The 115,343-nt window shown below is 40.2% G+C and carries 111 protein-coding genes (2 of these 111 only partly in view); all 111 read right to left on the bottom strand.

Going from position 1 to position 115,343, the window contains the following annotated elements; genetic code table 11:
• Positions 1 to 407: the 5' end (the start) of a tRNA (adenosine(37)-N6)-dimethylallyltransferase MiaA gene (miaA, locus tag H9649_RS03360; RefSeq protein ID WP_191693299.1), read on the bottom strand. 556 nt of this gene lie to the left of the window's left edge; only the first 407 of its 963 coding nucleotides appear in the window; the start codon lies at positions 405 to 407; its stop codon lies beyond the left edge, outside the window.
• On the bottom strand, positions 404 to 1,318 hold the full coding sequence (locus H9649_RS03355) for an alpha/beta fold hydrolase (protein WP_191693298.1): 915 nt from the start codon (positions 1,316 to 1,318) through the stop codon (positions 404 to 406). Before H9649_RS03355 ends, miaA begins: the two co-directional genes overlap by 4 nt.
• A 3-nt stretch (positions 1,319 to 1,321) precedes the next feature.
• Positions 1,322 to 2,962 (bottom strand): glycerol-3-phosphate dehydrogenase/oxidase, encoded by a 1,641-nt coding sequence (locus tag H9649_RS03350; protein ID WP_191693297.1) that lies wholly within the window; start codon positions 2,960 to 2,962, stop codon positions 1,322 to 1,324.
• Between the two features lie 17 nt (positions 2,963 to 2,979).
• Positions 2,980 to 4,473, bottom strand: coding sequence for a glycerol kinase GlpK (gene glpK / locus H9649_RS03345; RefSeq protein ID WP_191693296.1), 1,494 nt, complete (start codon positions 4,471 to 4,473; stop codon positions 2,980 to 2,982).
• 44 nt (positions 4,474 to 4,517) lie between these two features.
• On the bottom strand, positions 4,518 to 6,365 hold the full coding sequence (mutL, locus tag H9649_RS03340; protein WP_318241642.1) for a DNA mismatch repair endonuclease MutL: 1,848 nt from the start codon (positions 6,363 to 6,365) through the stop codon (positions 4,518 to 4,520).
• Positions 6,366 to 6,394: 29 nt separating this feature from the next.
• A complete protein-coding gene (gene mutS, locus H9649_RS03335) occupies positions 6,395 to 8,956 on the bottom strand; it encodes a DNA mismatch repair protein MutS (RefSeq protein WP_191693295.1) in 2,562 nt (853 codons plus the stop codon).
• A 118-nt stretch (positions 8,957 to 9,074) separates the two neighbouring features.
• Positions 9,075 to 9,560: an outer spore coat protein CotE gene (cotE, locus tag H9649_RS03330; RefSeq protein ID WP_318241645.1), complete on the bottom strand. Its 486-nt coding sequence runs from the start codon at positions 9,558 to 9,560 to the stop codon at positions 9,075 to 9,077.
• 165 nt (positions 9,561 to 9,725) lie between these two features.
• Positions 9,726 to 10,160, bottom strand: a complete 435-nt coding sequence (locus H9649_RS03325) for a RicAFT regulatory complex protein RicA family protein (protein ID WP_191693294.1) — start codon at positions 10,158 to 10,160, stop codon at positions 9,726 to 9,728.
• Positions 10,160 to 11,692: a tRNA (N6-isopentenyl adenosine(37)-C2)-methylthiotransferase MiaB gene (gene miaB / locus H9649_RS03320; protein WP_191693293.1), complete on the bottom strand. Its 1,533-nt coding sequence runs from the start codon at positions 11,690 to 11,692 to the stop codon at positions 10,160 to 10,162. The genes H9649_RS03325 and miaB overlap by 1 nt, the downstream gene beginning before the upstream one ends.
• A gap of 235 nt (positions 11,693 to 11,927) precedes the next feature.
• On the bottom strand, positions 11,928 to 12,197 hold the full coding sequence (locus H9649_RS03315) for a stage V sporulation protein S (protein ID WP_191693292.1): 270 nt from the start codon (positions 12,195 to 12,197) through the stop codon (positions 11,928 to 11,930).
• A gap of 87 nt (positions 12,198 to 12,284) precedes the next feature.
• A complete protein-coding gene (locus H9649_RS03310) occupies positions 12,285 to 13,082 on the bottom strand; it encodes a TIGR00282 family metallophosphoesterase (protein WP_191693291.1) in 798 nt (265 codons plus the stop codon).
• An 86-nt stretch (positions 13,083 to 13,168) separates the two neighbouring features.
• On the bottom strand, positions 13,169 to 14,734 hold the full coding sequence (rny, locus tag H9649_RS03305; RefSeq protein ID WP_191693290.1) for a ribonuclease Y: 1,566 nt from the start codon (positions 14,732 to 14,734) through the stop codon (positions 13,169 to 13,171).
• Positions 14,735 to 15,049: 315 nt separating this feature from the next.
• Positions 15,050 to 16,111 carry a recombinase RecA gene (recA, locus tag H9649_RS03300; protein WP_191693289.1) on the bottom strand — a complete coding sequence of 354 codons (1,062 nt, stop codon included), beginning with the start codon at positions 16,109 to 16,111 and terminating at the stop codon, positions 15,050 to 15,052.
• Between the two features lie 151 nt (positions 16,112 to 16,262).
• Positions 16,263 to 17,525: a competence/damage-inducible protein A gene (locus H9649_RS03295; protein ID WP_191693288.1), complete on the bottom strand. Its 1,263-nt coding sequence runs from the start codon at positions 17,523 to 17,525 to the stop codon at positions 16,263 to 16,265.
• A gap of 12 nt (positions 17,526 to 17,537) precedes the next feature.
• Positions 17,538 to 18,116, bottom strand: coding sequence for a CDP-diacylglycerol--glycerol-3-phosphate 3-phosphatidyltransferase (gene pgsA / locus H9649_RS03290; protein ID WP_191693287.1), 579 nt, complete (start codon positions 18,114 to 18,116; stop codon positions 17,538 to 17,540).
• A 78-nt stretch (positions 18,117 to 18,194) separates the two neighbouring features.
• Positions 18,195 to 19,064, bottom strand: coding sequence for a helix-turn-helix domain-containing protein (locus tag H9649_RS03285; protein ID WP_191693286.1), 870 nt, complete (start codon positions 19,062 to 19,064; stop codon positions 18,195 to 18,197).
• A 17-nt stretch (positions 19,065 to 19,081) separates the two neighbouring features.
• On the bottom strand, positions 19,082 to 19,879 hold the full coding sequence (locus H9649_RS03280; RefSeq protein WP_191693285.1) for a DUF3388 domain-containing protein: 798 nt from the start codon (positions 19,877 to 19,879) through the stop codon (positions 19,082 to 19,084).
• 199 nt (positions 19,880 to 20,078) lie between these two features.
• Positions 20,079 to 20,807, bottom strand: a complete 729-nt coding sequence (gene ymfI, locus H9649_RS03275) for an elongation factor P 5-aminopentanone reductase (RefSeq protein ID WP_191693284.1) — start codon at positions 20,805 to 20,807, stop codon at positions 20,079 to 20,081.
• Between the two features lie 2 nt (positions 20,808 to 20,809).
• Positions 20,810 to 22,108, bottom strand: coding sequence for an EF-P 5-aminopentanol modification-associated protein YfmH (gene yfmH / locus H9649_RS03270; RefSeq protein WP_191693283.1), 1,299 nt, complete (start codon positions 22,106 to 22,108; stop codon positions 20,810 to 20,812).
• 3 nt (positions 22,109 to 22,111) lie between these two features.
• Complete coding sequence (yfmF, locus tag H9649_RS03265) at positions 22,112 to 23,377, bottom strand: EF-P 5-aminopentanol modification-associated protein YfmF (RefSeq protein ID WP_191693282.1); 1,266 nt, start codon at positions 23,375 to 23,377, stop codon at positions 22,112 to 22,114.
• Between the two features lie 155 nt (positions 23,378 to 23,532).
• Complete coding sequence (locus H9649_RS03260; protein ID WP_191693281.1) at positions 23,533 to 24,498, bottom strand: ABC transporter permease; 966 nt, start codon at positions 24,496 to 24,498, stop codon at positions 23,533 to 23,535.
• Position 24,499: 1 nt separating this feature from the next.
• A complete protein-coding gene (locus tag H9649_RS03255) occupies positions 24,500 to 25,546 on the bottom strand; it encodes an ABC transporter permease (RefSeq protein ID WP_191693280.1) in 1,047 nt (348 codons plus the stop codon).
• A complete protein-coding gene (locus H9649_RS03250; RefSeq protein WP_191693279.1) occupies positions 25,539 to 27,092 on the bottom strand; it encodes an ABC transporter ATP-binding protein in 1,554 nt (517 codons plus the stop codon). The genes H9649_RS03255 and H9649_RS03250 overlap by 8 nt, the downstream gene beginning before the upstream one ends.
• 158 nt (positions 27,093 to 27,250) lie before the next feature.
• Positions 27,251 to 28,318: a BMP family lipoprotein gene (locus H9649_RS03245; protein WP_191693278.1), complete on the bottom strand. Its 1,068-nt coding sequence runs from the start codon at positions 28,316 to 28,318 to the stop codon at positions 27,251 to 27,253.
• A gap of 99 nt (positions 28,319 to 28,417) precedes the next feature.
• On the bottom strand, positions 28,418 to 29,146 hold the full coding sequence (locus tag H9649_RS03240) for a GntR family transcriptional regulator (protein ID WP_191693277.1): 729 nt from the start codon (positions 29,144 to 29,146) through the stop codon (positions 28,418 to 28,420).
• 159 nt (positions 29,147 to 29,305) lie between these two features.
• On the bottom strand, positions 29,306 to 31,663 hold the full coding sequence (locus H9649_RS03235) for a DNA translocase FtsK (RefSeq protein WP_191693276.1): 2,358 nt from the start codon (positions 31,661 to 31,663) through the stop codon (positions 29,306 to 29,308).
• 103 nt (positions 31,664 to 31,766) lie between these two features.
• The gene (locus tag H9649_RS03230; RefSeq protein WP_191693275.1) at positions 31,767 to 33,434 is read right to left on the bottom strand and encodes a ribonuclease J; all 1,668 of its coding nucleotides are present in this window, start codon (positions 33,432 to 33,434) and stop codon (positions 31,767 to 31,769) included.
• Positions 33,435 to 33,702: 268 nt separating this feature from the next.
• Positions 33,703 to 34,578, bottom strand: a complete 876-nt coding sequence (dapA, locus tag H9649_RS03225) for a 4-hydroxy-tetrahydrodipicolinate synthase (protein WP_191693274.1) — start codon at positions 34,576 to 34,578, stop codon at positions 33,703 to 33,705.
• A gap of 49 nt (positions 34,579 to 34,627) precedes the next feature.
• A complete protein-coding gene (locus tag H9649_RS03220; protein ID WP_191693273.1) occupies positions 34,628 to 35,665 on the bottom strand; it encodes an aspartate-semialdehyde dehydrogenase in 1,038 nt (345 codons plus the stop codon).
• A gap of 167 nt (positions 35,666 to 35,832) precedes the next feature.
• Positions 35,833 to 36,417, bottom strand: coding sequence for a dipicolinate synthase subunit B (locus H9649_RS03215; protein ID WP_191693272.1), 585 nt, complete (start codon positions 36,415 to 36,417; stop codon positions 35,833 to 35,835).
• A gap of 12 nt (positions 36,418 to 36,429) precedes the next feature.
• Positions 36,430 to 37,212 (bottom strand): hypothetical protein, encoded by a 783-nt coding sequence (locus tag H9649_RS03210; protein WP_191693271.1) that lies wholly within the window; start codon positions 37,210 to 37,212, stop codon positions 36,430 to 36,432.
• Positions 37,193 to 37,471 carry a YlmC/YmxH family sporulation protein gene (locus H9649_RS03205; RefSeq protein ID WP_191693270.1) on the bottom strand — a complete coding sequence of 93 codons (279 nt, stop codon included), beginning with the start codon at positions 37,469 to 37,471 and terminating at the stop codon, positions 37,193 to 37,195. Before H9649_RS03205 ends, H9649_RS03210 begins: the two co-directional genes overlap by 20 nt.
• A gap of 61 nt (positions 37,472 to 37,532) precedes the next feature.
• Entirely contained in the window at positions 37,533 to 38,777 is a 1,245-nt protein-coding gene (locus tag H9649_RS03200; RefSeq protein ID WP_191693269.1) for a M16 family metallopeptidase, read from the bottom strand.
• 94 nt (positions 38,778 to 38,871) lie between these two features.
• On the bottom strand, positions 38,872 to 40,995 hold the full coding sequence (gene pnp, locus H9649_RS03195; RefSeq protein WP_191693268.1) for a polyribonucleotide nucleotidyltransferase: 2,124 nt from the start codon (positions 40,993 to 40,995) through the stop codon (positions 38,872 to 38,874).
• A gap of 181 nt (positions 40,996 to 41,176) precedes the next feature.
• Entirely contained in the window at positions 41,177 to 41,446 is a 270-nt protein-coding gene (gene rpsO / locus H9649_RS03190) for a 30S ribosomal protein S15 (RefSeq protein WP_191693267.1), read from the bottom strand.
• A gap of 155 nt (positions 41,447 to 41,601) precedes the next feature.
• A complete protein-coding gene (locus H9649_RS03185) occupies positions 41,602 to 42,549 on the bottom strand; it encodes a bifunctional riboflavin kinase/FAD synthetase (RefSeq protein WP_191693266.1) in 948 nt (315 codons plus the stop codon).
• Positions 42,550 to 42,559: 10 nt separating this feature from the next.
• A complete protein-coding gene (gene truB / locus H9649_RS03180; RefSeq protein WP_191693264.1) occupies positions 42,560 to 43,471 on the bottom strand; it encodes a tRNA pseudouridine(55) synthase TruB in 912 nt (303 codons plus the stop codon).
• Between the two features lie 114 nt (positions 43,472 to 43,585).
• Positions 43,586 to 43,933: a 30S ribosome-binding factor RbfA gene (gene rbfA, locus H9649_RS03175; RefSeq protein ID WP_191693262.1), complete on the bottom strand. Its 348-nt coding sequence runs from the start codon at positions 43,931 to 43,933 to the stop codon at positions 43,586 to 43,588.
• A gap of 22 nt (positions 43,934 to 43,955) precedes the next feature.
• On the bottom strand, positions 43,956 to 44,234 hold the full coding sequence (locus H9649_RS03170) for a DUF503 domain-containing protein (RefSeq protein WP_191693260.1): 279 nt from the start codon (positions 44,232 to 44,234) through the stop codon (positions 43,956 to 43,958).
• Positions 44,231 to 46,657 (bottom strand): translation initiation factor IF-2, encoded by a 2,427-nt coding sequence (gene infB / locus H9649_RS03165; RefSeq protein ID WP_191693258.1) that lies wholly within the window; start codon positions 46,655 to 46,657, stop codon positions 44,231 to 44,233. The genes H9649_RS03170 and infB overlap by 4 nt, the downstream gene beginning before the upstream one ends.
• Complete coding sequence (locus H9649_RS03160) at positions 46,605 to 46,982, bottom strand: YlxQ family RNA-binding protein (protein WP_191693256.1); 378 nt, start codon at positions 46,980 to 46,982, stop codon at positions 46,605 to 46,607. The genes infB and H9649_RS03160 overlap by 53 nt, the downstream gene beginning before the upstream one ends.
• On the bottom strand, positions 46,979 to 47,257 hold the full coding sequence (gene rnpM / locus H9649_RS03155; protein WP_191693254.1) for an RNase P modulator RnpM: 279 nt from the start codon (positions 47,255 to 47,257) through the stop codon (positions 46,979 to 46,981). The genes H9649_RS03160 and rnpM overlap by 4 nt, the downstream gene beginning before the upstream one ends.
• A gap of 26 nt (positions 47,258 to 47,283) precedes the next feature.
• Positions 47,284 to 48,510 (bottom strand): transcription termination factor NusA, encoded by a 1,227-nt coding sequence (gene nusA / locus H9649_RS03150; protein WP_191693252.1) that lies wholly within the window; start codon positions 48,508 to 48,510, stop codon positions 47,284 to 47,286.
• A gap of 22 nt (positions 48,511 to 48,532) precedes the next feature.
• A complete protein-coding gene (gene rimP / locus H9649_RS03145; RefSeq protein ID WP_191693251.1) occupies positions 48,533 to 49,009 on the bottom strand; it encodes a ribosome maturation factor RimP in 477 nt (158 codons plus the stop codon).
• A 177-nt stretch (positions 49,010 to 49,186) separates the two neighbouring features.
• Positions 49,187 to 53,509, bottom strand: a complete 4,323-nt coding sequence (locus H9649_RS03140) for a PolC-type DNA polymerase III (RefSeq protein WP_191693250.1) — start codon at positions 53,507 to 53,509, stop codon at positions 49,187 to 49,189.
• A gap of 83 nt (positions 53,510 to 53,592) precedes the next feature.
• Positions 53,593 to 55,293, bottom strand: coding sequence for a proline--tRNA ligase (locus H9649_RS03135; RefSeq protein WP_191693248.1), 1,701 nt, complete (start codon positions 55,291 to 55,293; stop codon positions 53,593 to 53,595).
• Between the two features lie 43 nt (positions 55,294 to 55,336).
• The gene (rseP, locus tag H9649_RS03130; protein WP_191693247.1) at positions 55,337 to 56,596 is read right to left on the bottom strand and encodes an RIP metalloprotease RseP; all 1,260 of its coding nucleotides are present in this window, start codon (positions 56,594 to 56,596) and stop codon (positions 55,337 to 55,339) included.
• A 44-nt stretch (positions 56,597 to 56,640) separates the two neighbouring features.
• The gene (gene dxr, locus H9649_RS03125; RefSeq protein WP_191693365.1) at positions 56,641 to 57,786 is read right to left on the bottom strand and encodes a 1-deoxy-D-xylulose-5-phosphate reductoisomerase; all 1,146 of its coding nucleotides are present in this window, start codon (positions 57,784 to 57,786) and stop codon (positions 56,641 to 56,643) included.
• A 24-nt stretch (positions 57,787 to 57,810) separates the two neighbouring features.
• Entirely contained in the window at positions 57,811 to 58,605 is a 795-nt protein-coding gene (locus H9649_RS03120) for a phosphatidate cytidylyltransferase (protein ID WP_191693244.1), read from the bottom strand.
• Positions 58,602 to 59,396, bottom strand: coding sequence for an isoprenyl transferase (locus tag H9649_RS03115; RefSeq protein WP_191693243.1), 795 nt, complete (start codon positions 59,394 to 59,396; stop codon positions 58,602 to 58,604). Before H9649_RS03115 ends, H9649_RS03120 begins: the two co-directional genes overlap by 4 nt.
• Positions 59,397 to 59,649: 253 nt before the next feature.
• Positions 59,650 to 60,207 carry a ribosome recycling factor gene (frr, locus tag H9649_RS03110; RefSeq protein ID WP_191693241.1) on the bottom strand — a complete coding sequence of 186 codons (558 nt, stop codon included), beginning with the start codon at positions 60,205 to 60,207 and terminating at the stop codon, positions 59,650 to 59,652.
• Positions 60,207 to 60,932, bottom strand: coding sequence for a UMP kinase (gene pyrH / locus H9649_RS03105; protein ID WP_191693240.1), 726 nt, complete (start codon positions 60,930 to 60,932; stop codon positions 60,207 to 60,209). The genes frr and pyrH overlap by 1 nt, the downstream gene beginning before the upstream one ends.
• Before the next feature lie 88 nt (positions 60,933 to 61,020).
• The gene (gene tsf, locus H9649_RS03100) at positions 61,021 to 61,905 is read right to left on the bottom strand and encodes a translation elongation factor Ts (RefSeq protein WP_191693238.1); all 885 of its coding nucleotides are present in this window, start codon (positions 61,903 to 61,905) and stop codon (positions 61,021 to 61,023) included.
• A gap of 93 nt (positions 61,906 to 61,998) precedes the next feature.
• The gene (gene rpsB, locus H9649_RS03095; RefSeq protein WP_191693237.1) at positions 61,999 to 62,730 is read right to left on the bottom strand and encodes a 30S ribosomal protein S2; all 732 of its coding nucleotides are present in this window, start codon (positions 62,728 to 62,730) and stop codon (positions 61,999 to 62,001) included.
• 143 nt (positions 62,731 to 62,873) lie between these two features.
• Positions 62,874 to 63,392, bottom strand: a complete 519-nt coding sequence (locus tag H9649_RS03090) for a hypothetical protein (protein WP_191693236.1) — start codon at positions 63,390 to 63,392, stop codon at positions 62,874 to 62,876.
• Positions 63,393 to 63,397: 5 nt separating this feature from the next.
• Positions 63,398 to 63,700, bottom strand: coding sequence for an RNA polymerase subunit sigma (locus H9649_RS03085; protein WP_191693234.1), 303 nt, complete (start codon positions 63,698 to 63,700; stop codon positions 63,398 to 63,400).
• A complete protein-coding gene (locus H9649_RS03080) occupies positions 63,697 to 64,476 on the bottom strand; it encodes a FliA/WhiG family RNA polymerase sigma factor (RefSeq protein ID WP_191693232.1) in 780 nt (259 codons plus the stop codon). The genes H9649_RS03085 and H9649_RS03080 overlap by 4 nt, the downstream gene beginning before the upstream one ends.
• 199 nt (positions 64,477 to 64,675) lie before the next feature.
• Positions 64,676 to 65,170 carry a chemotaxis protein CheD gene (locus H9649_RS03075; RefSeq protein ID WP_191693230.1) on the bottom strand — a complete coding sequence of 165 codons (495 nt, stop codon included), beginning with the start codon at positions 65,168 to 65,170 and terminating at the stop codon, positions 64,676 to 64,678.
• A gap of 1 nt (position 65,171) precedes the next feature.
• Positions 65,172 to 65,804: a chemotaxis protein CheC gene (locus H9649_RS03070; RefSeq protein ID WP_191693228.1), complete on the bottom strand. Its 633-nt coding sequence runs from the start codon at positions 65,802 to 65,804 to the stop codon at positions 65,172 to 65,174.
• Entirely contained in the window at positions 65,794 to 66,270 is a 477-nt protein-coding gene (locus H9649_RS03065) for a chemotaxis protein CheW (protein WP_191693227.1), read from the bottom strand. Before H9649_RS03065 ends, H9649_RS03070 begins: the two co-directional genes overlap by 11 nt.
• 19 nt (positions 66,271 to 66,289) lie before the next feature.
• On the bottom strand, positions 66,290 to 68,347 hold the full coding sequence (locus H9649_RS03060; RefSeq protein ID WP_191693225.1) for a chemotaxis protein CheA: 2,058 nt from the start codon (positions 68,345 to 68,347) through the stop codon (positions 66,290 to 66,292).
• Positions 68,348 to 68,360: 13 nt separating this feature from the next.
• Positions 68,361 to 69,497 (bottom strand): protein-glutamate methylesterase/protein-glutamine glutaminase, encoded by a 1,137-nt coding sequence (locus tag H9649_RS03055; protein ID WP_191693224.1) that lies wholly within the window; start codon positions 69,495 to 69,497, stop codon positions 68,361 to 68,363.
• Position 69,498: 1 nt separating this feature from the next.
• On the bottom strand, positions 69,499 to 70,362 hold the full coding sequence (locus tag H9649_RS03050; RefSeq protein WP_191693222.1) for a MinD/ParA family protein: 864 nt from the start codon (positions 70,360 to 70,362) through the stop codon (positions 69,499 to 69,501).
• Positions 70,355 to 71,473: a flagellar biosynthesis protein FlhF gene (flhF, locus tag H9649_RS03045; protein WP_191693220.1), complete on the bottom strand. Its 1,119-nt coding sequence runs from the start codon at positions 71,471 to 71,473 to the stop codon at positions 70,355 to 70,357. Before flhF ends, H9649_RS03050 begins: the two co-directional genes overlap by 8 nt.
• Positions 71,473 to 73,503, bottom strand: coding sequence for a flagellar biosynthesis protein FlhA (flhA, locus tag H9649_RS03040; RefSeq protein WP_191693218.1), 2,031 nt, complete (start codon positions 73,501 to 73,503; stop codon positions 71,473 to 71,475). The genes flhF and flhA overlap by 1 nt, the downstream gene beginning before the upstream one ends.
• 26 nt (positions 73,504 to 73,529) lie before the next feature.
• On the bottom strand, positions 73,530 to 74,612 hold the full coding sequence (gene flhB / locus H9649_RS03035; RefSeq protein ID WP_191693216.1) for a flagellar biosynthesis protein FlhB: 1,083 nt from the start codon (positions 74,610 to 74,612) through the stop codon (positions 73,530 to 73,532).
• A 1-nt stretch (position 74,613) separates the two neighbouring features.
• A complete protein-coding gene (gene fliR / locus H9649_RS03030) occupies positions 74,614 to 75,390 on the bottom strand; it encodes a flagellar biosynthetic protein FliR (RefSeq protein ID WP_191693214.1) in 777 nt (258 codons plus the stop codon).
• A gap of 4 nt (positions 75,391 to 75,394) precedes the next feature.
• Positions 75,395 to 75,664: a flagellar biosynthesis protein FliQ gene (gene fliQ, locus H9649_RS03025; protein WP_191693213.1), complete on the bottom strand. Its 270-nt coding sequence runs from the start codon at positions 75,662 to 75,664 to the stop codon at positions 75,395 to 75,397.
• Between the two features lie 43 nt (positions 75,665 to 75,707).
• Positions 75,708 to 76,376 carry a flagellar type III secretion system pore protein FliP gene (gene fliP / locus H9649_RS03020; protein ID WP_191693211.1) on the bottom strand — a complete coding sequence of 223 codons (669 nt, stop codon included), beginning with the start codon at positions 76,374 to 76,376 and terminating at the stop codon, positions 75,708 to 75,710.
• Complete coding sequence (locus tag H9649_RS03015) at positions 76,369 to 77,064, bottom strand: flagellar biosynthetic protein FliO (RefSeq protein WP_191693209.1); 696 nt, start codon at positions 77,062 to 77,064, stop codon at positions 76,369 to 76,371. The genes fliP and H9649_RS03015 overlap by 8 nt, the downstream gene beginning before the upstream one ends.
• A gap of 4 nt (positions 77,065 to 77,068) precedes the next feature.
• Positions 77,069 to 77,431: a response regulator gene (locus H9649_RS03010; protein WP_191693208.1), complete on the bottom strand. Its 363-nt coding sequence runs from the start codon at positions 77,429 to 77,431 to the stop codon at positions 77,069 to 77,071.
• A 20-nt stretch (positions 77,432 to 77,451) separates the two neighbouring features.
• A complete protein-coding gene (gene fliY, locus H9649_RS03005; protein WP_191693364.1) occupies positions 77,452 to 78,681 on the bottom strand; it encodes a flagellar motor switch phosphatase FliY in 1,230 nt (409 codons plus the stop codon).
• Positions 78,674 to 79,672, bottom strand: a complete 999-nt coding sequence (gene fliM / locus H9649_RS03000; protein WP_191693206.1) for a flagellar motor switch protein FliM — start codon at positions 79,670 to 79,672, stop codon at positions 78,674 to 78,676. Before fliM ends, fliY begins: the two co-directional genes overlap by 8 nt.
• 35 nt (positions 79,673 to 79,707) lie before the next feature.
• Positions 79,708 to 80,142, bottom strand: coding sequence for a flagellar basal body-associated protein FliL (fliL, locus tag H9649_RS02995; protein ID WP_191693204.1), 435 nt, complete (start codon positions 80,140 to 80,142; stop codon positions 79,708 to 79,710).
• On the bottom strand, positions 80,132 to 80,353 hold the full coding sequence (locus H9649_RS02990; protein ID WP_191693363.1) for a flagellar FlbD family protein: 222 nt from the start codon (positions 80,351 to 80,353) through the stop codon (positions 80,132 to 80,134). Before H9649_RS02990 ends, fliL begins: the two co-directional genes overlap by 11 nt.
• A 105-nt stretch (positions 80,354 to 80,458) precedes the next feature.
• Positions 80,459 to 81,430 carry a flagellar basal body rod protein FlgG gene (flgG, locus tag H9649_RS02985; protein ID WP_191693202.1) on the bottom strand — a complete coding sequence of 324 codons (972 nt, stop codon included), beginning with the start codon at positions 81,428 to 81,430 and terminating at the stop codon, positions 80,459 to 80,461.
• Positions 81,431 to 81,512: 82 nt separating this feature from the next.
• Positions 81,513 to 81,893 carry a TIGR02530 family flagellar biosynthesis protein gene (locus H9649_RS02980; protein WP_191693200.1) on the bottom strand — a complete coding sequence of 127 codons (381 nt, stop codon included), beginning with the start codon at positions 81,891 to 81,893 and terminating at the stop codon, positions 81,513 to 81,515.
• A gap of 16 nt (positions 81,894 to 81,909) precedes the next feature.
• Positions 81,910 to 82,554 (bottom strand): flagellar hook assembly protein FlgD, encoded by a 645-nt coding sequence (gene flgD, locus H9649_RS02975; RefSeq protein WP_318241641.1) that lies wholly within the window; start codon positions 82,552 to 82,554, stop codon positions 81,910 to 81,912.
• 4 nt (positions 82,555 to 82,558) lie between these two features.
• Positions 82,559 to 83,851: a flagellar hook-length control protein FliK gene (locus H9649_RS18020; protein ID WP_191693198.1), complete on the bottom strand. Its 1,293-nt coding sequence runs from the start codon at positions 83,849 to 83,851 to the stop codon at positions 82,559 to 82,561.
• 47 nt (positions 83,852 to 83,898) lie between these two features.
• Positions 83,899 to 84,492 (bottom strand): MotE family protein, encoded by a 594-nt coding sequence (locus tag H9649_RS18015; protein WP_191693197.1) that lies wholly within the window; start codon positions 84,490 to 84,492, stop codon positions 83,899 to 83,901.
• Position 84,493: 1 nt separating this feature from the next.
• Positions 84,494 to 84,946 (bottom strand): flagellar export protein FliJ, encoded by a 453-nt coding sequence (fliJ, locus tag H9649_RS02960; RefSeq protein ID WP_191693195.1) that lies wholly within the window; start codon positions 84,944 to 84,946, stop codon positions 84,494 to 84,496.
• Positions 84,943 to 86,268 (bottom strand): flagellar protein export ATPase FliI, encoded by a 1,326-nt coding sequence (fliI, locus tag H9649_RS02955; RefSeq protein ID WP_191693193.1) that lies wholly within the window; start codon positions 86,266 to 86,268, stop codon positions 84,943 to 84,945. The genes fliJ and fliI overlap by 4 nt, the downstream gene beginning before the upstream one ends.
• Before the next feature lies 1 nt (position 86,269).
• Positions 86,270 to 87,043, bottom strand: a complete 774-nt coding sequence (fliH, locus tag H9649_RS02950) for a flagellar assembly protein FliH (RefSeq protein ID WP_191693192.1) — start codon at positions 87,041 to 87,043, stop codon at positions 86,270 to 86,272.
• Positions 87,036 to 88,049 (bottom strand): flagellar motor switch protein FliG, encoded by a 1,014-nt coding sequence (fliG, locus tag H9649_RS02945; protein WP_191693190.1) that lies wholly within the window; start codon positions 88,047 to 88,049, stop codon positions 87,036 to 87,038. Before fliG ends, fliH begins: the two co-directional genes overlap by 8 nt.
• A 13-nt stretch (positions 88,050 to 88,062) precedes the next feature.
• Complete coding sequence (fliF, locus tag H9649_RS02940) at positions 88,063 to 89,646, bottom strand: flagellar basal-body MS-ring/collar protein FliF (protein WP_191693188.1); 1,584 nt, start codon at positions 89,644 to 89,646, stop codon at positions 88,063 to 88,065.
• A 63-nt stretch (positions 89,647 to 89,709) separates the two neighbouring features.
• On the bottom strand, positions 89,710 to 90,012 hold the full coding sequence (gene fliE / locus H9649_RS02935; protein ID WP_191693361.1) for a flagellar hook-basal body complex protein FliE: 303 nt from the start codon (positions 90,010 to 90,012) through the stop codon (positions 89,710 to 89,712).
• Between the two features lie 33 nt (positions 90,013 to 90,045).
• Positions 90,046 to 90,507 (bottom strand): flagellar basal body rod protein FlgC, encoded by a 462-nt coding sequence (gene flgC, locus H9649_RS02930; RefSeq protein WP_191693186.1) that lies wholly within the window; start codon positions 90,505 to 90,507, stop codon positions 90,046 to 90,048.
• A 2-nt stretch (positions 90,508 to 90,509) separates the two neighbouring features.
• The gene (gene flgB / locus H9649_RS02925; RefSeq protein WP_191693184.1) at positions 90,510 to 90,902 is read right to left on the bottom strand and encodes a flagellar basal body rod protein FlgB; all 393 of its coding nucleotides are present in this window, start codon (positions 90,900 to 90,902) and stop codon (positions 90,510 to 90,512) included.
• A 307-nt stretch (positions 90,903 to 91,209) separates the two neighbouring features.
• Complete coding sequence (gene codY / locus H9649_RS02920; protein ID WP_191693182.1) at positions 91,210 to 91,986, bottom strand: GTP-sensing pleiotropic transcriptional regulator CodY; 777 nt, start codon at positions 91,984 to 91,986, stop codon at positions 91,210 to 91,212.
• Between the two features lie 81 nt (positions 91,987 to 92,067).
• Entirely contained in the window at positions 92,068 to 93,471 is a 1,404-nt protein-coding gene (hslU, locus tag H9649_RS02915) for an ATP-dependent protease ATPase subunit HslU (RefSeq protein WP_191693180.1), read from the bottom strand.
• A complete protein-coding gene (gene hslV / locus H9649_RS02910) occupies positions 93,468 to 94,010 on the bottom strand; it encodes an ATP-dependent protease subunit HslV (RefSeq protein ID WP_191693178.1) in 543 nt (180 codons plus the stop codon). The genes hslU and hslV overlap by 4 nt, the downstream gene beginning before the upstream one ends.
• Before the next feature lie 12 nt (positions 94,011 to 94,022).
• Positions 94,023 to 94,928 (bottom strand): tyrosine recombinase XerC, encoded by a 906-nt coding sequence (xerC, locus tag H9649_RS02905; RefSeq protein ID WP_225229630.1) that lies wholly within the window; start codon positions 94,926 to 94,928, stop codon positions 94,023 to 94,025.
• Between the two features lie 333 nt (positions 94,929 to 95,261).
• Positions 95,262 to 97,337, bottom strand: a complete 2,076-nt coding sequence (gene topA, locus H9649_RS02900) for a type I DNA topoisomerase (protein ID WP_191693176.1) — start codon at positions 97,335 to 97,337, stop codon at positions 95,262 to 95,264.
• Between the two features lie 173 nt (positions 97,338 to 97,510).
• The gene (gene dprA, locus H9649_RS02895; RefSeq protein WP_191693175.1) at positions 97,511 to 98,395 is read right to left on the bottom strand and encodes a DNA-processing protein DprA; all 885 of its coding nucleotides are present in this window, start codon (positions 98,393 to 98,395) and stop codon (positions 97,511 to 97,513) included.
• A gap of 69 nt (positions 98,396 to 98,464) precedes the next feature.
• Complete coding sequence (gene sucD, locus H9649_RS02890) at positions 98,465 to 99,367, bottom strand: succinate--CoA ligase subunit alpha (protein ID WP_191693173.1); 903 nt, start codon at positions 99,365 to 99,367, stop codon at positions 98,465 to 98,467.
• Between the two features lie 18 nt (positions 99,368 to 99,385).
• Positions 99,386 to 100,546 (bottom strand): ADP-forming succinate--CoA ligase subunit beta, encoded by a 1,161-nt coding sequence (sucC, locus tag H9649_RS02885; RefSeq protein ID WP_191693171.1) that lies wholly within the window; start codon positions 100,544 to 100,546, stop codon positions 99,386 to 99,388.
• Between the two features lie 118 nt (positions 100,547 to 100,664).
• Complete coding sequence (locus H9649_RS02880; protein WP_191693169.1) at positions 100,665 to 100,964, bottom strand: EscU/YscU/HrcU family type III secretion system export apparatus switch protein; 300 nt, start codon at positions 100,962 to 100,964, stop codon at positions 100,665 to 100,667.
• Positions 100,961 to 102,928 (bottom strand): hypothetical protein, encoded by a 1,968-nt coding sequence (locus H9649_RS02875; RefSeq protein ID WP_191693167.1) that lies wholly within the window; start codon positions 102,926 to 102,928, stop codon positions 100,961 to 100,963. The genes H9649_RS02880 and H9649_RS02875 overlap by 4 nt, the downstream gene beginning before the upstream one ends.
• On the bottom strand, positions 102,929 to 103,705 hold the full coding sequence (locus H9649_RS02870; RefSeq protein ID WP_191693166.1) for a ribonuclease HII: 777 nt from the start codon (positions 103,703 to 103,705) through the stop codon (positions 102,929 to 102,931).
• A 110-nt stretch (positions 103,706 to 103,815) separates the two neighbouring features.
• Positions 103,816 to 104,697 carry a ribosome biogenesis GTPase YlqF gene (gene ylqF / locus H9649_RS02865; protein WP_191693164.1) on the bottom strand — a complete coding sequence of 294 codons (882 nt, stop codon included), beginning with the start codon at positions 104,695 to 104,697 and terminating at the stop codon, positions 103,816 to 103,818.
• Between the two features lie 17 nt (positions 104,698 to 104,714).
• On the bottom strand, positions 104,715 to 105,272 hold the full coding sequence (gene lepB / locus H9649_RS02860; RefSeq protein ID WP_191693163.1) for a signal peptidase I: 558 nt from the start codon (positions 105,270 to 105,272) through the stop codon (positions 104,715 to 104,717).
• Between the two features lie 322 nt (positions 105,273 to 105,594).
• Positions 105,595 to 105,939, bottom strand: a complete 345-nt coding sequence (rplS, locus tag H9649_RS02855) for a 50S ribosomal protein L19 (protein WP_191693161.1) — start codon at positions 105,937 to 105,939, stop codon at positions 105,595 to 105,597.
• Between the two features lie 131 nt (positions 105,940 to 106,070).
• Positions 106,071 to 106,814, bottom strand: a complete 744-nt coding sequence (trmD, locus tag H9649_RS02850) for a tRNA (guanosine(37)-N1)-methyltransferase TrmD (protein WP_225229629.1) — start codon at positions 106,812 to 106,814, stop codon at positions 106,071 to 106,073.
• Positions 106,811 to 107,326, bottom strand: coding sequence for a ribosome maturation factor RimM (rimM, locus tag H9649_RS02845; protein ID WP_191693159.1), 516 nt, complete (start codon positions 107,324 to 107,326; stop codon positions 106,811 to 106,813). Before rimM ends, trmD begins: the two co-directional genes overlap by 4 nt.
• A gap of 179 nt (positions 107,327 to 107,505) precedes the next feature.
• On the bottom strand, positions 107,506 to 107,739 hold the full coding sequence (locus H9649_RS02840) for a KH domain-containing protein (RefSeq protein WP_191693158.1): 234 nt from the start codon (positions 107,737 to 107,739) through the stop codon (positions 107,506 to 107,508).
• A gap of 166 nt (positions 107,740 to 107,905) precedes the next feature.
• Entirely contained in the window at positions 107,906 to 108,178 is a 273-nt protein-coding gene (gene rpsP / locus H9649_RS02835) for a 30S ribosomal protein S16 (protein ID WP_191693156.1), read from the bottom strand.
• 112 nt (positions 108,179 to 108,290) lie between these two features.
• Positions 108,291 to 109,646 (bottom strand): signal recognition particle protein, encoded by a 1,356-nt coding sequence (gene ffh / locus H9649_RS02830; protein ID WP_191693154.1) that lies wholly within the window; start codon positions 109,644 to 109,646, stop codon positions 108,291 to 108,293.
• Positions 109,647 to 109,658: 12 nt separating this feature from the next.
• Positions 109,659 to 109,991, bottom strand: coding sequence for a putative DNA-binding protein (locus tag H9649_RS02825; RefSeq protein ID WP_191693152.1), 333 nt, complete (start codon positions 109,989 to 109,991; stop codon positions 109,659 to 109,661).
• Between the two features lie 93 nt (positions 109,992 to 110,084).
• A complete protein-coding gene (ftsY, locus tag H9649_RS02820; protein ID WP_191693151.1) occupies positions 110,085 to 111,080 on the bottom strand; it encodes a signal recognition particle-docking protein FtsY in 996 nt (331 codons plus the stop codon).
• A gap of 33 nt (positions 111,081 to 111,113) precedes the next feature.
• Positions 111,114 to 114,680, bottom strand: a complete 3,567-nt coding sequence (gene smc, locus H9649_RS02815; RefSeq protein ID WP_191693149.1) for a chromosome segregation protein SMC — start codon at positions 114,678 to 114,680, stop codon at positions 111,114 to 111,116.
• A gap of 2 nt (positions 114,681 to 114,682) precedes the next feature.
• Positions 114,683 to 115,343, bottom strand: partial view of a ribonuclease III gene (rnc, locus tag H9649_RS02810; protein WP_191693148.1) — the 3' portion only. 107 nt of this gene lie beyond the right edge of the window; only the last 661 of its 768 coding nucleotides appear in the window; its start codon lies beyond the right edge, outside the window; its stop codon occupies positions 114,683 to 114,685.

Raw genomic sequence — 115,343 nt, 5'->3', positions numbered from 1 at the left:
TCGGTTGCAAGTTCACTTTCCAAGCGTTCTCTCACATTAACATTACCCGCTTCCTCGGTAAACCGAAAATCAAACAGGACAGATTGTATATATAGCCCTGTTCCTCCGACTATAATCGGAAGTTTCCCTCTACTAGAAATTTCCTCAATCGCATTCCGGACAGCAATTTGATATTCGGCAACCGAAAAAGATTCATCAGGTTCTTTGAAATCGAACAAATGATGTGGAACACCTTCTTTTTCATCTTCAGTTATTTTAGCAGTACCAATATCAAGCCCTCTATATACTTGGTATGCATCTCCATTTATAATTTCGCCATTTAGTGTTTTGGCGAGTTCGACACTCAAAGCGGTTTTTCCTGAAGCTGTCGGTCCAACGATTGCAACCACTTCTATTAATTCAGTCATCTTTTAACAATCCAATCCTTGATGAATTCAAAAACATCTTTCCGATTAGTTTCCTGTAGCATTTCATGTCGTTTGTCTTCATACAGCATGACAGTTACATTGCTAATTCCTTCATTTACGAATTGATTAGCAACTTGCCAAACACCTTTGCCTTTATTACCTACAGGATCTTTTATGCCAGATAGAAATAACACTGGCAACTCTTTAGGGATATGTTGCATGTTTTTCGTATCATGAATATTCTTTAAGCCTTCAAAAAGGTCAATGAAAAAATCCGTCGTCGGTATAAAACCGCAAAATGGGTCTACCATGTATTTCTCTACAGTTTTTTCGTCAGTCGCTAACCAGTCAAAAGGTGTTTTGGCATTTACAACAGATTTATTGAAACCACCAAATACTAACGCATTGATGATTTGATCAGGTTCGTCAAACTGCGTTAAACGTCCTCTCAACTGTGCAACGACTGTTCCTCCAGTTCCGGTAACGCCTGGATCTCCAGCGGTACCTATGCAGACCAATGCATCGAGCTCATTGCCAAACATCTGTGCATATCTTCTCGCAATGAACGAACCCATGCTGTGACCAATTACTATAAACTTAGTTGCTCCAAATTTCTCTTTGTAAAAGTGGATGACTTCTTGTGCATCTTCAACGATTCGGTCAAACCCTGTATTGTCTCCGAAGTGGCCAAGTTTGCCATTCAATTTCGCTGTTTCCCCATGACCTCGATGATCATGTCCAGATACAGAAAAACCTTCTTTTACTAGAAAATCAATAAATTCTCTATATCTCCCAATATGCTCTGCCATACCGTGCAATAAATGGATATGTGCTTTTGGTTTCACAAGAGGGGCAGACGAAATAGTATGGATGTGGAAGCCGTCAGACATTTTCAATTCTTTTTCATTCAAATTTTATGCCCCACCTTTACATTCAGCGTCTTTAATATGCTGTTCTAGTTCTTTCAGTTGCGTTTCTTTAGTTGTTTCGTCATAAGATAATAGAGCAGCCATAAAAGACGTCACAGCTTCTTTATAATGTTTCACAAAAGCAATATTGAAATATAGATCCCCTTTTCTTCTAATAAAGAAATCTGATGGTGTTAACGCCATTTCGTGATGAATTGCATATAACACTTCCGCCTTCCAAACATTCGGCAACAGGGATTCTTCTGTCGATACTGCATTTGCATAATTAAATACAACATCAACATTTGTCCCATATAACGAAGAAAGCTGTCTTCCTTCCTCCTTCGTTAAGCCATACAATAGGGCTTCATTCGATTTACTTTCAAGAAATGATTGATAATGTTCTTCATTATCAAATTCTCCCCCCGATAGTGGAAGAAATTCCGTCACACAAGGACCGAATGAAGTCGTCGGAAGTTTTTTGACAACTAGATCTATAACCGTTTCTGCCATTTTACGATAGCCTGTCAATTTTCCTCCAGCAATCGTTATGAGACCTGTATGCGCTTGCCAAATCTCGTCTCTACGTGAGATTTCTGATGTGTCTTTCCCTTCTTCATATATAAGTGGTCGTACACCCGCCCAGGTGGATTCTACATCTTTCCGCTCAACTTTTATCGTCGGGAACATGTAATGGACTGACTCCAGTAAATAGGCAATATCATCCTCTGTTGCAATGGGATTGGAACGGTCACCGTCAAAAAAAGTATCCGTAGTTCCGATATATGCTTTATTGCCACGAGGAATTGCGAAAATCATTCGATCATCTGGAGAATCGAAATAGACTGCTTGCCGTAACGGAAAGACGGATTGGTCGATTACAATATGAATGCCTTTCGTCAATTTCAATCGTTTATCATTCGATATTTCATCTTTTCCTCTCATTTCATCTACCCAAGGACCCGTTGCATTGACAATTACGGAAGCATTAACATTCAACGTTCCACCTGTAAGCATATCGCGTACAACTGCTCCACTCACTTTATGGTCATCGTAGAGAAATTCTTCCACTTTCATGTAATTCAAACAGAGCGCACCTTTTTGTGACGCTTTTTTCAAAACTTCAATTGTCAATCTAGCATCGTCTGTCCTGTATTCGACGTAATGGCCACCACCTAACAAACCTTGTTCTTTTAATAAAGGTTCCATTTCTAGAGTCTCGTCTGCTGTAAGCATTTCACGACGTTCGTCTTTTTTTACACCCGCCAATTTATCATACACAAAAAGACCTGCAGAAGTCGTCAATTTACCATATGTACCTCCTTTGTGAAAAGGCAGCAACATGCGTTCAGGTTCCGTTACATGTAACGCGTTACGATAAACGATATCCCGTTCTTTACCTGTTTCCGAAACAATTTTCAACTCCATCTGTTTCAAATATCTTAAGCCGCCATGGACAAGCTTTGTTGACCTGCTGGATGTCCCTGAAGCAAAATCATGCATTTCAACGAGTGCCACTGACAATCCTCGTGTTACGGCATCGAGTGCGATTCCTGCCCCCGTGATACCCCCACCGATGACTAGAAGATCAAATTGAAAATCACTCATGAACTGTTTAACTTTCGGTCTAGTGATTGACGATAACATTCAGTTTCCTCCTAATTTCAAAGTTTAAATAGACGTGTGGCTTCTACCGCTTTAGTCCATCCTCTATAAAGCTCATCGCGTTTCTCAATTTCCATCTTTGGTGAATACGTTTTTTCTTTCGCCCATAAAGCTTCCACTGAGTCACAAGAGTCAAAAAATCCTGTCGCCAATCCAGCCAAATAAGCAGCCCCAAGCGCAGTTGTTTCCAGATATGCGGATTGTTCTACTTCAATTTGCAGTAAATCGCTTTGAAATTGCATTAAAAATGCATTAGAAACGGCGCCGCCATCTACACGTAGTAAATCTATGGTCATTCCTGAATCCTTCTCCATTGTGAGCAATACATCTTTCGTCTGATAAGCTAATGCTTCTACTGTAGCTCTGATGAAATGCTCTTTTTCTGTGCCCCTCGTTAAACCAAAAACTGCTCCTCGAGCATCTGAATCCCAGTAAGGTGTACCAAGTCCTACAAAAGCTGGTACTACATAAACACCATCAGTAGATGCGACTTTCTGTGAATAGGCTTCCGTATCTTCCGCTTTTTGGATCATCCGCAATCCATCCCTTAACCATTGGATGGCAGATCCTGCAACAAATACACTACCTTCTAATGCATATGTCACTTTACCGTCCAATCCCCAAGCAATTGTCGTAAGTAATCCATTATCGGACTGCACTGGGGTATCGCCCGTATTCAATAACATAAAACAACCGGTACCGTATGTGTTTTTCGCCATACCTTCATGGAAACAAGCCTGCCCAAAAAGTGCGCATTGCTGATCACCCGCTGCGCCTGCAATCGGAATCTCTGCACCGAAAAACACGGAAGAATCCGTGTTCGCATATATTTCTGAAGACATACGAACGTCTGGCAACATCTCCATCGGAATACAGAGCAACTCGCAAAGTTCCTCATCCCATTTAAGATCATGTATGTTAAAAAGCATTGTCCGTGAGGCGTTTGAATAATCGGTGACATGAACCGCACCTGCAGATAGCTTCCAAATAAGATAAGAGTCGATAGTTCCAAACAGCAATTCCCCTTTAGCTGCTCGTTCTCTAGACCCCTCTACATGATCAAGAATCCATTTCACTTTCGAACCAGAAAAATAGGGATCGAGTTGCAGACCTGTTTTGTTACGTATCAAGTCTTCTTTTCCAGCCTCACGTAATTCATCTACAATGACTTGCGTTTGCCTAGATTGCCAGACGATGGCATTATATATCGGCTGACCGGTGGACTTATCCCAAACTATAGTCGTTTCCCGTTGGTTGGTTATGCCGATGGAATCGATATCAGTAGGTTGATGACCGCTTTCCGTCAAGACGGAAGCAATGACGGATAGGACAGACCCCCATATTTCATTTGGATTGTGCTCTACCCATCCTGGTTGTGGAAAGATTTGTTTAAATTCTCGTTGTGCCGTATGAACAATCTTTCCCTGCCTATCAAATAAAATTGCTCTAGTACTAGTAGTACCTTGATCAATTGATAAAATAAATTTCCCCATGTCCTTTCCCTCCTTCTAGTCAGTAAAGAATTGGCAAACCTCTTTCACATTACTCGTTTAAACATTTTCTCTAGTTCATATGTTGAAAAATGAATGAGTACCGGCCTGCCATGCGGGCACGTATATGGATTTTCAGCAATTGATAGATCATGCAACAATCTCTCCATATCAGTAATTGTTAAGTAGTGATTCGCTTTTATGGATCGCTTACAACTCATCATGATGGCAGTATCTTCACGCAATTTCCCTATATCCGTCTTTCTGGATTCGAGTACTTGCTCAATTAGCGCTTCTATTAATGACGTCGCTTCTCCATCAGGAAACCATGTCGGATATTCTTTCACGGTATAAGATGAAGGTCCGAATTCTTCCAGAAAAACACCGACCTCATTGAGCGACTGGATATTTTCCTGGATTTTCACCATATCGCTCCCTGAATAATGAAAAATTAGTGGCATTAAAAGCATTTGTCTATCATCTTGATTAATTTTGCTTAATTTGTCCCTGAAAAATTCATATTTTATCCGTTCTTGTGCAGCATGCTGGTCAATCATATAAAATCCGTCTTCGTTTTGTGCAACAATATACGTTCCATGTACTTGACCAACAGGAACGAGTGATGGGAACCGTTTTTCCTTTTTGGGAGTAGCGTCTTCTTTTTGCGCAGGTTCTTCAAAAACTTTTTCTGGACGATCCGACTCGATAACTACATTACTCGAGGATGGATAAAAAGTTTTCTCTTCAATATACTTCGTATCGATTGCTTCGACTTCATTTTTGAATTGCGGAAGTGAAATTTCTTCCTCAACTTTCTTTTCCCTAATTGGGTACATATCATTCCAAATTGTTACTTGCTCAGAAGGTGTCTGTTTTACTGGCTCGTTTTTAATGGCATCCGGTATGATAATTGATCGCTTTATCGCCTCATGAACGGCTATTTTTAGAAGTGAAAACAATTCATTTTCTTTACTCAGACGAATATGCTGTTTTGACGGATGTACGTTTACATCTGTCAAAAACGGGTCAGTTTCCACATTTACAACCGAAACCGGATACCGACCAATTGGCAAATATGTATGCAAACCATCTAAAACAGCTTGATTGGCTGTATAACTTTTCACCCATCTGCCGTTCACAATTAGTGTCATATAGTTTTTGGATGCTCTTGTCATTTCAGGAAGTGTAACAAACCCATTCACTTTGAAATCTGCGTTTTCACCACTGAAAGGAACCATTTTTTTAGCTACTGCCACGCCGTATATATCGTTTAGCACCCTTCTCTGGTCTCCATTGCCTGAAGTTTGCAAAATGGTTTGACCATAATGCACAAGTTTAAATGCGATGAAAGGATGCGACAGCGCTAATCGATTCACAAGGTCAATCGTATGGCCGAGTTCAGTCTGTATCGTCTTCATGTATTTCAATCGTGCAGGTGTATTATAAAACAATTGTTCAACGGAAATATCTGTCCCTTTCCGAAAAGCGGCGTTTGATTGTTTTATGACAGCACCACCGTCAATATGCACTTCTGTTCCTTCTGTTTCACCGTCTGATGTCCACAGCTTCACTTTGGAAACAGAAGCGATACTTGCTAACGCTTCTCCTCTAAAACCGAGTGTCTTAATTCGAAACAAATCATGCTCATTCGATATTTTGCTAGTAGCATGCCGTTCAAATGCAAGCGTAGCGTCATTTCTAGACATTCCTTTGCCGTTGTCCGTCACCCGAATGGACGTAAGACCCGCCTCTTCAAGTGTAATTTCAATGGAGGAACTCTCTGCGTCAATTGCATTTTCTACTAGTTCTTTCACAATCGAGGCAGGACGTTCCACAACCTCTCCTGCAGCAATTTTGTTAGATAGTGTGTCATCCATAACTGAAATGATATCCAATTGGAACCCTCCCTCAATGGCTTACAAATTTATTTGATTTCTTTTAACTCTTTTTGCCATAGAAAAATCATTTGCATAGCTTGCATTGGTGTCATGTTAACTAAGTCTGCTTCACAAATTTTCCCGATTACTCTCAAAGACTCTGGGCCCACTTGTTCGGTCTCTTCCTTTAAATCAAAGAAGGACATTTGTTCAGTAACATTGTTGGACAAAGTCATCTGTTCATTATTTTCAAATGTCTCAAGCAAACTTTTTGCACGTACTACGATGGATTCGGGCAACCCAGCAAGTTGTGCTACATGGATCCCGTAACTCTTATCCGCAGCACCTGCCATAACTTTGTGTAAGAAAACGACCCTTCCTTCTTGTTCCATCGCAGCGACATGAACATTTACTAATCGTTTCAGATCAGAATCCAGTTTAGTCAATTCATGATAATGTGTCGAAAATAATGTATTCGCTCCAATTTCATCATGGATAAATTCCATCATCGCTTGCGCCAGTGACATGCCATCATATGTCGAAGTTCCTCTCCCGATTTCATCAAAAAGCAGTAGGCTCTTTTCAGTAGCATTACCGATTGCATAACGAGATTCCATCATTTCCATCATGAACGTACTTTGACCTGAAGCGAGATCATCCGCCGCACCTATTCGTGTAAATATTTGATCAGTTACTGGAAGTTTTGCATACTCGCACGGCACGTAGCAACCCATCTGAGCCATAATTACTGTCAATGCAACTTGGCGCATGAAAGTACTTTTTCCGGACATATTCGGACCTGTTATGAGTAACATGTTCGCATCCTCAGTGAGTGTACAATTGTTCGGAACATATAAGGATATATCCATCATTTTTTCTACAACAGGATGTCGGCCATTTTTAATGTCGAGTGCTCGTCCAGCATGAAATTGTGGTTTGACAAACCGGTATTTCTCAGAGACGGTGGAAAATGATAGAAGAACATCCAATTCCGATAAGATACCTGCAAGTTGCTGTACTCTGCTAATATGTTTTTTCATCGTGTCCCTTACATCACAAAACAACGTATATTCAAGTTCCGTCCCTTCTGATTCTGCATTTAATATAAGTTCTTCCGTTTCTTTCAATTCCGCGGTTATATAACGTTCAGCATTTGCGAGCGTTTGCTTACGTTCATAACGCTCCAAGTCAGCTAGATGGATATTAGATTTAGTAATTTCAATATAGTAACCAAAAATCCTGTTATAACCAATTTTGAGCGACTTAATGCCCGTCCGGTCACGTTCGTCTCTCTCAAGCCGCGCAAGCCATTCTTTACCGTTTCTGGATGCATCGCGATATGTATCCAATTGGTCATTGTAGCCATCTTTTATAATCCCCCCTTCTTTAATGGAGAGAGGAGGATTTTCTGCAACAGATGCTTCTAAAATAGCAAGTACTTCTTCACATGGATCCAAGCGTTCCGAAAACCTCTGAAGCCTTTCCAAACCCGAATCCATTAATGACTGTTTCAATGATGGAACTTTTCTTAAAGAATTCCTTAATTGTGCAAGATCACGGCCACTTGCACTCCCCATCGATATTCTTCCAGTTAAGCGCTCTAAGTCATATACTTCTTTTAATAAACCAACTAAATCATCCCGCAAGAAATATTCCTTAATCAGGTCTTCAACTAATGCTAATCGATTTTCAATTGCATCTTTATCGGCTAAAGGTTGATGAATCCAACTTCTCAATTTTCGAGCCCCCATAGCCGTTGCTGTTTCATCCAATAACCAAAATAAAGTACCCTCTTTGCTGCCATTTCGTATAGATTGTACCAACTCTAAATTGCGCATAGAATTAGCATCTATTGATAACTTCTCGGACTTTTGTATGTATTGGAAAGGACGAAGATGATCGAGTGATGATTTTTGTGTACGTTTTAAATAGTTGCTGAGTGTTTGACATGCAACTGATAAGTCATTTGGAATCGAAGCCACAATAGATAGGTTTTCATCCTTTAGTTCTCCACCCTCCATAGAAAGAACGATATCCCTTTTGGACATTTCATCGTTCAACACAAGATGCAATCTTTCACGGACGACAATTTCCTTCATCCCTAAAGCTTCTATTTCACTAATTAGTGTTCTCTCATCACCAGTAATAACTTCTACTTTACCTTCTCCTGTTGCCAAATCGACGTATGCTAGCGTATATCTACCGTCTTGCAACTGATCAGCGGCTCCTATGTAATGGTTGGAATTGGCATCGATTGTTTTTCCGTCCACAATCGTACCTGGAGTTACGACTTTGACTACTTCACGCCTCACAATTCCTTTAGCTGCCCTGGGATCTTCAGTCTGCTCACATATTGCAACTTTATGACCTTTCTTTACAAGAGTCTCAATATAGCCAGCAGCTGAATGGAATGGCACACCACACATCGGAATTTTATCCGCACTGCCACCATCACGGCTCGTCAATGTTATTTCGAGTATATTAGACGCTTCAATTGCATCATTAAAAAACATCTCATAAAAATCACCTAATCTAAAAAAGAGGAATGCATCTTCATAATCAGCTTTAATTTTAAAGTATTGTTGGATCATTGGAGTATATGTAGTCATTCTTTAACCTCACCTGTATGTATTTTCTCTTAAGTATAGCAAAACATTGTCTTTCAAAGAAACAAAGCGGACATATAAAAACTTGGGAATGAAAAAAAGCCGGATATACCTACCGGCTTTAAAAAGGGTTTGAATCTTTTCCTTTTCGTTCTTCGAATTTCGGTCCACTTCCATCCACCTGATCGCTGGAAGATTCGTCTTTAAATGACCACTCTTCTTCAAACTGATGTGGGTGGACTGTAATGCACACTTTCGTTTCCCCGACAACTTCAGCAACAAGTTCTCTTTCTACTTTTATAACAAATTTCTCCCCGCAATCAGAGATGAGCGCTTCCGTACAATTGGGATGTTGCACAACACTAACTAGAATCTCTTCTTGCCCTGAAGTCTGCTCATCCCGGTAACTAAGTCTGATGCGATCCTTATACGGAACTGATTCTGAGAAAACTGATGTTTTTGAATGATCATGATGTGAATACCACACATTTACATCGAACTTCCCTGTCACTTCAATGTATTGGCCAACTTTTTTAGCTTGGTGCGTGTGGTTGATGACCCAACATCCTAAAATGCTTGATGGATTATTGGGCGGCTTCAGTGAAATACTGGATTCCGTCCGTTTTTTCCCTTTAGCGATGACTGCCTTTGTTACAATTTGCCGTAAATTCTTCAGTTCATTTCCTCCTTCATTAACTTCTACTTATCCTATGCATCAAGAGCCCAGAAAGTGAAAAAAATCGGCAAGGAATTTCTCCTCGCCGATTTTTGCTTATGATAATGGTTTATGTTGCGTGCTTTTCACTTTTGATCCTGTTTCTCCTCGCAATACATCTCCACCCGTTGACTCGATAATTTCATCAGTAACAGTGTTAGCGATTGTGTTACTTACTAATTGCAAAAGACCGTTGACATCCATTTGAGATTGTTTGAATTCCTGAACAATCGGAACGTCGTCAATCTCCTCTTGGATCTTTTCAATTTTCCCCTCAATAATGGAAAGGGCTTTAGCTTTCTCATATGCCTGGAAGTTGACTGCTTGTGTTTGCAAGGATTTCAAGCTGGAAATCTTTTCACGCACTTTTTGGTTTTCATTAATTTGAGCTTCTGCTCTTTTAAAGAACTCGACTTGCTCTGTATTCGCAATCATATGAGCAATCTCTTTCGCTTTTTCAATAATTTCTTCTTTTGTATAAGTCTTTTCCATTATAAAGTCACCTTTTCCTTTTCTACGACTCCTATGAATTCGCCATCAAGCGACCATGTTTTCGCTTCAATTATTTTCACATTTACAATCTTTCCAATCATTTCACGTGGTGCTCTGAAATTGACCAGTTTGTTCTTTTCTGTATAACCGGCTAACACTTCCGGATTGCGCTTGCTTTCACCTTCTACAAGTACTTTAACAGTTTTTCCTTTGTACGGCTTCATCGCTTCAGCAGACATTCCGTTGACAAGCTCGTTCAATCGTTGAAGACGCTCTTTTTTCACTTCCATCGGTATGTTATCAATCATTTTCGCAGCAGGTGTTCCTTCTCTTGGTGAATAGATATACGTATAAGCCATTTCAAAACCGACTTCTTTATACAAAGAAAGAGTTTCCTCAAATTGCTCATCGGTTTCATTTGGAAAACCAACGATGATATCCGTAGTGAGTGTAACCGTCGGAATTGCTTTTTTGATTTTGCTTACAAGTTCAAGGAACTGTTCACGTGAATATTTACGCGCCATAATTTTCAAGATATCTGACGAACCGGATTGAACCGGCAAGTGAATATGATCCAGAAGATTACCGCCTTTTGCAAGCACTTGAATGAGATGATCATCAAAGTCCCGTGGATGGCTTGTCGTAAAACGAATGCGTGGAATGTCAATTTTACGCAAGTCATCCATCAAATCTCCCAGACGATACTCGATATCATCGAAGTCTTTGCCATACGCATTGACATTCTGCCCGAGCAACATTATCTCCTTATAGCCATTTGCTGCAAGGTGCCTTACTTCTTGGATGATGTCTTCAGGTCGTCTGCTACGTTCTTTTCCTCTAGTATACGGAACAATACAATATGTACAAAATTTATCGCATCCGTACATAATGTTAACCCAAGCTTTAATGTTGCCATGTCTCACTTTAGGCAAGTTCTCAATAATGTCGCCTTCTTTAGACCATACTTCAATGACCATCTCTTTTGACATGTATGCTTCGTGCAGGATATTCGGTATTCTATGGATGTTGTGAGTACCAAAAATCATATCTACTTGGTCATACGTTTTAAGAATCTTGTTCACCACAGATTCCTCTTGCGACATACATCCACAAACACCGATTAGCAAGTCTGGATTTTCAAGTTTTAATGGTTTCAAATGTCCCAGCTCACCAAAAACTCTATTCTCGGCATTTTCTCTAATGGCACAAGTATTTAACAAAATGACATTTGCTTCTTTGACGTTATCTGTCGATTCATAACCGAGACCTGTCAAAATACCGGCAATCACTTCTGTATCGTGCTCATTCATCTGACAGCCAAATGTCCGAATGTGAAATTTATGGTTGGTACCCATTCCTAAAAAACGTTCTTCAATTTGAAAATCATTATGATACTCAATCTCTTCTTTTCCACGTTTCTTCGCTTCTTTTAAAGAAGGAGGAGTATACACAGCTTCAAAGTATTTACTGTAATCCTTATCGGCTTGCTTACCTTTTATAAGCCCCGCTTGCAGGCGTTGTTCTTCGTTCATATAAAACTCCCCTTTCTCCTAGCAATGGGAATGGAACATACTTGCCATCATTATACATGAACTTGTCCATACTTTGAAGTGTCCGTTTTTTCAACAAGATTATATGAAGCTGATTGTGACAAACACGTGGACTTCTTATTTTTCATGACAATGTAAAAGACCGCGAAAATTCCACGGTCTTACTTCCTTTCATATTATTTGCGCAAGATGGTTACATAACGTCAGCTTGCTGTATTTATCGGCTTTGCCGTTTCTCTACTAATAGCTTCAAAGCCGTTCTTCCTTCACCATTGATTTCGATATCGGTGAATGCTGGTGCACAGACTAGATCGTTTCCGCTTGGCGCTACGAATCCTCGCGCAATCGCCACGGCTTTAATCGCCTGATTGAGCGCTCCAGCACCCACTGCTTGCATTTCAGCGTACCCTTGATCTCTGATAACCGCTACGAGTGCTCCTGCGACGGAATTCGGATTAGAGCGGGATGATACTTTCAATGGACTCACCATGTTTCCTCCTTGTTTTCACGATGTATGGAATGTAATTTATCCATAAGCCATCTTATGACTGAAAGAGGATGATTAGACTCAATATCACGATTGGAATGGATGATCTTCATTGATAATAATACGTTCGATAGACAATGCTTTTCCTGTTTGATCATTCAACTCTACGAACAGCCCATTCAATTGGCCACGTCCTTGTTTAGGTACCTCGAATCTAACAGGCATGTTCGTTTGGAAGCGGTAGATTACATCTTCCTTTTTCATACCTAGTATTTCATCATAAGGACCTGTCATACCGGCGTCAGTCAAATAAGCTGTTCCACCTGGCAATATACGGTCATCCGCTGTCTGAACATGTGTATGCGTTCCAACGACTACCGATGCTTTCCCATTCAGATGCCAACCCATCGCAATTTTTTCGCTAGTTGCTTCAGCATGGAAATCCACAAAGATTAGTGGAGAGAGGTTTTTTGCTTCATTAACTAGTTCATCCGCTTTTTTAAAGGGGTCGTCATGGGGCGGGAGAAACGTTCTACCGTGAAGATTAATAATTGATAATGTAACACCGTTTTTCGTAATTGTAGTCATTCCTCTTCCAGGTGCTTCATCGGAGAAATTGGCAGGCCTGATAAGATAATCTGTATCGTCTATAAAATCATATATTTCTTTTTGATCCCAAGTATGATTACCCATTGTCACTACATCTACACCAGCACGCAAGAGATCATCGAAAATCGCTTTTGTAATTCCTCTCCCCGCTGCCGCATTTTCACCATTTGCTATAATTACATCTGCTTCATACTTTCTTTTCAACCTCGAAATATGATCAAATACCATATCTCTTCCGATTGATCCTACTATATCGCCAATAAATATAATTCTCATTGTTGTTACCTCTTTCCTATAATCTTAAAATTTATCACAATTGAAATGAAAAGACCCCTGAACCATATGGACAGGAGTCTCCTTCATTATTTTGCATATTCGACTGCGCGTGTCTCTCTTATCACTGTCACTTTTATATGACCTGGGTAATCGAGTTCCTCTTCAATTCGCTTACGTATATCCCTCGCCAAACGGTGAGCAGTAATATCATCGATTTGGTCAGGACGTACAATTATCCGAACTTCGCGGCCCGCTTGAATAGCGAATGATTTCTCAACGCCATCGTATGATTCTGAAATCTCTTCCAGTTTCTGCAATCTTCGGATGTAGTTTTCCAGCGTTTCACTACGTGCACCAGGACGGGCTGCAGATAGTGCATCAGCCGCAGCTACTAACACCGCTATGACGGATGTCGCTTCTTCGTCACCATGGTGGGAAGCGATACTATTAATGACTACAGGATGCTCTTTGTATTTAATACCTAACTCTTTACCGATTTGTACATGACTGCCTTCAACTTCATGGTCAATTGCTTTCCCAATGTCATGGAGAAGACCTGCACGTCTGGCCAACGCAACATCTTCACCGACTTCTGCAGCTAGAAGACCTGATAAATAAGCTACTTCAATCGAATGTTTCAAGACGTTTTGACCATAACTTGTACGGAAATGTAATCTGCCCAAAATCTTGATCAAATCTGGATGTAAATTGTGAACACCTAAATCAAATGTTGTCTGTTCACCTTTTTCACGGATTAATTCATCGACTTCACGTCTTGACTTATCAACCATCTCTTCGATTCTAGCTGGGTGTATTCTGCCATCCTGCACTAATTTCTCAAGAGCAAGACGAGCAGTTTCTCTACGTACTGGATCAAATCCGGACAAGATTACCGCTTCAGGAGTATCATCAATAATTAAATCAATCCCTGTAAGAGTTTCCAATGTCCTGATGTTACGCCCTTCCCGTCCGATGATTCGACCTTTCATCTCATCGTTCGGCAAGTTAACTACCGAAACAGTAGTTTCAGCAACATGGTCCGCTGCAAAACGTTGCAATGCAAGTGAAAGAATTTCCCGGGCTTTCTTTTCGGATTCTTCTTTTGCACGCTGTTCCGATTCTTTCGTCATGACCGCGATATCTGTAGAAAGTTCGTTTTCAACTTCGTCCAAAATGACGCGTTTTGCTTCATCTCTTGTCAATGCTGAAATTCTTTCAAGTTCAGTCTGTTGCACGGCAACTAGATCTTCCGCCTTGCGTTCCATCTGTTCAATATGCTGTTGTCTACTCGTAATCGCGTCATCTTTACGCTCAAGACCTGCTTCTCTTTTATTGAGAGCATCATCCTTACGGTCAAGATTTTCTTCCCGTTGTAAAAGACGGTTTTCCTGTTTTTGCAGTTCCGCCCTTCTCTCACGGACTTCCGATTCCGCTTCAATTCTCAGTTTGTGATTTTCATCTTTCGCTTCTAACAGTGCTTCCTTTTTCAAAGCTTCCGCCTCACGCTTCGCTTCTTCAACGATTAGTTCAGCAGAGCTTTTAGCACCTGTCACTTTTGAATCATTCACTTTTTTGATAACTAAATAGATAACAATTGCACCGACGAACAGACCGATCAAAGCGGAGATGATAATTGTGATTGCTGGTTGCATCCAGGTCACCTCCTCCTGCTATTCTTTTCGTTTTCAGTCGGCTCGTATATTAAGGTTCAACATACTGCCATAATGATTTCAATGGTATGAAATTATACAATTCTAATTGTATCTATGAAAATTTGTCATGTCAAGGATTCATGAGTGTTGAAACAGTATATTAGTCATTTAGATGGACAAGTCTGAGGATTCTGATTTTAATATAGTTCTGGAACTAGTGCAGCAGTAATTAACAGTATGATTTTTTAAATCAAAGATAATTGGTCTAATCAATAAAAAACCGAATGCCGATGTTGAAAGGCATTCGGATATTCATTATTTCTTTTCGTCTTCCGCAAATAATTCTAGTTCTTCTTCGTCTTCGTCGTGTGCAGCGATGACGTAGTTAGCGCTAGCCATACCATATGATTCTCTAATCTTGTTGGCGATTTCAGCACGGATATCGGTGTTATCCTTCAAGAATTGCTTAGCGTTTTCGCGGCCTTGCCCCATGCGCTCGCCTTCGTAAGAGTACCAAGCACCACTCTTTTGAACTACTTCAAGTTCTGCTCCAAGGTCCACGATTTCACCTTCTCTTGAAATCCCTTCACCATACATAATATCGACTTCAGCTGTACGGAACGGAGGCGCAACTTTATTCTTCACGACTCGAATTCTTGTCTTATTACCCATAATATCATTGCCTTGTTTGATGGCTTCTCCACGACGGACTTCTAGACGGACGGAAGAGTAAAATTTCAATGCACGTCCACCTGGTGTCACTTCAGGGTTACCAAACATGACGCCGACTTTTTCACGAATCTGGTTGATGAAGACTGCAATCGTTTTCGATTTGTTAATAGCTCCGGATAATTTACGCAGCGCTTGAGACATGAGTCGTGCTTGTAAACCTACGTGAGAGTCACCCATTTCGCCTTCAATCTCTGCTTTAGGAACTAATGCAGCAACTGAGTCAATGACAACGATGTCGATTGCACCACTTCTGACAAGTGCTTCAGCAATTTCAAGTGCTTGTTCTCCTGTATCCGGTTGTGATAAAAGCAATTCATCAATATTTACACCGAGTTTCTGTGCATAGATCGGATCAAGCGCGTGCTCCGCATCGATAAACGCCGCTTGTCCTCCCGCTGCTTGTACTTCTGCAATAGCATGAAGTGCAACAGTGGTTTTACCCGAACTTTCAGGACCATAGATTTCAATGACACGTCCTCTTGGATATCCGCCTACTCCTAATGCGGCGTCAAGCGCAAGTGAACCTGTCGAAGAAGTGGCTATTTGAAGGTCGGTCTTCTCCCCCAATTTCATGACAGAGCCCTTACCGAATTGTTTTTCTATTTGTTTCAACGCTTGGTCTAAAGCTGCTTTACGATCGCTCAAAAACGATTCCTCCCTTAAAAGGTGTTTTTCTTTTCTTCCTGTCTCTAGTATACTCCTTCTATGAGAAAAACTCAAACAAAAAACGAACGCTTATTCGATTAATTTTATCAAGTTCCATTTTTAAATGAGAATCTACAGGCAAATCTTCTTTTTAATTGAGAATCGTATCCAAATCAGCATTTTGCAATTCTATGATCAAATAATAGAGCGCAAAATTCACAGCCCGTTTACGGTTAGCGTTTCTTGAACCGGATAATTGTAATTTAAATGTCTTTACCGGATTGTCGCCTATAGCAATTCCTATCCAGACTGTCCCCATAGGTTCGCCATCATGCGGATCCGGCCCCGCTGCACCTGTAAGGCTTATTCCAATAGTGGAACTGTATTTCTTCTTGACTTGTGTAGCAAGAGCGATAGCACATTCAGCACTTACTACACCAAATTGATCCAGCAATTCTTTTGAAATATTCAGCTGTTCTACTTTTGCCTTTTCGTTATACACGACAACTCCGCCGTTCAATGAGGAACTTATGCCAGGTACGCTTGCAAGTTCAGCCATGAATTGGCCAGCAGTAAGACTTTCTGCGGCAGCTATCGTTAAATCTTTTGTTTTTAACAGGTCTGCTGCCTTAGTCGCTAACGTCTCTTCATCAATACCATAAATGAATTTACCGACAAGCATACGAATTTGTTTTTCAACAGGCTCAATGAGTCTATGAGCTTCTTCTACCGAATGCGCTTTCGAAGTTAACCTTAAAGTAACCGCTTCAGAAGATGCCAGAGGAGCTACTGTAGGATTTCTCTGTTCAGCAAGAATTGATTGAACACGAAATTCTAGCTCAGCCTCACCAATTCCATAAAATTTCAGAACACGTGAAACAATTACTTCTTTTTTTCCGAGCTTATTCAATAGATAAGGAATTGCCATATTTTCAAACATCGGACGCATTTCATGCGGAGGTCCTGGCAACAATATATAATGCTGTCCATCTCGTTCAAATGCCATTCCAGGTGCCATACCAAAACGATTTTCCAACACTTCTGAACCGGACAAAACAAGAGCTTGTTTCTTATTATTTTCAGTCATTGACCTTCCTGACCGTTTGAAATAATTTTCGATAAAGCGCAATGCAATTTCATCACTTTCAAGCTCTGAATGGAGCATGTTGGCAATCGTCTCTTTCGTCAAATCGTCTTTAGTAGGCCCTAGTCCTCCAGTAAATATAATAAGATCTGCCCTACTTTGTGCAATTTCTATCGTCTTTTCTAGACGTAGGGGGTTATCACCAACGACAGTATGATAGTAGACATCGATACCCACTTCCGCTAGCCGTGCCGAGATGAATTGTGCATTCGTATTCGTTATTTGGCCTAACAACAGTTCAGATCCGACTGCAATGATTTCAGCTTTCATATGGACATCCCCTTACATTGACTCAAGTAAAACTTTTCGATTTTTATAGAAGTAATCGGCACCAGACCAGATTGTAAATAATAAAGCAATATACAGCATAATTGTGCCAAATGGTACGTTAAGTGCTTCAAAAAAGATATTGTTGAGCAATAAGAAAGAGATTGCAATAAGTTGAGTCGCTGTTTTAATTTTACCTAATTGGTTTGCAGCGTGTACTTCTCCACCGCCCGCTAATATTAAGCGTAATCCGGTAACCGCAAATTCCCTACTGATGATGATAATGACAATCCATGAAGCTGCATAACCTAGTTCCACAAGTATGACGAGTGCCGCTGAAACAAGGAGTTTATCAGCGAGTGGATCAAGGAACTTCCCCATATTTGTAACTAATCCATGTTTTCTGGCAAGATGACCGTCAAACCAGTCTGTAGCTGCAGCAATGATGAATAATAAAGATCCAATCAGATGTTCGAATGATAGTATGGTGCCTCCAATTTCCAAGTTACCTAAACCAAAGTCGACTACCATGAAAACGATAAAAATTGGAATGAGTATTATACGGGATACCGTAATTTTATTTGGTAAGTTCACTATGAACACCTGTCCTTTGCTTAGAATATTCAATTATGTAACAGAATGAAAATAGTCATCATGAGAGATGACTATTTTTTATTTCTCGTATTTAATAATGATGTTCTGTGTTGTTTTGTCAGAAGAGTATTCAAGCTTTTCTTCGTTGACATAGATTTCTGTATTGTATGTCCGACCAACTCGTATGCGAACAAACTCAACATCTGATACATTTATATCCATTGTGTCACCTGCATTGTAGACTGTAGCTTTTTCAGTACGCTCTTTTTTATTTTCATCTGTAACAGCTATCCAGGTTTCTCCTGCAATAACAATTCTGAGCTTGAATTCTTCAGCCTCAGTCAATGAATAAAAGGAATCTTCACCACTTGAGTTCTCAAAAGTGAGCACTTGCTTCTTCACTTCTTCATCAGGCTCAGAATCGGGTTGAGTTTCTTCGTCATCCACATTTGTATCCTCTTCCGGTTCAACAGGAAGTCCTTTTGACGGCTGATTGTTATCCATCGTCAATGCTGGTTCTGTTTCGACATCTTTCATGCTCTTATTGGAAGAGCTTGATTGTTGCCAGAGAACCCAAGCGACTACGATAATGACAATGATAAATAAAGCTACAATAATTTTAGGTATTGTTTCATTAAGTCTGGGATTGTTTTTCAAACCGCTTCTTCTAGTCATAGGTGGAACAATTTGCGTCGAATCCTCCTCAACCAGGCTGTTTTTTGAAGACTCTTTGTACAAAGCAAGCATTTCGTCTGCATCAAGACCGACTGCTTCTGAATATTGTTTAATAAACGCACGTACATAAAAAGATCCAGGCATCATACTGTAATCTTCATTTTCAATACCGGAAAGGTACCGTTTCTGAATTTTAGTTATGGATTGTAAATCATCCAATGAATACCCTTTTTTTGTTCTCGCCTCTTTGAGACGATCACCTAATCCGGTCAATTATATCACCTACCTCATTAAAAATTGAACATTCCAAATCCACCCATTGCTCCTGAATTTGGATCCATATTGTTCTTCTCCATCATCTCATATGTAATTTCCTCGTCGGGATCTGTACGCAATTCGATGATGTAATCAAAATCTTCGACGTCATACTCGGAATGCTGTACAAACATGTCAGGGTGCTCGACAACTTTGATTGTAGGCATATTCATCATTTCACGAACAAGTTGCATATGTCTCTCATCACCCGATTTACGAGTGACAATACCATCTAAGATAAAGATATTGTCTTTTGAGAACTCATCGCCCGCAAGATTGCTTCTGACGGTCTGTTTTATCATTGTGGAAGAAAGAAAAATCCATTTTTTGTTCGCACAGACACTAGCCGCAACAACAGATTCCGTCTTACCAACACGAGGCATCCCACGAATTCCGATCAGTTTATGGCCATCCTGTTTAAAAAGTTCTGCCATAAAGTCAACAAGTACCCCAAGTTCGCTTCTTACAAACCGAAAAGTCTTTCGATCATCGAGGTCTCTTTGAATATATCGCCCATGACGAACAGCCAGTATATCGCGCAACTTAGGTTCTCTTATCTTTTTCACTTGAATCGTTTCCATAGTGGATGCGATCAATTCAAAACGCTTGATTTGATCATCATTTTCCGTACGGACAAGCATACCCCTATGTCCGCCATCAACACCGTTAATGGTTGTAATATTGACTCTCAACATTCCAAGGAGCGAAGCGATGTCACCGAGCAGTCCAGGTCTATTTACTTGCACTTCATATTCGACATACCATTCACCCATTCAATAAACCCTCCAATCCTTAGTCAAAGCAGAACATTCAGAAATGGTTCTGATCAATTGAAAAACCTGATCCGATTGTATGTTTTAAAGTGCTTATAAGTACAGGACGCACAAAAGACAACTTAGTTCTATAATAGCGGATTAAAGAGACTATGAAAAGGAAAAAAGAAAAAGGGGAAAACACTTCCCCTCTTTTTTCTTATATATACCATCCGCCATTTAGCTTCACAATTTCTCCTGTCATATAATCCGCTTTGCCGCTTAGGAGAAAGCAAGCAAGATTTGCTACATCCTCCGGCGATCCTGTCGATTGTAACGGAATATGACTAATGACTTCCAGTTTATCTTCTTCCGATAATTCCCCGTTCATGTCCGTCTCTATCCAACCAGGTGTAATCGCATTCACTCTAGTTCCTGTATAGGATGCTTCTTTGGCGAACGCTTTAACAAAAGCATGTTGAGCGCCTTTTACAGCCGAATACATCACTTCGCCGGCAGCACCCGTCTCACCCCATATGGAACCGATGAATAGAACATAAGAAGTGGCATAACTCCTTAACCTTGAAGAAACAAGACTGATGAATGAAGCGGGATTTTGCATATGTACGCGCCATAATGCATCCATATCTTCTGTAGTTGTATCGCTTAACAGTTTCAGCATTGAATGACCGGAAGCAACTACTATAGCTTGAATTTGACCCGTTCCACTAGCAAGCAAATCTGCACCGTCCGATTTACTGAAATCAGCATGAACAACTTCGAAGAAATTTTCAGGATACTCATTCGATAACTCTTCGCAAAGACGAATGACTTTATTAGCATTTTTATTGTAATGCAAATATAGGGACCAGCCATCCGCAGCAAGTTCCCTGCAGATGGCATGACCTATACCGCCTGACGCACCTAACACAATTGCACGTGATTTCATAATTAACCTTCTTTTACGGGAGGAATAATCGTCATTACAGAATGGCTTTCTTCATTATTAACTGTTTGGAAAGCTTCCTTCAAATCGTTCAACGTCATTTTTTCGAGTGCAGGCACAACGTCAAACAAGTTCATGCCGTTAAAATTGTACTGCGTGAATTGATTTGAAATAAATTCAATTGAATTCAAAGATCGCATGAATTGCCCAATTCTACGTTTGCAAGAACGATCCAAATCTTCTTTTGTAATCGTCCACTCAGTTTTTTGTGCGTTAATAGTCTTTTTAATGGTCGCTTCTAATTCATCCGGCTTTTCCGTATCGGAACCAATCATAGCAAAACCGAAACCTTTTTCAAACGTAAAATCATAGTTGTATGTTTCATCGATTAAATGTTCCGCATACGCTGTCGTATAGAATTCTGATGTGCGACCAAATAAAATATCAAGTAACAAATTGACAGCAAGGTCTTGCCGTAACATCTCTTCGCCTTCAATGGATACGTTATTGCATTTCAAACCGTAATTGAACTTTGGTCTTAATACATCCATTTCAAGCACTACTTTCTTCTGTCCTGCTTGAATCGGCTCTTCGGGATATTTTCTAACAATCTCTTCAGGTTCAGAAAAACTCTTGCCTAATTGGTCCTTACGAATGAAATCCATCATTTCATCTACATCCACCGCCCCTATTACAAATACAGACATGTTGGATGGATGATAAAATGTTTCGTAACATTCATAAAGATGCTCAGCTGTTATTTCCTGAATTGTATCTACTGTTCCTGCAATGTCTATATTAATGGGAAATGCTTCGTATAATGATTGGATTGTGCCGAAATAATTGCGCCAATCAGGGTTATCATCGTACATTGTAATTTCTTGCGCGATAATCCCTTTTTCTTTATCTGTTTTCTCTTTTGTGAAATAAGGTTCTTGAACAAAATCCAAAAGCACTTTTGTGCTCTCATAAAGATTTTGTGTCGTCGAGAACAAATAGGATGTTCGTGTAAAGGAAGTGAATGCGTTAGCGGATGCACCTAACACACCAAACTTTTGAAAAACGTCTCCATCTTCCTTATCAAACATCTTATGTTCAAGGAAATGTGCAATACCGTCGGGCACAGTTACGAACTCATCTTTTCCTCTTGGAATGAACGTATTATCGATTGAACCATATTTAGTTGTAAACGTTACATAGGTTTTTGAAAATCCTCGTTTGGGAAGGATATAAACTTCAAGTCCATTATCAAGTCGTTCATGGAATAATGTTTCCTGCAAATTATCAAAAGTAATCTTTTCCATTTATTACGCCTCTCTTCCCGATAGCAAATAGATGAGCTCCATTTGGATCGTCGATGCCATTCGCTTAATATCATCCAAGGAAACTTCATGCCATTCGGCAATCAATTTGTCCGCATTGAAGTTTTCGTCCAACTGCTTGTATTGGTCAAATAGTTCAATTTGCCCACGCGCAGAGTCAAACGCACTTCTAATACTATTCGCAAGCAACGCAACAGTCTGATCAACTTCTAAGTCAGTCACTTCTCCTGTTTTAATTGCATCTAACTGCTCCTGGATCATTGTAACTGCTTTTTCTTCAAGCTGAGCATCAATCCCAGCCAAAACGTAAAGAATACCGTAATTAGCACTGTATACGCTATTTATAGTATACGCCATACTCTCTTTCTCCCGAACATTCATGAATAACTTACTATGCGCAAATCCACCAAGTATTCCGTTCATAACTTGCATTTTCGGGAAATCTTTATGGAAGAATGTTATCGGTGTGTTATATCCGACTTGCAATTTCCCTTGCTTCATATCTTGTTTTTCAAACACTTGACGTGTTTCTTTCATTTCTATAGGAGCATTTTCGTATCGTTCATAAGAAATTTCTCTTTCCTTAAAATCAAACATTGTCCGGATCTTCTCTACAATAGTATCTTGTTTAATGTCACCAACGATATAAATATCAATCGCATCTTCAGTGAGCATTTTTTCGTATGTTTCAACAAGAGAGTCTGCTGTAATGTTTTGCACATCTTCCTCAGTACCATTTGAAGAAATTGAAGCCGGATGGTCCGGTCTCATCAATTCCAACATTCGTTTTTGTGCATATCTTCCTTTATCGTCGTAGACAGATCGGATACGTTCCATGACAGAACGTTTTTCACGATTAACAATCGTTTCGTCAAATTTTCCATCTTTTAAATTAGGACGGAAAATAACGGTACTAACCATGTTCAGCACTTCATCAAAAACGCCGCTAGTTTGTAGATATTCATCGTTCACACATTCCATGTTCAATGAAACGATATGTGAATTGCCCCGCTTTCCTGAATCCATATAAAATACCGAACCATATAGCTCATCTAGTGCCTTACGCAAATCACTCTGTTTCGGATAATCTTCGTTTGAATCTTGCAATACATTAGATAAGACAGTTCTACTTGCTGCCTGTTTTGCACTTAATTTAGCTGTCCATCTGAAAGACATCGAAATCGTCTTGAATTGTTCAGTTGGACGGATGTATAAGTTTACACCTTTTTTCAATTCAATTTTAGTGAACATATGAACACCTCGTTTTTTCTTATTATACGAATACCTTTCTTCACTATACATTCCAGAACTTACACATGGCAAAATAAACGCATTACCCCAATAATTATTAGGAATAAAAAGAACCGCTCGATTCCAAATAGGAACGAAAGCGGTCTAGTGTAGCATTATCTACTGCCTTTAATATATGGTTCTCCATTCGCTTTTGGAGCATTCGCTTTTCCAATAAATCCTGCTAGAGCTAAAATAGTTAAGACATAAGGTAATATATGGAAATATACTGTAGGTATTTTTTGGATGAAATCGATATCTATAGAACCCGCACTGATAGCCAATGTTTGGGCAAATCCGAAGAATAATGCTGCCCCCATCGCTCCAATTGGATGCCATTTACCAAAAATCATCGCTGCCAAAGCCATGAAACCTTGACCATTTATTGTCGCATGACCAAAATCGCCTGTCATCGTTTGAGAATATATCGCTCCACCTATTCCTGCAAGACCACCAGAAATGATTACAGCAGTATATCTGATTTTGGAAACGTTAATGCCCATCGTATCTGCTGCCATAGGATGCTCACCAACAGAACGCAAGCGTAATCCAAATGGTGTTTTGTAAATGACAAACCAAGCAATGATGGCTACTGCTATAGCTATAATGGAAGTTCCGTATACTGATTTAAAAAACATCGGTCCAAGTATTGGGATGTCTTGTAATATAGGAATGTTAATTCTCGGGATTTTATTCTGAATAAAGTCCGTTTGTCCTTTACCATACAACATCTTCACCGAGAATAGCGCTATAGCTATGCCAAGCATATTAATCGCTACCCCTGAAACGACCTGGTTCGCACGGAATGAAACAGATGCTACTGCGTGCATGATGGAGAATATTGCGGACACGAGCATCGCTACAAGTAACGCAATCCAAGGCGTCCAACTGCCAAACACATCGGCATAAGCTAGGTTGAATATAATACCAATGAATGCACCCATGACCATTAAACCTTCCAACCCGATGTTAACTACTCCTGAACGTTCAGAGAAAACACCGCCGATTGCAGTTAAAATCAGAGGAGCCGCATAAGCAATCGAAGTCGGTATGATAAAATATAACACTTCTAAAAAGCTCATGTTATTTCGCCTCCTTTTTCTTATTCATTCGTAATATAGCAACGCGGATAATGTATCCTGACGCTACAAAGAATATGATAAGCGCGATAACAATCGAGACAATTTCAAGCGGGATATTTGCTGCATTCGGCATGTTGTTCGCTCCATACTTTAGTGAACCGAACAAAGATGCACCAAAAATAACACCCAATGGCGTATTTGCTCCTAACAACGCAACTGCGATACCGTCAAAACCAATACCTGTGAATCCACCTCTTGACGTCATGTTCCCGAAAGTACCTAATGCTTCCATTGCGCCTCCAAGTCCTGCGAACGCTCCAGATATGATCATAGATAAGACGATATTCTTATTTACGTTCATTCCTGCATAATGAGAAGCATTTTCGTTAAATCCGACTGATTTTAATTCGAATCCAGTCTTCGTTTTTTCTAAAATGAACCACATTACGATTACCATGGATAACGCAATAAAAATCCCATAATGGAGTGTCGAGTAATCAGTTAAATTAGACAAGAAATCTGAGCGTAATGAGGCTGTCGGTTGAATTTTTTCTGTTTTAAAGCCGCCTCCAGATACGGTTTTAATTAGTGCATTTACAACATGCAATGCAATATAATTCATCATAATTGTGACGATAACTTCATGCACTCGGAACTTGGCTTTTAACAATCCAGGTATTAGCCCCCATAACGCTCCTGCCGCTGCTGCAGCAAGTAATGACAAGGGTAAGTGAATATACATAGGCATAGTAAATGCTGATCCAACATAAGCCGCTGCAAACCAACCTACCATCAATTGCCCTTCTACTCCGATATTAAATAAACCTGTGCGAAATGCGAATGCCACTGCAAGTCCAGCAAGAATATATGGACTTATTTGACGGATTGTTTCACCTATAGCATAAGCGTCTCCAAAAATTCCATTCCACAAGGCAATATACCCATTGACTGGATTATATCCACTAAAGATCATGACTAAGGCTCCTACAAGGAGACCGAGGATAATGGAGATGATCGGCACCAATAAATTGACAACTCTATTAGACATTTTGATCATCACCAACTTTCTTTGCTTTCAGTGCTTCAGATTTTGTATGCCCAGCCATTAGCAGACCAAGCTCCTGTTCAGTTGTTTCAGTGGGAATGACTGTGTCAACTATTTGACCATCATGAATGACAGCAATACGATCTGAAACGTTCATAACTTCATCGAGTTCAAAAGAGATCAAGAATACAGCTTTACCATTATCCCGCTGCTCAATTAGCCGCTTATGAATGAACTCAATCGCACCAACGTCAAGACCTCTAGTCGGCAACGCCGCTATAAGAAAATCAGGATCACGTGACACTTCACGACCAATGATTAACTTTTGCTGATTACCACCCGACAAAGCTCTCACTAATTCGTTTTCACCTTGAGTTCTCACATCATATTCCTTAATAATCTTTTGGGCATAATCAGAAACTGATCTATAATTCATAATGCCATTTTTAGAATACGGTTCGTGATAATATTCTTGCAAAGCAGCGTTGTGACCAACAGAAAATTCAAGAACTAATCCATGCTTATGTCTGTCTTGCGGAATATGCCCTAACCCAACTTTAGTAATTTCTCTAGGTTTTTTTCCAGTAACATCGATTTCATTAATTGTAATTGATCCACTTTTGGATTTACGAAGACCTGTTATAGCTTCGATTAATTCCGTCTGCCCATTGCCATCAATGCCAGCAAGACCAACGATTTCACCACGACGTACAGACAAATTTAAGCCTTTTACTTTTTCAATGCCACGATTATCGGTAACAACAAGATTTTCAATATGCAATACTTCCTCTTTCGGATAGGAAGGTCCTTTTTCTGTTTTGAAAGTTACTTGTCGTCCAACCATAAGCGTTGCCAATTCTTCTGGATTCGTTTCAGCAGTGACAACAGTACCAATGCCTTTTCCTTTACGGATAACTGTAACACGATCAGATACATCCATAATTTCTTGTAATTTATGTGTAATTAAAATAATCGACTTACCTTCAGTGATCAATTTCTTCATAATGGAGATAAGTTCTTGTATTTCTTGCGGTGTCAATGATGCTGTTGGTTCATCAAATATCAGAATGTTCGCGCCACGATAAAGCGTTTTCAAAATTTCCACCCGTTGTTGCATGCCAACAGAAATATCTTCAATCTTAGCATAAGGGTCAACGTTCAGCCCGTATAGTTTTGATATTTCCTCTACATCTTTCGCAGCATCTTTAATATTGACAATTCCCATCTTTTTAGGCTCATTACCTAAGATGATATTTTCAGTTACTGTAAGATTTTCAACAAGCATAAAATGCTGATGCACCATTCCAATTCCGAGGTCATTTGCAACGTTGGGGTTCGTTACATTGACTTTTGTACCGTTCACTCGTATCTCTCCGTCCTCCGGCTGGTATAGCCCGAACAAGACATTCATCAATGTTGATTTACCGGCTCCATTTTCGCCTAGCAAAGCATGAATTTCCCCTTTTTCAAGTTGAAGAGTGATATTGTCATTTGCGTAGAAATTGCCGAATTTCTTTGTAATATTCAACATCTCGATGACATAGTCCAATGGATTCACTTCCTTGCGTAATAATTATTTGATTATTTTATTCAATGAAAAATTGACACAATAAAAGATTTTCGTAAAAACCTTTTAGTCTATCAATTTTGCTGCGATAAGAAGTAAACAACAAAAGCCGGAATGAACCGGCCTTTGTTGTTTTGTTATTATTTAGCGAATTCAGGTACTTCGATTTCACCATCTGCAATCTTTTGTTTGTATTCTTCCACTTGATCAAGCACGTCTTGTGGAATTGCACCGCGTGAATCTGCAAGAGCTACACCATCATCATGAAGACCGTAGACTTTTGTTTCACCACCAGGGAATTTACCTTCTTTAGCAAGGTTAGAGATATCCTGAACAGCAACATCAACACGCTTCAACATAGAAGTCAATGTAATGTTCTCTTCACCAACTTTACCTTCTTCATACTGGTCAGAGTCAACACCGATTACCCATACATCAGCATTCTTATCTGCTTCTTTACGTTCTTTTGCTTCAGAGAATACACCATTTCCAGTTCCGCCAGCAGCGTGGAAGATGATATCAATTCCTGAAGAGTACATACGACCTGCAGCAGCTTTTCCTAATGCCGCATCATCAAATGAACCTGTATACTTAACATCTACTTTCAAGTCAGGCTTAACTGCAGCAACACCTGCTACAAATCCTGCTTCAAAGCGTTCGATAACTGGAATTTCCATACCACCAACAAAACCGATCTTATCAGTTTTTGTCATTAATGCAGCAGCTACCCCAGCAAGGTAAGCACCTTCTTGTTCTTTAAACAAGATGCTTGCAACGTTTGGTTGGTCTACTACGCCATCAATAATTGCGTAGTTTGTTTCTTTCTGTTGCTCAGCAATTGTATTAATCGCATCTTCCATTAAGAAACCTACACCGAATACTAAGTCGAAATCACGACGTGTAAGCGCGTTCAAGTTTGGAGTGTAGTCAGAATCATCTTTCGATTGAAGGTATGCGTATCCACCATCTCCTTCAGACATATTATGATCTTTACCGAACTGTTTGATTCCTTCCCAAGCTGACTGGTTGAATGACTTGTCATCGATACCACCGACGTCAGTAACCATAGCGATTGAGAAATCTGAAGCGTTGCCGCCTGTTGAAGATGAAGTATCTTTTTCTTTGTCTTTGTCCGTACCACACGCACCAAGTAATGCACTTGCTGCTAAAACCAATGATAATGCAAGACCGTATTTACGTTTGCTCACTGATTGGACCCTCCCTGTTTTTTTATTTTGGTATATAAATATGACGTTCGCACGTCTTTAAAGGATATTTGGAAAGTATTCCACTCTCCAAAATTTGCCTTATACCCGTTTTCGCACTACGTGAAAGCTGAATTTATCAGCCCTGAAATAATTCTTTGAGAATAGGACCATTTCGCCTTCTTCGCTATAATGGTATTGAATTAGTACTAGTAAAGGGATGTCCACTCCACATCTCAAAATTGAAGATGCTTCATCATCATAGCCTATAGGCTCAATATTAGCCACAGCTTGATTAATCCTAATTTTACCCGACTTCTCAATTGAATCGAAAATGGATTCATTTAATAAAACATCTGTACCCATTTCAAGATTTTTGGACAATACATGATCAATACAATATACGACAGGTTCTCCATCTGCTGTTCTTACTCTTTTGATTGTAACAAGTTTGTCATCCCTTTCACAACCGAAATTCCCAATCATATCCTCATTAGGGGTATTTTCTTGTACTTCCATGAAAATCGTTCCTGGTTCCATTCCTGCATCACTAATCATGGAAGAAACACTTGACAAATTTTCAATACCGGAAGAAAAGATAGGTCGTGGATTAACAAATGTACCAACTCCGTGTTTCCGGACGATTACTTTATCTTCCTCCAGTAATCGTAAAGCTTCTCGAAGAGTTGCTCTGCTGACACCTAAGTTCCTTGCTAGTTCAAATTCAGAAGGGAATTTCTCATTTTCTTTGAAAACTCCTGTTTCGATGTCACGTTTTAAACGCTCAATCACTTGAACATAGAGATGTCTTTGATCTGTCTTCACCACCATGTGAATCCTCCTCCTGACGAGGTCAGACCTCTGATGTTTAACGACTGTTCCAATCTTCCATACTATATCATTTTAATCCTACAAAATAAACAACGAAAATGACAAAATATCGAAAGAAGTTGTAAATCGGCTTATATAATGACTCTTTTGTCATGTTTTTCAAACGTGACTATCGGATTCATTTTTTGAAATAAGCACTTGACGTGGCTTACTTCCTTCGGGAGGACCTACTACACCTCTTAATTCCATTTGATCGACAATTCTTGCTGCTCTTGAATAGCCTACTCTGAACCGTCTTTGAAGCATCGAAACTGAAGCCGTCTGCATTTCAGTGACTAGTTGTACTGCTTCATCGTATAAGTCATCCGTTTCTTCATAAGCGGGCACTTCCTCTACTTCTTGTGGAATCATTTCTTCTTGATATTGTGCTTTTTGCTGTTCAATGACAAAGTCGACAATCGCTTCGACTTCCTGGTCCGATACAAAAGCACCTTGTATGCGCACGGGCTTGGATGCACCAGCAGGTAGGAAGAGCATATCCCCACGCCCAAGCAATTTCTCAGCGCCTGATCCATCGAGTATTGTTCTTGAATCAATGGCAGAAGATACTGCAAACGCAATCCGGGATGGAATATTAGCTTTTATAATACCCGTAATGACATCGACACTAGGTCGTTGAGTCGCGATAATCAGATGTATGCCAGCCGCCCTAGCCATTTGCGCTAGACGTGTAATCGAATCTTCGACATCACTTGAAGCAACCATCATCAAATCCGCCAGTTCGTCAACAATAACGACAATGTATGGCATTTTCGGATGTTTCTCATCATTTTCGGAATTCCAAACTTCGATATGGTCGTTATATCCTTCGATATTTCGTGTTCCAGTATGCGAAAACAGCTCATAGCGTCTTTCCATCTCGGAAACAACCTTTTTCAATGCGACAGAAGCTTTTCTTGGATCCGTAACAACTGGAGCCAATAAATGCGGAACTCCATTATAAACATTTAACTCCACCATCTTTGGATCTATCATCATCATTTTCACTTCGTGAGGTTTGGCGCGCATTAAAATGCTTATGATAATGCCATTAATGCAGACACTCTTCCCGCTTCCTGTTGAACCTGCCACAAGTACGTGTGGCATCTTATTCAATTCAGTCATCATTGCCTGCCCTGTAACATCTCTTCCTAACGCTATCATCAATTTTGAATCTGGTCTGTTATTTTCTTTCGCTTCAATGACCTCGCGCAAGCTGACGATGGCGACAGAGCTGTTTGGAACTTCTATTCCAACAGCTGACTTCCCAGGTATAGGTGCTTCTATACGGATACCGCTAGCAGCAAGAGCAAGAGCGATATCATCCGACAAGCTGACGATTCGACTCACTTTCACACCAGTATCAGGAAGAACTTCATATTTAGTAACAGCTGGACCTAAATGAACTTGTGTAACTGTTGCTTTAACACCAAAACTTAAAAATGTCCGTTCTAACTTTTCCGCATTCGCTTGAATTGAATCATATTCTGCGGACTGATCATTAGAAGGCGTTTCCTTTAACAATGATGGTGGTGGTAATATATATGATTCGTTCTCTTCTTCACCTTCTATGACAGAATAGGTTACTTCCTCTTCAATCCCTCGTTCTTTTTCTCCATCTGACTTTCTGACCGGTTCAACTACTATTTGTTGCGTCGCGGTCTGTTCATCGATAGCCGATTCCTTATTGACGCGTTCATTAAATGCCGAAATAATCGGTTTAGAAATGACTTGGTCAGTAAGTTCAATATCTCTTTCGTTGTCTGTAGATATATCGACAGGTAAGGATTTTTTTGAGCGTGTTTTTTTACTTTCTATATTTTGCGGCATTTTTTTAATTGGTTTCTTCTCTTTCTTCTCGAAAAGTGATAGAAGAGACTTTTTTATATTCGGATAATGTTCAGCAATGTAAGGAACGAGAGCTTTTCCTGTTAATAAGATTAGACCAATGCTTAACAATAGCACTCCTGCAACTGTTGCTCCTGCTGAATCGAATAATGCATGGAACAAAGCAAATAAGAGAGCCCCTCCTAATCCTCCACCTAAAGCTCCACTTCTAGACGTAATTCCTTCATTTGTTATAAGTACTTTCCACGTTTCTTTAATCGCAGAATTAGACATGAGTAGTTTACTTTCATACAGTTCTTTAAATAGATGAATATGGCTGAATAATAGCAGACTCGCCAGAACAAAAAGACTTCCACCGACAATACGGTTTTTCCAACCAATCGACTTTCTTTTGACCATAAAAAGCAATGCTTGGACAATTAATAAAAAAGGTAAAGCACCATGCCAGTTGCCAAATAACAGTCTTGAAAATGAGGAAAGGCTTCTTCCGACAATTCCATATTCAAATATTATAATAATTGCAAGTCCAATCATTGTAATCCCGGCTACTTCAAAGAGTAGTGGACTAGGTTCCTTTTGCTTCTTTTTATTGCCACCTGTCTTTTTTCTCTTCTTTGTTTTTTTCGACATTTTCCTCCTCCTTTCGCAAAAAGGATTTCCTGCCGTACAGACGGCTTGGAAATCCTTTTTGTATGTCATGATAGCCGTCCGTTGCCGACGGTTTTATTCCGTTTTAGTATTCCATGATGATTGGGATGATCATTGGTCTTCTTTTAGTTTGTTGGAACAAATATGAACTTAATGTATCGCGAATCTCTTGTTTAATGTTTGTCCATTCAAACGTATCTTTATTCACATATTTCTCAACGATTTTACGGACAAGGTTTCTCGATTCCTCAAGAAGCTCTTCAGATTCGCGTACATAGACGAATCCACGTGATACTACTTCTGGACCTGCAGCTATTTTTTTCTGTTTTCGACTAAGTGTAACGACGACGGTAAATATGCCGTCTTGCGAAAGCAGCTTTCTGTCGCGTAAAACGATATTCCCGACATCACCTACGCCGATGCCATCTATTAACACGTTTCCAGCCTGTACACGTCCACTCATTCGCATTTTATCGTTTTTGTATTCAACAATATCGCCTTTGTCCGCAATAAATATTTCGGACTTTTGGAATCCAAGTTGTTGGGCAATTTTCGAATGAGCAATAAGCATTTTATATTCACCTTGAACAGGGATGAAGTATTTAGGTTTCATTAAGTTTAACATCAACTTCAAATCTTCTTGGCTACCGTGACTAGATACATGAACATTCCGCTGAGAAGTAAGAACGTGAGCTCCTGCTTTAGCGAGTTCGTTTGTCATTTGGAACATAGATACTTCCATGCTTGGTGATGGTGTGAATGTAATAAGGACAGTATCTGTTTCTTTAATCTTAATATCTTTATGATGCTTACGAATAATCTTTTCAAGTGCATCTAATGGTTCACCTTGATTGCCTGTCACGATAATAACAACTTGATCATCGCTGTATTTTCCGATGTCTTTCACGGATATAACCATTTCCTCATCGATTTGCAAATAGCCTAAGCGCATTCCTACTTCGAAATAACTTTCTAGACTCTTACCTACAACAGCTACTTTTTTGCCTGTTTCAAGAGCTTTATCAAAGACCTGTTGGATGCGAATGAAATTTGAAGCATACAATGCAACGAGCAACCGGCCTTGTGCAGCGTGAAACGTTTTAGATAATTGCTCTTCAATGACAACCTCAGACGTCGTGTATCCAGGACGTTCCGCTTCAGCAGAATCTGACATGAGGATGAAGACTCCTTCTTCGCCTAATGCCGCCATTTTAGCTATATCGGGACGGTATTTCCCTTTTGCAGACTGATCAAATTTAAATTCTCCAGTATGGACAACCGCACCTTCACTCGTATGGAATACGATTCCAAACGAATCTGGAATGCTGTGAGTCGTATGGAAGAATGTAACATATGTCGACTTGAAGTTCATACGACTTTTATTTGTCACTTCGAAGAATTTTACACCTGCTGGAGCTGGCATATCTTTCAAATGTTCTTTTGCCAATGCTAATGTGAGTTTAGATCCATAAACCGGAGCTTGTACTTTTTGTAGCAAATAAGCAATCGAACCAATTGCATCTTCATGACCATGCGTTAAAAATATTCCTTTTACACGATCTTTATTCTCTTCAATATATGTCATGTCCGGAATGACGATGTCAATGCCTAACATTTCCCCTTCTGGGAACATTAGACCCGCATCAACGATAAATAGCTCATCATCAATTTCGACAACGTACATCGCTTTCCCTATCTCCCCCACTCCACCGAGTGGAATTACTCTAATTACTTCGTTTTTCATTTTCGTCACATTGTTTCCTCCTATACTTTGATTAAAAAGACTGGTGATGGATAATTGACCGTCTATGTATGCTTATGATAATGATACGGCGAATCAATGCATATGCAATACACTATTTATTCGCTAGATCGCCTTACATGCAGACTACTTTGCATGCATCAGCATATGTGATAAATACCCGTCCAGATTGACTATCTTTCATTATACTTGAGAATGCCCTCAGTACACAAACAAAAAAAGCCGGCAAGTTTACCGGCTTAAAATAAATAGTATAAAATTAGGCGTTTTTATAATTCTGCCATACTTCATCAAACAACGATTTTCCTTCTCCAAAATCAGTCAAAGGCATCCGAACTCCACCTGTGTCTATACCTATTACAGATAGTGCATACTTAATTGGAACGGGATTCGGAGCTGAGAAAATAGCCTGGAACAGAGCAAGCAATTTTCTATGGAGATTCGCCGCTTTCTCAGTATCACCAGCTTTAAATGCACTTATCATCTGCTTCATTTCCAGACCGACGATATGGGATGCGACTGAAATGACACCTTCACCACCAATAGATAACAACGGCAACGTCAGAGCATCATCTCCGCTGTATACTTTAAAACTACTATCTGTCCCACTTATAATTTTCGCCATTTGGTCTAAACTACCGCTTGCTTCTTTTACAGCACGGATATTTTTTATTTTTGAAAGTTCAATAACCGTCTCAGGCAACATATTGACTGCAGATCTTCCTGGAATATTATAAAGCAATATTGGCAGACCTGTTTCAGAAGCAATATGTGAGAAATGGGCCACCATACCTTTTTGGTCTGGACGATTATAATAAGGTGTTACGAGCATAACGCCGTCTGCACCTAGCTCTGCGGCCCGAGACGTTAATTTAACTGATTCAGCTGTATTAAACGTCCCTGTGCCCGCAATGACCGGAATTCTTTTATTGACAATTTCAATGACATTACTAAAAACCGTAAATTTCTCGTCATGATTCAATGTCGGAGACTCTCCTGTAGTACCACAAACAATAAGAGAATCAGTACCAGTGGAAATTAAATGCTCAACAAGCTTTTCTGTCAAATCATACTCGACGTTGCCCGCATTAGAAAAAGGGGTTACCATCGCTGTTCCAATTTGACCGAGATCCATTTGATCATCCTTTTTATACTTTATAGGGCTATTCCCGTAAAAAATATACTTACTTGATAAGTTCTTCAGCAATTTGAACGGAATTCAACGCAGCACCTTTAAGCAGATTGTCAGACACAATCCACATATGGAATCCTGTCGGCTGTGTAGGGTCTTTACGAATCCTGCCGACAAACACTTCATCTTTTCCTTCCGCATACAAGGGCATCGGATACAATTGCGAAGAGGGATCGTCTTGTATGACCACTCCAGGCGTTGTTTTAATAGCCGAACGGATATCCTCTACAGAAACATCTTCCCTATTTAATTCAATATATACTGATTCCGAATGGCCAGTAACGACAGGTAGTCGTACACATGTTGCAGCAACAGCAATTTTCTCGTCTGCAAATATCTTTTTCGTTTCATTCATCATCTTCAGTTCTTCCAATGTGTATCCTGATTCATCAAATAGATCGATTTGCGGTATGACATTGAAAGCAATCGGATAATGCTTTTCGGCTGAAGCAGACGGCAGTAGTACCGCTTTAATGTCAGTGCGGCTATCCATTTGAAGACTCTGCTCACTTAGTTCTTCAATCGCTTCGGCTCCCGCTCCAGAAACCGCTTGATAAGTCGATACAATAATTCGGTTTATGCCGAATTTTTCCTTAATCGCTTTCAATGCTGTAACCATTTGGATGGTAGAACAATTAGGATTTGCAATAATGCCATTGTGACGATTAAGTTCGTCAGCGTTTACTTCCGGCACAACAAGCGGTATATCCGCATCCATTCGGAATGCACTTGTGTTATCAATAACAATAGCACCACGTTTCACGGCTTCGTGTGCGAATGTCTGGGAAATGGAACCACCGGCGCTAAAGAATGCGATATCTATACCTTCGAAAGATTCAGGTACCGTTTCTTCAACGATATAATTTTTTCCTTCAACAATAATTTTGGATCCAGCAGATCTCTTTGAAGCTAGCATTTTAATCGACTTAGCTGGAAATTGTCGCTCTACTAACTTTTCAAGAATCTTACCACCTACCGCACCAGTTGCACCAACGATCGCGACGTTCAAATCTTGTTTTTTCAATTCCATCTCCCCTTAACAATTAATAAAGACTCTTGTGTAAATATACAGAGAAGAGTTTAAGGATGCATTACGTAGTAGAACTAACAATGCCCCTATAGCCTTATTCTCTACTAGTACAAGAGTTCATTGGAGGAATTATATCATAATTGAAATGGTTCTGCTTTTGTATTTTTTTATGGATGTATAATGAGCAATGGTTGTAGTTGTCTTTTCTCAAGAGCTGCTGCCGCTGCGGGTACCATCAATGTGAAATCGGAGATCAATGAATTTGGCTTGTTATGTGGATCATCCTGTCCAAAAGGGATGAAAAAGACATTTTTCATATTCAGCAATTTAACAATGTTACCGGCATTTAAACCTAATGCATCATTTGTAGAAATTCCTAATAACACCGGACTGCCATTGCGTAACGTGGCTTTGGCTGCCATGAGCACTGGTGAATCAGTTGCGGCATTTGCTAATTTACTAATTGAATTTCCGGTCATAGGAGCAATAATCATACAATCAACAGGTGACGCGGGACCAAAAGGTTCAGCTCCGACAATCGTTGAAATCACCTTTTGACCTGTCGCCCCCTCAATTTTATCAATCCACTCTTCCCCTGTTCCGAATCGGGTTGCCGCGGTTAAAACAGAATGCGTAATAACAGGTACGACTGTTGCGCCATTAGCCTGCAAATTCTCGATGACCGGAATAATCTGGTCATATGTGCAATGTGAAGCGGTTATTCCAAGACCGATCCTTTTTCCTTGCAGCATTTTATTCCCCTTTCACGCACTATTCATCCTCAGTAGCGCTTTAGCCAACGCATTAGCAGCGTCGATCGGAAAGTGCTTTCCTGGCAAACCGAGGTGTATTGTATAGTATTCATCAGGGGCATTTTCCTTTAGGCAACCAGGTGCAGAAGCAAGATCGAATATGCGTAATTCCTGCTTATCATCTGGTTTCAGCCAACGTGCTGGAACTGTATTGATGAGAGTTTTATGTTCACTTAAGTTAGTAGGGTTGAACTCACAAGTTGTGTAACCGAGAGCGGCCGCTTCACCTAGCTGTTCACTCGACCTTGCCATAATCGCGACTGTACCTCCCATAGCCGAGAGTACTTCAGCCATCATTTTAGCGACTTTTCCAAATCCGGTAATGCAAAACTGTTTTCCGAACACACTTTGCTTAGTTGACTCGTAATACTCTAGCAAAAATCCTTCTGCAGTCAGTCGGGCATTTTCCCAAACATATTCAACCTCTTTGATATATGAATGAACCGGAATGTGTGCTTCTTCATACTTTGAAAGCCATTCGGAGGAAATGATACCTGGATAGACAGTAGCTCCTTTAGGAAACTTTTCTGCTGGTATCATTTCTTCCATTTCGATTATGGGCAAAACAATATGTGATGGTGCAAGCTCGTCAATAAGTGTAGATAATTCGGTAGAAAAGCTGTTACCGTTATAATGATTCGCTTCATAGCCTAAACCTTTCATAATTTTACTGCACGTGGACAAACGTGAATCTGTGCCAATGAATAGCCAACTATTAGTAGTCGTCTTCAACATCAAAATCCCCCATGCTATGTGTTTTTCCAAATAGTATGCGGTGCTCGCCGACTAATACAATTTCACTCCAAGGTATGAACTCTACACTTTCCTGTTCTTTATTGCGAAAAGGCATCCGACTGAATTTTTTCTTTACTTCAAAACCGATAATATCCCCTGTTTTACGATTGAAAATTAAATCAGTATCCGCGAGAAACCCATAACGGACTCCGTCTTCCACTTGTATCAGCTCTTTTTGAGCCATTTCAGATAACAGCATACTCATCCTCCTTGACTAGTCTTACTTATCATATGTCAAGCTATGCTTAAAACTGCCTATTTCAATTTCGCGACTCACATTCTTCAACTTGAGGGGCAATTACAGAAACAGCACGTTCACTATTAAAAATCTCTCTTGCCATTACGATGACGTCTTCTATTTTGACATTATCAATCAATGCAACAACTTCATCCATCGTTTTATGTTCCTGAAGGATTAATTCATTATTCCCGTTACGGTGCATCCGTGATTCAGAACTTTCTAGTCCAAGCAAGAAGCTTCCTTTCAACTGTTCTTTAGCGTTTGATAACTCTCTAGCTGATATCCCGTTCATGACAACATTATTAATGATAGCGTCCATCATTGAGACCATCTCATCCAAGTGCTCTGGAGATGTCCCGCCATAAATGACAAATGAGCCCGTAGATAAGTAGGAAGAGTAATAGGAATAGACCGAATAGGCAAGACCACGTTCTTCACGGATTTCCTGGAACAATCTAGAAGACATTGTTCCACCGATAATACTATCCAGAAGAATCAAGTCATGGAGCCGATGATCTTTCAGTTTTAAACCTGGATAAGCTAAACAAATATGCGCTTGCTCGATATCTTTCATTTTACTTATTGACTTTCCCTGAAAAATCGGAGGTGATTGTTCTTGAGCACGTTCACTCTCTAAAACAGTGAACGTGCCAAAATGCTTTATTACACAATCAATAAGTGTTTCGTTATAGTTACCCGCGACTGAGATTACAATATTTTCTGGTCTATAATGTTCTTTCATATAATCGTTAATCATTTTCTTATCAAATGTTTCAATGGTCTCTTTTATCCCACCGATTGATCTGCCAATTGGATGATCAGGATACATGGCAGCCCACAAGCGTTCATCCACATCATCATCTGGCGTATCTTCTACTGAAGCAATTTCATCTAATATAACCGTCTTTTCTTTTTTCATTTCGTTTTCATCGAACAATGAATTGAAAAACATATCAGCAAGGATGTCTATCGCCTCATTTGCGTGATTGTCTAACACGGTTGTCGTATAGCACGTCAATTCTTTTGATGTGTAGGCGTTGATGTCACCACCCATTCTGTCGAACTGTTCTGCGATCATTTTAGCACTTCTAGTCGGTGTTCCTTTAAATAGCATATGCTCAATGAAATGAGAGAGGCCCCATTCCCCCTCCTTTTCATATGCCGAACCTGCTTTCACCCAAATTCCAATAGCAACCGAACGAACATACGGCATCTTTTCATGCACAATTCTCGCTCCGTTTTCACATATATGCTTATTTATCAAACAGTTCATCCTCCTTTTGTTTTCGAAAGAACAAAAAGCCTCCCTCTTCATTGATGCAAAGTGGGGGCTTTTTATTATAGAGTATGCGATTGAATTACGCGTTATTTTCTTTTTCAGCTGCTTCTTTTTCTTCTTTAACTACAATCTTGCGAGATAGATTGACGCGTCCTTGGTTGTCGATTTCAATAACCTTAACCATTAGTTCATCATCTAACTTCAATACATCTTCAACAGCTTTTGTACGTTCTTCCTGAATTTCAGAAATATGAAGTAAGCCATCTTTACCTGGGAAGATTTCTACGAATGCTCCGAATTTCTCGATTCGTTTTACTTTTCCTAAATGATACTCCCCAACTTTCGCCTCGCGTACGATATTCTCAATCATCGCTTTCGCTTTTGCGTTCATCGGCGAATCAGGTGAAGAAATGTAAATTGTTCCATCTTGCTCCGTATCAATTTTGACGCCAGTTTCTTCAATGATCTTATTAATCACTTTACCACCAGGTCCAATTACATCACGGATTTTGTCTGGATTAATGTGGATCATAATAATTTTCGGTGCATATGCAGACAATTCTTCACTTGGTGTAGAAATTGTTGAAAGCATATGATCAAGAATCTTCATACGGCCAATTTTCGCTTGTGTTAATGATTCTTCAAGAATCTCGCGGGAAAGACCGTCAATTTTAATATCCATCTGCAAAGCTGTAATTCCTTTTTCTGTTCCAGCAACTTTGAAGTCCATATCTCCTAAGTGGTCTTCCATACCTTGGATATCCGAAAGGACAGAATAGTTTTCACCTTTTTTGACTAGTCCCATAGCAATTCCAGCTACTGGTGCTTTAATTGGAACACCTGCATTCATCATTGCCATTGTGGATGCACAGATGGACGCCTGAGATGAAGAACCATTCGATTCAAGTACTTCTGCCACTAGACGGATTGTGTAAGGGAAATCCGTTTCCTCTGGAAGAATTGCTTCAAGGGCACGCTCACCAAGTGCACCATGACCAATTTCACGACGACCCGGACCACGGATCGGACCTGTTTCACCGACACTGAAATTAGGGAAGTTATAATGATGCATGAAACGCTTAGATTCCTCAAGACCAAGTCCATCAATAATCTGCACTTCGCCAAGTGCACCTAATGTACAAACACTCAATGCCTGAGTTTGTCCACGCGTGAACAACCCTGAACCGTGTGTACGTGGAAAAATACCGACTTCGGAAGACAATGGGCGGATTTCATCCAAACCACGACCATCAGGACGGACTTTTTCATCAGTAATAAGGCGACGGACTTCCTCTTTAACGAGATGATCCAACACGCTTTTCACTTGCTTCATTTTATCGTCATCAGCTTCTGCTTCAGTATATTGATCAATAATATCATTTTTCACTGCAGTAATCGCTTCTTCACGGGCATGCTTCTCTTCCGTTTGGATAGCGCTGATTAAGTCTGCTTCACATTTCACTTTAACTTCATTTAATACATCTTCATCCAGTTGGAATAATGTGATTTCCATTTTTTCTTTGCCGACTTCGGCAATGATTGTTTCTTGGAATTCGATAAGTTTAATGATTTGTTCGTGACCGAACATGATCGCTTCTAAAATAATATCTTCAGCGACTTCCTTCGCACCTGCTTCAACCATGTTAATGGCATCTTTCGTTCCAGCTACAACGAGGTCAAGATCACTTTTAGCTAGCTGATCTGGAGTAGGGTTAATGATGAATTCACCATTGATACGTCCGATTTGAACACCTGCAATCGGACCTTCAAACGGGATGTCGGAAATGGATAACGCAAGGGATGAACCAAGCATTGCTGCCATTTCTGATGTACAGTTCTGATCAACAGACATGACAAGAGAGATCACTTGTACATCGTTACGGAATCCGTCAGCAAATAATGGACGGATTGGACGGTCGATGAGACGGCTCGTTAGAACTGCTTTTTCTGATGGTCGTCCTTCACGTTTGATGAAACCTCCAGGAATTTTACCGACTGCATACATTCTTTCCTCATAGTTCACTGTCAAAGGGAAGAAATCAAGCGGTTTCGGCTTCTTAGAAGCGGTTGCTGTCGACAATACTGTAGAATCGCCGTAACGTACGAGTACAGCACCGTTTGCCTGCTTAGCAAGTTGACCCGTTTCAATCGTCAACGGTCTTCCAGCCCACTCAAATGAATATACTTTTTTCTGATCTGTCATTGTGTTTCTCCTCTCCTATTTAAAACTTGCCCAACAATCATACGTTGTATGTATTTAGTAGTAGTGTATCAAAAAAAATGTGCTTATGCGAAAAATAGCTTGATTAATTGAAAAGAAAAGTATTTAGTCGAATGACTCAATAAAAAAAAGCGGGCAAGGCCCGCTTTCCGTATCCATCTTATTAACGGCGAAGGCCGAGTTTTGCAATAAGATCACGATAACGTTGAACATCAGTTTCACGTAAGAACTTTAGAAGTCTTTTACGTGTACCGACCATCTTAAGAAGTCCACGACGTGAGTGGTGATCCTTCTTGTGAGTCTGTAAGTGTGTGTTCAAGCTATTGATCTCTTCAGTAAGGATAGCGATCTGCACGTCGGCAGACCCAGTATCGTTTTCGTGAATTTTGAACTCGTTGATCAATTCATGTTTACGCTCTTGTGTAATAGCCATCCTATTCACCTCCTAATTTCTATGAAATATCCCCGAATCCCGAGCAATCGTTGGTGACTCGATTCGCCAAGGAAAGGTTAGTGCGATTGCACTGATTTATCATATCATGTGTATCATTCAGATGCAATAAAGATGCGAAAAGACTTTAGTCATAATCATTGTCTTTTACTCAACAGTCGTTTTGCGGTCTCTTTGTCTTTTCCGATTTGCTTAATAAGTTCCTCTATGGAATTAAATTTCACTTCGCCCCTAATATAAGCGATCCAGTCAATCTTCACTTTAACTCCGTAGATTTCTTCATCAAAATCGATGATATGAACTTCGACAGTCGTCGACATCGTGCCGGGATCATGGAAAGTTGGCTTTTTGCCAACATTGCAGACACCGCCATAACTTTTGCCGTCGAAATCAATAAGGACAGCATATACGCCGTTTGAGGGGATAATTGAGCTTTCATCATAAGCGATATTTGCTGTTGGGAAACCGAGTTGTCTTCCCCTCTTTTCCCCATGGACTACGATGCCTTCAGTGCTAAATGGTCTACCAAGTAATTCAGCCGTCTTTTGGACATCGCCTTGCGAAAGAAGTTTCCGAATTCGAGTTGAGGAAATCTTATCATCGGTATCTTTTACTTTATCAATAGTCGTCGTGCTATAAGCTCCGCCAGCAAGAAATGCCATCTGCTCCATTGTCCCAGCACCTTTTGAACCGAAAGTAAAATCGAAGCCTGCTGCTACGTGCTTAACTCCGAGCTTTTTAATAAATAACTCGACGAACTGTTCAGGAGACAAGGAAGCAAGCTCCCAATCAAATTTGACGATGAATAATGTGTCGACACCCATCTCTTCCAATAGCCTTATTTTCTCAGCATATTGTGTTATGTAGCCAACTTTATGTTTCCCACTTTGAAACAGATGTGAAGGATGCGGATCAAATGTCATGACAGCTGATCGTATACCAAGCTCAATTGCTTTTTGTTTCGCTTCACCGATTACAATTTGATGACCTTTATGTAAGCCGTCAAAAAAACCGATAGCTATTGAATAAGGTCCTTTATCGTCAATTGTGGCATTTTCCGGGTAAGTTAAATGATAGATTTCCATGGATTTCCCCCTAGCTGTTGAATGGAAACATCTTTTCAGGTTTCATCAGATTTTCTTTTGTCGGATGATTTTTATAGACAGCGACAGCTTTCTCTGAAGTTGTGAATACGATGTGTTCGTCTGTCTTAAGTATTGGATGTTGTTCCAAAACCTGTCCATTTATAATTTTATCATATAAGTCAGCCTCAATTTCCACAAACTTAAATGCGGTAAGCGCATTTTCCAACGGTCTAATATGAGTATGTAATTGATGATGTTCTTTAGCTGAAGCAACTTCTTGTAAAGTTAGGCAATCCTTCTTTGTGAAATTTCCCGATGCAGTCCGTACAAGGCTTGCCATATGTGCAGGATAGCCAAGTATTTCGCCAATTTGAACTGAAAGTGTGCGGATATATGTTCCTTTACTGCAGGCAACACGAATTGAGAATTGAATTTCTTCCCCTTCAAACAGTTCACGATCATCAAGAAGTTCTATTTGATGAATGATTACTGTTCGCTCAGGTCTTTCTACTTCTATTCCTTTTCTTGCATATTCGTATAACCTCTTGCCGTTCACTTTGACAGCAGAATACATCGGTGGTATCTGGGTAATTTCTCCGGTCAGTTCTCCAAGTGCTGCAAGTAGCTCTTTACGATTAAATGACTTGAATGTTTTATTGTGTTCAACGATTGCGCCGTCCGCATCTTCTGTTTCAGTTGAAGCACCGATAGAAACTGTGGCGATATATTCTTTTCCTGCATCTGTTATATATTCGGCGACTTTAGTTGCTTGACCTATGCATATAGGCAGGACACCTTCTACACTTGGATCTAATGTACCAGTATGCCCGACTCGTTTCATTCCAAGTATTTTGCGAAGTTTAAATACACAGTCATGTGAGGTCATCCCTTTTTCTTTCCACAACGGAAGTATACCGTCCATACACTACACCTCGTTTCTTCATAATAAATTGAAATTCACACTATTGATTTATATTTACTTATAAAAACGGAGGAAGCCGGAAAGTCCAATAGGACACCGACTTCCTCCAATTGCTCATTCTTCTTCAGTTTTCACTTGACGAAGTAACGATTCGATACGGTTGCCGTATGCAACGGATTCATCGAAAGCAAATTCGATTTCCGGAGTTATACGGAGTCTGATCCGCTGGCCGATTTCTGAGCGGATGAAACCTTTTGCTTTTGAAAGACCTGCCAATGTGGCTTCTTTCTCAGCATCAGATCCCAGCACGGAAATGTATATTGTCGATTGTTGAAGATCGCCAGTCACTTCTACATCAGTCACTGTGACGAATCCGATTCTTGGATCCTTCAGTTTTTGACCGATGATGCTACCAAGCTCTTTCTTCATCTGTTCAGCGACACGGTTCGCACGCATAGACATGGATGGTCACCCCTATTCAATATCAATAGTACTCAAGTCGAAGATCGGTCATTTCCCATTCAGGATTTGACTCGAGGAACCGAATGGCTCTTTTAGTCTCCCCTTCGGCCGCAGCTTTTACTGAAGCGACCGAAACGAGAGCAAGTGTCGTTCGCTGCCATAAGTCTTGATGATCGATTTCTGCTATTGAGACATTAAATTCATTTTTAACACGATCGGTCATTTTTTTCAAAATGGACCGCTTGCCTTTCAAGGAATGCACATCTGGTATGAAGAATATACATTCTGCGTATATAATCATGTCCGTTTAATTTCCTGCATGATAAATCCTTCGAAAATATCGCCTTCTTTGATATCGTTGAAGTTTTTAATTGTGATACCACATTCGTATCCTTTAGCGACTTCTTTTACATCGTCTTTAAAGCGTTTTAATGTGTCTAATTCGCCTTCGAAAATTACGACGTTGTCGCGAAGTACGCGTACGCTTGCATCACGTGTAAGCTTACCATCAATAACATAACTTCCGGCAATTGTACCGATTTTAGAAACTTTGAATGTTTCACGCACTTCAGCTTGACCAATAACTTTTTCCTCGTATTCAGGATCAAGCATACCTTTCATAGCTGATTCGATTTCTTCAATTACTTTATAGATGACTTTATGCAGACGAATATCTACACCTTCCGCTTCAGCTGCACGTTTCGCATTTACATCAGGTCTTACGTTAAAACCGATAACAATTGCATTAGATGCTGCAGCTAGTGAAATATCGGATTCGTTGATGGCGCCGGCACCTGTATGGATGATTTTTACGTTGACACCTTCTACTTCAATCTTCATAAGTGAAGCTGCCATCGCTTCTACAGTACCTTGAACATCTGCTTTGACGATTAAGTTCAATTCTTTCATTTCACCTTGTTTCATCTGATCAAAGAGATTGTCGAGTGTGACACGTGTATTCTCACCGCGTTGTTCTACTAGTGCGTCTCCAGCTCTGGATTCAGCAATTTGACGTGCTGTCTTCTCATCTTCGAATACGACAAAACGATCTCCAGCCTGAGGTACACCACTTAAACCAGTAATTTCAACTGGAGTGGATGGACCTGCTTCTTTTACGCGTCTGCCTATGTCATTGATCATTGCACGAACTCTACCGTACGTATTACCGACAACAATCGGATCACCGACGCGTAAAGTACCATCTTGCACAAGCAGTGTTGCTACAGATCCGCGACCGCGGTCAAGCTGTGCTTCAATAACTGAACCTTTGGCCTTGATATTTTTACTAGCTTTCAATTCGCCTACTTCTGATACTAGCAGAACCATTTCAAGCAATTGATCAATTCCATCACCTTTTAATGCTGAAATTGGAACAAAAATCGTATCTCCACCCCATGCTTCGGATAGAAGGCCATGCTCAGTCAATTCCTGCATAACACGATCTGGATTAGCTGAAGGTTTATCCATCTTATTTACGGCAACAATAATTGGAACTTCTGCCGCTTTAGCATGATTAATCGCTTCGATTGTCTGTGGCATTACACCGTCATCAGCCGCTACAACCAAAATAGTGATGTCAGTAACTTTCGCACCACGTGCACGCATCGTAGTGAAAGCTGCGTGGCCTGGTGTATCTAAGAATGTGATTTGTTTACCTTCAACTTCGATTTGGTAAGCCCCAATATGCTGAGTAATACCACCCGCTTCACCTTGAGTTACCTTCGTATCGCGGATCGAGTCAAGCAAAGTCGTTTTACCATGGTCAACGTGACCCATAATTGTGACGACTGGAGGTCTTTCAGTTTGGATGCCTTCAACTTCTTCAGGTTCTTCAAAATAGATTTCAAGATCTGTTTTATCGATACGGATTTCTTCTTCTACTTCCACACCATAATCCGCACAAATTAGTTCAATTGCATCTTTATCCAATTCTTGGTTAATTGTCGCCATGACACCAAGCATGAATAATTTTTTAATAATTTCAGACGGCTCGCGATGTAACTTTTTCGCAAGTTCTCCGACTGTAAGTGATTCGTAAAAAGTGATTTTTTCTGGTAATGGTAATTCAACTTTCGGCATTGGAGCCGGACGGTGTCTTCTGCGCCCTTGGTTTATGCCTCGTGCCGGAGGTCTTCCACCGCGACCTGCAGGACGATTACCACCAGGTCCACTTTGACCACCTGGACGTTGTTGTCCTTGAGCTGGACGGTTGTTGCCGCCTCCTTGCGTTCCTTGACCTGGACGTTGATGACCTTGAGCAGGACGCTTGCCGCCACCTTGCGTTCCTTGACCAGGACGTTGTTGGCCTTGAGCTGGACGGTTGCCGCCTGCTTGCGCTCCTTGACCTGGACGTTGTTGACTTTGAGCGGGACGGTTGCCGCTTCCTTGCGCTCCTTGACCTGGACGTTGTTGACTTTGAGCGGGACGGTTGCTGCCTCCTTGCGATCCTTGGCCTGGACGTTGTTGTCCTTGCGAAGAACGGTTAGGTTGACCCGTCGCCGGACGTGATGGAGCCGAATTATTTGGAACAGCATTCGGCTTATCAGCAGGTTTAGCAGTAGAATTACCTTTACTGAAACGTTGGTTCAATTTCGTCGTTGCGTCCTTGTCTAACATTGACATATGGTTTGAAACATTCACATTTAATTTCCCAAGCTCCTCGATGATTTCTTTACTCGACCGATTCACCTGTTTCGCGTATTCGTGTACACGTATCTTCGTCATTAGCCCACCCCCGGTTATATTCGTTGAGGAGCCCGGATATCTTTCCGGCAAAACCGGTATCCGTTAACGCGAGTACGACCCGCGACTCTTTCCCGATTGCATGACCGAGAGCTTCACGGCTCCCGAATTCATGCTTCTCAACGTTGTAAAAATTACATTTGTCATTCATTTTCTTCAGCGTGTTTTTCGACGCATCTTCAGCGACAATAACTAAACTCGCATTGCCTGCCCGTACTTCTTTTAATACAAGCTCTTCGCCTGTAATTAACATTCTTGCCCTTGCTGCCATGCCTAACATTTGAAAGATCTTTATAGGATGATTCATTTTAATGCCTCACGACGGATAGCATGAAGAAGGTCATTGTAAACTTCTTCAGGAACGGAAGTCCCGAGTTGGCTTTCTACCGACCGATTGCGTTTAGCATTTTCAACAGCTGATTCAGTTTTTGAGACATATGTGCCGCGACCTGACTTTTTGCCTGTTAGGTCAACTGAAACTTCACCATCTTTTGTACGAACGATACGAATCATATCTTTTTTTGGAAGCATCTCGCCAGTTGACGCACATTTACGCAAAGGCACTTTCTTTTTGCTCGTCATAGACGATCATCCTTTCTTTCACAACATTAGTCTTCGTCTGTTTCTGAATAAAGATCAATATTATCCAGCTCAGTTTCATCATTCAATTCAACATCATCAACATTAGCATAAGGATCCTCTGCATACACATCGTTTCCATTTTCGGAATCCGCATATACGTCGCTATCATCGTTTCCTTCTATTTCCACCTGAACATTCTCATTCGGGAAGATGCCCAATTCCCGTGCATCGGTCTCACTCTTAATGTCAATTTTCCAACCGGTCAATTTAGCTGCAAGTCGTGCATTCTGTCCGCGTTTTCCAATTGCCAAGGATAACTGATAATCAGGGACGACAACTGTCGTAGATCTGTCTTCTTCATTAACCTGAACATCTAATACTTTTGAGGGACTCAAAGCATTTGCCACAAAAATGACGGGGTCTTCAGACCATTCTACGATATCCACTTTCTCGCCATTCAGTTCGTTTGAAATAGATTGAACACGTGCTCCTCTTGACCCAACGCAAGAGCCTACTGGATCAACATCTTCATTATTAGTATGAACAGATATTTTAGATCGGTCTCCAGCTTCACGAGCAATTGACTTGATCTCTACAATACCATCATAGATTTCTGGTACTTCCATTTCAAACAATCTGCGAAGAAGGCCTGGATGTGTGCGGGATACAAAAACTTGAGGACCGCGCGAAGTACGTTCTACTTTCGTTATATATACTTTGATGCGATCATGCGGTTTGTATGTCTCAGTTGTGATTTGCTCACTGGCAGGCAATACCGCTTCCACTTTGCCTAATCCTACATAAAGATTCCTAGCGTCAAGTCGCTCAACGATACCATTGACGATATCATCTTCTCGATCAACGTATTCATCGTAGATGAGCCCACGTTCAGCTTCACGTACTCGTTGTGTAACGACTTGCTTCGCAGTTTGGGCGGCAATACGACCGAAATCTCGTGGTGTTACTTCCTCTTCCACGACATCCGATAATTCATAAGCAGGATTAATAACTAAAGCATCTTCTAAAGCGATTTGCAGTCTGTCGTCTTCCACTTCTTCTACAACGTCTTTTCGTGCATAGACTTTCATCGTGCCCTTATCCAAATTCAAATCCACGCGCACATTTTGAGCCTGGTTGAAATTTCGTTTGTATGCGGTGACAAGTGCCGCTTCAATAGCATCCACAATTATTTCTCTTGAGATCCCTTTTTGTTTCTCAAGTGCTGTCAGTGCATCGAGTAGATCACTACTCATAATAAATCACTCCTATATTCAGTTATGCGGAAAAGTTAATCGCCAAACGTGCAAAAGCGATTTTTTCCTTTGCAATTTCAACTTGCAGCGTTCTAGTTTTAATACGTATTTCAATTTCTGCAGTTTCAGGACCATATGCTAGCAAATGACCTTCAAATTCTTTCATGCCGTTAATTGGCTCGTATGTTTTTATAAACACATACTGACCGACTGCTTTCTCAAAATCCTCTTCTTTCTTCAAAGGACGTTCTGCTCCAGGAGAAGAGACTTCGAGGAAGTAATTTTGTGGAATCGGATCAGTCCGGTCTAATTCCTCACTTAACTTCTCGCTCACTTGCGCACATTGTTCAATATCGATATTCCCTTCTGGATTATCGATATAAACACGCAAAAACCAGTCTCTGCCTTCTTTTAAAAATTCAACATCAACTAATTCCAACTCGAGTTCTTTCACAATCGGACTGACGAGTTTTTCGACATCTTCTGTAATTTTACTCATCATAACCCTCCAGACATTTGATTCAACTATATGAAAACTATAAAGAACAACAGAAAAGAGCGGGGAACCCCACTCTTTTCACGTAAGACTTATAGCAAAAGTTGCTCCAATTATACCATCTACAAGGCATCAATGCAAACAATGTGCCGACATCCAGCTTTATCTATACATTTTCAATTAGAAAAGTGATAACTGATTTGTATCAGGCAGTCCTTCCAAGCACCCTAATGCATCCATATATTCTGTTACGGTTTTAGATACACGACCACGTTGTTGTAAGTCTTCTTTGGAGAGGAAGATACCATCTTTACGTGCTTCCACAATCGTTTTCGCCACACCTGTGCCTAATGAAGGAATTGAATCGAAAGGCGGTATTAATGTATTGCCGTCAATGATGAAAACAGATGCGTCAGATTTGTATAAATCTGGTTTTGCAATTGTGAAACCTCGCTCATACATCTCTAGGGATATTTCCAGCACTGTCAGTAAGTTTTTTTCTTTCGGAGACGCTTCAAGTCCCTTATCGTTGATTTCTTTAATTTTCGCACGAATCGAAGCGTTGCCTTTTGTCATTGTAATCAAATCATAATCTGTCGCACGCACCGTAAAGTATGTCGCATAGTACATGATTGGATGGTGCACTTTGAAATAGGCAATCCGAAGAGCCATCATTACATATGCAGCTGCGTGGGCTTTAGGAAACATATATTTTATCTTCTTACATGAGCTAATATACCAAGCTGGTACATTATTAGCTTTCATCTCATCTTCGAACTCAGGTGTTAAACCTTTACCTTTACGGACAGATTCCATAATCTTGAATGCCATTGATGGATCTAGTCCCTGATAAATCAAATACACCATTATGTCATCTCGACAACCGATAACTTCGGACAGTTGACACGTTTTGTTTTGAATTAACTCTTGGGCATTACCAAGCCAAACGTCCGTACCATGAGAGAGACCGGATATTTGAATAAGCTCTGAGAAAGTGGAAGGTTTCGTTTCTTCAAGCATTTGACGTACAAAACGTGTACCAAATTCCGGTACGCCAAGTGTTCCTGTTTTACAATCGATCTGTTCTTCTGTGACACCGAGTGAAGAAGTGCCGCTGAACAACGCCATTACCCCTTTGTCATCAGGTGGAATCGTTTTTGGATCAATGCCGGATAGATCCTCTAGCATTTTAATCATTGTTGGATCATCATGTCCAAGAATATCAAGCTTCAGCAAATTATTGTCAATTGAGTGGAAATCAAAATGCGTTGTCTTCCAACTAGAACCTGCATCATCTGCAGGGAACTGAATTGGTGTAAAATCAAAAATATCCATGTTATCAGGAACAACGATAATTCCGCCTGGATGTTGTCCTGTATTTCTTTTCACGCCTGTACATCCTTGTACTAGCCGATCAATTTCTGCTCCTCGTAAATGGAGATTATTGTCATTCATATACCCACGCACATAACCGTATGCAGTCTTTTCAGCTACTGTACCAATTGTACCTGCTCGGAAAACATAGTCCTCACCGAAAAGTTCTTTCGTATAGTTATGCGCGTGTGCTTGGTATTCTCCACTAAAGTTCAAATCGATATCAGGCACTTTATCGCCATTGAAGCCGAGAAACGTTTCAAAAGGTATATCGTGTCCATCTTTCTTGAACATTGTTCCACATGACGGACATGCTTTATCAGGTAAATCAAAGCCCGAACTAACTGAACCATCATCAAAGAACTCGGATAATTTACATGAAGGACAGACATAATGTGGAGGCATCGGGTTAACTTCAGTAATTTCCATCATTGTAGCGACTAATGAAGATCCAACAGATCCCCGGGATCCAACCAAATAGCCTTCATCCAAAGACTTTTTCACGAGTTTATGCGAAATGAGGTAAATGACCGCAAAGCCATTGTCAATTATCGATTTCAACTCTTTTTCAATGCGCGCTTCAAGCACTTCTGGCAATTGCTCGCCATAAATATGATGCGCCATCGAGTAAGTCAATCCTCGAACCTCTTCATCCGCTCCCTCAATTGTCGGTGTGTACAAATCATCTTTAATAACTTTTACATCACCAATGCGATCGGCAATTTTCTGAGGGTTGTCGATAACGATTTCATTTGCAACTTCTTCGCCTAAAAATGAAAAATGTTCTAGCATTTCATTTGTTGTCCTAAAATGCACTTCAGGCAATGAATGACGATTCATAGGATTCGCTCCACCTTGAGAGCGAACAAGCACTTGACGGTACGTCGCATCTGTTTCATCGATATAATGCACGTTACCAGTGGCGCAAACAGGCAAACCAGTTTTTTTGCCAAGTTTAATCATCTTCCGCATAATGTCTTCCAAATTCCATTCATCACGGATTAATTCGAGCTCCAAAAGATGGGAATAGACAGGCTTCGGATGCAATTCTAAATAATCATAAAAACTCGCGATATCTTCAACCTCTTCCAATGACTTCTGCATCAATCCCTCAAACACTTCCCCTTTGTCGCAACCTGAACCGACTAAAAGACCTTTTCGATATTTCGTCAATAAAGATCTAGGTATACGCGGAACTCGATAAAAATAATTCATATGCGATATGGAAACAAGTTTAAATAAGTTTTTTAATCCTTCATCGTCGACAGCAAGTAACGTACAATGGGATGGTCTAGAACGTTTATACGCATCGCCTTCGCCTATATTTTTATTAAAATCATCCAAGTATGCAATTCCTTTTTCAGACGCTTCTTTCATAAAGCGGACGAAAAGGTATGCAGTAGCCTCAGTATCATAAATTGCACGGTGATGCTGAGTCAATTCGATATCGAATTTCTTTGCCAATGTATTCAACCGATGATTCCTCAATTCAGGATAAAGGAGCCTTGCTAACTCTAACGTATCGATTACGGGATAATTCGTATCATGAAGATCCGCTCTTTTGCTCGCTTCATAGAAAAACCCCATATCAAATTTTGCATTATGAGCAACAAGTATGCCATCCCCGATAAACTCCTTGAAATCCTTAATTACTTCAGAAACTTCAGGTGCATCTTTCACCATGTCATCTGTGATACCCGTCAACTCCGTTGTAGTAGATGATAAAGGATGGTGCGGATTGGCGAAACGTTCGAAAGTATCTACGATTTCCCCGTTGATGACACGTACAGCAGCAAGTTCAATAATCGTATCGTAAACAGCTGATAGTCCTGTCGTTTCTACATCAAAAACGATATATGTATCTTCATCGAGCTTACGATGCTGTTCGTCAAAGACAATTGGAACACCATCATCTACGAGATTCGCTTCAAGTCCAAACAGAACTTTAATACCATTTTTCTTTCCAGCTGCGTATGCTTCAGGAAAAGATTGAACATTGGCATGATCTGTAATCGCAACAGCCGGATGGCCCCATTTTGCGGCTTGTGCAACGAGTGCTGATGCAGTCGTTACCGCGTCCATTTGACTCATTGTCGTATGTGCATGAAGTTCAATACGTTTACGGTCTGCCGGTGCGCTGTCTTTACGAATAATCGGAGGCACTTCCATAATATCTTGCGCCATCATAATTAAATCTCTAACAAACGTGTCATTTTGAATACTGCCTCGCGCTCTAACCCACGCACCTTTTTTCAACGTCTTCATCAATTCTGCATCTTCGTTATCGCGGGAGAACATTTTCACGAGAATCGAGTCAGTGTAATCGGTCACTTTTATTGTTAGCAATGAACGACCGCTTCGCAATTCTCGAACTTCCGTATCGAATACATAGCCTTCAATTGCAACTCTTCGTTCCTCATCTTGAATCATTTGGATATCAAGAATGTTTTCATCTTGTTTAATTGGGGTCCCTAACACAAATGGTCGATTTCCAACTCCACCATTTTCTTTCTTCAAAGCTTCTACTTTTTGAAGATTCGCTAATGCCGTTTTGGCATACGCCTCTTCTTCCGCTTCTTTTTGTTTAAGAAATGCAATCCGGTCCGCTTCATTTTGTTCATTTTTCTCATTCGTCTCATTAACGAGGAATTCAATCGGCATCGCAAGAAATCCAAATGACGCATACACTTCCATTATAAGTTTGCCATATTTATTCTTCATTGTTTGCTGTTCAAACTCAGACGAACATACAAGCGTCATCTTCTCACCTGACATGATCGGCTGTTGGTTAACGAGACATTCTCGAATTGGTGGAGACATGTCTCTCAATTCTTCTATTACATACGGCCAATAACCAACAATCGATTCTGTATCCTTCTCTACTGATCGCGTACTAATTTGAAGTCTGACCGTCGCGATGGTGTTAAAAGTTTCAGTCATACGCTGATGGAATAAACGAAAGATTTCTATAGGCAATGTCTTTTCAAGCTGTACATTGAATTGCCAAACTCTAGACTTTCGATGAATATCCACGCGTTCAAGTGTACCTTCTCGAAAATGGACAATTGTCTGGTCGTCTGTAAGTCCAATTTGCTGTAGCAACGTCAACAATTTCATTTTAGCATCCATTAGAATCCCCCATTTCGTTGCGATAAAAGAAGGGAAGTACCAGTTGAAACCGGTCTCCCCTTCTCCAAAGTCATTCATTCCAATTAACCAAAATACGCTTGCAACTTTTCAGTTATTTCTTCACGTTGCCATTCAAGCGTTTCGCCTGTCGACCTTATTTTCACTTCAATAATACCGTCAGCAGCTTTCTTTCCAATTGTTAATCGCATAGGTAAGCCGATTAGATCAGAGTCTGCAAACTTTACGCCGGCACGCTCAAGACGGTCATCATGCAATATGGAGTATCGATATGAAGTCAACAACTGATAAATTTCTTCAGAAGTTTGTTTCTGCGTCTCATCTTCCACATTCACGGTAACAAGGTGTATATCATAGGGAGCTAATTGCTTAGGCCATTTTAATCCATTCGTGTCGTTATATTGTTCAGCAACTGCGGCCAATAACCGGGAAATCCCAAGCCCATAACAACCAATAATAAAAGGATTTGAGTTACCTTGTTCATCTATAAATACAGCATTCATTGATCGACTTAGATTACTTCCGATATCTGAGACGAAGCCCAAATCAATACCAGTTGCAAATTGTATCGTTCCATATCCATCTGGAGAAGGATCTCCTTCTTGTATAAAACGCAAGTCCATATAGTCATCCACGGCGAAATCACGCTCAACATTTACATTTACAAGGTGATATCCACTTTTATTCGCCCCACTAACTCCGTTGAAGACAGACTTCACAGCATGATCTGCATACACTTTCATAGTAAGTGGAAGTTTCACAGGACCGATGTAGCCTATCTCACATGAAACCACTTCTGCAATTTCAGTTTCAGTTGCTAATGATACTTCTGACGTCCCAAGCGCCTTTTTTAATTTAAGTACATTAATCTTATGATCGCCTCGCAATAATATTGCAACTAAATCATCATTCGCTTTAAAAATCAGGGTTTTGACAACGCTTGACTGATCAATTCCTAGAAAAGCTGACACCTCTTCAACTGTGTGCTGATTCGGCGTCTCCACTTCCTTCATTTCTTTTAAAGTTTCAGGTTGATGCGAATCCTCCACCTTCACCTCAGCCATTTCCATAATAGCAGCATATGTGGATGAGTCGCTATAAGCAATCGTTACTTCACCAGCTTCTGATAATGCCATAAATTTTAGCGATTGCTTTGTATCTATGGATTTTGCATCAGCAATTACAGTCTTAACATTCAAACCAAGTTTAGAAAATATAGTTGCATATGCGTTAATTACTTTATTTCTCTTGTCATCTAAACTTTCTTGATTTGCATGAAAAGAATAAGCATTCGTCATCATATATTCCTTCAAACGAATAAGTCCATAACGAGGACGCTTCTCATCTTTAAACAATGTTCTAATTTGATAAAGCGTGAGTGGCAACTTCTTATATGTTTTAACTTCGTCACGCAATAGAGTCGTCATAACGCCTGCATGATCGAGCCCTAGTGCGATAGTACGATTTTGTCTATCTGTCAGTGTAAATAAATCCGGGCAATCTGAAGTTCCGCATCCTGATTGATCCAATAGCTCCGTTTGTTGCAAAGCTGGAAGAAATATTTCGACTGCATCAATCGCTTCCATTTCTTCGCGAATGATGTTTTCAATCTTTCTCAATACCTTCTGGGCTAATGGCAGATAGGAATATACCCCGTTCATATGCCTTCTTACAAATCCCGCCCTCATTAATAACTGGTGGGAAGTGATATCCGCTTCAGTAGGGATTTCACGTAATGTCGGTATGAACGTACGTGATTGCTTCATATTCATTTCACCTCGAAGTTCTAAAATTTACGTAGTTTCTATTTTAAAAGAAGAATCGTTGTATATCATTCCATGTAACGACAAGCATCAAGACCATCAATAACATGATCCCAACAAAATGAACCATGCCTTCTTTCTGTTTGTCGATAGGCTTGCCTCGCAGCCCTTCAAAAAGAAAGAAGAGTAACCTTCCACCATCAAGAGCTGGCAATGGCAATAAGTTCATAATACCAAGATTGATGCTTAAGATTGCAGCCCAGTTCATAAGCGTGAATACTCCATGTTGAGCCATATCTCCCGTTGCTTTATAAATGCCGACAGGACCACTTAATGCATCAATTGAAAACTTACCAGTTACAAGGTCTCCAAGCAATCCGAAAATCCGTTGGATCCATGTGACAGTCTCAGTGGCACCATATTTCAATGCTTTTACAGGACTTTTTTCAAATTCAGGCTTGTACTTGACACCAATCTGTCCGAACTTTTTACCAGAGTCCTCCACCACAGAAGGGATCATCGTCATCGTTACTAGTTCACCCGCACGTTCCACTTTCATTTGAACATTTTCACCGGGTTTATTCTGAATGATTTCTGTAAATTCCGTCCATTTATCAACAGGTGTGCCGTCTACTTCTTTAATGTAGTCACCGGCTTCCATTCCCGCTGCGTATGCAGGACTGTCTGCGATGACTTCATCGATAATCGGCTCGTTTTTAGGAACTCCATTAATAAGACCTAAAGCCAAGAAGATGAAGAAAGCTAAAATGAAATTGAATAGTGGACCTGCAAATATCGTCATGATCCTACTACCTAGTGGTTTCGAATCAAATTGACGATCTTCAGGAGCTATTAATGTTTCCTGTCCTTTTTCATAGATGATGGCATCTCGTGAAACTTCGTACCTTACAAGTTCTCCATCCTCATCATATCCTTCAATAAAAAGCTCTTTGCTCAAATCGGCAGTTTCAGTTTCTAAGAATAAGATATTAGGGTTGGAAATCTCCTTGTTCAAATAGATCTTTCCAATTTTATCCAACTCATTTAATTCTAATCCGACTCTATAGCCTGGTAACAATTCAACTGTATCAAAATCTTCTCCAGCCATTCTAACATATCCACCAAGTGGTAAAATACGGATTGTATATAATGTTTCCTTTTTGCGTATGGCGAGTATTTTCGGTCCAAATCCAATCGCAAACTCACGCACCATAATTCCAGCTTTTTTCGCGAAAAGAAAATGCCCTAATTCATGAAAAAAGACGAGAGAACCGAAGATGATAATAAACGCAATTACGGTTTCCATAAATAACCACCTTAACTGGCCAGCTTGGCCTAATTGTCAAAAATTCACTTTATACTATTATACACCATTTCGCGAACCGTTAAATCAATTCCCAAAATGGTCTCAAGATCTGGTTTTGCAATCGTTTGATGCTTATCCATCATTCTTTCAACTAGCTCCTCAATTTGTAGAAATGGAATTTTTCCATCCATGAACAATTGGACAGCAACTTCGTTCGCTGCATTCATGACAGTCGGCATTGTCCCGCCTTCTTTGCCGGCTGCATACGCTAACGCTAATGCTTTAAATCTGTCATAATCCATTTTCTCAAAGTGTAATGCACCAATCTCTTCAAGACGTAACGGTTTTGCATTCTGCATTGGAATTCGGTCAGGATATGTCATAGCATATTGAATAGGCACACGCATATCTGGTGAACCTAGCTGCGCCATCACACTTGTGTCTTCAAACTCAACCATTGAGTGGATTATACTTTCTCTATGGAGCAAACAATCAATTTGCTCATATGGCAAATTGAATAAGTGATGAGCCTCTATAACTTCAAGCCCCTTGTTCATCATCGTAGCCGAATCAATCGTCAATTTATTGCCCATCGACCAGTTTGGATGAGCCAATGCCTGTTCAACTGTTACATTTTTAAGCTGCTCACGAGACAAATGTCTGAAACTACCACCAGATGCCGTTAAGATGAGTCTAGAAACATTTTTAGGATTTTCTCCATTCATCGATTGGAACAAAGCAGAGTGCTCGCTATCGACAGGGAGCAGTTCTACATTATATTTCTTAGCTTCGCTAATGACAATATCTCCAGCGGCTACTAATGTCTCTTTATTTGCTATTGCGATTGTTATGCCTTCACGAATTGCGTGTAATGTCGGTTCAAGACCAACACTGCCAATTACAGCATTCACGAGTAAGTCTGCTCCTGATTGAGCAGCAGCAATGATAAGACCTTCTTTGCCATGTATGAATCGCGTAGAAGGAAAATCAGTTTCAAGCTTCTTTGCATCCTCCTCATATAGTACTGAAACAGTTTCCGGATGAAATTCAGAAATAATTTCTCTCACTTTATTAATATTCTTTCCTGCTGAAAAAGATACAAGCTTAAATTGCTCTGGATTTGATTGAATTATATCAAGCGTCTGGGTTCCAATCGATCCCGTTGCACCTAATAGACTAATTTTCTTCAACATTGACTCGACGACTTCCTTTCATTAACCGACAAAATTCAAAAAATGAAGTAATGGTAACACGAAAAGAAGACTGTCAAAACGATCAAGTATTCCTCCATGACCTGGTAAAAGTGTTCCTGAATCTTTGACCTCAAAGTAGCGCTTTAAAGCAGACTCCACTAAGTCTCCCAGTTGACCGATGATTGATGCAACAATTGTTACAATAATCATTAGTAAATAGGTAGATGCGAGCGGATAGAAATACTGGAATACACATGCAAAAATAATTGCTGCAACAATCCCGCCAACAAATCCTTCAATCGTCTTATTCGGTGAAATTTCAGGCCACAGTTTTCGTTTGCCTAATTTTCGACCAGTAAAGTAAGCGCCTGAATCTGTCATCCATATCACCAGAAGCGCATAAAACACATACTCAAATCCGTAAAACCTAGTTTCTATTAAATAATAAAAACCAATTCCGACATACAATGCACTAAACGCTGAAAACGCAGCATGGTCAAAAGTGAATTTGTTTTTTGAAATGACAGTGTATATTAATAAAATAAGAACGAAAGCCGATACTAGTTCCATCTTAGAAATGCCGAGCGTGAGCTCTACTTCTTTTATCCAATTCGATGGTATTAGCAACACTGTCAGTAGAAGCCAAGATAAGAACCCTCCGACGGAAAATATGGACAGATTTTTCATTCTTAATAATTCATATAAACCGATTGAAGCAATAATATAAATGATAGCTGTAAAAGGTATGCCACCTACTATGACTAGTGGAAAAAAGACCGCTAATGCAACTAGCGCTGTTAATATTCTTTGTTTCAAACTCCTTTATCTCCTTCCACACTTCCAAAACGACGATTGCGCAATTGGAATTCTTCTATTGCATTCAACATGCATGCTTCATCAAAATCAGGCCAGAGCACATCTGTAAAGGAAAACTCCGAATATGCAAGTTGCCACAGCATGAAATTAGATAAACGCACTTCTCCACTTGTTCTAATAAGTAAATCAGGTTCAGGCAAGTGGGCAGTCATTAAATGGGCGTTAATTAATGATTCATCAATATCATCGATTGAGATTTTATTAGCGACTGCTAACTGGACAATTTCTTGAACTGTTTTCACGATTTCAAGACGACTTCCATAGTTCATTGCGAAATTCAAAATTAGCCCGTCGTTTGATGAAGTTGCTTCCACTGCTCTTGCGATGGCTTCTTGCGTATGGGTAGGTAATGAGCTTGTATCGCCAATCATTTCAACTTTCACATTCTGTTCAATTAGTTCGGGTAAATATGTAGTAAGAAATTCCCCTGGAAGTTTCATTAAGAAATCGATTTCAATCTTTGGACGTTTCCAATTTTCCGTTGAGAAGGCATAAAGCGTTAATACGTTAATGCCGATGTCATTGGCGATCCGTGTAATCTTACGAACAGTCTTCATGCCTTCATGATGTCCTGCAATACGAGGCAAACTTCTTTGGCTTGCCCATCTCCCATTTCCATCCATAATGATGGCGACGTGTGAAGGTATTGTCCTGTTTTTCACATTCATTACTCTGTCTGAAATAGATGACTGAACTTCTACAGTTTTTTTTCGTAATAATTTCTCAAGCATTCAGTTTCCTCCACTCGCCTGCTATTTGAGCAAGTATCTAATCTATCGTACCAAATGACGCACAGAATTTCATTTAAAAGAATCAAATAACCGATATAAATATTGCTTTACCTTATTAATCTTATGCTTCTTGCACCGATTTATTTGTACCTTGTCTTATTATGTAGCAAATCATATGTATAGCATAGCCAATCAATAGGCAAAAAAAGACGCCCCCGCAATTAGGACGTCTTGGCCTATAAAAAGTTCTTAGTTAGATTTCAAGAATTTCTTTCTCTTTATCCTTTGCCACTTCATCGACCTTTTCAATATACGAATCGGTCAACTTCTGTATTTCTTCACTTTCGCGACGCAATTCATCTTCAGTGATTTCACTGTTTTTCTCCATTTTCTTCAATTCGTCGTTTGCATCCCTACGGATATTACGAATACCTATTTTGGAGTCTTCTGCTTCTTTCTTTACTTCTTTAACGAGTTCTTTACGACGATCTTCAGTCAATGCAGGTACAGCTAGTCGAATGACAGATCCGTCGTTTGATGGTGTAATTCCAATATCTGATTTCAAAATCGCTTTTTCGATATCACCCAATGTTGTTTTATCATAAGGCTGAATGACCATTAGCCTAGCTTCAGGCACAGAAATACCTGCCATCTGACTAAGCGGTGTTGGAGCTCCGTAATACAGAACTGAAATGCGATCCAGCAACGATGCATTTGCGCGACCTGCCCGAATAGATGCAAGCTGCCTTGAAAATGCTCCAATCGCTTTTTCCATTTTGTCTTTTGTTTGATCCATTAACTCTTTCGGCATTATCCGTTCCTCCTGACAACCGTACCAATTGGCTCACCTAGTACGGCTCTTTTTATATTTCCATTATCCATAATCGAGAATACTACGAGAGGTATGTCATTGTCCATACATAGGGTTGAAGCTGTTGAATCCATCACTTCAAGTCCTTGGCTAATCACTTCAAGGTATGTCAAATTTGTATATTTGACAGCAGTTGCATCTTTCATTGGGTCTGCTGAATAAACGCCATCCACATTATTTTTAGCCATAAGAATTACATCTGCTTCAATTTCCGCAGCTCTTAAAGCGGCCGTCGTATCTGTGGAGAAATAAGGATTACCTGTTCCAGCAGCAAAAATGACAACACGTTTCTTTTCAAGATGACGAATTGCTTTTCTTCGGATATATGGTTCAGCTACCTGTCTCATATCAATAGATGATGATACACGTGTTTCTACGCCTAATTTCTCAAGAGCATCTTGAAGTGCAAGAGAATTCATAACTGTTGCAAGCATTCCCATATAATCAGCAGTCGTACGATCCATTCCCATTTCACTGCCGATTTTGCCGCGCCATATATTTCCTCCACCTACTACAACAGCCACTTCGACATCAAGATCAATAACTTCTTTCACTTGTTCTGCTACTGATTTGATGATTTCAGGTGATAAACCAAATCCTTTTTCACCTGCAAGTGCTTCACCACTTAGTTTCAAGACAATTCTTTTGTATTTTGGGACGCTCATATGTACCCTCCGTCTACTATGTTTTTCTCGAAAAATAGGGAACACAAAAGTGTGTTCCCTAATTTGATAATTATAACGGTAACAACTATCAGTTACCTTTAACTTGGCTCATAACTTCTTCAGCGAAATTGTCTTCACGCTTTTCGATACCTTCACCGACAGCATAACGAACAAATTCCTTCAATGTGCCTCCAGTAGACTTGACGAAATCACGGACTTTTTGGTCAGAGTTCTTAACGAACGCTTGATCAAGTACGCAAATCTCTTCGAAGTATTTACCAAGACGACCTTCAACCATTTTTGCAACGATATTTTCTGGCTTGCCTTCGTTCAATGCTTGCTCTGTAAGAATTTTACGCTCGTGCTCAACTTCATCTTCAGAAACTTCGTCACGTGAAATGTATTTAGGATTTAACGCAGCAATGTGCATAGCAACATCTTTCGCAGCTTCTGAATCTGTAGAACCTTCAAGGATAGTCAAAACAGCGATGCGTCCGCCCATATGCAAGTAAGGACCGAATGCGTCGTTATCTGTCTTCGTTCTAATTTCGAAGCGTCGAAGAGTCAACTTTTCGCCAATTTTAGCGACAGCATTAGAAATGTGGTCAGCTACTGAAAGACCATTTTCCATTGTAGATTCGACAGCTTCTTCGATTGAAGCAGGCTTAGTTGTCAACAAGTGCTCACCAAGTTCTTTAACAAGCGTTTGGAAAGCTTCGTTCTTTGCAACGAAATCAGTTTCTGCGTTCACTTCGTAAATTACTGCTTCATTGTCTTTTACAAGAATAGCAGTAGTACCTTCAGCTGCAATACGGTCAGCTTTTTTAGCTGAACTTGATAGACCTTTTTCACGAAGGAAGTCAATCGCAGCTTCCATATCACCATTAACTTCAGTCAATGCTTTCTTACAATCCATCATACCTGCGCCAGTTTTTTCACGCAATTCTTTTACCATTTGTGCTGTAATAGCCATTAGTAGTTCCTCCCAGTATAGTAATGTTGTGTATCGTAAGTCTTTAAAAAAGACGATAAGGGGGTTGGCCGCTTATCGTCTGGTCATGTAGTCTTACTCTGCAGCTACAGTTTGGTTTTCTTCTTCAGAAACCTCTTCGTCAGCGCCTTGTCTAGATTCAATCAAAGCATCTGCCATTTTGCTAGTCAATAGACGTACCGCACGGATTGCATCATCATTCGCAGGAATGACATAGTCGATTTCGTCCGGATCACAGTTCGTATCTACAATTCCGACAAGTGGAATGTTCAATTTGATTGCTTCAGCAACCGCGATGCGCTCTTTACGTGGATCCACGACAAAGATTACGTCCGGAAGTGTCTTCATATCACGAATACCGCCTAAGAATTTAACTAGACGATCGTGTTCTTTTCTCAATTCGGAAACTTCTTTTTTAGGAAGTACAGCGAATGTGCCATCTTCTTCCATTGCTTCGATTTTCTTCATACGTGCAACACGCTTTTGAATTGTACCGAAGTTTGTAAGTATACCACCAAGCCAACGTTGGTTGATGTAGTACATGCCTGCACGTTCTGCTTCTTCTTTGATAGCATCCTGTGCTTGCTTTTTAGTACCTACGAAAAGTACTTTACCGCCGTCTGCTCCAACTTGACGCATGAAGTCATAAGCTTCTTCAAGCTTCTTCACTGTCTTTTGAAGATCGATGATGTAGATTCCGTTACGCTCAACGAAGATAAACTTCTTCATTTTCGGGTTCCAGCGACGAGTTTGGTGTCCGAAGTGCACCCCTGCTTCAAGCAGTTGTTTCATTGAAATTACTGACATTTGTTATTCCTCCTGTTTGGTTGGATTCCTCCGCATGTTTCATCCGTCGGACAGACCTTCCGGCACCTATTCCTTCGTCCACATACGTGTGTAGTAACACCATTTGATAATATACCATAACGTTTAAATGAACGCAACTACAATCATTTAAATTTTAAAAGCAACTCTATTTCTGTCCTACCTTTTCCAAGCTTCTTAGCAATGTCTTCAATCGATTTACCTTCATCGTTCATGCGTATCGCGACAGAACGAACATCCTTTTTCTCTTCATATTGGTTCTCTTCTGTTTCATTAACAACTTTTGGAACGGATGATTGATAGGATTTCAGAGCTACATTCACTGGAAATTTCAGAGGTTTCATAGAGAAAGTATCCGTTTGATCATTTGCCAAATCTTCAATCGTCTTTTTTGTTTTCTCTTCCACATGCTCACGAATAAGAACCGTATTAGCAGATCTTTTATCGATTATTTGAATGAGACGATCATTCTCCTCTTTCAGTTCATTGAGATAAGCGCCGATTGCATCATCCATTTCCGCCATCAATTTCTGTTGCTTTTTCTCAAGGTCACTGAATTTGGATACTTTCATATAGAGAAGAGCAATGATGTAAAAACTAAATATCTGCAAAATAAACAATAATACTAAAAACACAGCTAGCATGGGTGTTAACCTGTAAAGTCGACGAATGACCCTTTATACGGGTGCACTGTCTCCTTTTCCTCTTCATTTAGTTCTTTTTCATCATGAGCTCTTTTGCCATCCTGTTTTCCTTCTTTTGTGTCCGCATCCGTTTTTGCCGATTTCTCAGTTTGTATAACACTATCCCGACTTTTAAGTAGCTGCTTTTCAGTCAAAGCTTGTGCCTGTTCTTGATTCAGTTGAGACTGCTGCTGTTTTTGTTCAGCAATTCTACCTGCATCATATGTTTTCGGAATAGCAATCTGGAGTTCAATTGCTTTTAGACTCATAAAATCCCTCCATCGACAATTTCAGGTAAAAGAAGCTTACGTAGTTTAAATAAGGCCTTTGAATGAATTTGTGATATACGAGAAGTTGACAGACTTAATATTTCTCCAATTTCGGTCAATGTCATTTCATCCGTATAGAAAAGATTGAGCACAAGTTGTTCATTTTTGTTGAGTTCCTTAATTTTATAGATTAAATCTCCTATAAGCTCATCCATCATAATATGATGCTCGGGTGACCGTTCCACGTCATCTTTAATGACGAATGACTTCTGCCCCTCATCATCATCATCATTCATGCGGTCGTCCATTGATAGTACATTTGAAAAATAATGCTCATGGACGGTGTGATAAACTTCATCTACTGTTATACCGAGATGTGCAGCAATTTCATCCGGTGTGGCATGTCGCAATAATTGTTGTTCAAGTTTACTGATTTCTTCCTCAAGTTTCTTTGATTTCTCCCTTGAAGAGCGTGGCAACCAATCTTCTTTCCGAAGACCATCAATAATAGAGCCCCTAATCCTAAAAGAAGCATATGTATCAAATTTTAAATCTCTGCTTCGGTCGAATTTCGTTAATGCATCAAACAAGCCTTGTAATCCTAAGCTCATAATATCATCTCTAGAAACATTCCTAGGCAGACCTGAACTTATACGTTGCACGTGGTAATTGACGAGTGGTGTATATGTGCGGACCAGCCAATCACCGGCTTCGGCATCTTTTTCGTGCGTCCAAAGGTTCCAATATGCTTCTTCAGTCATCTCTTTCTTGGACATTGAATCGCTCACCTCCAACCTGCTCTTATCCAGTATCCATATAATCCAGGGTAATGATTTAGTTTAGTATAGCAAAAGATTTAAAAAAATAGCGACTGAACCGTTCAGCCGCTTTCGTGAAATTTTACAAATTGCGTGTGCTGACAAGTACACATGAATAATCACATACAACTATGATCGGCATCTAAATGCAGAAAAATCATATCTCTCTAATTCCTGCATTAACCGTGCGAATACTTAGCATCTTCGTGGCAGGATCAAATTCTATCGTACGCCCACTCGAGCCACCGGTATCCTCGGCAATAATTGGTATAGAAAGCCGTGCGAGCTCTTTTTTAACCGCTTCAACATTTCTCGGCCCTATTCGAATTGAATCACTTGTACCAAACTGGAACATTTGAGCTCCACCTGCAATTTTCGCTTTTAAAGAAAGTGGCCGTACGCCCTCAGCTTTCAACAACTCCATTAATGCATATATACCCGTATCTGCGAATTTTGCTAAATTAATATTATCCGATCTTCCTAAACTTGAATCTGGTAACATGACATGAAGAAGTCCCGCTATCTTTTTCACTTCGTCATATAATACTACGCCTACACAAGAGCCAAGTCCCGATGTCCGAATCGTATTGGGCATATTGACAATATTCATGTCAGCAATTCCTACTCTGATGACAGTTTTCATTGTGCTCATTTCAAAGTACACCTAAAGATCGGAAAATTGTTAAATAGGACTCTGGATCTGGTAGAAGTAAGAAGTGGCCATTAATAGTCGAACTTTCTTCATCACCTTCATCAATGATGCGTGTATCAATAACAATGACTTCGTCACTATAATGGGATACTTCAATTAAACCGAAACTGACAATTGCCCCAACCATATCTACACTTAACGATGGCACCGTCGGATGGATATTCAGTCCTGTAAAATCGGATAAAGCAGATAAATAAGAACCTGAAAGAATATTGCCTAATTCTTGCATTGCAGAGACGCCCATTTCAGAAATAGGAACCTCGTTGAAATCGAATGTTGTATCTTGTATTAAATTTCTAATGAACTGATTTGCTGATTCAACAGGAAGCACAAAAAACATACTGCCAGACAAATCCCCTTGTATACGCAAGAAGATTCCAGCCACTATTTTTTCTGCGCCACCTGCTAATTCAAACATTTCATCAAAAGAAACGAGATTGACATTCGGGACAAGCATTTCAATTTTACGGCCAAGTAATTGCGACATAGCTGTCGCTGCATGAGCTGCACCAATATTGCCAATTTCTTTTAGTACATCAAGATGCAAATCATTAATCTGCTCGTTAGAACTCATCAGAAGTCACTCGCTTCAATGGCTCTAAAATCTTTTCAAGATTTAATAACACTAATAGCCGGTTATCTACTTTCGCTACACCTGCGATGAACTCAGATTCGATTGTACCTACGACTTCAGGTTGTGGTTCAATCGATGACAATGGAATATCAAATACATCATTTGCGTCATCAACAATCAGTCCAACTTCAAACTCTTCCATCGAAACGATAATGATTCTACTCGAATCATCTAGCGCTTTCACTTCTAACCCAAAGCGTTCGCGAAGGTCGACAATTGGTGTAACAAGCCCTCTAAGGTTTATAACGCCATATACATAAGATGGCGTTCTAGGTACTTCTGTAACGGAAATCAATTTTTCAATCGATTCAACTACGTCCACTTCAATCGCATATTCTTTTTCCATCAATTGGAATACAATTACTTTCATTTCTTCTCGTGCAACTAATTCGCCAAATTGAGCCATAATAGTCCCTCCTATCTATCTATTTAATTAAAGAATTACAGTCCACTATTAGGGCAACTTGTCCATTTCCAAGTATTGTCGCTCCTGAAATGGCAAAGACACTTTGCAAATAGTTTCCTAATGATTTCAAGACGATTTCCTGTTGTCCGATGAAAGAGTCAACGAGTAACCCAGCTAATTTATCACCTTTACGCACAATGACTATAGACTGATATTCATCCATTTTGTTCGCATTTTCCATTTCGAAAATCCCTTTCAAATTGACAAGTGGAACTATGCTTCCTCTGAAATCAATTACTTTCTGGTTATGTGCATTTAGAATTTCGGATTTTTGAATGATCGCAGTTTCAATAATCGACGATAACGGAATTGCGTAAATGTCTTTTTCCAAATTGACAAGCATAACCGAAATAATGGAAAGTGTTAGTGGTAACTGCACTTGGAACAATGAGCCTTGGCCTTCTTTCGACTCAATCGTTATATGTCCACCAAGTGATTCAATCGTGCTTTTCACAACGTCCAAACCGACTCCACGGCCTGATACGTCAGTGATACTTTCGGCAGTGGAGAATCCTGAGGCAAGAATAAGTTCTGCTACTTGCTTATCTGTCATAGAACCGGCAACTTCTTCTGTGACAATTCCTCTTTCAATCGCTTTCTTTAAAACTCGACTTCTATTAACGCCAGCTCCGTCATCTTCCAACTCTATGAAAACGTGATTGCCGGAATGATATGCGCGCAATGTAACTGTTCCTTCTTCAGGCTTTCCTTTTGCGATACGCTCTGCTGGCGTTTCAACGCCGTGGTCCAATGCATTTCGTATAAGGTGAACTAACGGATCACCAATTTCATCAATAACAGTACGGTCCAATTCAGTTTCAGCACCGATAATTTCCAGATTTATCTTCTTGTCCAAATCACGTGCAAGTTGACGAACCATTTTAGGGAAGCGATTGAACACCGTTTCAACAGGAATCATCCGCATATTTAAAATGATATTTTGAAGGTCACCTGAAACACGTGTCATTCGTTCAACTGTTTCGTTCAAGTCAGGATTATGTAATTCACTTGCTATCGACTGCAATCGTCCTCGATCAATAACGAGCTCTTCAAAAAGATTCATTAAAATATCCAAACGATCGATATTTACTCGAATCGTCTTGTTTGCATGTGAAGCGTTTGTAGAACGCTTGCTTTTTTCTGGTGCGGTCTCTTGTTTGACAACAACTTCCGTTGCAGTTGTTTCTTGCTCTAAAGACTGTGAAGATGTTTCTTTATCACGCTTACCTTGTATTAACGATTCTGCTGTCAGTTCCGTCACTAAAACATCTTCAACTTCAGACACTTTCATAACTTTCGCTTGAATTGCAACTGAATCTTCTTTAGTAAGAAGAACAACAGTAAATGACGCATCAAAATCTTCATTTTCCAAAAATTCAACATCTGGTTTTGATTTAATTATTTCTCCAGCTTTTTCAAGAATTTCAAAGACCATGAACACCCGAGCTGCTTTAAGAAGACAATCATCTCTTAGTGTAACGGTAACTTCAAGTGCATTAAAGCCTTGTTCTTGCGATTGGCTGATGACAGTTAGTTCATACTCATCATAATTCAGTTCAGTTTTCGGCATATCTTGAGCTTGCACAACTTCTAAAGTCGTAGCAGATGTTTCCATAACGGAAGTTGTAATTGCTTCATGACCAGCTTCAATATTGTTCAGTGCATTGACAAGATCCTGTACGTCTTTCTTTCCTGAACCACCTGCCTCGATATCCATCACCATCTCTTCCAGATAATCGACAGCTTTAAACACAACATCAAGGATTTCTGTACTGACACTAATTTTCGAATTACGAATTGCGTCCAATACGTTTTCCATCTTGTGTGTCAAATCGGCAATATCTTCATACCCCATTGTTGCTGACATACCTTTCAACGTATGGGCAGAACGGAAAACTTCGTTGACAATTGCCAAGTCTTCCGGATTTTTTTCAAGCTCCAGTAAGTGTTCGTTGCATGCTTGAAGGTGTTCTTTACTTTCATCCAAAAACATTTCAAGGTATTGATTTGTGTCCATCATGACGCCCCCTTTATGGTTGTAATGTTTCGATTATTGCTGTTGATATGTTCTGTAGATCTTCAATGCGGTCTGCGAGTCCGGCATCATTAATAGCTTTTGGCATGCCATAAACGACAGATGTCTTTTCCGATTCTGCGATAGTGATAGTTGGATTGGCATCTTTCAGTTTCTGCATCCCTTCTCTACCGTCATAGCCCATTCCCGTCATAATAACGGTTACAAACTGTAGGCCGTTTTGTAATGCAGCTGATTCTAATAGCACATCTACAGCGGGACGATGCCCTTTACGGGGAAGTTCACTATCATCAAGAAGTACACAGTATCCTAATGAACATTTCTTCATCTTCATGTGCTTGCCTCCAGGAGCAATATAAGCGACTCCCTTTTCTAAAACTTCTCCATCTTCTGCTTCTTTAACGCGGATTTCACTTAACCCGTCTAATCTCAATGCTAGTGATTTAGTGAATCCTGCTGGCATGTGTTGGACGATTAGTATAGGAACTTGCAGTGAAGCCGGTAACCGTGTCAGCACTTCTTGGAGTGCCCGAGGTCCCCCTGTCGATGTGCCTATTATAACAAAAGTCTCATACATTTTGGAAAAAAGATTTTTTTCTGATGTGATGTGCTTTTTGGGAGGGTTAATTAATGAATCATATATAGATGTTTCAATAGGTTTAGCTTGTATTTTTTTTTCGCTTTTTTGGACGTTATATTCATTGACAAGGTGTTTGACATTAACCTTTGAAGCTGCAACAACCTTTTCAATAATCTCCTGTTCAACATCTTGAAGATTTAATGAAATCGGTCCTCCCGGTTTGGCAATGAAATCTACTGCACCATACTCCATAGCCATCATCGTGTTCCGCGCTCCAGTTTCGGTCGTACTCGACAACATGACAATAGGGGTTGGCTGGTGTTTCATTATTTGCTGTAAAGCTTCAAGACCATTCATCAATGGCATTTCAATATCCATCGTGATGACATCAGGTTTCAATTCCACAACTTTTGCCAATGCATCTTTCCCATTTCGTGCAATCCCGACAATTTCCAACAAAGGGTGCTTAGAAAGCATGTCTGAAATTAGTTTTCGCATAAATGCTGAGTCGTCAACGACAAGAACTTTTTTCAAACTTTCGGTGGATCTCATGTCATTCACGCCCTTTCGAAAAAATCCCTTTCAGCTTACCAAGAAAGCCTGAACCCTGTTTTTCTGAGATCTGATTAGCTTGTACAAATTGATCAGTAATCGCAGACATCCTTTTTGATATGAGTGCATTGGGATAAAGCAGTATAAAAGGTTTTTGAGCCAAAACTGCTTTATGAACAGATGGATCTTCTGGAAGTAATCCTAAAATAGACGTCTCTTTGTTTAAAAACTTTCGCATCGCATACTGTAGACGTGTCACAGCTTCATTTCCATCATCATGTTTGGATACACGATTAGAGACGATGTTGAATTTCTTTTCTGGATCTTGCAGACAGATAAACTTCATCATAGAGTACGCGTCCGTAATCGATGTCGGTTCGGTTGTAGAAATGACAATTACTTCATCAACAGCAATGATTAATTCGATTGAACGTTGGGTTGCGCCAGCACCCATATCAAATAAGATGAAATCATACTCTTTTTGAAGTTGTTCGAATGCGCTTATTAACCGTTCAAACATATCTTCCGACCAATCAAGCACTGAATCCATTCCCGATCCACCAGAAATGAATGTCATTCCTCCATCTTCAGTATTAATAACATCATCCAGTGTTTGGTAGCCAAGTAAATAATCTTTTAAGCTATACTTGGGTGTTACACCTAGCAGAATATGAATGTTACCCATTCCTATATCCATATCTACAACAATGACTTTTTTACCTTTAATACGAAGTGAATAGGCAAAATTAGTTGAGAAGTTGGACTTTCCAACGCCGCCTTTACCGCTGACAATTGCAATCGATTTTGCCAATTCACCTTGTGCTTTCAACATTTTCATACGTAATGCTTCCGCTTGATCATGCATGATCGACACCTGCCATTAACAAGTTGAGAAGCGTGTCTAGTTCTGCTTCTGTAATATCCTCAGGAACTTCTTGGCCATCGGTGTAATAAGCAATCCCTTTGTCAAATTGTTTCATGAGATTAAAAATAGGGCCTACAGAGCTTGTCTCATCCACTTTTGTGAAGATGAACTTTTCAATTGGAAACGATTTAAATCGTTCAACAATCGTTTTCATATCCTCTTCTTTTGAAGTGACAGAAAGCACTAGATAACTTTCCATATCAAGTGTAAAGTCGATAAGTTTTTTCACATCATCAACATATTTCGTTTCTTTATAATTCCTACCCGCTGTATCTATGAACACGAGATCTAAATCTTTCATCTTATTGATTGCATCTTTGAAGTCTGCATTGTTATATGCAATCTCGACTGGTGCTTGCAATAGATTAGCATAAGTTCTCAACTGTTCAATTGCCGCAATTCGGTATGTATCAGTCGTTATGAATCCGACTTTCTTTTTATGTTCCAATAGAGCTCTTGCTGCAATCTTTGCAATGGTTGTTGTTTTGCCGACGCCTGTTGGACCCAGGACATTAATGAATTTTCGTTCAAATGAAATGCCGCCAAATGGCTGATTTGAGAATTCATTTTTGAGTATAGTTTTTGCAAGTTCTACCTGTTCCTTAATCGTAAAGTCTTTCACTTCAGCTTTCATTTTAGTGGAAATTTCATCACCAATTTTAAATAGAAGTTCTTGAGAGAGATTCTGACTCTCCAACATAGAAAGAAACTTCGATAAGTTCGTAGGGAATTTCTCATATGCAGAAGTCTGCTTCATTTCTTGAAGCATTTTTTTCATTTCTGCCATCTCTTTTTTCATTTCGGGATCTGTTTTCTGTTCTGTAAATACAGGTGGAGACTGTTGTTTTTCAAAGAATAGAGATTCTTTTTTCGGGATAATCGGTTCATCGAAACCAGCTACTACTTCAACAGATTTTTTTTGAAAGAAACCCATGAAACCTTTCGTTTTAATAACTGATGAGCTAAGAATGACAGCATCTTCGCCGAAATCCGAACGCACTTTTTTCATAGCCTCCACCATCGTGTCGGCTGTGTATTTTTTCATTTTCATTAAATATCCACCACCCCAACACTTTGGACTTCTATTGAAGCCTCAAGCTCATTGTATGACAATACAGGTATCTGAGGGAAATAACGTTCTGTAATTTGACGTAAATACATTCGGACTGCAGGTGAACATAAAACAACAGGCGATTGATCCATTAATGCGACTCTTTCAATTTCTCTTGCCATCGATTCCAACACTTCTTGAGAACTTGAAGGATCGATTGACAAGTAGTTTCCTTGCTCTGTCTGTTGAATATTATCAGCAATCAATTTCTCCACTTTGCCCGAAACTGTCAGCACCTTTAATGCATCTTTGCCGGTCGAGTATTGTGAAGTAATCTGTCTAGCCAAAGATTGTCTGACGTATTCAGTAAGTAAGTCAATATCTGAAGAGTATTTCGAATAGTCCGCAAGCGTCTCAAATATAATAGGAAGATTTCGTATGGAAACATTCTCATTCAACAATTTTGCGAGTACTTTCTGAATTTCTCCAATCGATAACGGCGTTGGTGTTAATTCATCTACAAGAATTGGATACGTTTCACGAACATGATCTACAAGTTGTTTTGTTTCTTGTCTTCCGATAAGGTCTGCAGCATTCGCTCTTATTACTTCTGTCAGATGGGTAGAGACGACACTTGGCGGATCGACAACAGTGTATCCCATTATTTCAGCATCTTCTTTTACATCCTCTGTAATCCACTTAGCAGGTAAACCGAATGATGGTTCGATCGTATCAATCCCGATTATGGAATCATCCCCGCCTGGACTCATCGCTAGATAATGGTCAAGAAGAAGTTCACCTCTAGCCAACTCATTGCCTTTGATTTTAATGCGGTATTCGTTCGGTTGTAATTGAATATTATCTCGAATCCGGACGACTGGAATGACGAGTCCGAGTTCCAGTGCAAGCTGTCTTCGTATCATAACGACACGATCTAACAAATCTCCGCCTTGCTGTGCATCGACTAAAGGAATTAGACCGTAACCAAATTCGAATTCAATCGGATCCACATTCAATAAGTTGACAACGTTTTCCGGGCTCTTCAATCCTTCCGTTTCAACTTCCTCTTCCATCTCCAACAATTCATCAGGATTCTCTTCAGGCTTCCTGGAAAGCATGAAAGCTCCAATACCTAATGCCGCGGCAACAGGTATTGTAAACAAGTTACTAATCGGGGTGAACAAACCTAATAGGAATATTGTAATTCCTGCAACGATAAGTAATTTAGGCTGTCCCAATAGCTGTTTCGTAATATCTGTACCAAGATTTCCTTCAGATGCTGCTCGAGTTACAACAATACCTGTAGCTGTCGAGATTAGTAGCGCAGGAATTTGCGAGACGATTCCATCACCTACTGTCAATCGTGAAAATCGTGCAGCTGCTTCAGCAAATGGCAAGTCCATTTGGACAACACCAATAATCATTCCAACGAGCAAATTAATGATAACGATAATAATGCCTGCAATCGCATCACCTTTTACGAATTTTGTAGCTCCATCCATCGCTCCGTAAAAATCCGCTTCATTACTAACTTTTTCTCGACGTGTTCTCGCTTCCGTCTCTGAAATCATGCCCGCATTTAAATCTGCATCAATACTCATCTGTTTCCCTGGCATTGCATCAAGTGTAAAACGTGCAGCAACTTCAGATACACGTTCCGAACCTTTTGTAATAACAATGAACTGAATAATGATCAAGATTACGAAAACGACGAGACCGACGACGACATTTCCTCCAGTTACGAAAGTACCAAACGTGTCAACGACTCCTCCTGCATCCCCTTTTGAAAGGATTGCACGTGTTGTAGAAACGTTCAGTCCGAGTCGGAATAGCGTTAATAAGAGTAGTAATGATGGGAATATGGAAAACTGCAAAGCTTCCTGCATATTCATGGATGTTAGTAACACCATTAGCGCCAATGTAATATTGATGATAATTAGAAAACTTAAAAGCCAAGTTGGCAACGGGATGACGAGCATCGCGACAATCATAATGACTGACGCTAACACACCAATATCTCTAAACTGCATGTCATCCCTACTTTCTCATAATATACTTAGATTTTCTGTTGAATACGGTAAACGTATGCTAAAATTTCAGCAACTGTTTTAAAAAACTCTTCTGGGATCCGGTCCCCAATTTCTACATCATCATATAGGGCCCTTGCAAGTGGTCGGTTTTCGACCATAACTATTTCATGTTCTTTCGCAATCAACTTTATCTTCTGTGCGATGAAATCTGCGCCTTTCGCAACAACAACTGGCGCATCCATCTGGTCATCATCATATTTAAGTGCAATTGCAAAGTGGGTCGGGTTTGTAATAACAACGTCTGCTTGAGGGACCTCCTGCATCATTCTTCTCATCGCCATTTCTCGCTGACGTTGCTTAATGCGGGATTTAATAATCGGATCCCCTTCTGTATTTTTATATTCATCCTTAATATCCTGTTTGGACATTTTCAGGTTTTTTTCATAATCATATTTCTGATAAAAATAATCCAAGATTGATATGAACAACAGGACAAATGATGCGATAATGCCCATCATTGCCACTAACTGTCCGACGACAATCATCGTGTCTTTTGGCGTCTTAAATGCCAAACCAAGCACCTTCTCAATATTCATGACGATAAGCAATGTTGTTACTGATCCTATAAAAGAAATCTTTAGTAAGGACTTCATCAATTCCACTAGTGCACGGATAGAAAATATCCGTTTTAACCCTTTAATTGGATCGATCTTTTTCAAATCGAATTTTAGTGGCTCACTCGTAAACAATAAGCCAAATTGAGCTAGATTCCCTATTATACCCGCAAGGACGGCAACTACCATGACTGGGAGAAGGATAAAAGCCATTTGCGTAAGCATCGTCGTATAAATCATCATCGCCCCGTCCGCATCCAATGAGGTAATCGGCACGAACTCAGTGAACGTATGTGTAAAAAAAGTATAGAAACGGTCACGCATAAAACCTGCAGCAAAAAAAAGAAACATGAAAACGAAAAGCATGACAATAGCACTTGTAACGTCCTGACTTTTTAGTACTTGACCTTTTTTTCTAGAATCAAGACGTTTTTTAGGAGTGGCTTTTTCCGTCTTTTCCCCCGCGAAGAATTGTAAATTCAAACGAATCATCATTTCAGCCACCCCCTAAGATGATCATCAAATCCCTCATAGCTGACATCATAATTTCAAACAACTTTCGCATCATTGAAATCATGACAGTAAACATCGTAACAAGTACAAGGAAACTTACACCGATTTTAATCGGGAAACCGACAACGAAAATATTTAATTGCGGGACAGTTCTCGCAGTAATCCCTAATGCAAGATCTACTAAGAATAATGTAGCAACAATTGGTATGGACATTTGAAAAGCAATGCCAAACGTCGTTGTGAATATCCGTGCAATGAATTCTATAAGTCTCTCGTCTCCGTATGCTGGCCAAAGTACGTCCATTGGGATAAAGCGATAACTGTAAAAGATCCCATCCAACAGCATGTGATGAGCGTTCAATGTAAGTAGCAATAACATCGCTAAGACGTTAAAAAATTGACCGAGTAACGGTGATTGCGCTCCCGTTTGAGGGTCAATTACGTTAGCAATTGCGAAACCCATCTGAAAATCAATAAATCCGCCTGCAATTTGAATCGCCGACATGACTATGTAAGCAATGATTCCTATGGATAAGCCAACGGTGGCCTCTTTTAAAATAAGAAGTATGTATGTACCGTCTATTTGAAGTTCCGGAGCATCAATAGAATATACCATCACCCACGCCAATAATGCGGCAAAAATAACACGCTGTGTCGTTGGAATGGCACGATATGAAAACAATGGGACCGTGACGATGAATGCAGTGACTCGCGTCAGTATGAGTAGGTAAACAGCCAACGATGGCAGTAAATCTTCCATTACATCACCCTATATACCTAACTAGGTTTTCAAAGATGTCTGATGCATAAGCAGTTACTCTAGACAGCATCCAAGGACCAAAAAATATAATTGCAACTAGTACTGCAATAATTTTTGGAACAAACGCCAATGTCTGTTCTTGTATTTGTGTCGTAGCTTGAAATATGCTGACCGCCAATCCTGTAACTAATGCAACAATCAATAGAGGGCCAGACGCTAACAAAATGACCCATATCGCACGCTCCGCTATCGTTATGACCATTTCGCCCGTCATGTTTTTTCACTCCCATTTTTAAATACCGCTTTATCATTCGTCTTCAGCTAAAACTTTGCAACAGCGATTTGATTATGAGATACCATCCATCTACTAGGACAAATAACAGTATTTTAAATGGCAATGATATCATTACAGGCGGTAACATCATCATACCCATGGACATTAAAACACTTGCGACAATCATATCAATGACCAAAAATGGTATAAAAACCATGAAACCCATCTGGAATGCCGTTTTGATTTCACTTAGTGCAAAAGCTGGAACTAACATCGTCAGGGGAATATCCTCTAATGATTCTGGCTGTTCAGCTTTATTATACCGAATGAACAATTCCAGATCTTTTTGTCTCGTATGTTTACTCATGAACTCTTTAAATGGAATACTCATCTGTTCATACGCTTCGTCAAGTGAAATTTCTTCAGCGAATAAAGGTGTTAAGGCTTTTTCATTCACTTCTTGGAAAGTAGGAGCCATGACGAAAAAGGTCAAGAACAGTGCCAGTCCCACAATTACTTGGTTTGGCGGCATTTGCTGTGTTGCCAGTGCAGTCCTTACAAAAGACAGCACTATTACAATCCGTGCAAATGATGTCATCAGAATGAGAATCGCTGGTGCAAGCGACAGGACAGTGAGAAGAAGAAGCATTTTGATGGATGTAGATACGTTTGTCGCGTCACTGTCCGAAAAAAACTGGACGAAATCATTCATCTTTTCTGCTCTCCTTTTCTTCCAATCGGCTTAAGTGTTTCTTTCGTTCGGATTTCAGCTCATGCAATCTGGCTGAAAATATATTTTTGAATTCATCTTGTTCTTCGTGACTATTTGAACGTGCATTTCCTCTTTCGGAAATGAACGTCACTATCTTATTGATAAATCCAGGGGATGTATTCAGCTCATCTTCGCCAAAATAACTTTCCAACTGACGTACCTCTTCAGGATCGACAATTTCCTTGAGCAATCTGACTTCATCTCCGACCCCTACTAAATAGTAAGTGTCACCGATCATGACAAGTTGTACTGATTTCTGTTGACCTAATGAGAGGCCTCCCATGTTCTTCATTAACCGATGCTGTTCAAACATGCGGTTCTTCCGGTTCAAAAACTTCAGCAATGCGAGCAATAGGGCGATGACAAAGATGAAAGCAAAAATCATCCTTACATAATCTCCCCAAGAAGAACCACTAGCTGCCTCGCTCTTTGAACGATCGGCAGCCGGTTCACTTTTGTCTTCGGTGGCAGGACTTCCATCCTTCTCGTCTTTATCTGTTTTATAAAGATCTGAAAGAAATTTGTCATTATCAGAATCCGCAAATGCAACAAGCGAAGGTAAAGTTAAGAACAGTAAGCACGCTACTATGAATGATAATGATTTCTTAGAAATAATTGATGCTCTCATACGATCAACCTAATGCTTTTTGAATCGCTTCGACAACACGGTCTGCCTGGAACGGCTTGACGATGAAATCTTTTGCCCCTGCCTGGATAGCATCGATAACCATTGCTTGTTGCCCCATCGCTGAACACATAATAATTGTCGCAGACGGATCTTTTTCTTTAATGGCTTTCAGTGCTGCAATTCCATCCATTTCAGGCATTGTAATATCCATTGTGACAAGGTCAGGTTTTAATTCTAAATATTTCTCGACTGCCTGTGCTCCGTCAGCCGCTTCACCTACAACTTCAAAATTATTCTTTGTCAAAATGTCCTTGATCATCATACGCATGAAAGCCGCGTCATCTACTATTAAAATACGTTTACCCATTCTCATTGACCTCCCAATTTCTATCTTAAATTATTTAAACGTTCTGTCTGACTTAAAATATCTGTGATGCGTACACCAAAGTTCTCATCGATGACTACTACTTCGCCTCTAGCAATATGACGATTATTCACTAGAATATCAACAGGTTCACCTGCAAGCTTGTCCAATTCCAAAATGGAGCCGCTAGACATTTCAAGTATTTCTTTTACGGACCGCTTAGTGCGGCCTAGTTCAACTGTCACTTTCAACGGAATGTCCAATAACATATTTAAGTTATTAGACTCCGAAGGATTTAACGATGGTGCATCAAAACTGGCAAATTGAGCTTGTTGTACATGTACAGGCGGCTGTTGTTGTCTTTGTGGCATTTGTTGCTGTACATGTTGTTGCATAGGCTGTTCCTGATAATACTGCTGTTGCTGTTGTGCAGGTTGCTGATAAGATGCCTGATTGCCATAATCCATTGTGTTCCGTTGTTCGTAATTCTGTTGCTGACTTGGAGATTGCGCCTGTGGAGCAGGGGCTTCTTCCATCGTGACAGCCGTCTCTTCTTCAGAACCCATGCCCATTAGTTGAGCAACTAAATTCTTACCGAATTGCAAGGGAAATAATTGCATAATATTGGAGTCAATTAATGAACCGACTTTTAAATCGAATGACACTTTAATCATCAATTCATTTTCTGGAATCTGTTCAGCACTTTCTACGCTTTGAATATCGAACAAATCAATAGAAGGTGGAGAAATATCCACTTTTTTATTGAACACAGTCGACATCGACGTTGCAGCAGAGCCCATCATTTGATTCATCGCTTCTTGCACTGCGCTTAGATGGATTTCATTTAACTCCTCACTTGGTGCAAGGCCATCTCCACCAAGCATAAGATCTGCAATAATTGCCGCGTCACTTTGCTTAATGACGAGAAGGTTTGTTCCATTCAAACCTTCTGTATATTCGACTTGGATCGCGACGTACGGATGGACAAATTCCGTTTCTAACAAACTTCTATCCACCACTGTTATTTCAGGCGTTGTAATTTCGACTTTTTGTCCCAATAACGAAGACAACGCTGTAGCTGAGCTACCGAATGAAATATTTCCTACTTCACCTAAAGCATCTTTTTCCATTTCACTTAAATGACTTTGTAAATCATCATTCTCAGAGGACGATGTTGCGGCTTCTTCTGAAGGAAGCGGTTCTCCACGTAACAAAGCTTCAATTTCTTCTTGGGATAGCACGTTATCACTCATCATCTTCATCCCCTCCGTTTAATATATCAATAATTTGCACAGCCATTCGGTTTCTCATATGGCCTGGTTGTGCAGTGAATTTTGGAATATCCCCGACTTTCACAATAAGAGGATCTTCAATTTTCGTATCTAGCGATATAACATCTCCCGATTGGAGATACAAGAAATCTTCAACAGACATGGAACCTTGTCCAAGTTCCGTTGTAATCGGCAAACTTGCTTGTTTTAATCGTTTCTCTAAAATAATACTTTGTTCAGGAGATGGTTCTTTTTTATTTGTTTGCATCCAATAACGAACCGATAAATTTGGAACAATCGGTTCTAGGACAACGTGAGGAATACAAATATTTATCATTCCGCTAGATTCACCGATCATAATATTGAATGAGATGACGACAACCGTCTCATTTGGAGAAATCATCTGTAGAAATTGCGGATTGACTTCCATCTCCGAAAGGAAAGGATCAATTTCTATAATTCCTGCCCACGCTTCGCGCAAGTTATCAAAAGATCTTTCAAATAAATTCGTTAAAATCTTCGTCTCGATTTCAGTCATATTATCGACTTTACCAGGACCATCCCCAACCCCACCCATTAATCGATCTAACATGGAATAGGCGACATTCGGATTCACTTCCATGATGATATTACCTTCAAGCGGTGGAACTTCAAATATATTGAGCAACGTCATGTTAGGAATTGATCGGATGAATTCCTCAAATGGAATTTGATCGACCGAGGCAACATTAATTTGCACATATGTCCGCAACTGCGCCGAAAAGTACGTCGTCAATAATCTGGCGAAGTTTTCATGGATTCGCGTCAAACTTCGGATCTGGTCTTTTGAAAATCGAAGCGCACGTTTAAAGTCATACACTTTGACCTTCTTCGTGTCATCTTCTTTTTTCATCTCATCCGCTGACATTTCACCAGTAGATATTGCGGATAATAATGCATCAATTTCATGTTGGGATAAAATATCTCCCGCCATAAAGCCACCTCCAATCCAAGTGCATAATTAGTTCGTTAATTAATGATGTGAGAAACAATATACACTTTCTCAATTTCTCCACTCTGCATTAGCGGATTCAGCTGTGCCTTAATTGAATCCTCGAATGCTTGCTTACCGGCTTTCCCAGCAAAATCGTCTGCTGTCATTTCAGACAGCTCTTGAATAACAAGGTTCTTCACTTGGAAATCCCGTTTCAGCAACTCTTCAGCCGCCTTCTTATTGGTTGTCTGGATTTTCAAGGAAATTTTAATAAATTGCTTTCCTGAAAGATTTGTCGTGATTTCAGGTATGTCAACGGACGATTCAATAATTTCATCTATTGTCGGTTCTTTCGGTTCAGTCGAGCCGTCGTTATTAGTTAACTGCAACTTGAGAACGAGTCCGATTATACTTAATAACGAAATGACGACTAAAACGATAAGTGCAATGGTTAGTGCTTTACTCTTCATCTTCTTCACTCCAAATATGTGGATTCGATAACAATTGAACCGATTGATAGAAATCGATAATGCGTTGGTTAATGACATCAACCGGATCGAGGACGACATATTTGGTACCCGTCGTCAGCGTTATTGTAGTATCAGGGAACGTCTCCACTTTCTCTATGTACAGTGCATTTAATGTGAAAATTGCACCGTTCAATCGTGTAACTTTTATCATATGTAAAGGGCCAGGCACAGAGCCGGCCCGGCCCTCCTTTTCTGATGAAGCTTTTGTATGTTTGAGAGGCTTGCTAACTGGGTAAATATAGTATTGGAATTACTATTATCGTTTCAAGTTGACAAGTTCTTGCAAAATTTCATCCGATGTTGTGATAATACGTGTGTTTGCTTGGAAACCACGTTGTGCAACGATCATTTCTGTGAATTCTTCGGATAGATCGACGTTGGACATTTCTAGGAAGCCTGATTCGATAGCACCTATACCTTCTTTTGTACCAACTTGGAATAATGGATTCCCCGAGTTAGCCGTTTGTTGGAAATAGTTCCCTCCTGCTTTATTTAAACCGCCAGGATTCGAAAATTTGGCCAAAACTAACTGTCCAGCCCATTTAAGCGTTCCTTCTGAGTCCACAAAAGTGACTGTACCATCCTGGGCAACACTCATTGATTGAGCATTTTTAGGAATGCGTAGTGGAGTATATTCCCCTGTAGCTGTTGTAGGATTCAAATCTGCTACTCCATCATCATCTGAGTCAAGATTGCCTACAGTAGCTGAACTATCTACTGTATTTGCATTCGGATAAGCTGTAGCCACTGATGATGGCTCGCCATCCCAACCAGCAACAGCATATCCAACTAAGTATTTACCGTCAGAATTTACCAGGTAGCCATTGTTGTCCATATAAAAGTTTCCTGCTCTTGTATATAAAGGATTAGTAAATTCGCCGGAACCAGATTCAGCGTCTACACCAATACCATCAGCTACCTGAAAAAAACCATCGCCAGAAAGAGCTAAATCTAAAGTATTCCCAGTGAATTGTGTAGATCCTCCTGAATGAATTGTGTCAATAGCCGAAATTTGTGATCCTAATCCTACTTGTTTAGGATTCACACCTCCACGAGCATCACTACCACCTGAAGCACCAGCTACAGTCTGTGAAATCAAGTCTTTAAAAATCGTTCGTCCTTTTTTAAATCCATAAGTATTAACGTTAGCAATATTATTACCAATAACATCCAACTTAGTTTGGAAGTTTTTCAAGCCTGAGATTCCTGAGTACATAGAACGTAACATTTTAATTTTTCCTCCTCGGATTATATGTACTACCTCATTCGGTCGGTAGTACGGTGGCATCCTCTGTCTGAGGTCCTGCCGGTTAGCTTAGCACGATTGTGCCGTCGATGTTTGTGAATAGTTGGTCTTTCGCTTCCATGCGATCCATCGCTGTAATGACTGTGGAATTTTTTGCGCTGACGATCAGTGCTGCTTGATCCATGAGTACAAGCGATTCTTTGATTCCCTTCACTTTTGCCTCGTTCACCTTGTCTGTGATGTGTGCCCATTCGACTTCTGAAATATGGATATTGCGTTCTCTCAATCTGTCGGTTGCATGTTTGCTGATTTTCAACTCTTGTGGCTGGATTGCCTTGTTGAGTTGTTCTAGAAACGATTGCTTTGGGCTTTGTATCGATTTATGCGGTTGTCCTTGGCGTATGAGTGTCTGCGACGGAACGTGGTGGATGTTTACTTTCTCCATATCCTCGCTCCTCTACCTATTTACTTATTGATGTAAATAACTTTCCATCAATTCGAGTACCATCACTTAAAATGTATTCGAGTTTGCCATTTTTATTGGAAACAGAGTCGACGGTTCCTGTTTTTTCCACTTCCCCATCCATATATCCTACTGTCTTACCAATAAGTTGGCTTGCTTCAACTAAACTATTATTGTTTGAACCTGCTAATACTTCAGATATGTTTCCTGGGGTCAGTTCTTTACCGTCCTCCATCGTAAATACGACAGAACCGTTTACATACTTTGTTGATTGGATAATGCCTGTTCCTTCATTGATAATTGGTTTGCCCTCTTCGTCTTTTTTGTCAGTCACTTCGTGCCACTTGACACTTTTACCTACAAATTGATTGTATTGGATTAACTGAGATTGATTTTGAGCTTGTGCAAACTTTTCAAATGCATTCGCCAAGTTCATTGTTTGTTCTAATGAAGAAAATTGAGCCATCTGCGCGATGAATTCATTATCTTTCATTGGATTTGTCGGATCCTGATTCGTCAACTGTGCAATGAGAATTTTCATGAAAGCATCTTTTCCCATCGTGTCAGGACCTGTTTTACGTTGGTCACGTTGTTGATTCATAAGGTACATTGAATCCGTTATTGGTTTTTGTACTTCTGGCACTATACTACACCTCCAATTCAATCATAATTTCTTCAAATGACATTTCATCGTCTCCGGATGAACTGTTATTTTGCTTGGACTCTTCCTTCTGCTCACGATTGAACTGTTCATTGAAAGCTTGTTCACGCTCGTTTTTCGAAGATTCCTGAATGGACTGTGTTACGTCAATCCGTTCTACTTGCAGATTCTGTTGCGCTAACGCATTTCTCAATTGATGCATTTGGCTGTCTAACATACCTTTTGCCAAAGCAGTTGAAGCTAATATTCTCGCAGTAAGAACACCATTTGTTTCATGCAGTTCTATACGGATTTGACCTAGATGTTCCGGATAAAGCTTGATAAGCATCCTTGTTGATCCGCCGACTTGACCGAAGTTCGATCGTTTAAATAGCATTTGCATTTCACGCATCAAAGCTTCACTGCGTGATGAGCCTGCAGAGTCAGTTTGAGTTAATGAAAATTCTGCTCTTGTTGCTGTGACTGCGATATTTGCGCTGTTTGATACTTGGTTAATTGTTTCAGGTTGTTTTTGAGTTGCATTTTCATCTGAAGTTGAAGAAGCTGAATCAGCTTGTACAACTACTCTGAAATTTGATTGATTGATAAATTGCATGACGTCCTGCTTAACCGGGTTCGCACTCAGAGTGAGTTGTTGAAATTGTTCTGACGCACTTTGAACCATCGATTGAAAACTGAACATCTTTTGTTCCATAGGAAGTGTCATATCAACTTTTGGAGCTGTCAGTTCCATAGCTTTTAAGAAAGCCAATAAATTGATGGCTTCGTTGTGATTTGCTGATTTCTCAACAGAGACATTGAATTGTTGAAAAAAATTCATGCCTTGCTTCTCAATAACACTCAACAATGTCCATAAATCAGTTGAGGTCGTTAATCCATCTATTTCTTCCTCTTTGAGATTCGTCTTTTTCAAAATGTCCTTCAAAGTCTCAAGCAATTTCTCGCATTCGACAGAAAGCATTTTTGCCAAGTCTTCTATACTACTGATAGTTCCTATGGCTTCCATATTGTTGGATAGCTCGATGTTTTCATAACCAGGTATTGCTTGCAATGCTTGTTCAAGCTCTTCTGGTGTTTTTGCGTCGAATAATAGTTGAATCATCTCTAACGGAATTTTCATTGCTTCTTCGTTTCCTAATTTGATCCCAGGCGCATTTTTCATCGTAATTCCAGCAAACACATTACCAAACGACTGCATCGAAGATTCTGTACTTTGAGCAGAATTAGTTAGTGTTTTACCGCCTACTCCCATCATTGCTTGTAACGCACCGATATTCACTTTTTCATTCACCTCCCCTCAATCTCTATTATACTACTTTTTTCTAGTTATTTCGTCATAAGACTTGTATATTTTGCGGCGTCTTCGACAGACATCTTTTCTAATATCGGCGCAAGTATGTCTGGTTTCAAGCTAGTGAGTATCTGAATCGCTTCTGCATCGCTCATTTTTGAAATGACAGGTGCAGCGGATTTAGGTGACATCTTTTCGAACGTGGAAATAATTTCTTTCATATCTCGTCTTGAATCATCTTTTTGAACTTTCAATAACTCGATTTCATTCAAAAGATTTTTCTGTTCGATGAGAAGATCTTCTTTTTCTACAATAGATTTGTCGAGTTCTTCCTGGAGTTTGAATAGTTGAGCTTCTTTTTCTTGGATTTCAGCCTGAAGTGTGACAACTCGCTCATCCATTGCAAGCTCTGCTGAAACATCATCTTCTTCACTATCCTTTTCGATAAAAGGAAGTGACTGTGTCAATTCTTTTGCTTTATCAAATACATTAATGTCAGCAACATACGCAATGACGAGAAGGACCATTGTTGTAAATAATAAAGGAATGAGTGTCCAGAGTAACAACTCTTGGAAGACCCGTGTACCTTTCTTCTTTTCGGTTTTTAATTGACCAGACTTTTTAGCCACATTACCACCCTGTTTCTCTTCTTTGGAACTTCAATGTCGACAATTCGTCTAGCATGATCGCTTCTGTTTGTTCCATTTCCGTTCGATAATGCTCTTTGTCTTTTTCTTTCATCTTTTCGTACTTCTTTACTTCAATGGATCTTTCCAACAATTTCTCTTCATACCAATTCATTTTTGAACGGGCTTTAATAACAGATTGTTGGAGTGTTTCAATACGCTTTTCTAAACTGTCGATAAAATTCGCAAATTGATGGATATCTGTGATGAAAAAACCTTCCCGAAGCTTCTGTTGATGTTTATCAGTTACTTCCTCTTTCTTTTTCAGCACTTCATACAGCTCATTTGCGACGATTTCAAAAGATTCAACAGACTTTTTAAATTCTATTTCCGTATCCGTTTTTTCCTGTTCACGAAAATTAAGAACTTTTTCAAATCTATATTGATATGGTTTCAACGTGAGCCACCTCCTGGAGCCAGTGAAATCAATTCACTAATACTGTCTTCCATGTTCACATTGTCTTTATAACTTTGTTTTAAGTAGTTCGTAATATGCGGTTCGAATTCAATCGCTTCATCAATCTCTCGTGAAGTCCCTCGCTTATATGCACCGATGTTAATTAGATCTTCGGATTTATCATATGTATAATATAATTCACGAAGTTTCTCCGCTGCTTTTACATGCTCCGGACTTGCGATATGATTCATTAAACGACTAACACTCTTTAAAACGTTTATCGCTGGATACTGACCTTTGTTTGCAAGTGTTCTGTCCAACACAATATGCCCATCCAAAATACCACGTACAGCATCCGCAATTGGTTCGTTCATATCATCTCCGTCGACAAGGACCGTATAAAAAGCGGTAATAGCACCAACTTCATTCGTACCTGTGCGTTCTAACAATTTAGGTAATATAGAAAAAACAGAAGGCGTATATCCTCTTGTCGCAGGTGGTTCACCGACTGCTAGACCTATTTCACGTTGTGCCATTGCAACACGGGTAACAGAGTCCATCATGAGCATGACATTCATGCCTTTATCTCGGAAATATTCGGCAATTGCAGTTGCTGTGAAAGCACCTTTTATACGCATAAGTGCCGGCTGGTCCGAAGTAGCAGCTACTACTATTGTTCGACTCAAACCTTCAGGACCGAGATCGCGTTCAATAAATTCACGGACTTCACGGCCACGTTCACCGATAAGACCGATTACGTTCAAATCAGCCGTCGTATTTCTTGCAATCATTCCAAGTAGTGTACTTTTCCCTACACCCGAGCCTGCAAATATTCCTACACGTTGACCATTTCCAACAGTGAGCATACCGTCAATTGCTTTGACACCTACTGCTAATTTTTCATTAATTGATTTACGCGACAACACATTCGGAGGTTCTTGCTCCGCACTAACCGTAGAGAGTCCTTTCGGTAATGCACTTTTATCAATCGGATTCCCCATTGAATCGAGTACTTTTCCAATCAGATTCATTCCTACTTTTATTTCCAGAGGCTTTCCTGTACTTTCAACAAGACATCCGCTAGAAATATCATTAATGCTTGTATATGGCATAAGAATAACGATTTCTTCACGGAATCCAACAACTTCCGCAAGAATAATAGAATCTTTGCCATTATTTAAATGGATATGACAAACGTCACCGACTGAACTGACCGGACCTTGAGACTCAATCATCAAGCCAACAACACGAACAACGCGTCCGAACTTTGGGAAAGTATTCAACTTTGAAATATATCCTATCAGTTCTTCAGCTTTCTTCATTTCAGTCACCACTTTCCATCAATTCTACAAGTTTCTCCTTCAGTTCAATCAGTTGATCATCTAAACTCACAACGATTCTTCCTTGATTCGTTTCAATGAAGCACTCATTCTTGTCAAAATCTTCATTAGCGAAAATAAGGAAAGGAATATCAGGAGGGAACACTGCAGCAAGTTCGTTTCTGTTTCTAGAAACATTTTCATAGTCTTCAAGTGACACGTAAAGTTTGATTTCTTTAGATTCCCTTGCCTCTTTTAATCCTCTTTTAACCATCGTAATGAAAGTCTCATCGTTCTCATCCAATACGCTACCGAGAATCCTTTCGGCAGTTCGCATTGCCAGCTCAAGAATAACTCTTTCTTGGCTTTCCAAATACTTGACAGCATTCTCACGTGATAGAGCGACTGCATCATTCGCTAATTTCACGGCATCCGTCATTTCTACTAACGCTTTGTTGCGACCCTCTTCGTAACCTACTTGGAATCCTTCGTCATAAGCGCTCTGTTGCAATTTCATCTTTTCATTCGCCCAAGCTGCATGCATATCCTTTATATCATCCATCGCAGTCTGTCTTAGATGATGAAGATTTGCTTTTTCAATTTCAATTGTCATACGCGCTTCTTTTAGTAACTTGTCTCGCTCAAGAAAAAACACGTCTCTAGATAACGTTTCTTCCTTCATAGATTCATTCTCAGGCATATTTAAATTACGAATTGTAATTTCTTTAACGTTGCCTTCTTTTGAAACCGTCCGCTCAGAACGGAAAATGTTAGACAATGACGTCATCCCCTCCACCGCGGGCTATGATGATTTCACCTGAATCTTCCAGTCTTCTAATGATGGATACAATCCTCGCTTGCGCTTCTTCGACATCACGCAATCTGACAGGGCCCATAACTTCCATTTCTTCTTGGAATGATTCGGCCATACGCTGTGACATGTTCTTAAAGAGTATTTCGCGTACTTCCTCACTCGACACTTTAATAGACAATACAAGGTCTTCGTTTTCACATTCCCTAACAATACGTTGTATAGAACGGTTATCCAATGTGACGATATCTTCGAAAACGAACATTCTTTTTCGAATTTCTTCTGCAAGTTCAGGATCCTGAATTTCAAGTGCATCGAGAATCGTCTTCTCAGTAGCACGGTCTACACCGTTTAACACTTGAACAACTGCATCGACACCTCCAGTTTCAGAGAAATCCTGTGTAACTGTAGAGGACAATTTCCGTTCCAACACGGCTTCGATTTCACTAATAACTTCAGGTGAAGTGGAATCCATCGTTGCAATTCTTTTTGCAATGTCTGCTTGCATTTCCTGTGGTAGTGAAGAAAGAATCATCCCCGCCTGTTCAGCATCCAAATAAGACAATATTAATGCGATTGTTTGCGGATGTTCATTTTGGATGAAGTTTAAAATCTGTCCCGGATCTGCTCTACGCGCAAAATCGAAAGGACGCACTTGTAATGACGATGTGAGGCGATTAATAATGGCTTGTGCATGATCTTTCCCTAATGCTTTTTCAAGAACTGTTTTTGCATATCCGATTCCACCTTGAGAGATGTAATCTTGTGCAAGCGCAATATTATGAAACTCCGAAATAATCTCATCTTTCACAACGGAATCTACCTTTTTTACGCCGGAAATCTCTAGAGTTAATCTTTCAATCTCCTCTTCGGTCAAATGCTTATATACAGCCGCTGAGACTTCCGGCCCCAAAGAAATGAGGAGGAGTGCAGCTTTTTGTTTACCGGTCATGCCTTTCTCTTTCTTTACCACAATTATCCCTCCATCAATCTTCGGCAATCCAAGTTCTCAATAATTTAGCGAACTCCTCAGGCTTATCTTTCGCCATTTTTTCCAGCTGTTTCTTTCGTAATGTAGCTTCAGTCTCTTGCTCAGTATTAATATCATCAATTTGAATAGATTCTTGTTGTTCTTCTATAATTAGTTGTTCATCTAATTCCTGATCACGTTTTCGTTTGCGGAACAAAGCAAACACGACAATTATAATTACTATAAGCATGACAGCACCAATTACATAAACCCACCATGGTATTGCTGTTTGAGATGCTGAATCGATCGGTGTAACTTTGCCATTGAACACTTGGGTAGAAATCGCAATCTTATCTTCCCAATACTGATCAGTAATAGTTTCCGGTAAATATGTTTTATCGATGGATGTGCTAATAATTGCCTTAAGAATACTTTTCACTTCTTCAGTGCTTGTGAATGAATTCAAATCGTCTACATTAGGTGGTTCCACCATGACTTGAATTCCAATATCACGGATTTTATAAGGACTTTCAACAATGTCCTTACGAATCCTGTTCACTTCATTATTAATAGTCTCTTCTAAACGATCATAGTCACCGTTAGCATTATTTCCTTCAACATAGTTCGTTCTGTTATCAGTCGGGTCTTCACCTTCAGGAACTCCACCGACAACAGCTCCGTTACCGGAAAATGATTCTGTAATACGTTGGACACTAATTGCCAAACTATCGAGATCTTCATCAACACGATCCACAAGATTTTCTTGTCTATTTTCCTGTTTAAAGTCGATATCCGTTGTAACAGACACGATAACTTTGTCTTGTCCAATCATCGTACCGAGCATCATTTGGACTTTACGTTGCAAGTCCTTCTCAATATTCTTTTTAAGTTCCATCTGATCAACTATATAGTTTGAAGATGATCCCGACTTCAGTTCAATGGATTCTGAATATTGATTAACAATTTTAATGTCATCTGTCGACAAATTCGGCAAACTTTTAGACACCAAGTTGTATAAAGCATTTACTTGAGGCTCTGTAAATTGATGCCCAGGTTCTGTCACTAACATAATCGCTGCACTTGCACTTTCCACTGATTCGTTAAGGAAAACACTTTGTGTCGGCAAGGTGATCATGACATTGGCATCTTTGACACCTTGAATCCCTTTAATGAGGTTGGCCAATTCCGTTTGCATGGACGCAAGCTTAATCATATTAAATTCATTGTCCGTCGTTCCAAATCCCGCATTTTGAGAGAAAAACGAATAATCGATCGTCCCTGTATGAGGGTACCCTTCAGCCGCCAGTGAGACAAGGAGACTGTCAACCTGCTGTTTAGGCACTAAAATAGAAGTGCCTCCAGGTGCAACTTGACTTTGTATCCCTTGTGCATCAAGCTGTTCTTTTATTCTACCGATCTCAGCTCGTGAAACATCCTTGTATAAAGGCACATATTCAGTTCGTGATAGGAAGAAAGTTAAGAAAGCAGCTATGGCTACTACAGCTACTGCTGATGAGATATATGTCATTTTTTGTACTTTTGTCCGACTTGACCAGAACTGTTGTATATCGGTCCTGATTTTCGTCAATCGATCTTTCATTCTAATCCCCCGGTCTGCTTACATATTAAGGAACACCCTCCAGATGTTTTCGGCCATCTGGTATTAGACAGGCATACGTATGATTTCCTGATACGCTTCAACGACCTTATTTCGAACTTCCATCGTTGCATTAAGTGCTATTGTCGCTTTTTGCGCAGTGATCATCACATTATGCAAGTCAACATTTTCGCCCATAATCAGTTTTTTCGTCATAACATCCGACTCGATCTGTTTATGATTCACTTCATGTATTGCATTTTTTAAGTATGCGCCGAAGCTTTGCTGCGCTTCGTACGGAGTAGCTTGTGCTGTTATGTCAAGCTTCATAACAGGTGCTAGTTGTTGTGCGTTAAGGATAGATTGCATGGCCATTTTAGTTGGATCTCCTTTTCTTACTCATTATTTACCAATCTCAAGTGCTTTCATTAGCATCGCTTTGTTTGCATTTAGCACAGTGACATTCGCTTCATAAGATCGAGTTGCAGACATTAAGTCAATCATTTCACGTAATGGATCTACATTAGGCATTTGCACGTAACCTTCTTCATTCGCATCAGGATGCGTAGGATCAAATACGAGTTTGAAAGGAGTTTCAGTATCCTCTTGAATTGCGTTCACTTTCACGCCTTCGCCGACTCCTCTGTGCACAGAACTGCCCATTGCCAAGTTCAACATATTTGAGAACTGTCCTTCGCGAGGTTGAAAGCTTACCATCTTTCGGCGATATGGTTGCCATTCTCCATCAACCATTTTGCCTCTTGTCGTATCCACATTTGCCATATTGGATGAAATGACATCCATACGAAGTCTTTGTGCCGTCAGAGCCGAAGCGGAAGTGTTCAGACTATGAAAAATCGACATTGTTACCTGCCTCCTTTAATAACATTTTGAAGCGTTCCGAATTTACCGTTTAAGCGATCTATTAGTGCATTATAATAAATTTGGTTGGCAGCAAGGTCCGCCTGCTCTTTGTCCATGTCCACACCGTTTCCATCTTGTCTATAACGAAAATTAGAATAATTGGACACTCCAGGTTGTGAACTTTTTGATTTAAAATTAATGTGTAAGTCGTTTGTCTGGTAAGCAGTAATTGAGTTCTGTTGAACAGTATGCAATGTGTCTTTAAAGCTGACATTTTTCGCTTTATAATTTGGCGTGTCGATATTAGCGATATTTTGCGATATAGCTTTCCCTTTAGTAGATGAGAAATTTAAACCTTGCTCTAACAAGGATATTGTTGATCCATAAATGTTCATTTACGATTTCACCTCAAAGTTCGTTAAAAGTTTTTTCAATAAACCTTTTTCTATTAAACTTAAATAATTAAAACATATATCTTATTGTATCGGATATTGGCGAACTTTGTCTATTGAATTTTATAAGTTTCACTAGTTCCAAACAACTCTTTTACATGACTTTTGAAATAGTGCAAGTAGGTAATAGGACTATTTGCTCGTTCTTACTTTTTCAATTAATAAAATAAATCAAATCATGTATTTCCTTTGCAAAAAAAATAACACTCCGACAAAGTGATGTCGGAGTGTTATTCATACTAATATTTATTTAGTTTTTTTGGTTCTCAAGTTCTTCAAGGAATTTATTGTTCAATACTTTAATGTACGTCCCTTTCATACCTAGCGAGCGTGATTCAATTACACCGGCACTTTCAAGCTTACGAAGCGCGTTGACGATAACAGAACGTGTAATGCCTACGCGGTCTGCAATCTTAGATGCAACTAGAAGACCTTCATTGCCATTAAGTTCTTTGAAGATGTGTTCAATCGCTTCATGCTCACTGTAAGATAATGAGTTGATCGCCATTTGAACAACAGCTTTGCTACGAGCTTCAACTTCGATTTCTTCTGCTCTTTCACGCAAGATCTCCATACCTACGACTGTTGCGCCGTATTCAGCTAGGATAAGATCGTCTTCAGTGAACTTCTGTTCTAAACGAGCTAAGATTAACGTTCCAAGACGTTCTCCGCCACCGATAATCGGAACGATTGTTGTAAGACCTTCTTTAAAAGTTTCACGCTCTTCTTCTGGGAAGACAGTATAATCACTGTAAACGTCGATATTAGAAGAAGTTTCATTCACTTCCGCTATTTTCTTCGTGTAGTCTTCAGGGAATTTACGATCTTCAAACATTTGTTTCATGCGTTCGTTTTCAATTTGTTGGTGAATCTCATGTCCAAGTAATTTTCCTTTTCTGCTAACGATGAATGCATTACATTCAATAACAGAACTTAACTTTGATGCCATTTCCTTGAAATTCACTTGCTTACCTGCTGTTTCTTGTAACATTGCATTGATCTTTCTTGTTTTCGCTAATAGAGCCATTTATATTTCCTCCTTGGTTTTAAATGAAGCTAAAGAATATTCTAAAGCTTTTCAATCATTAAATAAACTAAAACGTTTCGTTTACAAGATAAAATGTGACAAATCTTTGTTTTTTACGATATTTTTCAACTTTTCTTCGACATAATTCTCCGTTATCTTAATTGTTGAAGGGCCGATATCTGCCGCTTCATACGATAACTCCTCAAGAAGTTTCTCGACAATCGTGTGGAGACGTCTCGCGCCGATATTTTCGGTATTATCGTTGACATCAAAAGCAATCTCAGCAATTTTCGCAATTGCATCATCTGAAAACTCTATAGTTACATTCTCTGTAGCAAGCAGTTTTTCATACTGGTTAATTAATGAAAAGTCGGGTTCTTTTAAAATCCTTACAAAATCAGCCTTCGTCAATTTATCAAGTTCCACCCTGATTGGAAAACGACCTTGCAACTCAGGAATGATATCTGACGGTTTTGACATATGGAAGGCACCCGCAGCAATAAAGAGTATATAGTCGGTTTTAACCGTTCCATACTTTGTTGATACGCTTGACCCTTCAACAATCGGCAAAATGTCGCGTTGAACACCTTCCCGAGATACATCCGCAGAAGAGCCACCTGAATTCCCACGACTTGCGATCTTATCCATTTCATCAAGGAAAATAATACCTGTTTGTTCGGTAAGTTCAACCGCTTTTCTTGCAATCTCATCATGATCAATTAACTTGTCTGCTTCTTCCGCTTGTAGAACTTTTCTTGCATCCTTCACTTTCATCTTACGCTTTACCGTCTTCTTAGGCATCATCGATGATAATGCGTCCTGCATGTTCGCACCCATCTGTTCCATTCCAGAACCTTGTAACGCATCAAACATAGAAGGTGGCTGGGACGATACTTCTACAGTAATCATCTCATCTTCCAATTGACCATCCTTCAGACGGATTGCGATATCAGACCGTTTCCGGCTGATCTCTTCCACTTCAGGAGAATCACTTTCGGGCTCGGGTGTTTTTTGACCAAAAAGCATTTCAAAAGGATTTTGCATATTCCCCTTGCGCTTCTTCTCAGGAACAAGAAGCTCTACAAGCCGTTCTTCGGCAAGTATTTCAGCTTGTCCTTTTACCGACTCGCGCATATCTTCCCGAACGATTCTAACCCCTGTTTCGGTAAGATCACGTATCATCGATTCCACATCTCTGCCAACATATCCGACTTCAGTAAATTTCGTAGCTTCCACTTTAATGAAAGGAGCATTAACTAACTTTGCAATTCTGCGCGCAATTTCAGTTTTACCGACACCTGTCGGACCTATCATTAAAATGTTTTTAGGAATGACTTCACTCTTCTCTTCATCCGTCAGAAGACTTCTTCTATATCTATTGCGCATTGCAACCGCTACCGCTTTCTTGGCTGCATTCTGACCGACAATATAACGGTCGAGATAAGCGGTCAATTCACGTGGTGTCAATTCGTGTTTCCCGTTCATTGAAGCACCTCCACTATTATCCGGTCATTTGTGTAAACACAAATTTCAGAAGCAGTTTCGAGCGCTGCTCTTGCTATCTGTTCTGCCGTCAATGATTCGCCGCTGTACTTTTTCAATGCCCTGCCAGCAGCCAGAGCATAATTACCGCCTGATCCAATAGCAAGGATTCCGTCATCTGGTTCAATTACTTCACCAGTACCAGAAACGAGAAGAAGTCGTTCATTATCTGCAACTAATAGCATTGCCTCTAATTTCCTTAGTATACGATCACCACGCCACTCTTTGGCAAGCTCCACAGAAGCTCTTTCAAGATTCCCGTTAAATTCCGCCAGTTTCCCTTCAAACAGTTCAAACAGTGTAAATGCATCTGCTACTGATCCAGCAAATCCGGCAAGTATTTTATCGTTAAATAATCTTCTCACTTTTTTCGCTGTATGCTTCATGACAACAGATTCCCCCATCGTCACTTGACCGTCTCCTGACATCGCGCATACACCATTATGCCTGATAGCAAATATCGTTGTCGCATGAAATTCCATGAGTTCAGCCTCCTACGCTCGCGGATGTGCATTCATATAAGTTTTCCGCAAGTGTTCTTTTGTAATATGCGTATACACTTGTGTCGAAGATAATTGACTATGCCCTAGCAGTTCTTGAACAGTCCTCATATCCGCACCATTCGACAGCATATGTGTCGCAAAAGAATGGCGAAGCATATGAGGATGAATTTTGCGATGAATAATCGCTTCCTCCATCATCCCGTTCAACACGTGCCGTACTCCGCGTGCAGTAATCGGATCACCGCGCAAGTTAACAAATAATGATCGATGGCTTTTATCTTTCATCAGTATAGGACGACCATTCGACAAATAGGATTCAAGAGCCTCCATCGCAAAGCTTCCAAAAGGCACGTATCTTTCCTTACTCCCTTTTCCCATGACCTTCACAATACCAAGCTCATTGTCGATATCCTTAAGATCAATGGATACCAATTCGCTTACCCGGATACCAGTTGCATACAGTAATTCCAGTAATGCTTGGTTCCTTAGTGACTTTGGACTATAACCATCGCCGACCGAAAAGAGAGCCTCCAATTCTTCCTCATAAAAAAAAGCAGGAAGCCTTTGTTCCTTCTTTGGATGATACAACAAACGGAATGCATTATCGTCTATCCCGAATCGTACGTTGCAAAACTTATATAAAGATCTAATGGATGATATCTTCCTTGAAATTGTCACCCTAGATAAACCTTTATCGTAAAGTGTTGTAACAAACAATCGCGCTTCGGAATAGTCAACAGCTGCTAGATCTGACAACCCTTCCTGTTCTAGAAATGAATAGAACTCTTTAATATCATTTTCATATTCTAAAATGGTGCGGGGTGAATAGTTCTTCTCCAAACGAATGTAAGATATGTATTCAGCAAAAACAACTAATGGATTAATGGTTTTCGACAAGTGTGTCACCCCAATCACGAACACTCAATTCGATTATAGCAAAATTGCAACATGTTTGAATAGTCTTTTTTAAAATAAAAATTTATAAAAAGACTATATTGAACGAATAAGTGGACTAATATGGAAATTCGAAACTCATACAAGATTTACTATACATTATTGTTTATCATTTCGGCAACACATTCGTTTGTAGATGTCAGACATCACACGGATTTTTCTTTTCTTAGACACAGTTTGTTCAATTTTGGCCATCCTACACATGAAAGACTGCCGAAGGAGCGTATATGCACCCGGCAGTCTTTTAATTGCTCATTCATTTGGAAGTATAGTTCATCATTCTTGTGTGACTTCTTTGTAATCACATTCGGTACATTGGATCTGAACACCCTTTTTAAGTCTTTTCTCCACTAAAGTGTTTTGACATTTTGGACATGGTCTAGTAATCGGCTTATCCCAAGAGACGTATTCGCATTCCGGATATCGGTCACAACCATAGAAAATCCGTTTTGTTTTACTTTTACGCTCAACGACTTGACCTTCCTTACATGTGGGACAAGTGACCCCAATAGGCTTGATAATCGCTTTTGTATTCCGGCAGTCCGGGAAGTTTGAACACGCCATGAATTTTCCATAACGCCCCATTTTAAAGACCATTGCATTACCGCATTTTTCGCAATCTTCTCCAGCTGGCTCATCTTTTATTTCAATTTTCTCCATTTCTTCATCGGCTACCTTTACATGCTTTTCGAAGTCTCTGTAAAATTCATCGATGACTTGTTTCCATTCAATCGTACCTTCTTCTACATGGTCAAGGCTCTTTTCCATTTCCGCAGTGAATTCAATATCTATAATATCCGGAAAGTATTGGTTTACTGCCTGATGGACAATACCACCAAGTTCTGTAGGCACGAACCGCTTAGCATCCAACGTAACATAGCCGCGTTTTTGTATTGTATCCAACGTCGGTGCATACGTAGAAGGGCGGCCTATTCCTAGCTCCTCCAATGTTTTTACAAGGCGTGCCTCAGAGTACCTAGGAGGCGGTTGCGTAAAATGCTGTTTCGGATCAATGTCATGACCTTTCAACCGTTCCCCTTTTTCAAGGGGAGGGAGTATACCGTCCTTTTTCTCTTCCTGATCATCTTCCCCTTCTATATACACTTTCATGAAACCGGGAAATTTTACTTCTGATCCTGTTGCTCTAAACTTCACTTCACCATTCATAAGATCTGCTGATACAGTATCTAACACCGCTGATGCCATCTGGCTTGCGACAAAACGTTCCCAAATCAGTTTGTACAGTCTATGCTGATCTCTTGTAAGGAACTGTTTCATTGCATCTGGCGGCCTCATAACTGATGTCGGTCTGACAGCTTCATGGGCATCCTGCGTATTCGCTGATTCTTTGGCTTTTGGTTTGGTAGTACCAATATAATCTTTGCCATACATCGTTTCGATGAATGAAACAGCTTCATTTTTGGCAGTGTCTGAAATTCTCGTGGAATCAGTTCTCATATACGTAATTAAACCGACAATTCCTTCTTTTCCTGTATTAATACCTTCATATAGCTGCTGAGCGAGCATCATTGTTTTCCGCGCTCTGAAATTCAACTTCCTAGCTGACTCCTGTTGTAAAGAAGACGTTGTAAATGGAGGGGCAGGATTTCTCTTTCTTTCCTTTTTGACGAGATTCGTAATTTCAAATTTGTCCTCTGTCATACGCGAAAGTATTTCATCTACCTGTTTCCGGTTTTCAAGTTTGATTTTCTTCTTGGAATCTCCATAAAACGAAGCTTCAAACTCTTTCCCATCTTTTGTAAATTGACCGACAATACTCCAATATTCTTCAGGAGTAAATGCATTTATTTCATTCTCCCGATCGATGATCATACGTAAAGCGACAGATTGCACACGACCTGCCGACAAGCCTTTTTTAACTTTCTTCCACAGTATCGGACTGATGTTATAGCCTACTAGTCTATCCAATATCCTTCTCGCTTGTTGTGCGTCTACACGGTTCATGTCAATAGGTCTAGGCGATTTAAATGAGTCTTTAATTGCATCTTTTGTAATTTCGTTAAAGACGACTCGACAATCAGATTCAATATCAACACCAAGTTGATGTGCTAAATGCCAGGCTATTGCTTCCCCTTCTCTGTCGGGGTCAGCCGCGAGAAATATTTTCTTAGCTTTTTTCGCGTCTTTTTTCAATTCTTGTAAAATTGGTCCTTTACCACGGATAGTGATGTATTTCGGTTCATAATTATTTTCAGTATCTACACCCATCTGACTACGGGGTAAATCTCTCAAGTGTCCGATAGAAGCACGTACTTTATACTTTTTTCCTAAATACCGCTCAATCGTTTTCGCCTTTGCGGGCGACTCAACTATTACTAAATAATCTGCCATTGTCATTTTCCTCCTCATAGAGGTTTCCTATTTATTCACCCGATAGGCACTGTTTATATATTCATGCCCATTCGACTTGATGGTGAATACGGACGTAAAAGAATATCTGTTGCAAAATGTATAACAGATTTGATTTAAAATCAACCTTTTCAATATGAGGAAGTTCATTTCCATCATTGAATTAAGATGTTTTCCACTGCTTGGTAGCCGTTCCATATAGGTTTTGCGCCTTGTTCAATCAATTTATTTGGACCAATCGATAATAGTGAGGTAATGGGTCCTGGCACAGCATAAATCGTCTTTCCATGCTCTAGTGCATGATCAACCGTACTCATCGTTCCACTTTTTTCTTCAGATTCAGTTATGATAATCGAATCGGATAAACCGCTAATAATTCGGTTTCTCATAGGAAATGTCCATTTGGTTGGTCTGAAATAAGGTGGATACTCCGTCAATAAGAGATGTTCACTACCTATTTTCCAAGCAAGTTCGTAATTTTCTTTTGGATATAAATGGAACAACCCATGCCCTAATACAGCAATCGTTTTTCCTCCAAAAGATATAGCAGATTCATGCGCCATCGTATCCGCTCCTTTAGCAAGACCAGAAACTATGACGATATTTTGATTAATAAGTGGCGGTACAATTAACGACAAAGATTGTTTTGAATAAGATCCAGCTTTTCTTGAACCAATAATAGCAATTTTAATGGATGCTCTCAAAATGGAGAGGTCGCCTTTCACATAAATTACCGCTGGCGGATCGACAAGCCATTTAAGCATATGGGGATAATCATGATGTGTAATCGGGATAGGTATAATATCTTCCTGATTATATAGGTGAGAAAAAGGGGTTTTTTCATGTCGTTTAAGCTGTTCATTCAACTGGGATGCTTTAGACTCTGGAATTTTCAACAACCGCGCAAGTTCAGAGCTTTTGTAAAGGAATAGATTAAGAAGTTCGGGGTCACTTTTCAATAGTTGTGCCAATTTATTGAAAGGGACTGGATAAACATAATGTAAAACTAGTAATTTTTCATCGAGATTTGACAGTTTCATTTCGTTCCTCCTTTATTATGAAAATGTAAAAGAACAGCATGCAGAAATCCCGCATGCCGTTCACTATTATTAATGAGTTTTACATTTGTCGTAAAGACCTTTTTCTTTAATTACTTTAATCAATGTTTCACCGATTACAGATGGAGTATCAGCTACTTCAATACCAGCAGCGTTCAATGCTTTGATCTTTTCAGCAGCAGTTCCTTTACCTCCGGAAATGATTGCGCCAGCATGGCCCATACGCTTTCCTTCAGGTGCAGTTTGTCCACCGATGAAGCCTACAACAGGTTTAGTCATATTCTCTTTTACCCATTCAGCCGCTTCTTCTTCAGCAGTTCCACCGATTTCGCCGATCATGACGACCGCATACGTTTCAGGATCTTCATTGAATTCTTTAAGAACGTCAATGAAATTCGTGCCATTGACCGGGTCTCCACCAATACCAACTGCAGTCGTTTGACCGATTCCAGCTTGGCTAAGTTGGTGAGTCGCTTCATACGTCAATGTACCAGAACGTGATACTACGCCTACGTGGCCTTTAGTATGGATATATCCTGGCATGATTCCGATTTTACACTCATCAGCAGTGATAACACCTGGGCAGTTCGGACCGACTAAACGAGTCTTTTTGCCTTCCATATAGCGTTTCACTTTGATCATGTCAATAACCGGAATATGCTCAGTAATACAAATAGCCATATCCAATTCTGCATCCACAGCTTCCAGAATTGCATCAGCAGCAAAAGGAGCTGGTACATAGATGACGGATACGTTTGCACCTGTTGCTTTTACTGCTTCTTCAACAGTATTGAAAACAGGTACACCTTCGACTTCAGTTCCACCTTTGCCGGGAGTTACTCCGCCGACGATTTTTGTTCCATATTCAAGCATCTGCTTCGTATGGAAAAGTGCTGTAGAGCCTGTAATACCTTGTACAATCACTTTTGTATCTTTATTAATATAAATTGCCATCGTTTGTCCCTGCCTTTCTTAGCCTACGAGTTCAACAATCTTTTGTGCACCGTCTGCCATAGTATCAGCAGCGATGATGTTCAATCCTGATTCATTCAACAAAGCTTTACCTTTATCGACATTTGTACCTTCCAAACGTACGACTAATGGTACTTCAAGGCCTACTTCCTTCGCAGCTACAATGACACCTTCAGCAATGACGTCACACTTCATGATGCCACCGAAGATATTGACGAAGATCCCTTTGACATGCTCATCAGAAAGGATGATTTTGAATGCTTCAGTTACTTTTTCAGCTGTCGCGCCGCCCCCAACGTCAAGGAAGTTTGCGGGTGATCCGCCGTAGTAATTGATTGTATCCATCGTAGCCATGGCAAGTCCTGCACCGTTGACCATACAGCCAATGTTTCCGTCCAATGAAATATAGCTTAAATCATACTTGGAAGCTTCGATTTCTTTTGGATCCTCTTCATCATAATCTCGTAGTTCAACGATGTCTTTATGACGGAATAAAGCATTGTCATCGAAGTTAAACTTAGCATCTAGTGCCAATACGTTATCATCGCCTGTAACGACTAATGGATTGATTTCTACGATTGAAGCATCTTTTTCATTGAATACTTGATACAGACCCAACATGAATTTAGCAGCCTTGTTCACAAGATGCGCAGGAATATTCATGTTAAATGCCATACGACGCGCTTGGAAGCCTGTTAAGCCAACAACCGGATCAATGACTTCTTTGAATATTTTTTCAGGCGTAGCTTCTGCTACTTCTTCAATATCCATTCCGCCTTCTTCAGATCCCATTAACGTCACGCGATCTGTAGCACGGTCAACAACTAGACCAATATAGTATTCTTTCTTGATGTCTGATCCTTCTTCAACAAGAAGTCGTTTAACTTCTTTACCTTCAGGACCAGTCTGATGCGTAACGAGCGTTTTACCAAGTAGTTCTTTTGCATATTCACGTACTTCGTCAAGATTTTTAGCAATCTTAACACCACCAGCTTTACCGCGTCCACCAGCATGGATCTGTGCTTTTACAACATAGATACCTGGTGTAAGCTCTTTCGCTGCTTTTACAGCTTCTTCGGGAGAGAATGCTACCCGACCGTTTGAAACAGCAACACCGTAATCACGAAGCAGTTGCTTTCCTTGATATTCATGGATATTCATCTTACATCCTCCAATCGAACTTGTAGCTATTATTTACTGCCGTATCTATTGTAGTCACAATGTCAATAAATGTCCACAATTGAATGCTTTATTGTACGATATTTTTTGACATACTTCGTCATTTTCTGCTATTTGCTTTTTCTGAACGATGATTACGGTCGACGTGGTAGATAAATGCGAATACTTCTGCAACAGCCTGATACAATTGTTCCGGTATTGTTTCATTGACATCTAGCTGTCCAAGTAGTTCCACTAATGTCGGATCTTCTTGGATGGGAACATTATGTTCTTCTGCTTTCGCTAGAATGTTTTCAGCTATTTTCCCCCTTCCTTTAGCAATGACTTTCGGTGCTTCTCCGACATTCGGATCATACGATAAGGCAATAGCTTCTTTGCGGATATGCTTATTGTCCGTCATATACGAAAGTCCACTCCTTGTTGGTCCTGTTTTGTTTCACGCTTTACTAGAGGTAGCTTTTTTTCTTCATCAAAATTTTTGAATGACACACCCGACAGTTTGTAATCAGCCGATTCAAGTCCTTTCTTCAACTTGTCCTGCAAAGCAGCTCCGATGATTTTCAAACGATCATCTTCGTTAAAGACAGTTACCGTGACAACACGGTTTTGAACTTGCATATCAATAACGGTCTTCTCGATAGATTCAAGTTCGAGATAAAACATGATTCTCGCATAATCCGGGTCAATCTTTCCATCATCTTTCAATCTGCCATTCCATTCCAATGTCGCGTCAATCCTCTTGCCAAGCATGCCTAGCGGCAACTGCATGACTAACTGTTGGTTTATTCCCATATCGCTTGATTGCAACATCGGACCATTCATACGAGAAACTACCGCTTCTGCAGCATCCCTTACAGCGGGTGAAATCGAGCTGTCCTGTAACAGCGCCACAAGTTGCGGTTTCAATAGTTCCGCAGTTTTCACAAAATCCGTATCACGATTTAAAAGACCAGATTCATAATTAACGCCAAGGAACCGAAAAACTGTTTGCATTGTGTCTTTCATTACTTTGCCATCAATCGATTGTCCAACTGCCAATTGCGCTGCCTGAATCAACTCTTTCGTTACAGGTAATGGCGATTGTTCAACAGAATGAAAGAGAGCGGCTAATCTCGTGCCACTGTCCATCTGTAACAAATTTGTGATACCTGTCGCTGTATCACTTCTAAATGGAGATGATAGGGATTGTTCTGCAATAACTTTTACAAGCACCTGTGTCAATTGTTCACTCAATCCGGAAGTTCGTATTTCACCGTTTGGTAGCTTAGCAATTCCGTCCAATATCCCGTTTAATTCAATTTTGACGGACTGTTGTAATACAGCATCATTTTGGATAGCACTTCTCATTTGATTAATAGAATGAGCAATGTCTCCTGGTCGCGCTAGTTCAGCCGTTTTGAGGATGTTTTGCCAGGAAGTATGGATCGCTGTAGCAGGTAAAGGTATCTCCGTTTTTGCAACTTGCAATGGGACAGCTACAGGATCTGCATGTTGTTGACTTTGCCGCATGTTCTGCTCTACTCCAGGCATTTCAACATCCATTAATGCTGTATGAAGGACTGATTGCAAGTTCGCCAACGACGTTCGCACAGGTAGTATCCCTTCTTGTTTCAGCATTTGCAAAACTTGGAATTTCTGTTCTTTGGAGGCTGTATTATCCAAAAGTTTTAGTACTGCACTTGCGAGAACTGCTTTTTCGGTCGCTGTAGTTGTAGCTATAGTGCCACGAGAGATCGATTCCAACGATTCCAGAATCGGCGTGCTAACTTTTGCGTTAATAGACAGATCTTCAGCTAGCACCGTTTTCAATGAAGCAAGAACTGGATGCAGTCCTTCTTTCGTTTCCATAGCCATTAAAGAGTTAAAATTCATTTGCGTAAGCGGCAGTTTTAATTCGACAACTTTTTGAATGGCAATCAATGCTTCAGGTCGCAAGGCAGAAGGCACTGATTTCAACAGGTTTTCTGCAGCCAAGAGGTTTTCTCGCGAAACCGGTGTACGATTTTTCATAAACTGTTTTAATAGATCCTGGATTTCCTGCGTGTTCGGTAATTTCATCGAATCAATTAGATTCGCCAATTGTTTCGTCTGCCCTTCTGAAGACTGGACGGGACCGGATATAATTTTAAGTTGCAGTTCAGGTTCTGTGGATTTCACTTGAAAATAATACGCGTCACCTGTTTTCATCGGAACTTCCAACTTTGCCATCAGATTTTGATTACCGATTTGCACTTCTGCCATCTGTCCCGGGTACAGTTGCTTAATCTGACCATGAAACATTTGCCCTTCACGCAAAGTGACGTTTTTTTGTACAGCTGTCACGGGCTGGACTGTTATGCGTGTGGGAATAGAAGAATACGTCATTTATACAACACCTCTCCCCAGAATGGATTTAACAGGTTCAAATGTCTTCCTATGGTGAATGCACGGTCCATAGGTATTTAACGCTTCTAGATGTACAGCGGTACCATATCCTGCATTCTTTTTAAATTGATACATCGGAAAATCCATATCGAGCTCTTCCATCAAGTTATCCCTAGTTGTTTTCGCAAGAATAGAAGCTGCAGCGATGGATAAGCTTTTCGCATCACCTTTTATAATCGATTCACATGGACAATCTACGATAAGTGACATTGCATCTGCCAAAACGATATCGGGTTTCGTTGAAAGATTGCCAACAGCCAGTTCCATCGATTCCCTTGTAGCGGCGTATATATTGATCAAATCGATTCGTTCGGCTGGTTGTATATGGACTGAATAACTGACAGCGATGGTTTTAATTAGCTTTGCGAGTCTTTCTCTTTCAGGTTTCGAAAGTTGCTTCGAATCATCAAGTCCGATGAGCATCGATACATCATGCGGTAATATGACCGCAGCACACACCACAGGACCTGCTAGCGGTCCTCTTCCCGCTTCGTCGACTCCTGCAAGCAATGTTGAACTAAACGGCTTGTAGTGATTGTCAAACGCAATTTTAGAATCATGTAACGACTGCAAAAGTTTTCTCTTGTCATAATTTCTAATCCAACGTGCTAATTCTTTTTGCACACCCGCTCTACCATCCATTTCAAGTTCTTTCATCCATTGTTCAGGTTCAATGGTAGAACTTAATGCTTGTGCTATTTCTTTAATCGTTTTCATCCTTTTCACCTTCTATATGTATAGTTGCTAGAATCGACATTTTGCTTTATATCGGCAAGATACGTAAGTTATTTCCGTTTCCCTATAAGAAAAGGCCGATAGTCACGGATTTAATCCGTAACTGAATCAGCCTTTTCGATATGTTGTTCAGATGTAAAATCGAATGTCAATTTTCCAAGCAACTCACTTCTAATATCTTGTACAATCAGTTCAGACACTTTATCATAATCGATTTCTCCACCAACGGTATAAACTTTTCTCGCTTCACCGATATGGTTGAAGATCTGCTGGATATCATCACCTACGACAGTTAACCCATATCTTTTTTGAAGGCGGTCCGGATAGTTCGTCTCCAGAAAGCGGAGACCATACACAGCCAGATTCTCCATATTGACAACGGTGTCTTTAATGGCACCAGTTAGTGCCAATTTGTATCCAACAGCTTGGTCTTCAAATTTTGGCCATAGGATTCCTGGGGTATCGAGTAGTTCAAGTTCTTTTTCAAACTTTATCCATTGTTGCGCTTTAGTGACACCTGGTTTATTGCCTGTTTTAGCAATATTTTTTTTGGCTAGTCGATTAATTAACGTCGATTTCCCTACATTTGGTATGCCGACAATCATTGCTCGGATAGCTCCTGGTCTAATTCCTCTTTTTTTCATGCGCTCGATTTTAGGCGCAAGTATCTCTTTTGCCGCTTTTGTAACGGTTTGAAGACCTTTCCCTTCAAATGAATTGATAGCGACAGCTCGGATGCCCTGAGAGTCAAAGTAATTAATCCACCGATCGGTCTCTTTATCATCTGCAAGATCCATCTTATTCAAAATCAACAATCTCGGTTTCTGGTTTATCACTTCATCGATCATCGGATTTCTTGATGAAAGAGGCAGTCGTGCATCAATTAGTTCAAAAACGATATCCACTAGTTTTAACTGTTCAGTTACTTCACGTCTAGCTTTGGCCATATGGCCGGGAAACCATTGAATTGTCATGTATTTCACACCTTTCGTCAGTCCACGATACCGAAATCTTTTATCGGCCAAAAGACAAGTTTCGTATTGCCGATAATCTCATCAATCGAAACTGCTCCAATATGTCTGGAGTCTTTGCTTTTACGTCGATTATCCCCCATAACAAATACACTGCCTTCAGGTACGGTAACCGAACCAATTTTCTCATCGAGTGTAAAATCTTCAGTTAGAGGTCCATCGTTCACTTCAGCTTTGTATTTATCCAAATAGGGCTCGTTATACGGCTCGTTATTAATATACAAAACATCGTCACGGTACTCCACTTCATCGCCAGGTAGACCGATAACTCTTTTAATGTAGTCCTTTTTTTCTGGAGCATGGAATACGACTATATCAAAACGATCTGGTTCGCCTAGTGTATAACCGATTTTGTTAACAATCATTTTATCGCCATGTTCTAGAGTAGGCATCATTGAGATGCCGTCAACAACGATTGGGGTGAATAAGAATATCCTAATGATTGCCGCCAGTCCGAAAGCGATCAATAACGCTTTTGCCCATTCCCATGTTTCATTTTTCTTCTTCTCTTCATTCATAACCAATACCTCCCGCCAACCTACTATCCTTATTATACAGTCAATTCATATTCCAGGCAAAAAACAAAAGTGCAAGGTGCCGTTTAGGGTCGACAGGCATAAGACGGGTATGTGGAGTGACGTCCTTCGCCATAGCAGCCTCGGCTTATGACCTGAGACAATCGAACTGCGAAGGGTTCGATTTGCCGTATTTCTGCAGTTTTACAGAAATTAAGGTATCTTATTAGCACCTGGAGCTGGAGGCAAAAAGAAAGGAGACCGCGTTTGGTCTCCTTTCCTCAGAAAAAATAAACAGCGGAGATTGCTCCCCGCTGTCTGCTTATTATCGGAGTTCTTTGATACGTGCAGCTTTTCCGCGTAGGTTGCGAAGGTAGTACAATTTCGCACGGCGTACTTTACCACGACGAGTAACTTCTAGTGTAGCAATTTTAGGAGTGTGTACAGGGAATGTACGCTCAACACCTACACCGTTAGAGATTTTACGGACTGTGAAAGTTTCACTGATTCCGCCTCCACGACGCTTGATGACGACACCTTCAAAAAGCTGGATACGCTCGCGCGTTCCTTCTACGATTTTCACGTGCAAGCGGACAGTGTCCCCAGGACGGAAATCAGGATGATCAGTACGAAGCTGATCTTTTGTTACTTCTGTAATAATATGTTGCATAGTTGTTTTCTCTCCTTCTCCACAGATGCTCTTGCACTTGTTGCCTTTGCAGCGGAACACCAGTCAGTATGTGCACTTCATATAAGCACAAAGTCGATGTTACCATAAATAAGGGTCAAGCGCAAGATGTATCAGTTTTTATGTTTACTATTCCAACTTTTTAACAGTTTCTGTTGATGTTCAGTTAAAGGCGCTTTATCCAACAGGTCTTTTCTTCTTTCAAATGTCCTCTTCAAAGATTGTTCCTGTCTCCACTTTTCAATTTTACCATGGTCTCCTGACAACAGAATATCCGGAACTTTCATCCCTCTGAAGTCAGCTGGTCTCGTATATTGGGGGTGTTCAAGCAGACCAGTTGAGAATGAATCATGAACAGGTGAATCCGAATTGCCAAGTACATTCGGTAACAGTCTGACAACACTGTCAATGATCGCCATCGAGGCGATTTCTCCGCCAGTCAAAACGAAATCACCAAGAGATAATTCATCCGTGACAAGGTATTCACGGATACGTTCGTCATAGCCTTCATAATGTCCACACAAAAACACAAGATGTTCTTCTGCCGAAAGCTCTTCTGCTTTTTGTTGTGTAAATCGTTCTCCTTGCGGGCACATGAGTATTACTCGCGTCTTTTTCGATTCATCAATAGTAAGTGATTCAACAGCGGCAAACAAAGGCTCTGCCTTCAACACCATGCCCGCTCCTCCACCGTACGGATAATCGTCCACTTTATGATGCTTGTTACCAGAAAAATCCCTAAAATCGGTTACTGAAAATGAAACAGCTTCATTCTCCTGCGCTTTTTTCATAATAGAAGAATGCAATACACCGTCAAACATTTCAGGGAATAAAGACAGCACATCTATTTTCATCATGAAAGAAGTCCGTCCATCGGTTCAATTATAATCCGCTTTGCATCAATATCAATTTCTTTGACAACTTCATCTATATAAGGGATAAGGTGGGGTTTTCCTGTTTTTGGGGTGATTGTCCAAACATCATTTGCACCCGTTTCCAAAATATCAGTCACTTCACCAAGCTCTTCTCCATCCACTGTAAAGACTGTGCACCCTTTAATCTCATGGTAGTAGAATTCACCTTCATCCAGCTCACCAAGTTCGTTTTCAGATACTTTTAACAAACCATCTCGGTATTTCTCTACATCTACAAGGTTAAAATGATTTTCAAATGTGAGAAGGTCAAAATTCTTATGGACCCGATGACTCCTGACGATTAATTGAATCGGTTTCGTTTCATTTGGCATGAACAGTGAAAGTTCGTTGCCGATTGCATATCTTTCTTCAGGAAAGTGGGTACGCGAAATGACTCTCACTTCTCCTTGCACACCGTGTGTGTTAACAATCTTTCCAACATTAAACCATTCCATCCGATACACCATCCTTTTATACTTCATTTAGAACATTTATATAGTGATGCCGCCTGCTTGAATAGACAAAAAAGGAAGGAACCTGAGCTCCCTCCTTTCATCGCAGATTTCAAAGGAAGCGATGAAGCTATCCTCGTAAGATCTGCCGTTTATGGCTGATTGGGTTCTGCTACTATCAATCAGTCGACGATATCTAAGTAAATCTTCTTACCCTGATGACTGCCTGCCGCCGAATAGACTATAGTCCGTATCGCTTTAGCAACACGTCCCTGCTTTCCAATCACTTTCCCGATGTCTTCGGGATTGACGGAAAGTTTGTATGCGACCCGATGATTCTGTTCTTCTTTGTCGACCCGCACATCTGCAGGATAATCGACTAAAGGTTTGACAATCGTTTCAATCAGTTGCTCCATGTCCACCCCTCCTGGTTATCCCACTTATGCGGGCAATATGACCCCACTTCAAGGTTGGCTTTGCAAAATCAGACATATTGTGAGGTCATTTCCCAAATATGTCTGATACGTTTAACATTCACTATCCACCAAAAAATAAGTTTCTAGTCGTCGTTAAATTTTATAATTACTTGCCTAATTTAGCATTGTGGTACTTTTCCATAATGCCTTGATCTGAGAACAGGTTACGTACTGTATCAGATGGTTTCGCGCCATTTTGTAACCATTTAAGCGCCAATTCTTCGTTGATCTTTACTTCTGCTGGTTTAGTTAGCGGATTGTAAGTACCAACTGTTTCGATTTGACGACCATCACGTGGTGAACGTGAATCTGCTACAACAATACGATAGAAAGGAGTTTTCTTTGCTCCCATACGTTTAAGACGAATTTTTACTGACATTTTTACTTGCACCTCCGAATAGTTTCACACAAGATAGTATATTATCAAGGTTTTTGTTGTTTGTAAAGTGTTTTTTCTTAACACCTTAAAAAAATGAGGGAATTCAGCTGTTTCACTTAAAGAAAGAGTCGAATCCAGGCATTTTCATCTTCTTTTTGCCCTTCTGTTGTACGTTGGTCATTTGTTTGACCATTTTCTTCATTTCATCGAATTGTTTCAATAAGCGGTTCACTTCCTGAATGGAAGTGCCTGATCCTTTGGCTATTCTTTTACGCCTGTTCGCATTGATGATTTCAGGTGTCGTTCGTTCGGCAATCGTCATTGAATGGATTACCGCTTCCACCCGTCCCATCTGACTTTCGTCCACTTTAGCGTTTTCAAGACCTTTTATTTTACCCGCCCCAGGCATCATCTTAAGAATTTCGTCAAGAGGTCCCATCTTCTTCACTTGCTGAAGTTGATCGAGGAAGTCGTCAAGCGTGAAGGTTTGCGTGCGGAACTTTTGTTCAAGTTCTTTCGCTTTCTCTTCGTCGACATTCTCCTGTGCCTTCTCGATAAGGGACATGACATCCCCCATCCCTAAAATTCTAGATGCCATCCGTTCAGGATGGAATGGTTCAAGTGCATCCATCTTTTCGCCCATCCCGACAAATTTGATCGGTTTCTGTGTGACGGAACGGATTGAAAGTGCTGCTCCACCCCTCGTATCGCCGTCAAGCTTCGTCAAGACGACACCAGTAATCCCTATCGCCTCGTCAAAAGACTTTGCGACGTTTACGGCATCCTGACCTGTCATTGCATCCACGACTAAGAAGACCTCATCAGGTTTGCTCAATTCACGGATATCTTTCAGTTCTTGCATCAATTTTTCATCGACATGCAGCCTACCTGCGGTATCAATAATCACTACATCATAATGCTCTTTTTCAGCTTCTTTCAGCGCTTGTTTTGCAATCTCAACTGGAGATACATCTGTTCCCATAGAGAAAACAGGCACCGTCAATTGCTTGCCGAGCGTTTCCAATTGCTGAATTGCAGCAGGACGATAAATATCGGCTGCTACAAGGAGCGGTTTTTTGTTGTGACGCTTACGGAGAACTGTTGCTAGTTTACCGGTCGTCGTCGTTTTACCTGCCCCTTGCAACCCAACCATCATGATGACTGTTGGTGATTTCCTCGCAAACTGAATAGGATTCTGTTCTCCACCCATCAAGTTTGTCAATTCATCCTGGACAATTTTGACGACTTGTTGCCCTGGCGTCAAACTCTTCATGACATCTTGGCCGACAGCACGCTCACTAACCGTCTTAATAAATTCTTTAACTACTTTTAAATTGACATCGGCTTCGATGAGCGCGAAACGCACTTCACGCATCATTTCTTTGACGTCAGCTTCGTTTATCTTACCTTTGCCCTTAATCTTCTGAAGCGTCCCTTGCAGGCGCTGGGCTAAACCTTCAAATGCCATGCATAGAGCCCCCTACTCATGATCTTTTAGAGCGGAAATTAAAATCCGCGCTCTTGTTCGTGTTGGATCATCGCCTGAAAAAAGTTCTTCCAGCTCTTCAACTATTTCCATCCGATTACGGAATTTAGAAAATAGATTCAATTTAAGTTCATAGTCTTCCAACATTGCTTCTGTTCTTCTGACATTATCATAAACAGCTTGTCTCGATACACCGTATTCTTCAGCTATTTCACCTAAAGATAAGTCATCCAAATAATAAAGTTGCATATAGGTTCTCTGCTTCTCAGTCAACAATGTCTGATAGAAATCATAGAGGAAATTGATGCGCGTTGTTTTTTCTAGCATCCTAATTCGCCTCCCTCTGTCATCTTATTACGGGAAAGTTCTTCCGTCAAGTATATTTACTTTAAAGGCAAGAACCAAAGCCGAAATTCCATATTACTCTTGTGCTTCTCTTTCAAGTCCGTCAGCAAATAATCCATAGACATATTTTTCAGGATCAAATGGTTGCAGATCATCCATCCCTTCTCCTAATCCGACAAACTTCACGGGAATATCTAATTTATTGCGTATTGCTAGTACAATTCCACCTTTAGCAGTACCATCAAGTTTCGTCAAGACAATTCCAGTGACGTTTGTCGCATCCTTGAATGTTTGTGCTTGAACCATCGCATTTTGGCCAGTTGTCGCGTCGAGCGCTAATAGAACTTCGTGAGGCGCGCCTTCCACTTCCTTACCAATGACCCGGTGGACCTTTTCCAATTCGCTCATAAGGTTTACCTTGTTTTGTAAACGACCTGCTGTATCACAAATTAATACATCGACTTTGCGATTTTTGGCAGCACGTATCGCATCATACATGACAGCTGCTGGATCGGATCCTTCGGATTGCTTAATTACTTCAACACCAACACGCTCTCCCCACACAACAAGCTGATCAATCGCTCCCGCGCGGAACGTGTCACCTGCGGCAAGCATAACCGTTTTCCCTTCATCTTTCAGACGGGCAGCCAACTTTCCAATCGTCGTTGTCTTTCCAACACCGTTAACACCAACCATTAATATAACTGTCAAACCGTCCTGAATATTTAATTCAGTATCCAACTCTTCTCCCGCTTTATAAATCTCGACAAGCTTTTCTGATATTACAGATTGGATGCCGTCAGTATTCTTAATGTTTTTCCGTTGGACTTCCCAGCGCAACTGATCGACTAATTCCATAACCGTTTCAACGCCAACGTCCGCTTGCAACAGCACCTCTTCAAGCTCTTCAAAAAACTCCTCATCTACTTCGCGGAAGCGTGCAACAAGGTCATTAACTTTTGATGTAAACGAGTTACGTGTTTTCGACAGTCCATCTTTAAATTTTTCTGTAACCGTCACTGTTTCGTTTGTACCCGTAATCTTTTCTTTCAATTTCTTAAAAAAAGACAAATCCATTCTCTCCTTTTTCAATTAACTTATCGTTTATAAGACATGGTCCATCACTTCAGCGGGAACTTCCGAAAGCTTTACGGAAATTAATTTTGATACACCTGATTCTTGCATAGTAATACCATACAACACATCCGCACCTTCCATTGTACCTTTACGATGAGTGATGACAATGAATTGAGTGTTGTTTGAGAACTTTTTCAAGTATTTGCTGTACCTAATAACGTTCGCTTCATCCAACGCAGCTTCCACTTCGTCCAATATGCAAAATGGTACCGGACGTACTTCGATAATCGAAAACAATAGTGTAATAGCAGTTAGAGCACGTTCACCGCCCGACAATAGACTCAAGTTTTGCAATTTCTTTCCCGGTGGTCTTGCGACAATATCAACACCCGTTTCCAAAAGGTTGTTTGGCTCTGTAAGGACGAGATCTGCATCCCCTCCACCAAACATTTCTTTGAACACATGATGGAATCTATTTTTGACTGCATTGAATGTTGTGCTAAAACGCATTTCCATTTCCCTATCCATTTCCGACATCGCTTCATTCAACGTACTTTTTGCTACAAGCAGATCATTCCGTTGTTCCGTCAAAAACGCATGACGCTCAGATACTTCCTTGAATTCTAGAATAGCACTCGGATTCACAGAACCAATACGCGTGATTTCATCTTTCAATTCCTCTACGCGTAGTCGAGTTGTTTCTATATCAAAATTAATATCATTTTCAAAATCCGGATACAATCCATATTCATCAAGCAACCGGTTTGTAATAGCTTCATATTTCACTTCAAGACGCGACATCGTAATATTAAGCTCATTTAGCTTTGAAACTGCCTGACTTTCTTCTACTCGCAAGTTTCTCAGCAATTCTTCCTCGACATCAAGATCTTTGACAAAAACACTTCGCTTCTCTCTTATCTTCAACAAAGCTTGCTCTAGGGAAGATTTTTCTGTAGCCGTCTTTTCAATACTCGCCTCAATTTCTTCAGGCGTTAATTCGATTCCTTTTTCATATTCATTATACAAGGCCTTTTCTCGTTCCAACGTGATCATTCTTGACTTTACTTGCTCAACGCTTTCTTCCATCTCAGTTAAAAGTAATTGTTGATGACCTCTCTGCTCTTTAAGGACAGCGAGATTTTCACGAAGTTCACTATTCTTAGTAATAAGTGAAGCTTCTTCTTTCCGCCTATCGGCAGCCAGCCTCTCAAGTGTCTCAATTTCAGTGCGTGTAGTTTCAAGTGTTGTTTTTACAGTCGCATGCCGAATAAGCAGATGCTCTTTCCTGCTTTTCAATTCATCGCCAACAGTTTTGGAGCCCTCTCTTCCTCTATCAATTAATGAAAGTTCCGATTCACATGTGCGGATCTCCATATCGATATTTTGAATTTTCCTTTCAATTGATGCCAATTCCTGTCGCAATTCATTTAGTTGCAATCTATACTTCTCAACGTCATGCATATGACGAGAGACGGTTATATGGGAATCTCCAATTTTCGCCTTGGCGGTTTCTATTGAAGATGACATGCGGGATAACTGGCTTTGCAACGTCTCCATTTCCGCTTTTCTTGAAAAGACAGTCGACTGTCCTTTAACTCCACCACCCGTTAATGAACCACCCGCATTTATTACATCTCCATCAAGTGTAACGATGCGGTATTTATAACCAATCATTTTAGCGATCGCAGAAGCTCCTTGTAACGTGCGAGCAATAAGCGTCATTCCGAGTAAATTTTCCTTGATGATGGAAAACTCCGGTGCTGTCCTAACGAGACTGTCCGCCGTTCCTACATACTCAGAATGCTGTTCAACAGTCCGAACAATCGATAGTGGAAGAATTCGTGGTTTCATAACATCTCTCGGCAGGAAGGTTGCACGGCCGGCATTTTTCTTTTTCAAATATCCGATTGCGTTTCTTGCTTCCATTTCTGTTGAGGTTACGATGTGCTGCATCGCACCGCCAAGAGCCGTTTCAATCGCTTTTATAAACTGGTCATCCATAGATATAAGTTCTGCGACAGCACCGTCAATACCACGCAATCGGCCTTCACTATTGGCAATGAGCACGGCCCGTACGCCAGAGTAAAACCCCGAAAAGTCCGCTTCCAAACTTTTGAGAGCCCGCATCCTTCCATGCATTTCAGATTGCTTGTTAATAGCAGTCTGTAAAAATTGTTTTTGATTTGCCAATTCTTTTTCTGACTCCGCAAATTGCTTATCGGATTTCGCAAAAGCGGTTTCTGTTGCAGCAACTTGTTTCTTAAGTGAAGTTATCGATTCAATCTGGACTTTCTTTTTACCGTTTAATTCATCAATCGCCTTTTTTAATACAGTAGCCTGTTCGCTGATACGATTCGAGGAGGTCAATTCACCTTCCATTCTTTCATTAATATGTTTCAAATCGTTTCGAATTGTTGCTTCTTCGTTTAGCAAGTCAATATAAGAAGCTTTCAATTCCTCAATTTCGTTTTCTGTTTCTTTTACAGAACGTTTAAGGATTTTTGTGATTTCATTTATTTCAGACTGAAGTTTTTCGATGTCCGTTTCAGTACTGGACATCTTTTCCTTCGCAGCTGTAATCTTTACTACAAGATCATCTTTGCTTTGTGCAAAAGATGTTAATTCGCTTTGTACACGAGTCAATTGCTGTTCTGAATTCTTTTTCTTCTCTAACGATAAAAGTCGGCGTCCCTCCCACTTTTCGGCATCAGCACTTTTTTCAACCAGTTCCTTTTGAAGTGCATCTGATTGAGTATCCATATCGTTCAATTGCTTTTTCAATTCGTTTGATTGATTTTCGGCTTCCGTTATTTTTTTCTTCATAAGGTTTCTATGTGAACGCTTTTCATCTAACTGATTCGTTTTCATAATGATTTCATTACGCAGTTGTGCTCCGTCGTGATTCAATAAACGAACGTCAGCCTCTCTAACTTCCTCAGAAAGTATTTGATGACGCTCTGCAGCTTGTGCATTCTTCTCCAAAGGACCAATTCGTGTATCCAATTCGTTTAAAATATCAAGGACACGATCCAAATTGTCTTCTGTTTCAAAAAGCTTGTGTTCGGCTTTCTTTTTACGGGTTTTGTATTTCAATACACCTGCTGCCTCATCGAAAATACTTCTTCTGTCTTCAGGTCGGCTGTTCAGAATTTCGTCTACACGGCCTTGAGATATAATCGAGAACGCTTCTTTTCCCAAGCCTGAGTCCATGAAAACATCATTAATGTCTTTCAATCTACACTGCTGTCCGTTTAATAGGTAATGGCTCTCACCTGAACGGAATACACGTCTACTTACACTAATTTCAGTATAATCTAATGGAAATAAACCATTCGTATTATCAAGGATGAGAGTCACTTCCGCAAAATTCAGTGGTTTACGCGAATCGCTCCCCGCGAATATAACGTCTTCCATTTTGGCTCCACGTAACGACTTTGCTGATTGTTCGCCAAGAACCCAACGAATCGCATCAGTGATATTGCTTTTTCCACTTCCGTTTGGTCCGACAATTGCTGTGACGCCGGGAACGAAATCAATCCCGATTCGTTCAGCAAATGATTTGAACCCTATGATTTCAACTCTTTTAAGAAACACAATCAGTTCTCCCCTTCGGCCACATTTCCTTTAAGTACATGAATGGCTTGACGGGCCGCTTCCTGCTCGGCTTCTTTCTTTGATCTACCAATCCCTGTCCCAAGTTCACGATCTTCCAATCGTACGACGGTTACAAACTTTTTCGCATGCGCTGGACCTTTTTCTTCAATAATTTCATATGACAGACTGCCTGTGTTCGTCTGCTGGACCATCTCCTGCAAACGGCTCTTATAATCCATCACATGCGAAAAAGCACCGTCTCCAATTTTAGGGAATACTACACTCTCAAGAAACCCGGTTACCGGTTCCATTCCTTGGTCTAAAAATAACGCTCCAATGTAAGCTTCAAAAACATCTGCCAATAAAGCCGGACGTAATCTTCCGCCCGTTTGCTCCTCGCCTTTGCCTAGCAAGATGTATTCACCAAAATGCAATTCATTCGAAAATTTAACGAGAGAAGGTTCACATACGATAGCAGCACGTAACTTAGTCAACTCACCTTCACTCATACCAGGTTCAGTTGCATAAAGATATCTGGATACACCAAGTTCCAATACAGCATCCCCTAAAAACTCCAACCGTTCATTATCGGTAAAGTTCTTTCTACGATGCTCATTGACATAAGATGAATGCGTAAATGCATGATATAAAAGGAGTTCATCT

The organism is Sporosarcina quadrami (assembly GCF_014836615.1).
Classification (GTDB): Bacteria; Bacillota; Bacilli; order Bacillales_A; family Planococcaceae; genus Sporosarcina; species Sporosarcina quadrami.
This window is presented reverse-complemented; position numbering and strand designations above follow the sequence as displayed.

What these genes read in the sequence shown, in the direction of transcription:
- rimP (WP_191693251.1), bottom strand. Translation starts at nt 49,009, where the DNA reads ATGAGTAAAATTACAGAAGATGTCGAAAAACTCGTCAGTCCGATTGTG.
- H9649_RS03350 (WP_191693297.1), bottom strand. Translation starts at nt 2,962, where the DNA reads ATGTTATCGTCAATCACTAGACCGAAAGTTAAACAGTTCATGAGTGAT.
- topA (WP_191693176.1), bottom strand. Translation starts at nt 97,337, where the DNA reads ATGGCAGATTATTTAGTAATAGTTGAGTCGCCCGCAAAGGCGAAAACG.
- H9649_RS03065 (WP_191693227.1), bottom strand. Translation starts at nt 66,270, where the DNA reads ATGGCTCAATTTGGCGAATTAGTTGCACGAGAAGAAATGAAAGTAATT.
- pnp (WP_191693268.1), bottom strand. Translation starts at nt 40,995, where the DNA reads ATGACAGATCAGAAAAAAGTATATTCATTTGAGTGGGCTGGAAGACCG.
- flhB (WP_191693216.1), bottom strand. Translation starts at nt 74,612, where the DNA reads ATGATGATTCGTTTGAATTTACAATTCTTCGCGGGGGAAAAGACGGAA.
- H9649_RS02880 (WP_191693169.1), bottom strand. Translation starts at nt 100,964, where the DNA reads ATGACGGACAATAAGCATATCCGCAAAGAAGCTATTGCCTTATCGTAT.
- H9649_RS03325 (WP_191693294.1), bottom strand. Translation starts at nt 10,160, where the DNA reads ATGGAAAAGACTTATACAAAAGAAGAAATTATTGAAAAAGCGAAAGAG.
- H9649_RS03170 (WP_191693260.1), bottom strand. Translation starts at nt 44,234, where the DNA reads ATGATTATATACGCAGAATGTATATTCTTCATACCAGATGTGCATTCC.
- pyrH (WP_191693240.1), bottom strand. Translation starts at nt 60,932, where the DNA reads ATGAGCGTCCCAAAATACAAAAGAATTGTCTTGAAACTAAGTGGTGAA.
- H9649_RS03310 (WP_191693291.1), bottom strand. Translation starts at nt 13,082, where the DNA reads ATGAGAATTATATTTATTGGCGATATAGTAGGATCAATCGGAAGAGAT.
- fliL (WP_191693204.1), bottom strand. Translation starts at nt 80,142, where the DNA reads ATGAAGAGTAAAGCACTAACCATTGCACTTATCGTTTTAGTCGTCATT.
- rpsB (WP_191693237.1), bottom strand. Translation starts at nt 62,730, where the DNA reads ATGTCAGTAATTTCAATGAAACAACTGCTTGAAGCAGGGGTGCACTTC.
- glpK (WP_191693296.1), bottom strand. Translation starts at nt 4,473, where the DNA reads ATGGGGAAATTTATTTTATCAATTGATCAAGGTACTACTAGTACTAGA.
- H9649_RS02840 (WP_191693158.1), bottom strand. Translation starts at nt 107,739, where the DNA reads ATGGAGCAACTGATTGAAACGATTGTCAAACCTTTAGTCGATTATCCT.
- rnpM (WP_191693254.1), bottom strand. Translation starts at nt 47,257, where the DNA reads ATGACGAGCAAAAAGAAAGTGCCTTTGCGTAAATGTGCGTCAACTGGC.
- miaB (WP_191693293.1), bottom strand. Translation starts at nt 11,692, where the DNA reads ATGAACGAAGAACAACGCCTGCAAGCGGGGCTTATAAAAGGTAAGCAA.
- H9649_RS03135 (WP_191693248.1), bottom strand. Translation starts at nt 55,293, where the DNA reads ATGAAGCAATCACGTACGTTCATACCGACATTACGTGAAATCCCTACT.
- lepB (WP_191693163.1), bottom strand. Translation starts at nt 105,272, where the DNA reads ATGAATGAAGAGAAGAAGAAAAATGAAACATGGGAATGGGCAAAAGCG.
- flgB (WP_191693184.1), bottom strand. Translation starts at nt 90,902, where the DNA reads ATGAACATTTATGGATCAACAATATCCTTGTTAGAGCAAGGTTTAAAT.
- H9649_RS03015 (WP_191693209.1), bottom strand. Translation starts at nt 77,064, where the DNA reads ATGAGAGCATCAATTATTTCTAAGAAATCATTATCATTCATAGTAGCG.
- H9649_RS03185 (WP_191693266.1), bottom strand. Translation starts at nt 42,549, where the DNA reads ATGGAAATCTATCATTTAACTTACCCGGAAAATGCCACAATTGACGAT.
- H9649_RS03010 (WP_191693208.1), bottom strand. Translation starts at nt 77,431, where the DNA reads ATGGGTAAACGTATTTTAATAGTAGATGACGCGGCTTTCATGCGTATG.
- dprA (WP_191693175.1), bottom strand. Translation starts at nt 98,395, where the DNA reads ATGAAACTGTCAAATCTCGATGAAAAATTACTAGTTTTACATTATGTT.
- truB (WP_191693264.1), bottom strand. Translation starts at nt 43,471, where the DNA reads ATGGACGGTATACTTCCGTTGTGGAAAGAAAAAGGGATGACCTCACAT.
- trmD (WP_225229629.1), bottom strand. Translation starts at nt 106,814, where the DNA reads ATGATGAAAATAGATGTGCTGTCTTTATTCCCTGAAATGTTTGACGGT.
- H9649_RS03115 (WP_191693243.1), bottom strand. Translation starts at nt 59,396, where the DNA reads ATGCTTGAGAAATTATTACGAAAAAAAACTGTAGAAGTTCAGTCATCT.
- ffh (WP_191693154.1), bottom strand. Translation starts at nt 109,646, where the DNA reads ATGGCATTTGAAGGTTTAGCCCAGCGCCTGCAAGGGACGCTTCAGAAG.
- flhF (WP_191693220.1), bottom strand. Translation starts at nt 71,473, where the DNA reads ATGAAAATGAAAAAATACACAGCCGACACGATGGTGGAGGCTATGAAA.
- H9649_RS03085 (WP_191693234.1), bottom strand. Translation starts at nt 63,700, where the DNA reads ATGAGTCTAAAAGCAATTGAACTCCAGATTGCTATTCCGAAAACATAT.
- nusA (WP_191693252.1), bottom strand. Translation starts at nt 48,510, where the DNA reads ATGAGTAGTGATCTACTCGATGCACTGACAGCACTTGAGAAACAAAAA.
- H9649_RS03280 (WP_191693285.1), bottom strand. Translation starts at nt 19,879, where the DNA reads ATGGGTGAATGGTATGTCGAATATGAAGTGCAAGTAAATAGACCTGGA.
- H9649_RS03060 (WP_191693225.1), bottom strand. Translation starts at nt 68,347, where the DNA reads ATGGACACAAATCAATACCTTGAAATGTTTTTGGATGAAAGTAAAGAA.
- H9649_RS03260 (WP_191693281.1), bottom strand. Translation starts at nt 24,498, where the DNA reads ATGAGCTTTTTAGAAGTGTTATATTTTATCATACCGACTTCGATTGCT.
- H9649_RS03295 (WP_191693288.1), bottom strand. Translation starts at nt 17,525, where the DNA reads ATGAAAGCTGAAATCATTGCAGTCGGATCTGAACTGTTGTTAGGCCAA.
- H9649_RS03160 (WP_191693256.1), bottom strand. Translation starts at nt 46,982, where the DNA reads ATGAATCATCCTATAAAGATCTTTCAAATGTTAGGCATGGCAGCAAGG.
- tsf (WP_191693238.1), bottom strand. Translation starts at nt 61,905, where the DNA reads ATGGCTATTACAGCACAAATGGTAAAAGAATTGCGTGAAAAAACTGGC.
- H9649_RS02990 (WP_191693363.1), bottom strand. Translation starts at nt 80,353, where the DNA reads ATGATAAAAGTTACACGATTGAACGGTGCAATTTTCACATTAAATGCA.
- H9649_RS03220 (WP_191693273.1), bottom strand. Translation starts at nt 35,665, where the DNA reads ATGGAATTGAAAAAACAAGATTTGAACGTCGCGATCGTTGGTGCAACT.
- flgG (WP_191693202.1), bottom strand. Translation starts at nt 81,430, where the DNA reads ATGTTACGTTCTATGTACTCAGGAATCTCAGGCTTGAAAAACTTCCAA.
- H9649_RS02980 (WP_191693200.1), bottom strand. Translation starts at nt 81,893, where the DNA reads ATGGAGAAAGTAAACATCCACCACGTTCCGTCGCAGACACTCATACGC.
- rpsP (WP_191693156.1), bottom strand. Translation starts at nt 108,178, where the DNA reads ATGTCAGTAAAAATTCGTCTTAAACGTATGGGAGCAAAGAAAACTCCT.
- H9649_RS02870 (WP_191693166.1), bottom strand. Translation starts at nt 103,705, where the DNA reads ATGAAAACGATTAAAGAAATAGCACAAGCATTAAGTTCTACCATTGAA.
- codY (WP_191693182.1), bottom strand. Translation starts at nt 91,986, where the DNA reads ATGGCTCTATTAGCGAAAACAAGAAAGATCAATGCAATGTTACAAGAA.
- fliE (WP_191693361.1), bottom strand. Translation starts at nt 90,012, where the DNA reads ATGCAATCTATCCTTAACGCACAACAACTAGCACCTGTTATGAAGCTT.
- H9649_RS02875 (WP_191693167.1), bottom strand. Translation starts at nt 102,928, where the DNA reads ATGACGTATTCTTCTATTCCCACACGCATAACAGTCCAGCCCGTGACA.
- ylqF (WP_191693164.1), bottom strand. Translation starts at nt 104,697, where the DNA reads ATGACAATTCAATGGTTTCCCGGCCATATGGCCAAAGCTAGACGTGAA.
- H9649_RS03075 (WP_191693230.1), bottom strand. Translation starts at nt 65,170, where the DNA reads ATGAGCACAATGAAAACTGTCATCAGAGTAGGAATTGCTGACATGAAT.
- H9649_RS03235 (WP_191693276.1), bottom strand. Translation starts at nt 31,663, where the DNA reads ATGTCGAAAAAAACAAAGAAGAGAAAAAAGACAGGTGGCAATAAAAAG.
- H9649_RS03205 (WP_191693270.1), bottom strand. Translation starts at nt 37,471, where the DNA reads ATGCTGTTATCTGAAATGGCTCAAAAAGAGCTGATACAAGTGGAAGAC.
- fliQ (WP_191693213.1), bottom strand. Translation starts at nt 75,664, where the DNA reads ATGACGGGCGAAATGGTCATAACGATAGCGGAGCGTGCGATATGGGTC.
- H9649_RS03055 (WP_191693224.1), bottom strand. Translation starts at nt 69,497, where the DNA reads ATGAGATCCACCGAAAGTTTGAAAAAAGTTCTTGTCGTTGACGACTCA.
- flhA (WP_191693218.1), bottom strand. Translation starts at nt 73,503, where the DNA reads ATGCAGTTTAGAGATATTGGTGTGTTAGCGTCAGTCATTATGATTGTC.
- H9649_RS03210 (WP_191693271.1), bottom strand. Translation starts at nt 37,212, where the DNA reads ATGTTGAAGACGACTACTAATAGTTGGCTATTCATTGGCACAGATTCA.
- rny (WP_191693290.1), bottom strand. Translation starts at nt 14,734, where the DNA reads ATGCAACCAGCAATCACAATTATCATCTCCGCTTTGATCGGTCTGTTC.
- H9649_RS03140 (WP_191693250.1), bottom strand. Translation starts at nt 53,509, where the DNA reads ATGGATGCTAAAATGAAATTGTTGACGTTGCTACAGCAAATTGGACTT.
- sucD (WP_191693173.1), bottom strand. Translation starts at nt 99,367, where the DNA reads ATGGCAATTTATATTAATAAAGATACAAAAGTGATTGTACAAGGTATT.
- rpsO (WP_191693267.1), bottom strand. Translation starts at nt 41,446, where the DNA reads ATGGCTATTACACAAGAGCGTAAACATGAATTGATCAACGAGTTCAAA.
- H9649_RS03070 (WP_191693228.1), bottom strand. Translation starts at nt 65,804, where the DNA reads ATGAGTTCTAACGAGCAGATTAATGATTTGCATCTTGATGTACTAAAA.
- rimM (WP_191693159.1), bottom strand. Translation starts at nt 107,326, where the DNA reads ATGGAATGGTTTAATGTTGGAAAGATTGTTAACACACACGGTGTGCAA.
- ymfI (WP_191693284.1), bottom strand. Translation starts at nt 20,807, where the DNA reads ATGAAATCACGTGCAATTGTGTTAGGTGCGTCAGGCGGTATAGGTCAT.
- mutS (WP_191693295.1), bottom strand. Translation starts at nt 8,956, where the DNA reads ATGACTACATATACTCCAATGATCCAACAATACTTTAAAATTAAAGCT.
- yfmF (WP_191693282.1), bottom strand. Translation starts at nt 23,377, where the DNA reads ATGTTCACTAAAATTGAATTGAAAAAAGGTGTAAACTTATACATCCGT.
- H9649_RS03215 (WP_191693272.1), bottom strand. Translation starts at nt 36,417, where the DNA reads ATGCTGCAAGGAAAAAGGATCGGTCTTGGAATAACCGCTTCACATTGC.
- fliF (WP_191693188.1), bottom strand. Translation starts at nt 89,646, where the DNA reads ATGAAAGATCGATTGACGAAAATCAGGACCGATATACAACAGTTCTGG.
- H9649_RS03080 (WP_191693232.1), bottom strand. Translation starts at nt 64,476, where the DNA reads ATGTCCAAGAAAGAGATGACTGAAGAAGCATATTGGAACCTTTGGACG.
- fliP (WP_191693211.1), bottom strand. Translation starts at nt 76,376, where the DNA reads ATGAATGATTTCGTCCAGTTTTTTTCGGACAGTGACGCGACAAACGTA.
- sucC (WP_191693171.1), bottom strand. Translation starts at nt 100,546, where the DNA reads ATGAATATCCATGAATATCAAGGAAAGCAACTGCTTCGTGATTACGGT.
- fliR (WP_191693214.1), bottom strand. Translation starts at nt 75,390, where the DNA reads ATGGAAGATTTACTGCCATCGTTGGCTGTTTACCTACTCATACTGACG.
- rbfA (WP_191693262.1), bottom strand. Translation starts at nt 43,933, where the DNA reads ATGTCTATGCGTGCGAACCGTGTCGCTGAACAGATGAAGAAAGAGCTT.
- H9649_RS03255 (WP_191693280.1), bottom strand. Translation starts at nt 25,546, where the DNA reads ATGTCTAATAGAGTTGTCAATTTATTGGTGCCGATCATCTCCATTATC.
- fliY (WP_191693364.1), bottom strand. Translation starts at nt 78,681, where the DNA reads ATGAGTGATAACGTGCTATCCCAAGAAGAAATTGAAGCTTTGTTACGT.
- hslV (WP_191693178.1), bottom strand. Translation starts at nt 94,010, where the DNA reads ATGGAATTTCATGCGACAACGATATTTGCTATCAGGCATAATGGTGTA.
- hslU (WP_191693180.1), bottom strand. Translation starts at nt 93,471, where the DNA reads ATGAACGGGAAACACGAATTGACACCACGTGAATTGACCGCTTATCTC.
- dapA (WP_191693274.1), bottom strand. Translation starts at nt 34,578, where the DNA reads ATGGATCTCGGTCAAATTGGAACAGCGATGGTAACCCCTTTTTCTAAT.
- H9649_RS03090 (WP_191693236.1), bottom strand. Translation starts at nt 63,392, where the DNA reads ATGCTAGCTGTGTTTTTAGTATTATTGTTTATTTTGCAGATATTTAGT.
- H9649_RS03240 (WP_191693277.1), bottom strand. Translation starts at nt 29,146, where the DNA reads ATGGTGGTGAAGACAGATCAAAGACATCTCTATGTTCAAGTGATTGAG.
- H9649_RS02825 (WP_191693152.1), bottom strand. Translation starts at nt 109,991, where the DNA reads ATGCTAGAAAAAACAACGCGCATCAATTTCCTCTATGATTTCTATCAG.
- fliM (WP_191693206.1), bottom strand. Translation starts at nt 79,672, where the DNA reads ATGGCGGGAGATATTTTATCCCAACATGAAATTGATGCATTATTATCC.
- rplS (WP_191693161.1), bottom strand. Translation starts at nt 105,939, where the DNA reads ATGCAACATATTATTACAGAAGTAACAAAAGATCAGCTTCGTACTGAT.
- frr (WP_191693241.1), bottom strand. Translation starts at nt 60,207, where the DNA reads ATGCCGAAAGAGTTAATGGATCAAACAAAAGACAAAATGGAAAAAGCG.
- rseP (WP_191693247.1), bottom strand. Translation starts at nt 56,596, where the DNA reads ATGGAAACCGTAATTGCGTTTATTATCATCTTCGGTTCTCTCGTCTTT.
- H9649_RS03050 (WP_191693222.1), bottom strand. Translation starts at nt 70,362, where the DNA reads ATGCATGATCAAGCGGAAGCATTACGTATGAAAATGTTGAAAGCACAA.
- flgC (WP_191693186.1), bottom strand. Translation starts at nt 90,507, where the DNA reads ATGTCGATTTTTCATAGTCTGAACACTTCCGCTTCGGCTCTGACGGCA.
- fliI (WP_191693193.1), bottom strand. Translation starts at nt 86,268, where the DNA reads ATGAAGAAAGCTGAAGAACTGATAGGATATATTTCAAAGTTGAATACT.
- infB (WP_191693258.1), bottom strand. Translation starts at nt 46,657, where the DNA reads ATGACGAAGATACGTGTACACGAATACGCGAAACAGGTGAATCGGTCG.
- yfmH (WP_191693283.1), bottom strand. Translation starts at nt 22,108, where the DNA reads ATGGAAAAGATTACTTTTGATAATTTGCAGGAAACATTATTCCATGAA.